This is a genomic window from Saccharothrix espanaensis DSM 44229 (genome assembly GCF_000328705.1).
Lineage (GTDB): Bacteria > Actinomycetota > Actinomycetes > Mycobacteriales > Pseudonocardiaceae > Actinosynnema > Actinosynnema espanaense.
In genome coordinates, this window is the sequence record NC_019673.1 from 3,197,630 (window position 1) to 3,312,972 (window position 115,343).

The 115,343-nt window shown below is 71.8% G+C and carries 100 protein-coding genes and 3 pseudogenes (2 of these 103 running past the window's edge); 62 read left to right on the top strand and 41 right to left on the bottom strand.

All coding sequences use genetic code 11. The features are described 5' to 3' along the window. Positions 1 to 221, top strand: partial view of a tetratricopeptide repeat protein gene (locus BN6_RS14610; protein ID WP_015100426.1) — the final stretch only. Its footprint begins 1,852 nt before the window's first position; the window shows 221 of its 2,073 coding nt (coding positions 1,853-2,073); its start codon lies off the left edge, out of view; its stop codon occupies positions 219 to 221. Here BN6_RS14610 and BN6_RS45625 read toward each other — a convergent pair. The 3 genes from BN6_RS45625 to BN6_RS14620 are packed head-to-tail and all read right to left on the bottom strand — an operon-like array spanning position 137 to position 2,849. Next, positions 137 to 376, bottom strand: a complete 240-nt coding sequence (locus tag BN6_RS45625; RefSeq protein ID WP_015100427.1) for a hypothetical protein — start codon at positions 374 to 376, stop codon at positions 137 to 139. The genes BN6_RS14610 and BN6_RS45625 overlap by 85 nt on opposite strands. After that, entirely contained in the window at positions 373 to 1,581 is a 1,209-nt protein-coding gene (locus BN6_RS14615) for a hypothetical protein (protein ID WP_015100428.1), read from the bottom strand. Before BN6_RS14615 ends, BN6_RS45625 begins: the two co-directional genes overlap by 4 nt. Continuing rightward, complete coding sequence (locus BN6_RS14620; RefSeq protein ID WP_015100429.1) at positions 1,578 to 2,849, bottom strand: nucleotide sugar dehydrogenase; 1,272 nt, start codon at positions 2,847 to 2,849, stop codon at positions 1,578 to 1,580. The genes BN6_RS14615 and BN6_RS14620 overlap by 4 nt, the downstream gene beginning before the upstream one ends. Before the next feature lie 358 nt (positions 2,850 to 3,207). On the opposite strand from BN6_RS14620, the gene BN6_RS14625 reads away from it, so the two are divergent. The 6 genes from BN6_RS14625 (at position 3,208) to BN6_RS14655 (ending at position 12,016) form a co-directional block, all read left to right on the top strand. Next, positions 3,208 to 6,183: a tetratricopeptide repeat protein gene (locus BN6_RS14625; protein WP_015100430.1), complete on the top strand. Its 2,976-nt coding sequence runs from the start codon at positions 3,208 to 3,210 to the stop codon at positions 6,181 to 6,183. A 768-nt stretch (positions 6,184 to 6,951) separates the two neighbouring features. After that, positions 6,952 to 7,869 carry an SMP-30/gluconolactonase/LRE family protein gene (locus tag BN6_RS14635; protein ID WP_015100431.1) on the top strand — a complete coding sequence of 306 codons (918 nt, stop codon included), beginning with the start codon at positions 6,952 to 6,954 and terminating at the stop codon, positions 7,867 to 7,869. A 216-nt stretch (positions 7,870 to 8,085) separates the two neighbouring features. After that, positions 8,086 to 10,590 (top strand): sensor histidine kinase, encoded by a 2,505-nt coding sequence (locus BN6_RS14640; protein ID WP_015100432.1) that lies wholly within the window; start codon positions 8,086 to 8,088, stop codon positions 10,588 to 10,590. Between the two features lie 46 nt (positions 10,591 to 10,636). Continuing rightward, positions 10,637 to 11,071 (top strand): roadblock/LC7 domain-containing protein, encoded by a 435-nt coding sequence (locus tag BN6_RS14645; RefSeq protein WP_015100433.1) that lies wholly within the window; start codon positions 10,637 to 10,639, stop codon positions 11,069 to 11,071. Next, positions 11,071 to 11,442 (top strand): DUF742 domain-containing protein, encoded by a 372-nt coding sequence (locus tag BN6_RS14650; protein WP_041312809.1) that lies wholly within the window; start codon positions 11,071 to 11,073, stop codon positions 11,440 to 11,442. The genes BN6_RS14645 and BN6_RS14650 overlap by 1 nt, the downstream gene beginning before the upstream one ends. Beyond that, entirely contained in the window at positions 11,423 to 12,016 is a 594-nt protein-coding gene (locus BN6_RS14655; RefSeq protein ID WP_015100435.1) for a GTP-binding protein, read from the top strand. The genes BN6_RS14650 and BN6_RS14655 overlap by 20 nt, the downstream gene beginning before the upstream one ends. A gap of 30 nt (positions 12,017 to 12,046) precedes the next feature. On the opposite strand, the gene BN6_RS14660 is transcribed toward BN6_RS14655, so the two are convergent. Further along, positions 12,047 to 13,420 (bottom strand): flavin-containing monooxygenase, encoded by a 1,374-nt coding sequence (locus tag BN6_RS14660; RefSeq protein ID WP_231905293.1) that lies wholly within the window; start codon positions 13,418 to 13,420, stop codon positions 12,047 to 12,049. Positions 13,421 to 13,562: 142 nt separating this feature from the next. Here BN6_RS14660 and BN6_RS14665 point away from each other — a divergent pair, with 142 nt between their 5' ends. Beyond that, positions 13,563 to 14,672, top strand: a complete 1,110-nt coding sequence (locus tag BN6_RS14665) for a tryptophan dimethylallyltransferase family protein (RefSeq protein WP_231905294.1) — start codon at positions 13,563 to 13,565, stop codon at positions 14,670 to 14,672. 55 nt (positions 14,673 to 14,727) lie between these two features. On the opposite strand, the gene BN6_RS14670 is transcribed toward BN6_RS14665, so the two are convergent. Further along, positions 14,728 to 15,591 carry a 3-hydroxybutyryl-CoA dehydrogenase gene (locus tag BN6_RS14670; RefSeq protein WP_015100438.1) on the bottom strand — a complete coding sequence of 288 codons (864 nt, stop codon included), beginning with the start codon at positions 15,589 to 15,591 and terminating at the stop codon, positions 14,728 to 14,730. 196 nt (positions 15,592 to 15,787) lie between these two features. After that, positions 15,788 to 17,203: an ethanolamine permease gene (gene eat / locus BN6_RS14675; RefSeq protein WP_015100439.1), complete on the bottom strand. Its 1,416-nt coding sequence runs from the start codon at positions 17,201 to 17,203 to the stop codon at positions 15,788 to 15,790. Between the two features lie 425 nt (positions 17,204 to 17,628). On the opposite strand from eat, the gene BN6_RS14680 reads away from it, so the two are divergent. From BN6_RS14680 to BN6_RS14700, 5 genes are read left to right on the top strand one after another with little or no spacing between them, the layout of a single operon-like run. Further along, positions 17,629 to 18,969, top strand: a complete 1,341-nt coding sequence (locus BN6_RS14680) for a glutamine synthetase family protein (RefSeq protein ID WP_015100440.1) — start codon at positions 17,629 to 17,631, stop codon at positions 18,967 to 18,969. Beyond that, complete coding sequence (locus BN6_RS14685; protein WP_015100441.1) at positions 18,950 to 19,654, top strand: gamma-glutamyl-gamma-aminobutyrate hydrolase family protein; 705 nt, start codon at positions 18,950 to 18,952, stop codon at positions 19,652 to 19,654. The genes BN6_RS14680 and BN6_RS14685 overlap by 20 nt, the downstream gene beginning before the upstream one ends. Next, positions 19,651 to 21,009, top strand: a complete 1,359-nt coding sequence (locus BN6_RS14690) for an aldehyde dehydrogenase family protein (protein ID WP_015100442.1) — start codon at positions 19,651 to 19,653, stop codon at positions 21,007 to 21,009. Before BN6_RS14685 ends, BN6_RS14690 begins: the two co-directional genes overlap by 4 nt. 30 nt (positions 21,010 to 21,039) lie before the next feature. Continuing rightward, the gene (locus BN6_RS14695) at positions 21,040 to 21,807 is read left to right on the top strand and encodes a 3-oxoacyl-ACP reductase (protein WP_015100443.1); all 768 of its coding nucleotides are present in this window, start codon (positions 21,040 to 21,042) and stop codon (positions 21,805 to 21,807) included. 4 nt (positions 21,808 to 21,811) lie between these two features. Beyond that, positions 21,812 to 22,513: a FadR/GntR family transcriptional regulator gene (locus BN6_RS14700; RefSeq protein ID WP_015100444.1), complete on the top strand. Its 702-nt coding sequence runs from the start codon at positions 21,812 to 21,814 to the stop codon at positions 22,511 to 22,513. A 68-nt stretch (positions 22,514 to 22,581) separates the two neighbouring features. Here the strand turns inward: BN6_RS14700 and BN6_RS42940 are convergent, their stop codons facing one another. Together BN6_RS42940 and BN6_RS41925 are read right to left on the bottom strand one after the other, a co-directional pair. Next, a complete protein-coding gene (locus tag BN6_RS42940) occupies positions 22,582 to 23,445 on the bottom strand; it encodes a lamin tail domain-containing protein (RefSeq protein WP_015100445.1) in 864 nt (287 codons plus the stop codon). A gap of 225 nt (positions 23,446 to 23,670) precedes the next feature. Then, the gene (locus BN6_RS41925) at positions 23,671 to 24,066 is read right to left on the bottom strand and encodes a hypothetical protein (protein WP_015100446.1); all 396 of its coding nucleotides are present in this window, start codon (positions 24,064 to 24,066) and stop codon (positions 23,671 to 23,673) included. 273 nt (positions 24,067 to 24,339) lie between these two features. On the opposite strand from BN6_RS41925, the gene thrS reads away from it, so the two are divergent. From thrS to BN6_RS41930, 8 genes are all read left to right on the top strand, one after another. Next, positions 24,340 to 26,355, top strand: a complete 2,016-nt coding sequence (gene thrS, locus BN6_RS14715) for a threonine--tRNA ligase (RefSeq protein ID WP_015100447.1) — start codon at positions 24,340 to 24,342, stop codon at positions 26,353 to 26,355. Continuing rightward, on the top strand, positions 26,352 to 26,897 hold the full coding sequence (locus BN6_RS14720) for an HIT family protein (RefSeq protein ID WP_015100448.1): 546 nt from the start codon (positions 26,352 to 26,354) through the stop codon (positions 26,895 to 26,897). The genes thrS and BN6_RS14720 overlap by 4 nt, the downstream gene beginning before the upstream one ends. A 535-nt stretch (positions 26,898 to 27,432) precedes the next feature. After that, positions 27,433 to 28,272, top strand: a complete 840-nt coding sequence (locus tag BN6_RS14725; protein WP_015100449.1) for a helix-turn-helix domain-containing protein — start codon at positions 27,433 to 27,435, stop codon at positions 28,270 to 28,272. Positions 28,273 to 28,334: 62 nt separating this feature from the next. Beyond that, positions 28,335 to 28,943, top strand: a complete 609-nt coding sequence (pgsA, locus tag BN6_RS14730; RefSeq protein WP_015100450.1) for a phosphatidylinositol phosphate synthase — start codon at positions 28,335 to 28,337, stop codon at positions 28,941 to 28,943. Next, on the top strand, positions 28,940 to 29,872 hold the full coding sequence (locus BN6_RS14735) for a phosphatidylinositol mannoside acyltransferase (RefSeq protein WP_015100451.1): 933 nt from the start codon (positions 28,940 to 28,942) through the stop codon (positions 29,870 to 29,872). The genes pgsA and BN6_RS14735 overlap by 4 nt, the downstream gene beginning before the upstream one ends. Next, complete coding sequence (locus BN6_RS14740) at positions 29,869 to 30,987, top strand: glycosyltransferase family 4 protein (protein ID WP_015100452.1); 1,119 nt, start codon at positions 29,869 to 29,871, stop codon at positions 30,985 to 30,987. Before BN6_RS14735 ends, BN6_RS14740 begins: the two co-directional genes overlap by 4 nt. Beyond that, on the top strand, positions 30,984 to 31,961 hold the full coding sequence (locus BN6_RS14745) for an NUDIX hydrolase (protein ID WP_015100453.1): 978 nt from the start codon (positions 30,984 to 30,986) through the stop codon (positions 31,959 to 31,961). Before BN6_RS14740 ends, BN6_RS14745 begins: the two co-directional genes overlap by 4 nt. 108 nt (positions 31,962 to 32,069) lie before the next feature. Continuing rightward, complete coding sequence (locus BN6_RS41930) at positions 32,070 to 33,626, top strand: vanadium-dependent haloperoxidase (protein ID WP_015100454.1); 1,557 nt, start codon at positions 32,070 to 32,072, stop codon at positions 33,624 to 33,626. Between the two features lie 439 nt (positions 33,627 to 34,065). Here the strand turns inward: BN6_RS41930 and BN6_RS48720 are convergent, their stop codons facing one another. Both BN6_RS48720 and BN6_RS14765 read right to left on the bottom strand, forming a co-directional pair. Next, entirely contained in the window at positions 34,066 to 34,203 is a 138-nt protein-coding gene (locus BN6_RS48720) for a hypothetical protein (protein WP_231905295.1), read from the bottom strand. 85 nt (positions 34,204 to 34,288) lie between these two features. Further along, positions 34,289 to 34,663, bottom strand: coding sequence for a PH domain-containing protein (locus tag BN6_RS14765; protein WP_041312814.1), 375 nt, complete (start codon positions 34,661 to 34,663; stop codon positions 34,289 to 34,291). Between the two features lie 513 nt (positions 34,664 to 35,176). Between BN6_RS14765 and BN6_RS50205 the strand changes: the two are divergent. Together BN6_RS50205 and BN6_RS49585 are read left to right on the top strand one after the other, a co-directional pair. Further along, positions 35,177 to 35,570 (top strand): annotated as a pseudogene (locus BN6_RS50205) (alpha/beta hydrolase fold domain-containing protein); the annotation flags it as partial. A gap of 15 nt (positions 35,571 to 35,585) precedes the next feature. Continuing rightward, positions 35,586 to 35,711: a hypothetical protein gene (locus tag BN6_RS49585; protein ID WP_269454373.1), complete on the top strand. Its 126-nt coding sequence runs from the start codon at positions 35,586 to 35,588 to the stop codon at positions 35,709 to 35,711. 155 nt (positions 35,712 to 35,866) lie between these two features. Here the strand turns inward: BN6_RS49585 and BN6_RS14775 are convergent, their stop codons facing one another. From BN6_RS14775 to BN6_RS14795, 5 genes and pseudogenes are all read right to left on the bottom strand, one after another. Then, entirely contained in the window at positions 35,867 to 36,376 is a 510-nt protein-coding gene (locus BN6_RS14775) for a DUF4240 domain-containing protein (protein ID WP_231905296.1), read from the bottom strand. 62 nt (positions 36,377 to 36,438) lie between these two features. Next, positions 36,439 to 37,431 (bottom strand): TIGR03842 family LLM class F420-dependent oxidoreductase, encoded by a 993-nt coding sequence (locus BN6_RS14780; protein ID WP_015100458.1) that lies wholly within the window; start codon positions 37,429 to 37,431, stop codon positions 36,439 to 36,441. 10 nt (positions 37,432 to 37,441) lie between these two features. Further along, entirely contained in the window at positions 37,442 to 38,827 is a 1,386-nt protein-coding gene (gene hydA, locus BN6_RS14785) for a dihydropyrimidinase (protein ID WP_015100459.1), read from the bottom strand. Next, positions 38,824 to 39,606, bottom strand: a complete 783-nt coding sequence (locus tag BN6_RS14790) for a nitrilase-related carbon-nitrogen hydrolase (protein WP_408005337.1) — start codon at positions 39,604 to 39,606, stop codon at positions 38,824 to 38,826. Before BN6_RS14790 ends, hydA begins: the two co-directional genes overlap by 4 nt. A 16-nt stretch (positions 39,607 to 39,622) precedes the next feature. Further along, positions 39,623 to 41,165: pseudogene (locus BN6_RS14795) on the bottom strand (NCS1 family nucleobase:cation symporter-1); the annotation flags it as partial. 243 nt (positions 41,166 to 41,408) lie between these two features. Here BN6_RS14795 and BN6_RS14800 point away from each other — a divergent pair. From BN6_RS14800 to BN6_RS14810, 3 genes are all read left to right on the top strand, one after another. Continuing rightward, positions 41,409 to 42,395, top strand: coding sequence for a LysR family transcriptional regulator (locus tag BN6_RS14800; protein WP_041316826.1), 987 nt, complete (start codon positions 41,409 to 41,411; stop codon positions 42,393 to 42,395). A 116-nt stretch (positions 42,396 to 42,511) separates the two neighbouring features. After that, the gene (locus tag BN6_RS14805; RefSeq protein WP_015100463.1) at positions 42,512 to 43,945 is read left to right on the top strand and encodes a S1 family peptidase; all 1,434 of its coding nucleotides are present in this window, start codon (positions 42,512 to 42,514) and stop codon (positions 43,943 to 43,945) included. Between the two features lie 226 nt (positions 43,946 to 44,171). Beyond that, positions 44,172 to 44,690: a hypothetical protein gene (locus BN6_RS14810; RefSeq protein ID WP_015100464.1), complete on the top strand. Its 519-nt coding sequence runs from the start codon at positions 44,172 to 44,174 to the stop codon at positions 44,688 to 44,690. A gap of 96 nt (positions 44,691 to 44,786) precedes the next feature. Here the strand turns inward: BN6_RS14810 and BN6_RS14815 are convergent, their stop codons facing one another. Then, the gene (locus BN6_RS14815) at positions 44,787 to 46,400 is read right to left on the bottom strand and encodes a PucR family transcriptional regulator (RefSeq protein ID WP_041312816.1); all 1,614 of its coding nucleotides are present in this window, start codon (positions 46,398 to 46,400) and stop codon (positions 44,787 to 44,789) included. A 108-nt stretch (positions 46,401 to 46,508) separates the two neighbouring features. Here BN6_RS14815 and BN6_RS14820 point away from each other — a divergent pair, with 108 nt between their 5' ends. From BN6_RS14820 to BN6_RS14835, 4 genes are all read left to right on the top strand, one after another. After that, positions 46,509 to 47,810 (top strand): aspartate aminotransferase family protein, encoded by a 1,302-nt coding sequence (locus tag BN6_RS14820; RefSeq protein WP_051075572.1) that lies wholly within the window; start codon positions 46,509 to 46,511, stop codon positions 47,808 to 47,810. Beyond that, on the top strand, positions 47,807 to 49,297 hold the full coding sequence (locus tag BN6_RS14825; protein WP_015100467.1) for a CoA-acylating methylmalonate-semialdehyde dehydrogenase: 1,491 nt from the start codon (positions 47,807 to 47,809) through the stop codon (positions 49,295 to 49,297). The genes BN6_RS14820 and BN6_RS14825 overlap by 4 nt, the downstream gene beginning before the upstream one ends. Before the next feature lie 263 nt (positions 49,298 to 49,560). Then, on the top strand, positions 49,561 to 49,878 hold the full coding sequence (locus BN6_RS46660) for an STAS domain-containing protein (RefSeq protein WP_015100468.1): 318 nt from the start codon (positions 49,561 to 49,563) through the stop codon (positions 49,876 to 49,878). Beyond that, positions 49,875 to 50,837 carry a sensor histidine kinase gene (locus BN6_RS14835; RefSeq protein WP_015100469.1) on the top strand — a complete coding sequence of 321 codons (963 nt, stop codon included), beginning with the start codon at positions 49,875 to 49,877 and terminating at the stop codon, positions 50,835 to 50,837. The genes BN6_RS46660 and BN6_RS14835 overlap by 4 nt, the downstream gene beginning before the upstream one ends. A 4-nt stretch (positions 50,838 to 50,841) precedes the next feature. Here the strand turns inward: BN6_RS14835 and BN6_RS14840 are convergent, their stop codons facing one another. The 3 genes from BN6_RS14840 to BN6_RS14850 form a co-directional block, all read right to left on the bottom strand. Beyond that, complete coding sequence (locus BN6_RS14840; RefSeq protein ID WP_015100470.1) at positions 50,842 to 52,899, bottom strand: elongation factor G-like protein EF-G2; 2,058 nt, start codon at positions 52,897 to 52,899, stop codon at positions 50,842 to 50,844. A 117-nt stretch (positions 52,900 to 53,016) separates the two neighbouring features. After that, positions 53,017 to 54,075 (bottom strand): saccharopine dehydrogenase NADP-binding domain-containing protein, encoded by a 1,059-nt coding sequence (locus BN6_RS14845; RefSeq protein ID WP_015100471.1) that lies wholly within the window; start codon positions 54,073 to 54,075, stop codon positions 53,017 to 53,019. Further along, entirely contained in the window at positions 54,072 to 55,049 is a 978-nt protein-coding gene (locus BN6_RS14850) for an alpha/beta hydrolase family protein (RefSeq protein WP_148302880.1), read from the bottom strand. The genes BN6_RS14845 and BN6_RS14850 overlap by 4 nt, the downstream gene beginning before the upstream one ends. Before the next feature lie 49 nt (positions 55,050 to 55,098). Between BN6_RS14850 and BN6_RS14855 the strand changes: the two genes are divergently transcribed. Together BN6_RS14855 and pdxS are read left to right on the top strand one after the other, a co-directional pair. Then, entirely contained in the window at positions 55,099 to 55,941 is an 843-nt protein-coding gene (locus BN6_RS14855; RefSeq protein WP_015100473.1) for a PaaX family transcriptional regulator C-terminal domain-containing protein, read from the top strand. Positions 55,942 to 56,176: 235 nt separating this feature from the next. Then, entirely contained in the window at positions 56,177 to 57,085 is a 909-nt protein-coding gene (gene pdxS / locus BN6_RS14860; RefSeq protein WP_408005302.1) for a pyridoxal 5'-phosphate synthase lyase subunit PdxS, read from the top strand. Between the two features lie 51 nt (positions 57,086 to 57,136). On the opposite strand, the gene BN6_RS14865 is transcribed toward pdxS, so the two are convergent. From BN6_RS14865 to BN6_RS14875, 3 genes are all read right to left on the bottom strand, one after another. Continuing rightward, the gene (locus BN6_RS14865; RefSeq protein ID WP_015100475.1) at positions 57,137 to 57,541 is read right to left on the bottom strand and encodes a type II toxin-antitoxin system VapC family toxin; all 405 of its coding nucleotides are present in this window, start codon (positions 57,539 to 57,541) and stop codon (positions 57,137 to 57,139) included. Next, on the bottom strand, positions 57,538 to 57,795 hold the full coding sequence (locus tag BN6_RS14870) for a hypothetical protein (RefSeq protein ID WP_051075573.1): 258 nt from the start codon (positions 57,793 to 57,795) through the stop codon (positions 57,538 to 57,540). Before BN6_RS14870 ends, BN6_RS14865 begins: the two co-directional genes overlap by 4 nt. Positions 57,796 to 57,884: 89 nt before the next feature. Next, entirely contained in the window at positions 57,885 to 58,442 is a 558-nt protein-coding gene (locus tag BN6_RS14875; RefSeq protein WP_015100477.1) for a helix-turn-helix domain-containing protein, read from the bottom strand. A gap of 57 nt (positions 58,443 to 58,499) precedes the next feature. Between BN6_RS14875 and BN6_RS14880 the strand changes: the two genes are divergently transcribed. The 3 genes from BN6_RS14880 to BN6_RS14890 are packed head-to-tail and all read left to right on the top strand — an operon-like array spanning position 58,500 to position 60,019. Further along, positions 58,500 to 59,183 (top strand): AzlC family ABC transporter permease, encoded by a 684-nt coding sequence (locus tag BN6_RS14880; RefSeq protein ID WP_015100478.1) that lies wholly within the window; start codon positions 58,500 to 58,502, stop codon positions 59,181 to 59,183. Then, positions 59,180 to 59,485, top strand: a complete 306-nt coding sequence (locus BN6_RS14885; protein ID WP_015100479.1) for an AzlD domain-containing protein — start codon at positions 59,180 to 59,182, stop codon at positions 59,483 to 59,485. The genes BN6_RS14880 and BN6_RS14885 overlap by 4 nt, the downstream gene beginning before the upstream one ends. A gap of 45 nt (positions 59,486 to 59,530) precedes the next feature. Next, the gene (locus tag BN6_RS14890) at positions 59,531 to 60,019 is read left to right on the top strand and encodes a SigE family RNA polymerase sigma factor (protein ID WP_051075574.1); all 489 of its coding nucleotides are present in this window, start codon (positions 59,531 to 59,533) and stop codon (positions 60,017 to 60,019) included. A gap of 158 nt (positions 60,020 to 60,177) precedes the next feature. Here BN6_RS14890 and BN6_RS14895 read toward each other — a convergent pair whose 3' ends face one another. The 3 genes from BN6_RS14895 to BN6_RS14905 form a co-directional block, all read right to left on the bottom strand. Beyond that, positions 60,178 to 60,555 (bottom strand): DUF6292 family protein, encoded by a 378-nt coding sequence (locus tag BN6_RS14895; protein ID WP_041312822.1) that lies wholly within the window; start codon positions 60,553 to 60,555, stop codon positions 60,178 to 60,180. Positions 60,556 to 60,574: 19 nt separating this feature from the next. Continuing rightward, on the bottom strand, positions 60,575 to 62,422 hold the full coding sequence (locus BN6_RS14900) for an acyl-CoA dehydrogenase family protein (RefSeq protein ID WP_015100482.1): 1,848 nt from the start codon (positions 62,420 to 62,422) through the stop codon (positions 60,575 to 60,577). 127 nt (positions 62,423 to 62,549) lie between these two features. Then, positions 62,550 to 63,029, bottom strand: coding sequence for an Lrp/AsnC family transcriptional regulator (locus BN6_RS14905; RefSeq protein WP_015100483.1), 480 nt, complete (start codon positions 63,027 to 63,029; stop codon positions 62,550 to 62,552). 60 nt (positions 63,030 to 63,089) lie between these two features. On the opposite strand from BN6_RS14905, the gene BN6_RS14910 reads away from it, so the two are divergent. The 4 genes from BN6_RS14910 (at position 63,090) to BN6_RS14925 (ending at position 67,212) form a co-directional block, all read left to right on the top strand. Then, positions 63,090 to 64,322, top strand: coding sequence for a trans-sulfuration enzyme family protein (locus BN6_RS14910; RefSeq protein ID WP_015100484.1), 1,233 nt, complete (start codon positions 63,090 to 63,092; stop codon positions 64,320 to 64,322). A 12-nt stretch (positions 64,323 to 64,334) separates the two neighbouring features. Then, positions 64,335 to 65,753, top strand: coding sequence for an amino acid permease (locus BN6_RS14915; protein ID WP_015100485.1), 1,419 nt, complete (start codon positions 64,335 to 64,337; stop codon positions 65,751 to 65,753). Positions 65,754 to 65,835: 82 nt separating this feature from the next. After that, positions 65,836 to 66,441: a pyridoxal 5'-phosphate synthase glutaminase subunit PdxT gene (gene pdxT / locus BN6_RS14920; protein ID WP_015100486.1), complete on the top strand. Its 606-nt coding sequence runs from the start codon at positions 65,836 to 65,838 to the stop codon at positions 66,439 to 66,441. A gap of 18 nt (positions 66,442 to 66,459) precedes the next feature. Next, the gene (locus tag BN6_RS14925) at positions 66,460 to 67,212 is read left to right on the top strand and encodes a YebC/PmpR family DNA-binding transcriptional regulator (RefSeq protein WP_015100487.1); all 753 of its coding nucleotides are present in this window, start codon (positions 66,460 to 66,462) and stop codon (positions 67,210 to 67,212) included. Between the two features lie 351 nt (positions 67,213 to 67,563). On the opposite strand, the gene BN6_RS14930 is transcribed toward BN6_RS14925, so the two are convergent. Continuing rightward, positions 67,564 to 68,829, bottom strand: coding sequence for an IS4 family transposase (locus BN6_RS14930; protein WP_015100488.1), 1,266 nt, complete (start codon positions 68,827 to 68,829; stop codon positions 67,564 to 67,566). A gap of 398 nt (positions 68,830 to 69,227) precedes the next feature. Next, positions 69,228 to 70,448 (bottom strand): alpha/beta hydrolase family protein, encoded by a 1,221-nt coding sequence (locus BN6_RS14935; RefSeq protein ID WP_041316835.1) that lies wholly within the window; start codon positions 70,446 to 70,448, stop codon positions 69,228 to 69,230. Positions 70,449 to 70,756: 308 nt separating this feature from the next. Here BN6_RS14935 and BN6_RS14940 point away from each other — a divergent pair, with 308 nt between their 5' ends. Next, a complete protein-coding gene (locus BN6_RS14940; protein ID WP_015100490.1) occupies positions 70,757 to 71,278 on the top strand; it encodes a DUF4262 domain-containing protein in 522 nt (173 codons plus the stop codon). Between the two features lie 743 nt (positions 71,279 to 72,021). Here BN6_RS14940 and BN6_RS14945 read toward each other — a convergent pair. After that, a complete protein-coding gene (locus tag BN6_RS14945; protein WP_173430489.1) occupies positions 72,022 to 72,555 on the bottom strand; it encodes a TIGR03086 family metal-binding protein in 534 nt (177 codons plus the stop codon). 179 nt (positions 72,556 to 72,734) lie between these two features. On the opposite strand from BN6_RS14945, the gene BN6_RS14950 reads away from it, so the two are divergent. After that, the gene (locus BN6_RS14950) at positions 72,735 to 74,210 is read left to right on the top strand and encodes a peptide MFS transporter (RefSeq protein WP_015100492.1); all 1,476 of its coding nucleotides are present in this window, start codon (positions 72,735 to 72,737) and stop codon (positions 74,208 to 74,210) included. Between the two features lie 228 nt (positions 74,211 to 74,438). Here BN6_RS14950 and BN6_RS14955 read toward each other — a convergent pair whose 3' ends face one another. Then, complete coding sequence (locus tag BN6_RS14955) at positions 74,439 to 75,734, bottom strand: cytochrome P450 (RefSeq protein ID WP_051075575.1); 1,296 nt, start codon at positions 75,732 to 75,734, stop codon at positions 74,439 to 74,441. A gap of 102 nt (positions 75,735 to 75,836) precedes the next feature. Continuing rightward, positions 75,837 to 76,991 (bottom strand): cytochrome P450 family protein, encoded by a 1,155-nt coding sequence (locus BN6_RS14960; RefSeq protein WP_015100494.1) that lies wholly within the window; start codon positions 76,989 to 76,991, stop codon positions 75,837 to 75,839. Between the two features lie 127 nt (positions 76,992 to 77,118). Here BN6_RS14960 and BN6_RS14965 point away from each other — a divergent pair, with 127 nt between their 5' ends. The 4 genes and pseudogenes from BN6_RS14965 (at position 77,119) to BN6_RS49595 (ending at position 82,884) form a co-directional block, all read left to right on the top strand. After that, a complete protein-coding gene (locus BN6_RS14965; RefSeq protein ID WP_041312827.1) occupies positions 77,119 to 78,312 on the top strand; it encodes a TetR/AcrR family transcriptional regulator in 1,194 nt (397 codons plus the stop codon). A 50-nt stretch (positions 78,313 to 78,362) separates the two neighbouring features. Beyond that, on the top strand, positions 78,363 to 81,620 hold the full coding sequence (locus BN6_RS14970; RefSeq protein ID WP_231905298.1) for a BTAD domain-containing putative transcriptional regulator: 3,258 nt from the start codon (positions 78,363 to 78,365) through the stop codon (positions 81,618 to 81,620). Positions 81,621 to 81,764: 144 nt separating this feature from the next. Next, positions 81,765 to 82,316, top strand: a pseudogene (locus tag BN6_RS50210) (serine hydrolase domain-containing protein); the annotation flags it as partial. Between the two features lie 85 nt (positions 82,317 to 82,401). Then, on the top strand, positions 82,402 to 82,884 hold the full coding sequence (locus BN6_RS49595; protein WP_051075578.1) for a serine hydrolase domain-containing protein: 483 nt from the start codon (positions 82,402 to 82,404) through the stop codon (positions 82,882 to 82,884). A gap of 244 nt (positions 82,885 to 83,128) precedes the next feature. Here BN6_RS49595 and BN6_RS14980 read toward each other — a convergent pair whose 3' ends face one another. Genes BN6_RS14980 through BN6_RS14990 form a run of 3 tightly spaced genes read right to left on the bottom strand, consistent with a single transcriptional unit; the run spans position 83,129 to position 85,408 of the window. Beyond that, positions 83,129 to 83,641, bottom strand: a complete 513-nt coding sequence (locus BN6_RS14980) for an acyl-CoA thioesterase (protein WP_015100497.1) — start codon at positions 83,639 to 83,641, stop codon at positions 83,129 to 83,131. Positions 83,642 to 83,651: 10 nt separating this feature from the next. Continuing rightward, positions 83,652 to 84,818, bottom strand: a complete 1,167-nt coding sequence (locus BN6_RS14985) for an MFS transporter (protein ID WP_015100498.1) — start codon at positions 84,816 to 84,818, stop codon at positions 83,652 to 83,654. Beyond that, positions 84,818 to 85,408: a TetR/AcrR family transcriptional regulator gene (locus BN6_RS14990; protein ID WP_015100499.1), complete on the bottom strand. Its 591-nt coding sequence runs from the start codon at positions 85,406 to 85,408 to the stop codon at positions 84,818 to 84,820. The genes BN6_RS14985 and BN6_RS14990 overlap by 1 nt, the downstream gene beginning before the upstream one ends. Before the next feature lie 127 nt (positions 85,409 to 85,535). On the opposite strand from BN6_RS14990, the gene BN6_RS14995 reads away from it, so the two are divergent. The 7 genes from BN6_RS14995 (at position 85,536) to BN6_RS15025 (ending at position 95,658) form a co-directional block, all read left to right on the top strand. Beyond that, positions 85,536 to 86,138, top strand: coding sequence for a DUF5753 domain-containing protein (locus BN6_RS14995; RefSeq protein ID WP_041312829.1), 603 nt, complete (start codon positions 85,536 to 85,538; stop codon positions 86,136 to 86,138). Positions 86,139 to 86,284: 146 nt separating this feature from the next. Beyond that, positions 86,285 to 89,299, top strand: coding sequence for a PQQ-dependent sugar dehydrogenase (locus BN6_RS15000; protein WP_015100501.1), 3,015 nt, complete (start codon positions 86,285 to 86,287; stop codon positions 89,297 to 89,299). Between the two features lie 374 nt (positions 89,300 to 89,673). Next, positions 89,674 to 90,879, top strand: a complete 1,206-nt coding sequence (locus tag BN6_RS15005; protein ID WP_231905299.1) for a glutamate-cysteine ligase family protein — start codon at positions 89,674 to 89,676, stop codon at positions 90,877 to 90,879. Then, positions 90,876 to 92,207 (top strand): ergothioneine biosynthesis protein EgtB, encoded by a 1,332-nt coding sequence (gene egtB / locus BN6_RS15010; RefSeq protein ID WP_015100503.1) that lies wholly within the window; start codon positions 90,876 to 90,878, stop codon positions 92,205 to 92,207. Before BN6_RS15005 ends, egtB begins: the two co-directional genes overlap by 4 nt. 1 nt (position 92,208) lies before the next feature. Next, positions 92,209 to 92,967, top strand: coding sequence for an ergothioneine biosynthesis protein EgtC (egtC, locus tag BN6_RS15015; RefSeq protein ID WP_015100504.1), 759 nt, complete (start codon positions 92,209 to 92,211; stop codon positions 92,965 to 92,967). Then, positions 92,968 to 93,942, top strand: a complete 975-nt coding sequence (gene egtD, locus BN6_RS15020; RefSeq protein WP_015100505.1) for an L-histidine N(alpha)-methyltransferase — start codon at positions 92,968 to 92,970, stop codon at positions 93,940 to 93,942. It begins immediately after the preceding gene. Positions 93,943 to 94,098: 156 nt separating this feature from the next. Beyond that, positions 94,099 to 95,658 (top strand): alpha/beta hydrolase, encoded by a 1,560-nt coding sequence (locus BN6_RS15025; RefSeq protein ID WP_041312832.1) that lies wholly within the window; start codon positions 94,099 to 94,101, stop codon positions 95,656 to 95,658. Here the strand turns inward: BN6_RS15025 and BN6_RS15030 are convergent. The 4 genes from BN6_RS15030 to BN6_RS15045 form a co-directional block, all read right to left on the bottom strand. Further along, a complete protein-coding gene (locus tag BN6_RS15030) occupies positions 95,655 to 96,737 on the bottom strand; it encodes a hypothetical protein (RefSeq protein WP_015100507.1) in 1,083 nt (360 codons plus the stop codon). The genes BN6_RS15025 and BN6_RS15030 overlap by 4 nt on opposite strands. 51 nt (positions 96,738 to 96,788) lie before the next feature. Continuing rightward, positions 96,789 to 97,481, bottom strand: a complete 693-nt coding sequence (locus BN6_RS15035; protein ID WP_015100508.1) for a hypothetical protein — start codon at positions 97,479 to 97,481, stop codon at positions 96,789 to 96,791. Beyond that, complete coding sequence (locus BN6_RS15040; protein ID WP_015100509.1) at positions 97,481 to 98,692, bottom strand: TIR domain-containing protein; 1,212 nt, start codon at positions 98,690 to 98,692, stop codon at positions 97,481 to 97,483. Before BN6_RS15040 ends, BN6_RS15035 begins: the two co-directional genes overlap by 1 nt. Positions 98,693 to 98,766: 74 nt before the next feature. Further along, entirely contained in the window at positions 98,767 to 101,607 is a 2,841-nt protein-coding gene (locus BN6_RS15045) for an aconitate hydratase (protein WP_015100510.1), read from the bottom strand. A 155-nt stretch (positions 101,608 to 101,762) separates the two neighbouring features. Here BN6_RS15045 and BN6_RS15050 point away from each other — a divergent pair, with 155 nt between their 5' ends. Then, positions 101,763 to 102,506: an ABC transporter ATP-binding protein gene (locus BN6_RS15050; RefSeq protein WP_041312835.1), complete on the top strand. Its 744-nt coding sequence runs from the start codon at positions 101,763 to 101,765 to the stop codon at positions 102,504 to 102,506. Then, positions 102,503 to 103,150 (top strand): hypothetical protein, encoded by a 648-nt coding sequence (locus BN6_RS46665; protein ID WP_015100512.1) that lies wholly within the window; start codon positions 102,503 to 102,505, stop codon positions 103,148 to 103,150. The genes BN6_RS15050 and BN6_RS46665 overlap by 4 nt, the downstream gene beginning before the upstream one ends. A gap of 26 nt (positions 103,151 to 103,176) precedes the next feature. Here BN6_RS46665 and BN6_RS15060 read toward each other — a convergent pair whose 3' ends face one another. From BN6_RS15060 to BN6_RS15075, 3 genes are all read right to left on the bottom strand, one after another. Further along, positions 103,177 to 104,523, bottom strand: coding sequence for an FAD-dependent monooxygenase (locus BN6_RS15060; RefSeq protein WP_041316843.1), 1,347 nt, complete (start codon positions 104,521 to 104,523; stop codon positions 103,177 to 103,179). A gap of 247 nt (positions 104,524 to 104,770) precedes the next feature. Then, positions 104,771 to 106,285, bottom strand: coding sequence for a hypothetical protein (locus BN6_RS15065; RefSeq protein WP_015100514.1), 1,515 nt, complete (start codon positions 106,283 to 106,285; stop codon positions 104,771 to 104,773). Then, entirely contained in the window at positions 106,282 to 106,620 is a 339-nt protein-coding gene (locus BN6_RS15075) for a hypothetical protein (protein WP_148302884.1), read from the bottom strand. The genes BN6_RS15065 and BN6_RS15075 overlap by 4 nt, the downstream gene beginning before the upstream one ends. A gap of 152 nt (positions 106,621 to 106,772) precedes the next feature. Between BN6_RS15075 and BN6_RS15080 the strand changes: the two genes are divergently transcribed. From BN6_RS15080 to BN6_RS15095, 4 genes are all read left to right on the top strand, one after another. After that, positions 106,773 to 107,546 (top strand): SIR2 family NAD-dependent protein deacylase, encoded by a 774-nt coding sequence (locus tag BN6_RS15080; RefSeq protein ID WP_015100516.1) that lies wholly within the window; start codon positions 106,773 to 106,775, stop codon positions 107,544 to 107,546. Between the two features lie 60 nt (positions 107,547 to 107,606). Further along, positions 107,607 to 108,275, top strand: coding sequence for a carbonic anhydrase family protein (locus BN6_RS15085; protein WP_015100517.1), 669 nt, complete (start codon positions 107,607 to 107,609; stop codon positions 108,273 to 108,275). 278 nt (positions 108,276 to 108,553) lie between these two features. Further along, positions 108,554 to 110,083, top strand: a complete 1,530-nt coding sequence (locus BN6_RS15090) for an AMP-binding protein (protein ID WP_015100518.1) — start codon at positions 108,554 to 108,556, stop codon at positions 110,081 to 110,083. 155 nt (positions 110,084 to 110,238) lie between these two features. Continuing rightward, entirely contained in the window at positions 110,239 to 111,534 is a 1,296-nt protein-coding gene (locus BN6_RS15095; RefSeq protein ID WP_015100519.1) for an NlpC/P60 family protein, read from the top strand. An 88-nt stretch (positions 111,535 to 111,622) separates the two neighbouring features. On the opposite strand, the gene BN6_RS15100 is transcribed toward BN6_RS15095, so the two are convergent. Further along, positions 111,623 to 112,180, bottom strand: a complete 558-nt coding sequence (locus BN6_RS15100) for a mycothiol transferase (RefSeq protein WP_015100520.1) — start codon at positions 112,178 to 112,180, stop codon at positions 111,623 to 111,625. Positions 112,181 to 112,600: 420 nt separating this feature from the next. Here BN6_RS15100 and BN6_RS15105 point away from each other — a divergent pair, with 420 nt between their 5' ends. The 4 genes from BN6_RS15105 to BN6_RS15120 form a co-directional block, all read left to right on the top strand. Next, positions 112,601 to 112,825: a hypothetical protein gene (locus BN6_RS15105; RefSeq protein WP_015100521.1), complete on the top strand. Its 225-nt coding sequence runs from the start codon at positions 112,601 to 112,603 to the stop codon at positions 112,823 to 112,825. Continuing rightward, complete coding sequence (gene mobA / locus BN6_RS15110; RefSeq protein WP_015100522.1) at positions 112,815 to 113,342, top strand: molybdenum cofactor guanylyltransferase; 528 nt, start codon at positions 112,815 to 112,817, stop codon at positions 113,340 to 113,342. The genes BN6_RS15105 and mobA overlap by 11 nt, the downstream gene beginning before the upstream one ends. A 78-nt stretch (positions 113,343 to 113,420) precedes the next feature. Continuing rightward, entirely contained in the window at positions 113,421 to 114,458 is a 1,038-nt protein-coding gene (locus tag BN6_RS15115; protein WP_015100523.1) for an AAA family ATPase, read from the top strand. A 68-nt stretch (positions 114,459 to 114,526) separates the two neighbouring features. Beyond that, positions 114,527 to 115,343, top strand: the 5' portion of a protein-coding gene (locus BN6_RS15120) for a DUF58 domain-containing protein (protein WP_051075981.1). 80 nt of this gene lie beyond the right edge of the window; only the first 817 of its 897 coding nucleotides appear in the window; it begins with the start codon at positions 114,527 to 114,529; its stop codon lies beyond the right edge, outside the window.

A 115,343-nucleotide genomic window follows, 5' to 3' on the forward strand; every position in this document is an offset into this window, starting at 1 on the left:
CGCGGGCCGTGAGCCACCTGGAGTCGGCGCTGGACGTGGTCCGCCGAGTGGGTTCGCCGTTCTACGAGGCCGAGATCCGGGCGTCGCTTGGGGAGGCCGCCGAAGGTGTCGGCGACCTCCCCACCGCCCGGCGGCACTACGCGCTGGCTCTCGCGCTGCTGCCGACCGGGAACCCGAAGGCCGCCACGATCAGCGCCCGGCTGGCCGCGCTGGACCGCTGACCACACTCGACCAGCACGTCGGCCAGCGCGAGCCGGGCGGGCGCGGCCCGACCCACCTCGCCGATCACGACCTGGTCGACCCGGCCGTCACCGGTGGCGACGACCAGTCGGTGCAGCCCCGCACCCAGGCCGTCCACCACCAGACACACCCTCACACCCGCTCCGGGCGCAGGGGCAGCGGCACCGGCACCGGCACCCGCTCGGTGACCGCCGGGACGTCCGGCTCCGGCAGGTCCATCAGGCGGTACATCACCGCGCGCAGGGCGGACGCCGCCTGCCCCGGCCGCGACGACACCAACCCGGCGATGGCCGCGGCGTCCCCGCGCGCGACGAGCTGCGGCGCGACCGGCCGGTCGGGGTCGAGTTCGGCGAACCGGCCGCGCACGGCGTCGGCGAGGCTGCCCCGGCGGACGTTGCCCTCCGGGAACGACGCCAAGGTGACCGGCGTGCCGACCGCCGCGGCGTACTGGGTGGTGGACCCGTGGTCGCCCAGCACGTGGTCGCTGGCCACCGCGGCCGCCCGCCACCCCTCCTCCGGCGGGATCACCAGCAGCCCGGCTTCGATGCAGTCGTGCAGCCAGGCCCGGATCTGCCAGCGCCCGTGGACGCTCCACGCGTTCGGGTGCAGCACCAGCGCGACCCGGTCGTCGGGCAGCTCGTCGAGCAGCGACCGGCACAGCGCGAACCGCCGCCCGAAGGTCGAGTCCGGCGCCCAGGTGGAGCTCACCGTGATGAGCCGCCGGCCGGCCGGCACGCCCAGCGCCGCCCGGTACCGGTCCCGGGCCGGCAGGCTCGCGACCATCCGGTCCAGGCAGAGGTCGCCCACCACTACGGCGGTGTGCGCAGCCTCGGGGCACGACGACCGCAGCCCGGCCAGCTCGTCGTCGTGGGTGAGCCCGATCGCGGCTGGCAGCACCCGCCCGCGCCGAGTCAGCGACTCGCGGCTGAGCCCGGCGTGCGGCATGCCATGCGGACCTGTGTGCCTGCTGAACTTCCGCGACGCGAGGTGCCCGGCCCCGTGCGGCAGCAGCAGCACCGGCCCGCGCGCCTGGTCGATGTCGTTGTACCCGGCTGCCAGCACCAGGTCGAACTCGTGGTTCACTGCCTGCTGCCACGGCACGACCACGGCCTCCTGCCGCCGGACGAGGTCTTGCGTGCCCTGCCACCACTGCCCGGTGTCGGTCACCGAGAACACCACCTGTATGCGGGGATCGTTGCGCAGCAGCGGAACCACGTCCGCGATCAACCGGATCCCGGCCGCCGGGTGCGGCACCATGACCAGCACGGTCCGGCGGACCGGGACGGTGACCCGCCGGTCGGCGTCCGGCCCGATCGGTCCCCGGATCCAGTGCCCGCTCACGCCGCCGCCTCGATCGCGGACCCGCTGCCCGACGGCTCGCCCGACGAGCAGTCGTACACCGGCACCCCGAGGTCCGGCAGGTCGCGGAAGACCCGGTGCGGCGTCATCAGGACCACCAGGTCGGCCTCGCGGACGTCGCGGAAGTCCCTGCCCTTCAACAAGGTCCCGTCGGACAACAGCAACTCCGGCACGTACGGGTCGTGGTACTCGACGGCTGCCTCCCGGCGCAGCTCCTCCAGCACGGCGACCGAGGCGGACTGCCGTACGTTCGGGGTGTCCGGCTTGTAGGTGACCCCGAGCACGAGGATCCGCGCCCCGCGCAACGACCTCCCGACAGTGTGCAACGCCTCGCGCAGTCGGTGCACGGTGTGCGCGGGCATCGCCTCGTTCACCGCGAGCGCCGCGTCCACCAGAGGGCTCAGCATCCCCTTCCGCCGCGCCGCCGCCGCGAAGAACCGCGCCGACACCGGCACGCAGTCCCCGCCCGCGCCCGCGCTGGGCTGGTGTCGGAGGAAGCCGAACGGCTTGGTGCCCGCCGCCCGCAACACCTCGGCCACGTCGACGCCGTAGGCCCGGCACACCGCGCCGAGTTCGTTCACCAGCGAGATGTTGACCAGCCGGAACGTGTTCTCGAAGATCTTGGTCACCTCGGCGGCGCAGGTCGTGGCCACCTCTGCGACCTCGTCGGTCATGGCGGACAGGAACCGGACCGCCCGCTGTGCGCACCGGGCGGTGTGGCCGCCGACCACCCGCGGCAACGAGGCGAACGTGTGCGAGCCGTTGCCGGGGTCGATCCGCATCGGCGCGCACGCCACGTGAAAGTCGACGCCGGCGCGCAGCCCGGCGCTGTTCTCCAGTGCCGGCACCAGCGATTGCGCCACCGTGCCCGGCGGGCAGGTGCTCTGCACCAGCACCAGGTCGCCCCGCCGCAGCACCCGCCCCACCGCCCGGCACGCGGTGGTCAGCGGGCCCAGATCGGCCCCGCCCCGCCGGCCATCCGGCGTCGGCAGGCACAGCACGTGCACCCCGGCTGCCGGTGTCCCGGCCGCCGCGTCGCGCACCACCAGCCGGCCGTCGGTGAGCACGGCCCGCAGGGCGTCCTCCGACACCGTGCCCAGACCGCACCCTCGCCGGACCGCGACGACCTCGCGGACCCGGCCTGGCGAACTGTCCACCCCCACCACCCGCAGTCCCGCACGTGCCGCGGCGACGGCGGTCGGCAGGCCGGTGAACCCGAGCCCCACCACGACCACATCGACAGCATCCATCGAACCCTCCCGTGTGCCGCCCACGCCCGAGCCCCTCCCGGCGGTGCGGCTGGTCCGAGTCTCGGGGCGGTTCCTGTCGGATCCCGGTCAGTGAGCGGCCGGCGGGCCGAACCCGGTGCTCACCGGCGGCGTGGAGATCAGGTTTTCCGGCGGTGCCCGCCGAACCCGACCGGCGGTTCGGCGAGCCGGATTTCACGCACCTTTCAGGGGCCTTTCGAGTGGTTACCGGCGCGTACTGGTCCGACCGGGCCACCGGTTGTCACAGCGAGGTCTCGGAACGTGACAAACGCGTGTAACGAACGCCGGTTCCGGGGCACACTCTGACCCGAATCATCGCGTCCGGTGAGGGGTGGCGCTGGTGAACACTTATTTCAAGATCCTCGGGCAGACCCGTGTCCTGGTGAACGGAGCTTTCACCGATGAATGGGGCACGCTGAAAGAGCGCGGCGTGTTCGCCGTGCTCTTGCTGCACATCGGCAGAGCGGTTCCGGCCCGCATTTTGGCGGAATGGGTGTGGCCGGTCGACAAGTCGCCCCAGGATATCGCGGCGACGTTGTCCACTTATTCGACCCGAATACGCAACGCCCTGAAGCGGCTCGGGCTGCCGGGGCAACTGCGCACGGAGGACGGCGGATACCGATTCGTCGCCGATCCGGAGACCGTCGACTACCACGCCTTCCAACGCGCCGTGCGCGACGCCCGCCGGCACGGCAAAGCGGGTGACCACGAGCACGCCTGCGAGATCATGGAGGCCGCGCTCGGGCTCTGGGAGGATCGGCCGCTGGCCGACCTGGACACCGACCGCGCCGACAACTGGCGGCGGGTCGCGATCCGCGACGAGTGGCTCTCCGCCACCGACGGCCTGCTCTACGGCCTGTACAAGCGGGCCGAGTTCGAGGAGATGCTGCGGGTGGCCAAGTCCGCCCAGTTCGAGCACGACGGGGACGTGCTGCTGGCCAAGCGCCGCCTGCAGGCGCTGTACTCGCTGGGCCGCGGCGAGGAGGGCGTGCAGTACTTCTTCGACTTCTACCGCCGCGCCAAGGACGAGGACCGGCCCGAGCAGGCCGACGAGCTCCGGCGCTTCCACGACCGCCTGGTCGCCGACGACGCGCGTCCGGCGGCGGGGTCGGCGGCAGCGGCGCCCGACGGCGTGCTGTCGCCCCGGCACCTGCCCTACGACGTCGACGGGTTCGCCGGGCGCCACGACCTGCTGGCCAGGATGGACGACCTGGTTCCCGCCCCACCCCGGCCCCGGCTGGTCGCGCTGGACGGCCCGCCCGGCGTGGGCAAGACCGCCCTGGCGGTGCACTGGGCGCACCGCGTGGCCGACCGGTTCCCGCACGGCGTGTGGTTCGTCAACCTCAACGGCTTCGGCGAGGGCGTGCCGGTGGCCGACGAGGAGGTGGTCACCCGCCTGCTGGAGTCGCTGAGCGTGTCGGCGGACTGCCTGCCCACGGCCGACGCGCGCCGTCGCAAGCTGGTCGACGTGCTGTCCACCCGGCGGCTGCTGGTGATCCTCGACAACGCTGTCGACGGCCGGCACGTGGGCGGACTGCTGCCGCTGTTGTCCGGCTGCGTCGTGGTGGTCACCAGCCGGGTCCGGCTCAGCGACCTGAGCCTGAGGCACGGGGCGCGCTGCTTCACCGTCACCCCGCTGGAACCGGAGCTGGCCACCGGGTGGCTGTGCGACCGGCTGGGGGCCCGCGCGGACGTCGAGCCTGGTGCCGTGGACGACCTGGCCTCGCTCGCGTGCGGTCTGCCGCTGGCGCTCGGCATCATCGGCGAGTACGTCGCGGCGCAGCCCGGCAAATCGCTCGGCGAGTTCGTGACCCGGCTGCGCGAGCGCGGTGCCGTGCTGCGGTTGGGTTCCGACAGCACCCACGCGATCCGCTCGGTCCGCGCGGCCATCGACTGCTCTTACCTGGCGCTGAGGCCGGGCGTGCGGCGCCTGTTCCGGCTGCTCGGCAGCTACCCGGGCCTGGTGATCCAGCACGGCGTCGCCGCGTCGCTGGCCGGCCTGCCCGAGTCGGAGGTGCACGACCAGCTGGAGGCCCTGGTGTGGGCCCGGCTGCTGGAGGCCCGGGAGGGGGACCGGTACGCCTTCCACGACCTGCTGCGCAACTACGCGGCCGAGCGCGTGGAGGAGGACGAGGAGTTCGAGGAGCGCGAGTGGGCGGCCCGCCGCATGATCGACTGGTTCCTGCACAGCTGCAACAACGCCGACCGGCTCATCTTCGCCTCGAAGCTCAGCGTGCCGATGTTCGAGCCGTCGGCCGGCGTGACGCCGTTGACCTTCCCGGACGCCGAGACCGCCATGGACTGGTACGCCCGCGAGCGCGGGGAACTGGTGGCCCTGGTCGACTTCGCGGTGGAGAACAGCTTCGACGAGCACCTGTGGCGGCTGATCAACTGCATCGGCGAGGTCATGATGCGGCTCGGGTTCAAGGACGAGGTCCTGCGCAGCATGGGCGTCGCCGTGCGGGCGACGCGGTCGGTCGGCGACCGGTTCGCCGAGGGGGGGTCGCTGTGCAACCTCGGGCTCGCCCACTCGCGGTTCTACGACTACGACGAGGCGGAGCGGTGCTACCGCGCGGCGCACGGGATCTTCCTGGAGATCGACCACCGGATGGGGCTTGCGACCGTCCTGCGCAACATGGGGGAGCGGCGCGGTGCCATCGGCGACACCGCCGGCGCGCTGGAGCACCTGGAGCAGGCCCTGGCCCTCGCCCGGCGCGAGGGCGACCCGCACCTGGAAGCGAGCGTGCTCCAGCGGATCGGCGAAGCTCTGCGGATCGGTGGCCGGGTGGACGAGGCGATCACGCAGTTGCGGCTGGGTTGGATGCTGTGGGAGCGCCTGGGCGACGCCGGTGACATCGGGGTCTCGTTGTCCTCGCTCGCCGCGGCCCACTACGAGCAGGGCGACCACTTCGGGGCGCTCAGCTTCGCCCACCGCGCCATCGTGATGCTGGGCCAGGCCCGGGACTTCGCCTTGGAGGGGCAGACCTGCACCACGCTCGCGACCGTCCACCGTGACCTCGGCGATCTGGAGAAGGCCGAGTTCTACGCGGCGCGGGCCGTGCTGCTGACCCGGCAGGCGCAGGACCCGAAGCGGCAGGCGGGCGCACAGGACCTGCTCGGCCAGGTGCGGTGGCGCCAGGGCCGGCACCGCGAGGCGCGGGAGTGCTGGGGCCTCGCGCTCGGCCTTTACTCCGGACTCGGTGATTCCAGAGCCGATGGAATTCGGGCGCAGTTGGCGGAATGGGCCGAGCCGGACGTACCACGCCGACGTGCCTCTGGTGAGGGGTCATCCATCTGGGGAGTTGAGAAACTCTGACCACTGCTTTTGCGCAGATCGTGGCCACCTTGCACTCAAGTGGGGAGAAAGACTACCCAAAAGTAGTCAATCTGGCTCACGTCTGGTCGAGACCCGTGTGACGGGCCGCCGACCAGGTTTGAGAGTATCCTCGCATGATCAAAGCGAAACACCTCCCCGCCGTGGTCGCCCGTGCAGCCGCAGGTACGGCCTTCATCGCGGCTTCCGTCGGAATTGCGCCGGTCGCGGTGGCCGCGCCCGCTGGGACGGCCACCGCGACCGTCGAACCGACCGCGACGACGATGACCCTCGCGGAGGGCACCGTGCGCGGCGATTCGATGTTGTGGGGAATTCCCAACCGCTGATCTTCCGGCTATCAGTCGAAAGATAAGTGATCCCTCCCCACTTCCGCACTGTGCCCGGTTCGGCGGCTACCGAGCCGGGCACATTCATGTGCGGACCAAGCATGGCGGTGCCCGCGGAGTTCCGCAGGGCGGCGCGCGAAGAGTCACTCTACCGTGTCCGACTATTCTCCGGTGGGGCCCGGGTAAATTGACGGAATAGCTGGAAATGGTCAATTACGGCCGTGTCCCGATTGGTGCGAATTCCGCGATTGTGCGGCGTCGGCGGCCCGGTCGGCGGTGGACCGGAAACGGTGGCCGGCACAGGACCAGTTCCGGCATTGGTCTCGTGCGGGCGCGATCGGCCGTCTCTGTTGGCCGCCGAGCCTTCCCGGTGGGGGTGCGGGCGCGGAAGACTCGCGGAACGGACAACCCGAAGGAGTTGGTCATGGCTCGCATGTCCGGTGTGCTGGCTGCTGTCGTGGTCGGGCTCTCGCTCGTCACCGCCGCGCCCGCCACCGCCGAGAGGGCGCACCCGTTCCCCACCGAGTTCGCGCTGCCCGACGGCTTCCGGCCCGAGGGGATCGCCATCGGCGACGCGCCCACCGCCTACCTCGGGTCCCTCGCCGACGGGGACCTGTTCCGGGTGGACCTGCGCAGCGGCAAGGGGGAGGTGTTCAGCCAGGGGCCCGGGACGCCGTCGGTCGGGTTGAAGGTCGATCGGCGGGGGCGGCTGTTCGTGGCCGGCGGCGCGGGTGGGGACGCCCGGGTCGTGGACGCCCGGAGTGGAGCGATCCTCAAGTCCTACAAATTCGCCGAGTCCGGTGCTTTCGTCAACGACGTGGTGATCACCGATGACGCCGCCTACTTCACCGACTCCAGCCGGGCGGTGCTCTACAAGATCGCCTTCGGTCGGCACGGGAAGCTGCCCGAGACGTTCACCGCGGTGCCGTTGACCGGTGATTTCGTGCTCACCCCCGGCTTCAACGGCAACGGGATCGCCGAGACGCCCGACCGGAAGGCCCTGCTCGTGGTGCAGAGCAGCACCGGCCAACTGCACCGCGTGGTCGACGGGGTCAGCAAGATCGTCGACCTCGGCGGCGAGGTGCTGACCGCCGGTGACGGGTTGCTGGTGCGCGGACGCACCTTGCACGTGGTGCAGAACCGGCTCAACACGGTCTCCGTGTTCACCCTCGACAGGGCCGGTACCAGCGGAAAGCTGGTGACCAAGATCACCGACCCGCGATTCGACGTGCCGACCACGGTCGCCGCGTTCGGCAATCGGCTGTACCTGCCCAACGCCCGGTTCACCACACCGCCGACCCCGACGACCGCTTATAACGTCATCGGCACGCCCAACAGGTGAAACGCAGGGGGCCGATGGGCGCAAAGTTCACATCAGCCCCCTGTTCGGGGCATCACTCGACTGGGTAACCTCAGCGTCGCGCCGCGCAAGTGATCGCTGTCTCTTCGTAATGATGATCTTCTAGTGTTACCGTTCCGTGGCCGATCGGGTGACGAGGAGGCAGCGCTCCTAGTGCTGCGCCGACCAGGCGACTAGTTCACGAGGCTGCGGAGCACTGTGAAGCAGAAGAACAAGGCGGAGACCAACCAGAAGACGATCCGCTCCCGGCTCACCGGCGTGGTGGTGGTGCCGAGCGTGGTTCTGCTGGTGATGTGGTTGGCGTTCTCGTCTTACACCGTGTTCGACGGCTTCTACACCCGCGCCGTTGCGGTCAGCGTCAAGGACGCCTCCATCCCGGCGGTCAACGCGTTCGTCGCCATCCAGCGGGAACGCCAGCTCGCGATGACGGCGCTGAGCCAGAAGAACCCGGACCTGGGCGCCCTGCACGAGCAGCAGCGGGTCGTGGACGACACGACCGGCACCATGAAGGCCGCGTTCGACGCCGTCTCGGGCAACGCCCCGGACGAGGTGACCGTCAAGATCACCGACCTCAACGCGCTGCTCGGCGAGCTGCCGCAGCGCCGGGCCGGCATCGAGTCCGGCAAGACCGACAAGAACTCGGTCTACAAGTACTACAACAGCGTGGTGGACGCGGGCACCGCGCTGTTCGGCACGCAGGCCCGGGTGGTCCCGGACGCGGTCGCCTCCCAGGGCGGCCTCAACGCGACCGACCTGTTCCGCGCCGCCGACTGGATGTCTCGGGCCTCCTCCATCGCCTCCGGCGCGCTCACCTCGGGCCGGCCCAGCCCCGACGACCTGCTGGAGTTCGTGCACCTGGTCGGCTCCTACCGGTCCCAGCTCGTCACCACCACGCCGTTCGCCGCCGAGCGGGTCCGCCGCGACTACCGGGCGCTGACCGAGTCCGACACCTGGCGCCGGCTCTCCACGCTGGAGAACGAGCTGATCGCCACCCCCAGCGCCACCGTCGCGCTGGAGGAGTGGCAGTCCGCCGCCGGCCCGGTCTCCGAGCGGCTCGTCGACCTCGCGACCGGCCAGGCATCCAACGCCGCCGACATCGGGCTGGAACGCGGCAACAACCGGTTCGTCACCGTGCTGATCGGCGCGCTCATCGCGCTGGTCGTGGTGCTCGGCGGCATCGTGTTCGCGGTCCGCATCTCCAACCGGCTGGTCAACCGCGCGCTGATCACCCGCCTCGCCGCGCTGAAGAAGGACTCGCTGAACCTGGCGCACGAGCGGCTGCCCGACATCGTCGACCGGCTGCGCGAGGGCAAGCACGTCGACGTCGAGGTCGAGGTGCCGCCGCTGGACTACGGCAGCGACGAGATCGGCCAGGTGGCCGACGCGTTCAACGCCGCCCAGTACACCGCCGTCGCCGCCGCGGTGAAGGAGAGCCAGGCGCGCGAGGGCGTGAACCGGGTCTTCCTCGACATCGCGCACCGCAACCAGGGCCTGGTGCACCGCCAGCTCAAGATCCTGGACAAGCTGGAGCGCGAGGAGGAGAACCCGGAGCAGCTCGACGCGCTGTTCCAGCTCGACCACCTCGCCACCCGGGCCCGGCGCAACGCGGAGAACCTGATCATCCTCGCCGGCGAGCAGCCGGGCCGGCAGTGGCGCAAGCCGGTGCGGCTGCTGGACGTGCTGCGCGCCGCCGTCGCCGAGACCGAGCAGTACGTGCGGGTCAAGGTGAACCCGGTGCCGGAGACCGCGCTGGTGGGCGCGGCCGTCGCGGACACCATCCACCTGGTGGCCGAGCTGGTGGACAACGCGACCGCGTTCTCCTCGCCGCGCTCCCAGGTCCAGGTGCACGCCAGCGAGGTGCCCCAGGGCATCGTGGTGGAGATCGAGGACCACGGCCTGGGCATCAACCCCGAGGACCGCGAGCAGCACAACGCGATGCTCGCCGATCCGCCCGAGTTCGACGCCATGCGGCTGCGCGGCGAGTCCCGGCTGGGCCTGTTCGTGGTCGCCCGGCTCGCGGCCCGCCGCGGCATCCACGTCGAGCTGCGCGACTCGCCGTACGGCGGCACGCTCGCGCTGGTGCTCATCCCGTCGGCGATCGTGGCGGGGCCCAACTCCGCCGTGGAGCCGGCCGAGACCCGCGAGCTGCCCCGCCGCACCTTCCCAGACGACCACGTGATCCCGGAGCAGGGCGACGACTCAGTGCGAGACGCCAGGTTTCCCGACACTTCCCGAGAGCTGGAAGGCTTCTGGGCACAGGCCGAGGCCGCGGCCAACCAGCATTCCCTTCCAGCGGACGACCGACTGAAGGACCGGCTGGACGACCGGCCCGCCGACCGGGTCGGCGACCGGCCCGCCGACCGGTCGGGCAACCTGCTGACCGAGCGGCCGGAGCCCAGACCGGACGACGACCACGACCTGCCCCAGCACAGCGGCGACCTCCAGCTGCCGCAGCGCAAGCGGACCACCGACTGGCCGGCCGACGAGCCGGCCGCCGGGGCCGCCGACCGGCCGGAGCTGCCCCGCCGCCGCAGGCAGCAGAACCTCGCGCCGCAGTTGGTGCGCAACGATTTCCACCCCACGCCCGAACCGCTCGCCGAGGTCGACGTCGAGCAGTCCGCCGAACGGGTCCGGGAGGGCCTGTCGGCGTTCCAGCGGGGCACGAAGGACGCCCGCCGCTCCGACGACGCCCTAGAACCCTGACCAGAGCAGCAGTGCCGGACGACTGGAAACCGGAAAGGCAACGGCGATGAACGACATGACCAGCCAGCACAACGAACTCAACTGGTTGTTGGAGGACCTGGTCGGCCGTGTGGTGGGTGCTCGGCACGCGGTGGTGCTGTCCGCGGACGGTCTGCTGCTGGGCCGCTCACCCGGACTGTCCAAGGACGACTCCGACCACCTCTCGGCCATGGCGTCGGCGTTCCAGAGCCTGGCCCGCGGCACCGGGCGGCACTTCGGCGGCGGGGCGGTGCGCCAGACCATCGTGGAGATGGAGCACGCCTACCTCTTCGTCACCGCGGCGGGGCACGGCGCGTGCCTGGCCGTCCTGGGCGAAGAGGACTCCGACATGGGGATGATCGCCTACGAGATGAACATGCTCGTCAAGCGGGTCGGCAGCTACCTGTCCTCGGCACCGCGCGGGACGTCGGCCGCCTTGCCCACGGCGCGCAGGTCGTCCTGATGAAGGGCCGCGAGGACTGGTGGTACGACGAGGCGGCGGGCCCGCTGGTCCGCCCGTACGCGATGGTGCGCGGCCGGACCCGTCCGCTGCGCCCGGAGCTGCACCTGGTGACCCAGGTGCGCGCGATGCCGTCGCCGGCCGACCCGGACGCGCTGTCGGTCGAGCACCTGGAGATCATGGAGCTGTGCCGGCGGCCGCTGTCGGTGGCGGAGGTCGCGGCGTACCTGGACGTGCCGCTCGTGGTCGTCAAGGTGCTGTTGAGCGACCTCATCCAGCGCGGTGACGTCGTGATCCGAGACCCGTCCCGGGTCCCGCAAGTGCCGGACCGGAACCTGTTGCAGGCTGTGCTGGATGGTGTCCGTGGAATCTGAGCGACCGGGTGGGGAACTGCTGGTCCCCACCCCAGTCAAGATCGTCATCGCCGGCGGCTTCGGCACCGGCAAGACGACGATGGTCAACTCGGTCAGCGAGATCCCGCCGCTGCACACCGAGGAGTTGCTGACCGAGGCGGGCGTCGGCGTGGACGACGTGCTGGGCCTGGAGCAGAAGGAGACCACCACGGTCGCCCTCGACTTCGGGCGCATCACGATCAACCCCGAGGTGGTGCTGTACCTGTTCGGCACCCCGGGGCAGAACCGCTTCTGGTTCATGTGGGACGAGCTGGCCTACGGCGCGATCGGCGCGGTGATCCTGGTCGACACCCGCCGGCTGGACTCCAGCTTCCCGTCGATCGACTTCTTCGAGCGCCGGGGCATCCCGTTCGTGATAGCGGTCAACTGCTTCGAGGGCGCGCACGCCTACGAGGTGGCCGAGGTGCGCCGCGCGCTGGACGTGGACGAGGCGATCCCGCTCGTGCTGTGCGACGCGCGGGACCGCGAGTCGTCCAAGACGGTCCTGGTGAGCCTGATCCAGCACACCATGGACCGCCTCGACGCGATGGCCTGACCACGTGCCGGGTGGTGATCGCCCGCGTGATCACCCTCGGCGGGTGGTGAGCACCGACGTGCGGCGCTGCTTGACCAGTGCCGCCAGGTAGGTGCCGAAATCCACCTGGACCGAATCCGCCGCCGACGGGCCGTAGCGCGCGTGGGCGGCTTTGAGGTGCGCGGCGACCTCGCGGCGCATCGCGGCCGGCGACGGCAGTTCCGCGACGCCCTCGACCAGGTCGGCGATCCACTCCGCCTGCTCCCGCACCAGCCGGGTGATCGCGCCGAACGGCCGGATCAGCCCGGTGAAGTAGAGGTCGGGGACGGCCAGGGACACCACCCGCTGGAAGAGTGCGATCCGCCCGCCGGGTTCGAACACCCATTCGGATGGCAGGAACGGGAATTCGATCCGATACCCGGTGCAGTACAGCAGGTCGTCCGCGTCCGTCGCCGTGCCGTCGGCAAAATGTAGGGTCGAGTTCACGATGCGCCGCACCGCGGGCTTGACAACGAGGCTGCCGTGGTTTATCCGGCTGAGCAGTTCGTCGGATATCGTGAGCGCCCCGCCGAACACCCGGTGGTCCGGTTCGGCCAACCCGTAGTCGGTCAGCCGGCCGCGCATGATCCGCAACAGCGTTTCGATCAACCGGCGCTGTTCGGGAAAGGCCAGGCGGGCCCACCAGGGTGCCGACGCGATTTCGTCGATCGGTATCCCGAGCATTGTCTTGGGCACCACGTGAACGCCCCGGCGTTGCACCACGGTGGTTTCCGCGGCCACTCGGGACAATTCCACCGAGAGATCTGCGGCGGAGTTCCCGAAACCGATGACGACCACCCGGCGGCCGGCGTGCGGGGCCGGTCCGGAGTAGTCGAACGAATGCAGCCGGCGACCGGGGAACGTCTCATCCCCCGGGATGGCGGGCAGCCGGGGGGACCAGTGGTGGCCGGTCGCGACGACTACGTGCCCGAACCTCCGTCGGCGGTGCACCCCGTTGCGGTCACGGGTGGTCACCAGCCAGGTGGAATCGGTCTCACGGACGAGTGACACGACCTCCACGCCCAGTTCGACGTGTTCGGTGACACCCTTGTGATCCGCGTAACGTTGCAGGTAGGAGGCCACCTGGTCGTGCCGCGGGTAGCGCGGGAAGTGGTCGGGCATGGGGAAGTCGGGGTAGCCGGTGATCTTCGCCGAGGTGTTCAGGTGCAGCGATGGGTAGGCCGGGCCGGGCTCGGCCGGGTCGGGGTGGCGCCACAGCCCGCCGATGCCGTTGGAACGTTCCAGGACGGTCACCGGCAAGTCCCGGGCGCGGAGCGTTCCGGCGACCGCGAGCCCGGACAGCCCCGCGCCGATCACGCACGTGTGATCATGAATGGGACGTTCGGGGTATTGACTATCCGGAAATTCACCCACAAGTGTCGCCACCCTTTCGGCGCAATTTCGTCACGCAGCGTGCCCGGTCACCGGGGAGTGTGATGTTCGCCAACCGCCCGATCCTCCATTGCGTGCGCCCTGTCCACCGGGTAAGCCTTGCGCCCGGAGGTGCCTAGTGTCCAGTTCCACCGCTGTGGCTCAGGCCTCACGACGTGAGGGCCTGTTCGACGCGACGCTGTCGACGTACCGCGATTTCGCCTGTGCCAAATGGCTCGCCATCGGCACCGCACTGGGATTCTCCGACCACCACCGGAACACCTCCGCGGCCGCCCTCGACGCCTTGTTGGGAGAATGGTCCGACCGCCCGGTCGGGGCCGCCTGCGAATACCCGTCGTTCGTTTCCCGGGACGGTTTCCCGCTGGAGTTCTCGGTGAGCTGGCGGGCCGGCGTGCCGGAGGTCCGGGTGTTGTTCGAATCGCTCGGGCCGGTTCCGTCGGCGCGCGCCGCGCAGGACGCCGGGCGGGCGCTGACCCGGTCGCTGGCCGACCGGCCGGGCGTCTCGCTGGACCGCTACCTCGCGATCGAGGACCTGTTCGTGGTGGACGACCCGCGGCCGTTCCGCCCGACCGTGTGGCACTCGCTGGCGTACCGCCCCGGCGAGCCGCCGCGCTACAAGGTCTACCTCAACCCGCAGGCGCGCGGCCGGGACGCCGTGCCCGAGGTGATGGCGGCGGCGATGGGCCGGCTCGGGCTCGCCCCGGCGTGGTCCGGCGTCGCCGCGCGGTACGCCGAACTCGCCGCCGAGGGGCACGAAGTGGAGTTCGTGGCACTGGACCTGGCCGACGCCCCGGGCGCGCGGGTGAAGGTCTACTTCCGGCACACCGGGCTGGTCGACCTGGACCGGGTGGCCGCGCTGGCCCGCACCCACGACCCGGTGCTGGCCGGACCGGCCTACCGGGACGTCTACGGCTCGCCCGCACTGCCCGACAACGAGCCCATGACGTGCCTGGCGTTCCGCGCGGGCGCGCCGGGGCCCGAGGAGGCGAACGTCTACCTGCGACTGCCCAGCGAGGTCGCGTCCGAAGCGGACGCCACCGAACGGGTCGCGTCCGTGCTGCGCCGCTTCGGCGCGGACCACCTCCGGTACCGGGCGGTGGTGGCGGCGCTCGCGCCCCGCCCGCTGGAGTCCATGGTCGGCATGCAGGAGCTGCTCAGCTTCCGCACGGCGTCCGGCCGCCCCGATCTGGGGGTGTACTTCCGGTTCGCGGTCTACGACGCCGCCGTGGACGGCGTGCACGCCTGACGGGCCCGGGTCTCCGCACGGCCGCGGAGACCCGTCAGCGGGCCGCGCAGCGGCGTCAGGCGGCGTAGTTGTGGAACCCGCGGCCGCTCTTCTTGCCCAGCAGCCCCGCGTCGACCATGCGCAGCAGCAGCGGCGGCGGCGAGTACAGCGGCTCCTTGAACTCCTCGTACATCGACTCGGCGATCGCCTTGGTGGTGTCCAGGCCGATCAGGTCGGCCAGGCGCAGCGGCCCCATCGGGTGCGCGCAGCCCAGGACCATGCCGTTGTCGATGTCCTCGGCGCTCGCGAAGCCCGACTCCAGCATCCGGATCGAGGACAGCAGGTAGGGGATGAGCAGGGCGTTGACCACGAAGCCCGCCCGGTCCTGGGACCGGATGACCTGCTTGCCCAGCGCGCCGGTGACGAACTCCTCGGCCCGGACCCGGGTCTGCTCGCCGGTCAGCAGCGAGGGCACCAGCTCCACCAGCTTGAGCACCGGCACGGGGTTGAAGAAGTGCACCCCGATCACCTGCTCCGGCCGCCCGGTCGCCATGCCCAGCTTCATGATCGGGATGGAGGACGTGTTCGAGGCGAAGATCGCCTCCGGGTCCTCCACGACCTTGTCCAGGGCGGTGAAGACGTCCGTCTTGACCTGCTCGTTCTCCGCGACCGCCTCGACGACCAGGTTCCGGTCGGCGAAGTCGGCGAGGTCGGTGGTGAACCGGATCCGCTCCAGTGCGGCGTCCCGGTCCTCGGCGCTGAGCTTGCCGCTGCGCACACCCTTGCCCAACGAGGAGGCGATCCGCCCCCGCGCGGCCTCGGCGGCGTCCGGGTCCACCTCGGCGACCAGCACGTCCAGGCCCGCTCGTGCGCAGACCTCGGCGATGCCGGAGCCCATCAGCCCGGACCCCACCACTCCAACACGTTGAATGTCACTCACGCCCCGATCCTGCCAGGGCCGCCACCCGCCGGCGCAACCTCGACCAGTGGATTCCCCGCCGGGTGCGCGCCGGGTCACACCCCGGCGGACCGTTCGCGGCCCTCCGGGCACCGGGCGGCAGGACGAACGCACCGGCCAGGACGTGACCGGGTCGTGCCGTCGCCGCAACCCGTCGAGCTGCGTGAACGCGAAGTCCTCAGTCCAGTTCGCGCTCCGCTTGGGCGATCGCGGCGAACTCCTCCTCGGGCGCGGACGCGACCAGGTGGTGCCTGCTGTAGAACCAGAAGTAGGCCAGCGCCACGACGACGATCCCGGCGGTGATCCCGGCCGCCAGCTCGTCCACGAAGAACGTCGCCACGACCGCCGCCAGCGCGAGCACCAGCGCGATGCCGGTGGTCACCGCGCCGCCGGGCGTCCGGTACGGGCGCTCCAGCTCCGGTTCGCGGATCCGCAGCACGATGTGCGACACCATCATCAGCACGTAGGACAGGGCCGCGCCGAACACCGCGATGTTGATCAGCAACGCCCCGTCGCGGGTGATCGACGCCAGCGTGAACCCGATCGCGCCCGGCACGATCAGCGCCAGGTACGGCGTCTTGCGCTTGCCGGTGCGGGACAGCCAGCGCGGCAGGTACCCCGCGCGGGACAGCGCGAACAGCTGCCGGGAGTAGGCGAAGATGATCGAGAAGAAGCTGGCCACCAGCCCGGCCAGGCCGACGTAGTTGACGATCTGCGCGAGCAGGGTGTCGCCGCCGTAGGCCGCGCGCACCGCGTCCGGCAACGGGTTGTTGGAGCCCTTGAGCACTTCGGAGCCCGCGCCGCCGGGCGCGAGCACCAGGATCGAGCCGGCGAACAGCAGCAGCGCCACCATCGCGCCGATGATCCCGCGCGGCATGTCCCGCTTCGGGTCGCGGGCCTCCTCGGCGGCCAGCGGGACGCCCTCCACCGCCAGGAAGAACCAGATCCCGTACACCAGCGCGCCCAGCGCCCCGGTGATCCCGAACGGCAGGAACCCGTCGTTCCCGGCGAGGTCGAACAGCTTGTCGGCGTCGAACTTCGGGATCATGCCGATCACGAACGCCAGCAGCGCCACCACCGCGACGCCGGTGATCACGAACATCAGCCGCAGCGCCTCGCCCACGCCGTACAGGTGCACGCCGACGAAGACCAGGAAGCACACCAGGTAGACCGGCCACGAGTTGGTGAGCCCGAACAGCCCGAGCGTCTCCACGTACCCGCCGATGAACACCGAGATGGCGGCGGGCGCGATGGCGTACTCGATGAGGATCGCGATCCCGGTGGCGAACCCGCCCAGCGGCCCGAGCGCGCGCCGCGCGAAGCCGTACCCCGCGCCCGCGACAGGCAGGGCGGCGGCCAGTTCCGCGAGGCCGAACACCATGCAGGTGTACATGGTGGCCATCAGCACGGTCGCGACCAGCAGCCCGCCCCAGCCGCCCTGGGCGATGCCGAAGTTCCACCCGGCGAAGTCGCCGGAGATCACGTAGGAGACCCCCAGCCCGGCCAGCAGCACCCAGCCCGCCGCGCCCCGTTTCAGCTGCCGGTGCTCCAGGTAGTCGTGGCCGACCTTCTCGTACTCGACGTGCTTGGCCATCCGTGGCTCCAATGGGTCAGCGACGCTCCTTTGGAAGGTGGTTGAGAGTGGCCCGCGTCACCTGATGGTGTCAACTGGGGGTGCGCAGGTCACCCCGCGCGGCGGATACCCGAGCCGGCGCAGCGCCGGGTGTGCGGCGACCGGCCCGGCCGAACAGAGGGCGCCGTCGTGGGGCGGCGGGGGCAGCGTCCCTGCGCGAAGGTGGGCCAAGTGCTCAAGGCCGAACGCGCCCAACCCGATCGCGGCCCAGCCGAGAAACCGCTGACCACGAATACGTCGCCGGCTCGGATGCCTTCTGCGCGTGACGCGTCGGATCGAAACTTCGTGCGGCGATCAAGGCGTCCGGGAGGGTGGTGCTGGTCACCTGATGGTGCCAGGATGGGGCCGTTCAATGGCTCGCTGTCATACCTTTGGAGGCACTGCGGATGCTGACCGTCGAGGAGTTGCGCGAGCTGGTGGACAGCGGCGAGATCGACACCGTGCTGATCGCGATCGTGGACATGCAAGGCCGGTTGCAGGGCAAGCGCTGCGCCGCCCGGTACTTCCTGGACGAGGTGCTGCCGCACGCCGCCGAGGGCTGCAACTACCTGCTCGCGGTCGACACCGAGATGAACCCGGTCGGCGGGTACGCCATGTCCTCGTGGGACACCGGCTACGGCGACTTCGTGATGAAGCCCGACCTGGCCACCCTGCGCCGGGTGCCGTGGCACGAGGGCACCGCGCTGGTCATGTGCGACATCGAGTGGGAGGGCGGCGAGCCGGTGCCCGCCTCGCCCCGGCAGATCCTGCGCCGCCAGCTCGACCGGCTCGCCGAGCGCGGCCTGCGCGCGTACGTCGGCACCGAGCTGGAGTTCATCGTCTTCGACAACACCTTCGAGGACGCCTGGAACCGGGGCTACCGCGACCTCACCCCCGCCAACCAGTACAACGTCGACTACTCGCTGCTGGGCACCGCCCGGATCGAGCCGCTGCTGCGCGCCATCCGCAACCACATGACCGGCGCGGGGCTGGAGGTCGAGTCGGCCAAGGGCGAGTGCAACCCCGGCCAGCACGAGATCGCGTTCCGCTTCACCGAAGCGCTGGCCACCTGCGACAACCACAGCATCTACAAGACCGGGGCCAAGGAGATTGCCGCCCAGCAGGGCCGGTCGCTGACCTTCATGGCCAAGTACAACGAGCGCGAGGGCAACTCGTGCCACATCCACCTGAGCCTGCGCTCGGCCGACGGCGAGCCGGTGTTCGCCCAGGGGCGCGGGATGTCGGCGCTGATGGAGTCCTTCCTCGCCGGCCAGCTCGTCGCGCTGCGCGAGCTCACCTACTTCCTCGCGCCGAACGTCAACTCCTACAAGCGGTTCGTCGAGGGCAGCTTCGCGCCGACCGCCGTGGCGTGGGGCCGGGACAACCGGACGTGCGCCCTGCGCGTGGTCGGGCACGGCCCGTCGCTGCGGTTCGAGAACCGGGTGCCCGGCGGCGACGTGAACCCCTACCTCGCGGTCGCCGCGCTGATCGCGGCCGGGCTGCACGGCGTGGACGACGGCCTGACCCTGGAAGAGGAGTTCGTCGGCAACGCCTACGCCTCCGGCCGCGAGACCGTGCCGACCACCCTGCGCGACGCCGCGGACCTGTTGCGGGGCAGCGTGATCGCGCGCGAGGCGTTCGGCCAGGACGTGGTGGACCACTACCTCAACGCGGCCCGGGTGGAACTGGCCGCGTACGACTCGACGGTGACCGACTGGGAGCGAATCCGTGGTTTCGAACGGCTCTAGGCCGCTGATCGGCGTCAGCACCTACCTCGAACGCGCCCGGTTCGGCGTGTGGGACGTGGAAGCGGCGGTGCTGCACCGCGACTACCTCGACTCGGTGGTGCGCGCCGGCGGCAACCCGGTGCTGCTGCCGCCGGTCGGGGCGTGGGACACGGACTCGATCGGCTTCCTGGACGGGCTGGTGCTCTCCGGCGGTGCGGACGTCGACCCCGCGCGCTACGGCCGTGCGCGCGACCCCCGCACCGGCCCGCCCCGCACCGACCGCGACACCGCCGAGCTGACGCTGGTCCGCGCCGCGCTCGAACTGGACCTGCCGCTGCTCGGCGTGTGCCGGGGGATGCAGGTGCTCAACGTCGCCCTGGGCGGCACGCTGCACCAGCACGTCGAGGGCCACAACCCCGCGCCGGCGGTGTTCGAGCACACCGGCATCGCGGTCGCGCCCGGCACCCGGCTGGCCCGGATCGTCGGCCCGGCCACCACCGTGCACTGCCACCACCACCAGTCCCTGGACGTGGTCGGCGACGGCCTCGCGGTCGTCGCGAGCGCGCCGGACGGCACCGTGGAGGCCGTGGAACTACCGGGCGCGCGGTTCGTGCTCGGCGTGCAGTCACACCCGGAAGCCGACAGCGAGGACGACCGCCTGTTCGCCGCGCTGGTCGACGCCACGAGGAAGGGGTACGCGCGGTGACCACGTTCGACGTCATCGACCCGGCCACCGAGGAGCTGATCCGCCCGGTCACCCTCGCATCGGTAGAGGAGACCGACGCCGCGATCGCCCGCGCCCACGCGGCGTTCCCGGCGTGGCGGGCCGTCGCGCCCGCCGACCGGGCCCGGCTGCTGCGCCGGTTCGCCGACGCGGTGGACGGCGCACGCGAGGAGCTGGCCCTGCTGGAGGTGCGCAACGCCGGGCACACCATCGGCAACGCGCGGTGGGAGGCGGGCAACGTCCGCGACGTCCTGCACTACTACTCGGCCGCGCCGGAACGCCTGTTCGGCCGGCAGCTCCCGGTGGCCGGCGGGCTGGACGTGACGTTCCAGGAGCCGCTGGGCGTGGTGGGCGTGATCGTGCCGTGGAACTTCCCGATGCCGATCGCGGCCTGGGGCTTCGCGCCCGCGCTGGCCGCCGGCAACGCCGTGGTGCTCAAGCCCGCCGAGCTGACCCCGCTGACCGCGCTGCGGTTGGCGGAACTGGCCCGCGAGGCGGGCATCCCGCCGGCGGTCTTCCAGGTGCTGCCCGGCGCGGGACCCGTCGTGGGGCAGCGCTTCGTGACGCACCCGGCGGTGCGCAAGGTGGTCTTCACCGGGTCGTCGAAGGTCGGCAAGCAGGTCATGGCGGGCTGCGCGGACCAGGTCAAGCGGGTGACGCTGGAGCTGGGCGGCAAGTCGGCCAACATCGTGTTCGCCGACGCCGACCTCGACCAGGCCGCGGCCACCGCGCCGTACGGGGTGTTCGACAACGCCGGCCAGGACTGCTGCGCGCGGTCCCGGATCCTGGTCCAGGCCTCGGTCTACGACCGGTTCATGGAACTGCTGGAACCGGCGGTGCGGGGCGTCGTGGTCGGCGCGCCGGGCGACGAGGCCACCGAGATGGGGCCGCTGATCTCCGCCGCGCACCGGGCCAAGGTCGCCTCCTACGTGCCCGACGGCGCGCCCGTCGCGTTCCGGGGCTCCGCGCCGTCCGGGCCCGGGTTCTGGTTCCCGCCGACGGTTCTCGCGCCGGTGTCGCCCGGCGACCCGGCGGCCGTGGACGAGATCTTCGGTCCCGTCGTGGCGGTCCTGCCCTTCGCCGACGAGGACGAGGCGGTGCGGCTGGCCAACGACAGCGACTACGGGCTGTCCGGCTCGATCTGGACCCGGGACGTGGGCCGGGCGCTGCGCGTCTCGCGGGCCGTCGACGCCGGGAACCTGTCGGTCAACTCGCACTCGTCGGTGCGGTACTCGACGCCGTTCGGCGGGTTCAAGCAGTCCGGGCTGGGGCGCGAGCTCGGCCCGGACGCGCTCGCCTCGTTCACCGAGACCAAGAACGTCTTCATCGCCCACTGATCCGCACGCGATCCATCGATTGGGAGAGACATGGCACAGCGACTGGAAGGCCGGGTGGCCGTCGTGACCGGCGGCGGCAGCGGCATCGGCCTGGCCTCGGTGCGCCGGCTGGCGAGCGAGGGCGCGCGGGTCGTCGTCGCGGACGTCGACGCCGGCGCGGGCAAGGCCGCCGCCGACGAGGTGGACGGCCTGTTCGTGCAGGTGGACGTGACAGATGAGGAGCAGGTCTCGGCGCTCTACCGGACCACGGCGGACACCTTCGGCTCGGTGGACATCGCGTTCAACAACGCGGGCATCTCGCCGCCCGAGGACGACTCGATCCTGACCACCGGCATCGAGGCGTGGGACCGGGTGCAGAAGGTCAACCTGACCTCGGTGTACCTGTGCTGCAAGTACTCCATCCCGCACATGCTGGAGCAGGGCCGGGGATCGGTCATCAACACGGCGTCGTTCGTGGCCACCATGGGCGCGGCCACCTCGCAGATCTCCTACACCGCGTCGAAGGGCGGCGTGCTCGCCATGAGCCGGGAGCTGGGCGTGCAGTTCGCCCGACAGGGCGTGCGGGTCAACGCCCTCTCGCCCGGACCGGTCAACACGCCGCTGCTGCGCGAGCTGTTCGCCAAGGACCCGGAGCGCGCCGCGCGGCGGCTGGTGCACGTGCCGCTCGGGCGGTTCGCCGAGCCGTCCGAGATCGCCGCCGCCGTGGCGTTCCTGGCCAGCGACGACTCCTCGTTCATCACCGCGTCGAACTTCCTGGTCGACGGCGGGATCGCGGGCGCCTACGTGACACCGCTCTAGGCCGATGATGCCCTTGCAGGACGCGTTGTTCCGCCCCGTGCGGGCGGGCAACGCGTTCGAGGAGACCGTGGAACGGCTCATGCAGGCCATCCGGCTCGGCGTCGTGCCGCCGGGGGAGCGGCTGCCCGCCGAGCGGGAGCTGGCGACCCGGCTCGGGGTGAGCCGGGTGACGCTGCGCGAGGCGATCCGGTCGTTGCAGGACGCCGGGTACGTCGAGTCGCGGCGCGGTCGCTACGGCGGCACGTTCGTCAACGACCCGCTGCCCGCCACCCGGCCGGGACGGCTCGTGGAGGCCCCCGAGCTGCTCGACGCGCTGACGTTGCGCGCGGTGCTGGAGGCCGGTGCCGCGGAGTCTGCGGCCGGGCGCGCGCTGGGCCCCGCCGAGCGGCGCGACCTGCGGGCGCGGCTGGCCGAGTGCTCCGGCGCGTCGCTGGACGAGTACCGGCGCAAGGACTCCCGGCTGCACCTGGCGATCGCCGAGGCGACCGGCTCGGCGTCGCTCACCGCGGCCCTCGCCGACGTCCGGATGCGGGTCAACGAGCTGCTGGACCGGATCCCGCTGCTGCCGCCGAACCTGGCGCACTCCAACGACCAGCACGACCTGGTCGTGGACCGGATCCTGGGCGGCGACCCGGACGGGGCCCGGCGGGCGATGGCCGAGCACCTGGCCGGCACCGCGTCCCTGCTGCGCGGATTCCTGTCCTGACCCGGGCCGGCCGCCCGAAAAGCGGTGCCGCACTCGGCGACACCGCTCTTCGAATCACTTCGGACGGCTCACGGAGTGGGCTGCGCGGCCTTTCCGTAGCCGAACTGCGAAATCAGGTTGCCGTTCGTGTCCCGCAATTTCGCGGTGTCGCCCTGGTCGTTCCAGATCGGCCGGCCGCTGCCGTAGGAGAACCCGCCCGACTCCGGGTGGACCTCGTTCGTGTAGATCCGGATCCGCTGTCCCGGCTGGAGCACGGTGCCGGCCGGGAACCGGAAGTCCTGGCCCGCGTCGTCCGCGCCGAGAACCCAGTCGGAAATGTCGGCCGGGGCCGTGCCGCGATTGATGACCTCGACGTACTCGTCGGCCTGGGTGCGCTTCACCTGGCCCTTGTTGAGGACCGTCGTGATGACCACGTCCGGGCGGCCGACGCGGTTGAACAGGGCGACCACGTCGGCGCTGTTCGCGCTGTTCTCGGCGCTGATGAACTTGCGGACGATCTGGCCGTTCTGCTTGAAACCGCTGATCACGACGGCGTACTGCTCGCCGTTGACGGTCACCGACTCCGGCGAGACGAAGGTGGGCAGGTCGACCTCGTCCTCCGGGTTCGGACCCACGTTCGGGGTCTCGTTGTGCCGGAACTTGAAGCTGAAGTCGCTCTCCGTACCGTCCTCGAACGCGACCTTCACGGTCAGGTCGACCTCGAACTGCGGCACCGGCATGGCCTGGATCGGGAAGTTCTCGTGGGTGAACGTGCCGAGGGTGAACTCGGTGCCGTCCAACTTCACGTCCACGGTGCCGCCGCTGAAGACGTACCCGCTCTTCCCCGAACCGGCCGGAACACCCCACTTGACGTGGGGCGTGCCCAGACCTTCCAGGTCGGGCGGGTTGGTGCTGATCGTGGGCCAGTTGCCGGAGGTAGTCGCAGTGCTCATGCGTTGATCATGCTCCCCGCGGCCGGGCGGCGTTAAGCCGCTGTGCGGGGGAAGCGCGAATCGGCCGGTATTTGCTTGAGTGGACTTTCGTTCACACTTGTCGGGTCCGTTCGAGTGCGCCGAATTCTCGAACAGGCTATTCCCCGCCGAAGTGCGCCCTCGCCGGCGTCCGTTGGCGCACGCCCGTTGGGCCGAGTGGATCACCGCGGCCCACGGGCGTCCGGGTCACCGCGGGAAGTCGCGGAACTCCCGCCCGCCGGGGTGCCGGTCGTCCATCCGCGACAACCCCGGCCGGTCGCCCGGCCGGTGCCCGTCGCGGTCGGACAACGCGACCAGCCCACCGCCGAGCACCAGGCCGATCACCCCGACGGCGACGAGCTGGGTCGCCTTGTTCCGGGCGAACCGCCCGAACCCCCCACCGGGCGCGGAGCTCGCGGCCCCGGCGGGCGGCGGCACGTACGGCGGTCCGGCGGGCTGCTCGGCGGCGGGCTCCTCGGCCGCAGGTGGTGGGGTGGCCGGTGGGGTGTCGGGTGTGGGCGGTGTCGGGCCGGCCGGGGGTTCGGGGGTCGCGCCGGTGGGCAGTGGGCGATTGGGCTGGTTGCCTTCGGGCTGGTCGGCCATGGCGGGCTCCGGTCGTCAAGGGTCTGCGTCCTCAGGGTGCGCCGCGGACCTGAGCCCACGCTGATGGTGAGCTGTGAATGAGCTGTTCGCGCCCCATGTCCGGTGCCGGCCGCTGTCTCGGCCGGGCCCGGTGTGGTCGGGCCCGGCGTGGTCGGCGGCGAAGGGGCCGGGTCGAGGGCGGCGTTGGCGGGGTGTCGGACGTGTCGGGGGATATCGGTTCGGTGAGCACCGATAACATCTCCACCGAAGGTCCGTCCAACCGGAGGAGTCATCGTGTCCCAGCCACGTCCCGCAGCCGCTCTTGCCCCACCGCGCGTGGTGGTGCCGGCGGGGACTACCGCGGGCACGGCGGTCCGGGAGGCCGGGCTGCCCGGCAAGGGACCGGACGCCGTCGTGGTCGTGCGCGACGCCGAGGGCCACCTGCGCGACCTGTCGTGGGTGCCGCGGGTCGAGGTCGAGGTGGAGGCCGTCGCCGCCGACACCCCCGAGGGCCGCAGCGTCATCCGGCACTCCGCCGCCCACGTGCTCGCGCAGGCCGTGCAGCAGCAGTTCCCGGACGCCAAGCTGGGCATCGGCCCGCCGGTCGAGGACGGGTTCTACTACGACTTCCAGGTCGACAAGCCGTTCACGCCCGAGGACCTCCAGGCGCTGGAGAAGCGCATGAAGCAGATCATCAAGGGCGCGCAGCGGTTCGACCGGCGCGTGGTCGAGTCGGTCGAGGCCGCCAAGGACGAGCTGGCCGCCGAGCCGTTCAAGCTCGAACTGGTCGACCTCAAGTCCGACGTCGACACCGCCGAGGTGATGGAGGTCGGCGGCGGCGAGCTGACGATCTACGACAACCTCGACCCGCGCACCGGCGACCGCGTCTGGGGCGACCTGTGCCGCGGCCCGCACGTGCCGACGACCAAGCACATCCCGGCGTTCAAGCTGACCAGGGTGGCCGCCGCCTACTGGCGCGGCAACGAGAACAACCCGCAGCTCCAGCGGATCTACGGCACGGCGTGGGAGTCCCCGGAGGCGCTCGACGCCCACCTGGAGCTGCTCGCCGAGGCCGAGCGCCGCGACCACCGCAAGCTCGGCGTCGAGCTGGACCTGTTCAGCTTCCCGGACGAGCTGGGCTCGGGCCTGGCGGTGTTCCACCCCAAGGGCGGCATCGTCCGGCGCGAGCTGGAGAACTACTCGCGCCGCCGGCACGAGGAGTCGGACTACGAGTTCGTCTACACGCCGCACATCAGCAAGGCCGGCCTGTTCCACACCTCGGGCCACCTGCCGCACTACGCCGACACCATGTTCCCGCCCATCCAGTTCGAGGGCGAGGACTACTACCTCAAGGCCATGAACTGCCCGATGCACAACCTGGTCTTCAGGTCGCGCGGGCGGTCCTACCGCGAGCTGCCGCTGCGGCTGTTCGAGTTCGGCACGGTCTACCGGTACGAGAAGTCCGGCGTGGTGCACGGCCTGACCCGGGTGCGCGGCCTGACGATGGACGACTCGCACATCTACTGCACCAAGGAGCAGATGCCCGGCGAGCTCCGGTCGCTGCTCAAGTTCGTGCTGGACCTGCTCGCCGACTACGGCCTGAGCGACTTCTACCTGGAGCTGTCCACCAGGGACGACTCGCCCAAGTTCATCGGCGAGCCGGCGGAGTGGGAAGAGGCCACCGAGACGCTGCGGCAGGCCGCGATCGACTCCGGGCTCGAACTGGTGCCCGACCCGGGCGGCGCGGCCTACTACGGGCCGAAGATCTCGGTGCAGGCCAAGGACGCGATCGGCCGGTCCTGGCAGATGTCGACCATCCAGCTCGACTTCAACATGCCCAAGCGGTTCCAGCTGGAGTACACCGCGCCCGACGGGTCGCGGCAGCAGCCGATCATGATCCACCGGGCGCTGTTCGGCTCGATCGAGCGGTTCTTCGGCGTGCTGACCGAGCACTACGCGGGCGCGTTCCCGGCGTGGCTGGCCCCGGTGCAGGTGGTCGGCATCCCGATCGCCGACGAGCACGTCGAGCACCTGGAGCAGGTCGCGGCGGCGCTGCGCGAGCACAAGGTCCGGGTGGACGTGGACGCCTCCGACGACCGGATGCAGAAGAAGATCCGCAACCACACCACGCAGAAGGTGCCGTTCATGCTGCTCGCGGGCGGCAACGACGTGGAGTCCGGCGCGGTGTCGTTCCGGTTCCGCGACGGCACCCAGGTCAACGGCGTGCCGGTGGCCAAGGCGGTCGAGACGATCGTCGGCTGGGTCGCCCGCCGCGAGAACGCCTCGCCCACGGCGGAACTCGTCCAGTGACGACCGAGTACGAGGAGCAGGACGGGGTCGGGGTCCACGACGCGTTGCAGCGGCTGTGGACCCCGCACCGCCTCTCGTACGTGCGCGGCGAGGGCAAGGCCGACGGCGACGAGCCCGCGGGCTGCCCGTTCTGCCGGGTGATCGGCCTCGACGACCCGGACGGCCTGCTGCTGGCCCGCGGCGAGCGGGTGTTCGCCGTGCTCAACCTGTACCCGTACAACCCGGGCCACCTGATGGTGCTGCCCTACCGGCACGTCCCGGACTACACCGACCTCGACCCGGCCGAGGTGGCGGAGTTCGCCGAGTTCACCCAGCGGGCGATGCGGGTGATCCGGGCGGTCGCCCAGCCGCACGGCTTCAACATCGGGATGAACCAGGGCGTCGTCGCCGGTGCCGGCATCGCCGCCCACCTGCACCAGCACGTGGTGCCGCGGTGGGGCGGCGACGCCAACTTCATGCCGGTCGTCGGCCACACGAAGGTCATCCCCCAATTGCTGCGCGAGACCCGGCAGCTGCTGTCCGAAGCCTGGCCCGCGCACTAGGCGCCCGCCCGCGCGCCCTCGTCCGACCGACTACCGCGCGCCGGTCGGACGGCTCTCGCACCGAGCCGCCGGGTCGCTGCCCGCGTCGAATGGTTGCGTCGCCGCACGCGCCGGGTCGCTGCTCGCGTCGAGCCGCCGGGTCGCCGTGCGCGTAGAGCGGCCGGGGCCGCCCGCTTGCGTGACCCTGCCGCGCCCGCCAGACCGGGCGGGTGCGCGTCTCAGCCGGCGCGTCGCCGGTGATCCACCCGGGTGGTCGCGCTCCGTCGCCGAAGTCACGGCCCGACGGTCGGGTCCGGTCGGCCTTACCCTCGGTTCGGGGGTGGCGCGGTGGCCGGGAACGATCGGGAGACGGGGGCCGAGCGGCCGCAATCGGTCGAAAAGCGGTTTCGCAAGAGCGACTGCACGCGCAAATGCACGTGCAACCCGAATACACACTGTGAGCGTGCGCTAGATCACCATGGAGTGATGGGTCAACGCCCGGTATTCCCTGTGTGGCCGATCGTCACGGGCACCGGTCATCGATAACGTGCGTTTCATGACCGCACCTGAGCGTTCGCGGCTGGCCCGAGAACGGCTCTCGCGCGAGTTACGCAGGCTGCGCACGGAAGCCAAGATGACCGGCACGGCCACCGCGCGGGCTACCGGGATGAGCCAGTCGAAGCTGTCGAAGATCGAGAACGGCATGCTCCTCCCGTCCGTGACCGACGTGGAGCGCCTGGTGGCCGAGCTGTCGGCGACCAGGGAGACCAGGGTCGAGCTGGTGGAGTTGGCGCGCCAGCTGCACGCCGAGGCGGAGACCCGCCGGGTGGTGCTGCACCGGGGTGCCCACCGGCACCAGCAGACCGTGGCCCGAATAGAGGCCAGGGCGACCACGAGTCGCTTTTTCCAGAACGCCGGGGTTCCGGCGTTGTTGCAGAGCGAGAACTACCTGCGGGTCGTGCTGAATGCGACTCCTGCTCATGAACAGGACACGGCTATCGCGACCTTGCGGAGTCGTCGGGCGCGGATGGACGATCTCGGCAAGAGGTTCGTTTTCCTGCTCGCCGAGGGTGCTTTGCGGTGGCGGTTGGGGTCGGCGGACCTGATGTGCGAGCAGATCGACCACCTGGTGCAGACGATGCGCCGGCCGAACGTCCAGCTGGGTGTCGTGCCGTGGACGGCGGACGCGAACCTGGTGGCGTTGCACGGGTTCCAGGTCTACGACGAGCGGGTGGTGACGTTGAGCGTGCTGACCGGCAACGCGACCATCACCGACCCGCACGACGTGCGCGAGTACCTGACCCTGTTCGGCCGGCTGGAGCGGCTGGCGATGCGCGGCGAACAGCTGGAGGACCTGCTGGAGGGGATCTCCAGGGACCACCGCAAGCTCGGCTGAACTGGGCCGTTAGGCTGCTCTGGACCAGTCGTCCTCCCGCCGGTAGGTGCAGTCGCCGCCCCATGCTGAACATCTTCGCCCGCGCGTCGGTCTCGCGCGTCACCGATCCGATCGGGGCGTGGCTGCTGCGACGCGGCCTCACCCCGAACACCGTCACGGTGCTCGGCACCGTCTGCTCCGTCGCGGCGTCGCTCTGGTTCATCCCGCGCGGGCAGCTGTTCACCGGGGCCGCCGTGGTCACCGCGTTCCTGCTGTTCGACCTGATCGACGGCGCGATGGCCCGCGCGCAGGGTGGCGGCACCGCGTACGGCGCGGTGCTCGACGCCAGTTGTGACCGGATCGCCGACGGCGCGCTGTTCGCGGCGATCGCCTGGTGGTGCTTCGGCGCGGACGAGCACGGGCTGGCCGCGGCCACCCTGGTGTCACTGGTCGGCGCGCTGGTCACCTCGTACGTGAAGGCGCGGGCGGAGGCGTCCGGGCTGTCCGCCGACGGGGGCGTGGCCGAACGGGCGGACCGCTTCGTCGTCGCGCTGATCGGCGTCGGGCTGCACGGCCTCGGCGTGCCCTACGTCCTGCCCGTCGCGCTGTACCTGCTCGCCGCACTGGTCGTGATCACCGTGGCCCAGCGCCTGCTGGCCGTGCGGCGGTCCGCTAAGGAGTTGGCCACATGAAAGAGCGCCTGGCCGACCTCGGCTTCGCCGCGGGTTGGCGGCTGGTGCGCCTGCTGCCCGAGAAGTGGGCCGTCGCCCTGTTCGACCTGGCCGCCGACCGGGCTTCGCGCCGGGCGGGCGAGGGCGTCGCGCAGTTGCGGGCCAACCTGCGCCGGGTCGTGCCGCGCGCCGGCGAGGCCGAGCTGGACGAGCTGGTGCGGCTGTCGGTCCGCTCTTACGCGCGCTACTGGCGCGAGGCGTTCCGGCTGCCGTCGACGGACCTCGACGCCGCCTACGCCGAGACCGACCGCACGATGACCGGCGTGGAGAACCTCGACGCGGCGCTCGCGGCCGGCAACGGCGCGATCCTGGCCCTGCCGCACTGCGGCAACTGGGACATGGCGGGCGTGTGGCTGGTCGGGCACTCCGGCCGGTTCACCACGGTCGCCGAACGGCTCAAACCCGAATCGCTGTACCGCCGGTTCATCGAGTTCCGGGAGAGCCTGGGCTTCGAGGTGGTGCCGCTGACCGGCGGCGACCGCAACCCGGCGGTCGTGCTGGCCGAGCGGCTGCGCGCCAACGGGGTGGTCTGCCTGCTCGCCGACCGCGACCTGACCGCCGGCGGCGTGCCGGTCACCTTCTTCGGCGAGCAGACGATGATGCCCGCCGGGCCCGCGCACCTGGCCGCCACGACCGGCGCGGCGCTGCTGCCGGCCGGCCTCTGGTTCACCGAGGACGGCTGCACCATCCGCATCCACCCGCCGATCCGGGTCGCCGGGCTGACCGGCGTGGCACCGGCCACCCAGCAGCTGGCCGACGTGTTCGCCGCCGACATCGCCGCGCACCCGGCCGACTGGCACATGCTGCAGAAGCTGTGGCTCGCGGACCTGCCGGAGAGCAGGCAGCGGGCGCTGCGCCGGGTGCTGGCCCGCAGGGAGGGCACCGGGTGAAGGTCGGCATCGTCTGCCCGTACTCCTTCGAGGTGCCCGGAGGCGTGCAGGCGCACGTGGTCGACCTGGCGCGCGCGCTGCGCTCGCTCGGGCACGAGGTGGAGGTGCTCGGCCCGGCCGACGACGACACGCCCGTGCCGGAGTTCGTCACGCCCGCCGGGCGCGCGGTGAGCATCCCGTACAACGGCTCGGTGGCGCGGTTGTCGTTCGGGCCGGTGTCGTTCACCCGGGTCCGGCGGTGGATCGCCGAGCACGACTTCGACGTGCTGCACCTGCACGAGCCGACCGCCCCGTCGCTGTCGATGCTGGCGCTGATGGTGGCCGACGGGCCGATCGTGGCGACCTTCCACACCTCGACCCCGCGCTCCAAGATGCTCTCCGCGTTCCAGGTGGTTCTCCAGCCGTTCCTGGAGAAGATCACCGCCCGGATCGCGGTGTCCGCGCTGGCCCGGCGGGTGCAGGTGGAGCACCTGGGCGGGGACGCGGTGGAGATCCCCAACGGGGTGGACGTCGGGTTCTTCGCCGACGCCGACCCGCTGGAGGGCTACCCGCGCCCCGGCGGCACGATCGGGTTCGTCGGCCGGTTCACCGAGCCGCGCAAGGGGATGCCGGTGCTGCTGGAGGCGTTCCGGGAGCTGCCCGGCGACGTCCGGCTGCTGATCGTCGGCCGGGGTGACGAGGACGAGCTGCGCAAGGCCGCCGGGCCCGGGTTGGCGTCCCGGATGGACTTCCTGGGCATGGTGGACGACGAGACCAAGGCCCGCGCGCTGCGCAGCGCCGACGTGTACTGCGCGCCCAACGCCGGCGGCGAGAGCTTCGGCATCATCCTCACCGAGGCGATGTCGGCCGGCACCGCCGTGGTGGCCAGCGACCTCGACGCGTTCCGGCGGGTGCTCGACGACGGCAAGGCCGGCGTGCTGACGCCGGTCGGCGACTCGGCGGCGCTGGCCCGCGCGCTGCTGGACCTGCTGGGTGACGCCGGCCGGCGCGCGGACTACGTGGACGCGGCCCGCCGGCGGGTGATGACCTACGACTGGTCCGTGGTGGCCGGGCAGGTGTTGCGGGTCTACGAGAGCGCGATGGCGGCCAACCCGCGGCAGGTGGGGGAGGCGTGACCAGCTCCGGCATGGCGTTGGCGTTCCTGGTGCTGCTCGGCCTGGTCGTCCTGGTGGGCCCGGGGATCCTGGCCACCGCGAACCGGCTGGACCGGCTGCACGTGCGCACCGACGCCGCGTGGGCCGCGCTGGACGCCGCCCTCGCCCGCCGGGCCGTGGTGACCCGCGCGGTCGCGGTGCTGGGCGACGTGCCCGGTCTGCGCGACGCGGCCGACCGGGCCGAGCAGGCGTCGCGGGCCGACCGCGAGGCGGCCGAGAACGAGCTCAGCGGCGTGCTGGAGGACCTGGACCGCACGGCGCTGGCCCCGCCGCTCGCGGCCGAGCTCTCCGATGCCGAACAGCGGGTGGTGCTGGCCCGGCGGGTGCACAACGACGCGGTGCGCGACACGCTGGCGCTGCGGCGGTGGCGGCTGGTGCGCTGGCTGCGCCTGGCGGGCACCGCGCCCACGCCGACCTACTTCGAGATCGCCGAGCCGCTGGAGGACGTGCCGACCCGGCGGGTGTCCGCGCGGGTGGTGCTGGCCGACGCGGACGGGCGGGTGCTGCTGTTCGAGGGGTTCGACCCGGCGCGGCCCGATGAGCTGTTCTGGTTCACCGTGGGCGGCGGTGTGGAGCACGCGGAGGACCTGCGGACGGCGGCGGTGCGCGAGGCGTTCGAGGAGACCGGGCTGGAACTCGCACCCGAGGACCTCGTCGGCCCGGTGTGGAAGCGGCGGGCGGTGTTCAGCTTCGACGGCCTGAGCTACGCGGCCGAGGAGTGGTTCTTCGTGTGCCGCCGGGACTGCGCCGACGTCGACACCGTCATCGACACGTCCCGGTTCAACGAGGTCGAGCGGCAGACCATCCGGCGGCACCGGTGGTGGTCGGCGGAGGAGCTGCGCGCCACCGACGACACCGTGTACCCGGTGCAGCTGGCGGAGGTCCTGCCCGCCGCGCTGGCCGGCTGGGACGGCACCACGCGGTCGGTGCGCTGACCGCGTCGGTGTGAACGCCCCCGCGCGAGCGGGTCCGGCACGGATGGGTGTCCGGGTGCGTCCGGCCGGGGGCCGGCGGTCGGGCCGCGAAACCGCTGCGATGTGCTTATGGGCAAAGGGGTTTCGCTCGTCCTCGCCGGTGTGCTGGCGGCCGGTGCGCTGGTCTCGCCGGACGCCGCGCGCGGGAGCGCCGCGGTGGGGGATCACGTCCTGTTCTGGGGTGACGTGCTCAAGGACGCCTACCGGGTGTCGGGGGGCGCACCGGGCCCGCTGGCCAGGGCCGGGGCGATGATGCACCTGGCCGTCTACCAGGCCAGTGCGGGTGTACCGGGCAGGCTGGGGCCGATCAACCGGAACGTCGCCATCGACGAGGCGGCCCACGGCGTGCTCACGGCGGTGTTCAACCGGACCGACTACCCGACGTTCTCCCTGGACCTGAGGGCGAGGTACGACGTGGCGCGGGCCGAGGCCGGTGCCGACCCGGACGGCTGGGCGGCGGCGTACGGCCGGTTGCAGGCCGACACCGTCGTGCGCGCCCGCGCCGACGACGGCTGGAACGACACGACGCCGTACACGCCCGGCACCGAGCCGGGGGCGTGGCGGGAGACCAACGACGCGCTGTGCGTCCCGGGCAAGGCCGTCACGCCGAACTGGGGCCGGGTCCGCCCGTTCGAGCTGACCGACGTCGCCTCGGTCGTGCCCGCCTTCCCGGACGGCGTGCGCACCTACTCGCAGCTGCTGGGCAACGAGCGCTACCAGGCGCGGGTCACCGAGGTCTACCAGTACGGCGGGGCCGCGCCGACCGGGCCCGCCGACCCGCCCACCCTGCGCGCCGAGGACCAGACCCGGATCGCCTGGTTCTGGGCCAACGACGTGAACGGCACCTACAAGCCGCCGGGGCACATGCTGGAGCTGACCGAGGCCGTCTCGCGCGTGCGGGGGCTCGGCCAGGCGGCCAACGCCCTGCTGTTCGCCGAGGTCGCGGTGGCCCTCGCGGACGCGTCCATCGCCTCCTGGCACGCCAAGTACCTGACCCCGATCGACCTGTGGCGGCCGGTCGACGCGGTGGCCGTGGCCTACCCCGGTGCGAACTGGCGGCCGTTGTCGGCGACCTCGGACAACCGGACCTTCAGCCCGTGCTTCCCCGCCTGGGTGTCCGGCCACGCCTCGTTCGCCGGGGCCTGGGAGGGCATCATGACCAAGTGGTTCGGCGAGAACGTCGACTTCACCGCGACCACCGACGACCCGCACGCCAAGGACCAGGAGCGGGTGTTCCACAACTTCCGGGACGCGGCTCTGGAGAACGCGCTCAGCCGCCTGTACCTGGGCGTGCACTACCGCTTCGACGCCGGCGACGGCCTCGACCTCGGCCGGGCGGTGGCCGACCGGGTGCACGGCGCGGTGACCGCCCTGCCGGCCCCGGTGGAGCACCGGGTCGCGCCGGGCACCGCCGTCCGGACGTGCCCGGGTGCCACTTGCGCCGCGGTGGTGACCGTCGACCAGCTGGGCGCGGCGGGCTGGTCGTTCTGCAAGAAGTGGGGCCGGGAGGCCGACGGCTGGTGGTACGACGTCGACGTCTACTGGCGGGGCGGCAAGTTCGTCGGCTGGGTGCCCGACGACCGCACCAACCTCCGGCACTCGTACCTGGGCAAGTGCGTCTACTAGCTGTTGCGGGTCAGGACGTCGGTGACGGCTGGTCGGAGCCGGGACGAGGGGACGCCCCGCTGTCCGTCGAAGGCCGCCACCGCCTGGTCCGGGGTTGCCGCACCCGTGGCGATCGCTTCGGCGAGGCCGGTCTGGCCGACCGCCCCAGCGCTTCGCGTCGGCAGCCCACCGCCACCCCGGCCGAGTTGGCGGTCCGGATCGAGCGGCTGCGGACCGGGCTGCCGCGGTCGCCGCATCACCCGGCGAACCTCCTCGCCAGGTCGCGGAGCCGTCGCACCGCTTCGGTCACCTGGTCGCCGGTCCTGTCCACGGCGGCCACCGCCCCCCCGGGCCCAGGCGCTCGACCTGGTCGGCGAAGCGCAGGTACTCCCGGTGCGCGTGCTCCCGGCAGCCGAGGCGTGACGCTCTCCGGGCGGTGCGAGGTCATCGCGCAGGGCACCTAGCGGCCGCAGCCGGTGGTCACGACGCTCGGCGCGTCGGTCGCGCGGCCCAGCGTCGACGCGATCAGGTTGCGGACCTCGGGCCCGGCCTCCAGCACCTTCCGCTCGACGTGGACGTGCGGATCGGTTTCGCTCATCCGGCTCCGCGCCCCCGGTCGGCGAATCTCACCGGCACCGGCGCGGACCACGAGCGGCCTGACCGGACCAGCCTGGCGGGTGGTGTCAGAGGATGAAGGTCGCGATCATCTGGCCGAGCAGGCGGACGTCGGCGTGGCCGCGGAACTCCAGCCGGACCTGGCCCAGGCCGGAGAACCAGAGGTCCAGCTCGGCGTCCATGTCGAAGGTGCCCGCGGTCTCGATGGAGAACGCCTGCACCCGGCTGTAGGGCAGCGACGTGAAGTCCTTCTTGCGGCCCGTCATGCCCTGGACGTTGACCGCGATCACCCGCTTGTTGGTGAACACCACGAAGTCGCGCACGGTCTTGAAGCACGACACGATCTGCTCGCCCTGGATCATGATCGGCGACACCTGCGGCGCGATGTCCTCCGGCCGGCACGGCGCGAGCTTGAACACGGACGCTTTCTCGAAGTCGATCACCCTGTCGACGGTAGCACCGGATCGGGGGCCGGCAGGAGGGCCGACCGAACCCGCCGGACCCACCCGGCGGCGTGGTGCGGGTCGGCCCGCGGGTGCGGGGCTCAGTCGTCCGGCAGCCACCACGCGGTGAGCGCCAGCCGGCCCGAACCAGGCCGGCGAGGTCGACGGCCAGCGCCTTGCCCATCTGGTCGAGCCGCCGGGCCACGCTGCTGTGGTGCAGGTGCGGCAGGTCGGCGGCACGGCGCTGGGAGCCGGTGGCGCAGCAGGCGTCCAGCGTCGCCAAGTCGTCCGGGTCGCCGACCGGCCGGGCGATCGCGGCCACGTCCCAGGACACGTCCGGCCGGTGCCGTGCAGGCCCAGCCCGGCCGATCACCACGCGCAGCGCGCCCGGACAGCGCGGACCTCGCGGTCGAGGACCGCCTGGTGCCCGGCACGCCGGACGTGTCGGTGCGGATCTACCGCCCGCGCGACGCACAGGACGCGCTGGTCTGGCTGCACGGCGGCGGGTTCGTCATGGGCGACCTGGACACCGAACACCCGTGGGCGTCCCGGCTCGCGCTCGGCTCGTCGGCCGCGGTGATCTCGGTGGGCTGCCGGCTCGCCCCCGAGAACCGGTTGCCCGCCGCGTTCGACGACGCCGGCGCGGTGCTGACCTGGGTCGCCGAGCACGCCGCCGAACTCGGCGTCGACCCGAACCGGATCGCGGTCGGCGCGGCACTTCACCGACACCCCGTCATTCGACCGGGCCAAGGGCGGTGCGGCGTGGCGGCACTACCTGGGCTCGACGCCCGCCACGCCCTACGCCGCCCCGGCACGGGCCGCGGACCTGTCCGGTCTGCCGCCGGCCTACATCGCCACGGCGGAGTTCTGCCCGAACCGCGACGAGGACCTGGCCTACGCGCTACGGCTGCTGGAGGCGGGTGTGTCCGTCGAGCTGCACCAGTGGCCCGGCACCATCCACGGGTCGCAGGCCATCTTGTCCGATGACGTGTCGCAGCGGCAGAGCGCCGAGTTCGCCGCGGCGCTGCTGCGCGCCTTGGCCGCGTGAGCGGTCGACGCGGGGGAGCCGAGACGCTCTCACCCGGCCGCGACAACGGCGGACTTCAGCCGGACAGGCGCTGTGCGCCTCCACCCGGGGATGAACCGGGAACTCCGGTCGCGCCCGGCCGGGTCCGTCCCGGCCGAGTGCGCCCCCTGTCGTCGTTACGCCCAGCCCGTCGCGTTCGTCGCGGTCTCCCGGGAGATGCCCGAGCCGGTGCCCGGGAACCCGCCGTACAGGTCCGCGTGGAGGTGCGCGAAGAAGTAGCACAGCGCCTCGCACTCGGCGTCCGGCACGGCGGTCCGGGGATCGCCGGCCACGGCCTCGTAGAACTCCCGCCCCAGCGCCACGATGAAGCCCCGCGCGTAGAGGAACCCGTCGTCCGAGCCGCCGGTCACCTCGTGCACGGCACGCCGGTCGATGTCGTGCAGCTTGCGCTCCACCACCCGGTCCAGCGCGGTCAGCTCCGCCGAGGACAGGCCCTCGGTGGCCCGGCGCAGTGCGGCGAGCACCGTGTCCAGGTGCTCCTCCAGCTCGGCCGCCGCGTCGAACGCGTCCTCCTCGGGGTCGCGCTTGGCCAGCGCCGCGCGCGCCCCGTTCGCCTCGGGGCCCACGCCGGCCCAGGCGTCTTCCAGCAGTGCCCAGAACCGGGCTTCGTCGGTCTCGAATGTCACGGGCCGCAGCGTAGCGGGGAGGTCCGACAATCCACCCCGGCCACGCCCGCGACCTGCGGTGATCACACCCGGGGCAGCACCTCGTTCCCGTACGCGGCAAGGGTTTTGTCCTTGTCGTCGTGCATCAGGTAGAGGGCGAAGTTGGACACCCCCAGCTCGCGCAGCTCGTGCAGCCGCTCGACGTGCGCGGCCGCCGGGCCCAGCAGGCAGAACCGGTCCACGATCGGGTCCGGCACGAAGTCGGTCGAGCGGTTGCCCGCCCGGCCGTGGTGGGCGTAGTCGTAGCCCTCCCGGTCCTTGATGTAGTCGGTCAGCGCCGCGGGCACCGCGCCCGAGTCGCCGTACCGGGCCACCAGGTCCGCGACGTGGTTGCCGACCATCCCGCCGAACCACCGCAACTGGTCGCGCTGGTGCGCCAGGTCCTCGCCGACGTACGCGGGCGCGGCCACGCACATCGTGATCGCCGCCGGGTCGCGCCCGGCCGCGACGGCCGCCTCCCGGACCGTCCCGATGGTCCAGCGCGCGATGTCCGGGTCGGCGGTCTGCAGGATGAAGCCGTCCGCCTGCTCGCCGACCAGCTTCAGCGCCTTCGGCCCGTAGGCGGCCATCCACATCTCCAGCTTGCCGTCGCGCACCCACGGGATGCGCACCGGCGTGCCGTGGTGGACCACCTCGCGGCCCTCGGCCAGTCCTTTCACCACGGTCATCGCCGCGCCGAGCGTGGCCAGCGACGCGGGTGGCCGCCCGATCACCCGCCGCGCCGAGTCGCCGCGGCCGATGCCGCACACCGTGCGGTTGCCGAACATGTCGTTCAGCGTGGCGAACAGCGACGCGAGCACCGACCAGTCGCGGGTGCTCGGGTTGGTCACCATCGGGCCCACGACCAGCTCCGCGGTGGCGGCCAGCACCTGCGAGTAGATGACGAACGGCTCCTGCCACAGCACCGTGGAGTCGAACGTCCAGCCGTAGCGGAAGCCGTTGTCCTCCGCGGCCTTCATCCCCGCCACGACGTCCCGCGCGGGCGGGTCGGTCTGCAACACCACACCGAAGTCCACAGCGGGCCTCCTAGACCAGGTACTGGTTGAGCTCTCGGGTCAGGAAGCGGCCGTGCCCGACCGCGCCGCGGAACCCGGACCCGTCCACCACGACCCGGCCGCGGGAGAGCACGGTGTCCACCTTGCCGGTGATCTCCATGCCCTCGTACGCCGAGTAGTCCACGTTCATGTGGTGCGTGGCGGCCGAGATCGTCTGCTTCGCGGTCGGGTCGTACACCACGATGTCGGCGTCCGCGCCCGGCGCGAGGACGCCCTTGCGCGGGTGCAGGCCGAACATCCGCGCGGGCGTGGTGGAGCTGATCTCCACCCACCGCTCCAGGCTGATCTCGCCCTTCACCACGCCCTGGTGCAGCAGGTCCATCCGGTGCTCGACGCCCGGGATCCCGTTGGGGATCTTGGAGAAGTCGCCCCGGCCGAGCTCCTTCTGGTCCTTGAAGCAGAACGGGCAGTGGTCGGTCGAGACCACCGACAGGTCGTTGGTGCGCAGCCCGCGCCACAGCTCGGACTGGTGCTCGCGCGGCCGCAGCGGGGGAGAGGCCACGTACTTCGACCCCTCGAAGTCCGGTTTGGCCAGGTCCTCCAGCGAGAGGTAGAGGTACTGCGGGCACGTCTCGGCGAACACGTTCTGACCGGTGTCGCGCGCCCTGGTCACCGCGTCCAGCGCCTGCGCGGCGGACAGGTGCACGATGTAGAGCGGCGAACCGGTCACCTTCGCCAGGGTGATCGCCCGGGACGTGGCCTCGCCCTCCAGCTCCGCCGGCCGGGTCAGGCCGTGCTCGACGGGGTCGGTGCGGCCCTGCGCGAGGGCCTGGGCGACGAGCTGGTCGATCGCGATGCCGTTCTCCGCGTGCATCATGACCGTGCCGCCGATCTCCCGCGCCTTCTGCATCGCGCGCAGGATCTCGCCGTCGGTGGCGTAGAAGACGCCGGGGTAGGCCATGAACATCTTGAACGTGTTCACGCCCGCCGAGACGCACGACTCCATCTCCTTGAGCGAGGTGTCGTCCACGTCGGAGACGATCATGTGGAACCCGTAGTCGACCGCGCAGTTGCCGTCCGCCTTGGCGTGCCACTTGTCCAGTGTCGCCAGCAGCGAGGTGCCCTTGGCCTGCACCGCGAAGTCGACGATCGTCGTGGTGCCGCCCCACGCCGCCGCCGTGGTGCCGGTGGCGAAGGTGTCGGCGGAGAACGTGCCGCCGAACGGCATCTCCATGTGGGTGTGCCCGTCGATGCCGCCGGGGATCACGTACTTGCCGCCGGCGTCGATCGTCTCGTCGGCCTGGACCGGGAAGCCGGGCGCGAGCAGCGCGGCGATCTGCTCGCCGGCCACCAGCACGTCGGCCGGGAACGCCCCGGTCGCGTTGACCACCAGCCCGCCCTTGATCAGGGTGCTCATGGCGTCACCAGCGAGTCGTAGGTGTCGGGGCGGCGGTCGCGGTAGAACGCCCACAGGTCGCGCACCTCGGCCAACCGGTCCATGTCCAGGTCGCGGACGACGATCTCCTCCTCGGTGTCCGACGCGGCCTCGCCGACCAGCTGCCCGCGCGGGTCCACGAAGTACGACTGGCCGTAGAAGTCGTTGTCGCCCAACGGCTCCACCCCGACCCGGTTGATCGTGCCGACGTAGTACTCGTTGGCCACGGCCGCGGCGGGCTGCTCCAGCCGCCACAGGTACTCCGACAGGCCGCGCGAGGTGGCCGACGGGTTGAACACGATCCGCGCGCCGCCCAGGCCCAGCGCCCGCCAGCCCTCCGGGAAGTGCCGCTCGTAGCAGATGTAGACGCCGACCTTGCCGACCGCGGTGTCGAACACCGGGTAGCCGAGGTTGCCGGGCCGGAAGTAGAACTTCTCCCAGAAGCCCTTCACCTGCGGGATGTGGTTCTTGCGGTGCTTGCCGAGGTAGGTGCCGTCGGCGTCGATCACCGCGGCGGTGTTGAAGTAGACGCCGGGCTGCTCCTGCTCGTACATCGGCACGACCAGCACCACCCCGTGCCGCTCGGCCACCTGGCACATCAGCTCGGTGGTCGGGCCGTCCGGGACGCCCTCGGTGTAGGAGTAGTAGTCGGCGTCCTGCACCTGGCAGAAGTACGGTCCGTAGAACAGCTCCTGCAGGCACACGACCTGCGCGCCCTGCGACGCGGCGGTGCGGACCGCCTGCACCGCGTTCGCGATCATCGAGTCCTTGTCGCCGGTCCACCTCTGCTGGACCAGCCCCGCTCGGACGATGTTGCTCACGCGTTCTCCCTCCTTGGCGCCAGGGCCAGGTAGACGAGCAGGCCGACGACCAGGCCGACGACCCAGTTGTAGTCGTAGAGCGGTGCGAGCACCGGGATCAGGCCGGCCGCGGGGAACGGCCCGCCGTACGCGCCGCCCACCGCGAGCAGGGAGCCGGCGACGGTCGCGACGACCGCCCGCCAGTTCCAGCCCGCGCGGAACCAGTAGGCGCCGCGGCCGGCCAGGTAGAGGTCGGGCAGGTCGAGCCGGGTCCGGCCGAGCAGCCAGTAGCCGGCCACGAACACGCCCGCCACCGACGCCAGCAGCCCGCCGTAGAAGCCCAGCCAGGCGAAGACGTAGATCGACGGGTCCGCGATCAGCCGCCACGGCTGGATCACGATCCCGATCACGCCGGTGATCAGGCCGCCCACCGCGAACGTGATCTTCTTCGGGAAGGCGTTGGAGAAGTCGTAGGACGGGCTGACGACGTTTGCCGCCAGGTTCGCCGAGATCGTCGCCAGCACCAGCGCCACCAGCGCGACCAGCACCACGGCCGTGTTGTCGAACCGGCTCGCCAGCTCCGCCGGGTCCCAGATCGCCTCGCCGTAGAGCGCGGTCGCGCCGGAGGTGGTCAGGATGGCCACGATCGCGATGAACGACATGGTGGTGGGCAGGCCGAGCAGCTGGCCGAGCACCTGCTTGCGCTGGCTGCCGCCGAACCGGGTGAAGTCCGGCATGTTCAGCGACAGCGTCGACCAGAACGCGATCATGCCCATCAGCGCCGGGAAGAACACCTTCCAGAAGTCCGCGCCCCAGCCCAGCCGCGACGGCTCGGACAGGATCGGGCCGAACCCGCCCGCCTTGACCGCCACGTAGGCCAGCAGCACCAGGAAGCCCACCGAGACCAGCGGAGCGGTCCAGTTCTCGAACCGCCGGATGGCCTCCATGCCGCGCCAGATCACCAGCATCTGCACCACCCAGAACGCCAGGAAGCACAGCCACAGCGTCCACACCTGGCCCAGCACGACCGGCGCGCCCGACCAGCCCTCGCCCGCCAACCGGCCGACGATCACGTGCAGCGCCTTGCCGCCCACCCAGGTCTGGATGCCGAACCACGCGCACGCGATGAACGCCCGCAGCAACGCCACCAGGTTCGCCCCGCGCACCCCGTAGAACGCGCGGGCGAAGACCGGGAACGGGATGCCGTACTTGGTGCCCGCGTGGCTGTTGAGCAGCATCGGCACCAGCACGACCAGGTTGCCGAGGGTGATGGTCAGCAACGCCTGCACCCAGTCCATGCCCAGCGCGACCAGCGACGCGGCCAGCGTGTAGCTGGGGATGTTGTGCGCCATGCCCATCCACAGCGCGAAGAAGTTGTAGGTCGTCCACGTGCGCCGCTCCAGCGGGACCGGCGCCAGTTCGCGGTTGTAGTACGGGCTGCCCGTGATCGCGGAATGATCACGCAGCTCCACGCGGCCGTCGGGACCCGATGTGACCTGCGTTGCGGAGTCGAGGGCCATCGGTCACTCCCCTGTTACGCTCGTGAAACACCCACCGGTTGGGGCGAATCGGCGCGATTTCCATCCCGGCATCCTCGGGGCGTCCGGCGTGCGCTGGGCAGTGTCACAGTGTCCACGCTTGCCATGATCAGGGCACAGACTGTCCATTGCCACTCCGCGATCGGCGCCGACCGGGCCGGAATGCGGCCACTCCGGGTCCCCAGCCCCTCGACTGGGTGTTAACAGTGACCTACCGTCGTGTGGATGAAGCTCGAACTGAGACACCTGCGGGTCGTGTGCGCGATCGCCGACGCGGGCAGCCTCTCGAAGGCGTCTTCCTTGCTGGGCTTAGCGCAGCCCGCGCTCACCGCGCAACTGCACCGGATCGAGAGCCTGCTCGGCGGCAAGCTGTTCGAGCGCGATCACAAGGGGGCGCGCGCCACCCCGCTGGGCGAGCTGGTGCTGGAGCGCGCCCGCGTGCTGCTCCCGGCCTTCTCCCGGCTCCAGGAGGACGCGCTGCGGCTGGTGGACGACAACATGCCCAGCGAGCGCTACCGGGTCGGCGCGGTGAACGGGCCGATGCTCGGCGGCGTCGTGCACCGGATCACCGAGTCGCACCCCGGGGCGCACGTCAGCACCCAGGTGTCGTGGTCCAACGAGGAGCTGGCCGCCGCGGTCGCCCAGGGCCGGCTGGACTACGTGCTGGCCGCGGTCTGCGGTGACGCGCCGCCGCCCTCGGAGTACGGGCTCACCTGGAACGTGATCGCGGTCGACCCGATCTTCGTGCTGATCCCCGACGACCACCCGTTCACCCTGCTCGACGAGGTGGAGCTGGGGCAGCTCAAGGACATGCAGTGGGCCGTGGTGCCCGGCGACGGCTGCTTCGGCGAGTGCTTCGTCGCCGCGTGCAGCCGCGCCGGCTTCACCCCCCGGACCATGTACGAGGTCGACATCAACAGCTGCATCGACCTCGCCGCCTCCGGTGACGCGGTCGCGCTGTGCCAGCCCACCTTCCGCCGCGCGCCGGGCGTCGTCGCGATTCCGCTCGCCGGCGCGCCGCTGCGGTGGCGGCACCTGATCGGCTGGGACCCGGAAAGCCCCGCGGCCGAGTTCGCGCCGCACGTCCTGCGGTACGCGGGAGAGGCTTATCGGGACACCGCGGAACGCAATCCCCGTTACGCGGCGTGGTTGCGGACGCATCGCGACTTCGGTGTCGTGCGATACCACTCGCGGGAGACGGTGAGCCCCTGATCACCCGAATGCCCCACCATCACGCGGTCGTATGACCCAGCCGGTATTACCGCGATCGGACGGCACGGAATTACTTTCCACGGGGAATCCCTGCACTCCTTCGAGGAGAAATTCCCATGTCAACACTGTTGAGACCACTCGCGCTGGCCGCAGCGCTGGTGGCCGCCGGAGCCCTGGCCCCCACCGCGCAAGCGGCACCGGCGGACCAGAGCACCGAGATCCTCGCCGCCATCCAACGCGACCTGGGCCTGAACGCGGCCCAGGCCGAGGACCGGCTGTCGGCCGACCGGACGTCCAGCGACACGGCCCGCGACCTGCGCAAGCGGCTGGACGACCGGTTCGGCGGCGCGTGGATCGACGCGTCGGGCACCCTGACCGTCGGAGTCACCACGCAGGCCGACCTGGCCCAGGTCGGTCGCGGCCGCGGCCGGCTCGTGCAGCGCAGCGAGCACGACCTGGACGCGGTCAAGTCCACTTTGGACCGCAACGTCGCCAAGGCGCCCAAGTCCGTCCCCGGCTGGTACGTCGACCTGCCCACGAACACGGTCGTGGTCAAGTCGCAGCCGGAGAAGCTGTCCGCTGCCCGCGCGTTCGTCGCGGCCAGCGGCGTCGACGCGGCCGCGGTGCGGTACGTGGCCACGACCGAAGCCCCGCGCCCGCTGATCGACGTCGTCGGCGGCAACGCGTACAACATCGGCAGCGGCACCCGCTGCTCCGTCGGCTTCTCGGTCAACGGCGGCTTCATCACCGCCGGGCACTGCGGCACCACGGGCGCGTCGACGTCCAACCCGAGCGGGTCGTTCCGGGGCTCTTCCTTCCCCGGCAACGACTACGCGTGGGTGCAGGTCGCGGCGGGCAACACCCCGCGCGGCCTGGTGAACAACTACTCCGGTGGCACGGTGTCGGTCGCGGGGTCGCAGGACGCGGCGGTCGGCGCGACGGTGTGCCGGTCGGGCTCCACGACCGGCTGGCACTGCGGCACGATCCAGGCCCGCAACTCCTCGGTGTCCTACCCGCAGGGCACGGTGACCGGCCTCATCCAGACCACGGTCTGCGCCGAGCCCGGTGACTCGGGCGGCTCGCTGCTCGCGGGCACCCAGGCGCAGGGCGTCACCTCCGGCGGGTCGGGCAACTGCTCGTCCGGCGGCACGACGTACTTCCAGCCGGTCAACGAGATCCTCCAGACCTACGGCCTGACCCTGGTGACCGGCGGTGGCGGCACCCCGAACCCGCCCACCGGCTGCGCCACGGCGGAGGCCCGCTACACCGGGTCGCTCGCCGCGGGCGGTCAGGTCTACCAGCCCAACAACAGCTACTACCAGTCCACGGTGTCCGGCGCGCACGTCGGCTGCCTGGTGGGTCCGACAGGTGCGGACTTCGACCTGTACCTCCAGAAGTGGAACGGCAGTTCGTGGGCCGTCGTGGCCAAGGGCGACAGCCCGGGTGCCAACGAGACCGTGACGTACAACGGCACCGCCGGCTACTACCGGTTCCAGGTGCACGCATACAGCGGCTCCGGCAGCTACACGCTGGGGGTCACCAACCCCTGATTCACCGGGGGAGCAACACCCGTCGCGGGCCCGTGCCGAGTCTCCCCGGCGCGGGCCCGCGCGGCCTCGCAGCGAGCGTCCACTGTCGACAGTGCGACGGTGCTTCACGATCGGGTGAGGAAGCGACACGCAGCGTCAGTCACCCGATCGAGAGGTGCGGAATGCGTTTCAGGGTGCCGATAGAGGGTTGGTCAACCGTTCGGTCCCCAATCAGGATGGGAACATCGTGTCTGCACACCGCACCCGCGGACTTCTGCGCGCCGCTGCCCTGCTCGCCGCCGGCGCGGCCCCGCTGATGGCCGGCACCGCCTCGGCCGCCGAGGCTCCGCTGGACGTCGTGGAGGGCAAGGTCGGCGAGGCTGCTCACCGCCTCGACGTCGGCTTGGCCAAGCCCGCCACGAACCTGGTCGCCGGTCAGGCGCTCAAGCTCCCCACGCCGGCGCAGTCGCCGGTGGCGTCCGCCCCGCAGCTCCCGTCGGCCGACCTGCCGACCGGCGCGCTGCCCCCGGTGGCCCAGCTACCGATCGGTCAGCTCCCGATCGGTCAGCTCCCCATCGGCTCGCTGCCGATCGGCTCCCAGCTCCCGCTGGGGTCGCCGGAGGCGCAGGCCCGCGAGGTCACCGCACCCGCCGTGGCGAAGCTGCCCGGCGCGCCCGCGGTCCCGGCGCCGACCGTGAACAAGCCCGCCGTGCCCGGCCTGCCGGGCGGTGCCGGGCCGGTCACCCTGCCGGTCCTGGGCGGCTGAGCACCCGCCGAGCACCCGCCGGCACCGCCCCGGTCCCCCCGGGGCGGTGCCGGCGGTTCGGCCCCGGTGATCGGATTCGGTGATCGGTTTCGGTGATCAGGGCTCGCCCATTTCCTGCACCAACAGCGCCACGTAGAGCGACAGGACCGATTCGGGGTCTTCCAGCGACACCCCGAGGACCTGTTCGATCCGGGAGAGCTGTTGGTAGTACGCCGTCCTGGACAAGTGCGCAGCCGCCGCCGCCGCTGATTTGTTGCCGCCGTTCTCGCAATAGCAGCGCAGCAGTTCCACCAACCGGCTGCCCTGATTCACGTCGCGGTTGATCAACGCCCCGAGTTCGCGGTCCGCGAAAGCGCGCACGCGTTCGTCCTCGCGCAACAGGTGCAGCAGCCCGCGCAACCGGACGTCGTCCAGCCGGTGGTAGAGCCGGTTGCCCGGCGACCGCAGCGCCGCGCCCGCGATGTGGGCGGCCTCGCCCAGGCTGCGCCGCACGTCGGCCGTTGACGAGACGGTGGTGCCGACCGCGATCACCACCGGCAGCGCGTGCTGGGTCGCGGCGGCGGTCCGGTGCACCTCGCGGGCCAGCCGGCGCAGCACGCCGTCCATCCCGGCGGCGGGCGGCAGCGACAGCAGGGCCCGCACGCTGGTGTCGTCCACGACCCCGACCAGCGCGGGCACCGTCACCCGGCGGGTGGCCAGCGCGGTCGCCTCGGCCAGGTCCCGCAGCACCTCCTGGGTGGCCAGGGCCTGCGCGGGCGCGCTCGCCGTGCCCGGCCGGATCGCCACGCCGACCAGTTGCCTGCGGTCCAGCGGCACGCCGAGCGCCGCCGCGCGGGCGGGCAGGTCCTGCGGCGGCCGGCCGAGGAGCTGGGTGAGCAGCGTGCGGTGGGTCTGCCGCTCCAGCGACTCGCGGTCGCGCGCCACCAGCCGGTGCACGGCCAGCGCGGAGGCCGCGCGCTCGGCGACCACGACGTGCCGGTGCGGCGGCGGGTCCGGCGAGACGATCACCAGCCGGCCCCAGTCGGCCCCGCGCGCGCCGACCACGGTGACCAGCCAGCCCGATCCCTCGTGGTAGGCCGTGCGCTCGGGCAGCGACACCGCCTGCGACCGCGCGCCCCACTCGGTGAGCAGCGCCGTGGGGTCCTGACCGGCGGCGTCGTAGGCCAGCACCTCGTGCCCGAGGGTCTCCAGCACGACCGGCAGGCCGGAGGTCCGGGCCACCTCGCGCAGCACCTCGGCCGGTTCCGCCCCGGCCACGGTCAGCGCGGTGAACGTCTCGTGCACCTGCTCGGCGGCCCGGAGCTCGGCGAGCTGGGCGTCCACGATCAGCGCCACGACCGCCTCGGTGACCGACACGAACCGGGTCTCGCGGGCGAGGGTGACCAGCGGCAGCCCGTGCTTCTCGGCGGTGGCCACGAGCGCGCCCGGCACCTCGTCGGCCCACCGCCGCACCAGCTCCACGACCAGGCCGGACGCGCCCACGGCGGCCAGGTCGTCGACGTACCGGGTCAGCCCCGCCGGGTCCTCGGGCAGCGCGATCCCGGTGGTCAGCACCAGCTCGCCGCCGCGCAGCAGGTGCGCGATGTCGGCGACCTCCGCGGCGTGCACCCAGCGCACCCGGCGCTGCATCCCGGCCGCGCCCGCGATGACCCTGGGCCGGCCCCGGCGGATGACCGGCAGGGCGAGCGCTTCGGCAACCGTGGGGTACATGGACACAACGTAATGCGAACTCCCGAAAAGCGGTACACGTTGTGCATGGCGGCGTCGCGGTGTCCCCACCAGACTTCACAGAGCACCGACGCCCCCCGAGGAGGACCGATGGCACCCGAAGACGGCGTGCACCGCGGCGGCCACGCCGAACTGCTGGCCCGGCACCGCGCGGTGATGCCCGACTGGCTGGCCCTCTACTACGACCAGCCCATCGAGTTGGCCTGCGCGCAGGGCCGCCGGGTGACCGACCGCGAGGGCAACACCTACCTCGACTTCTTCGCCGGGATCCTGACCAACGCCATCGGCTACGACGTCGCCGAGATCAGCGACGCGGTCCGCGCGCAGCTCGACACCGGCGTGCTGCACAGCTCCACGCTCTACCTGATCCGCGCCCAGGTCGAGCTCGCCGAGAAGATCGCCACGCTCTCCGGCATCCCGGACGCCAAGGTGTTCTTCACCAACTCCGGCACCGAGGCCAACGAGACCGCGCTCATGCTGGCCACCGGGTACCGCCGCAGCGACCAGGTGCTGGCGCTGCGCAACTCCTACCACGGCCGGTCGTTCGCGAGCATGGCCGTCACCGGCAACCGGGGCTGGTCGGCGTCCTCGCTCAGCCCGCTCAAGGTGAGCTGGGTGCACGGGGGCTACCGCTACCGCAGCCCGTTCAAGGACTTCTCCGACGCCGACTACATCAAGGCGTGCGTCGCCGACCTGCGCGAGGTCATCGAGACGACCACCGCCGGCGACGTGGCCTGCCTGCTGGCCGAGCCGATCCAGGGCGTCGGCGGGTTCGCCACCCCGCCGGACGGGCTGTTCGCCGCCTTCAAGGAGGTCCTCGACGAGTACGGGATCCTGCTGATCTCCGACGAGGTGCAGACCGGCTGGGGGCGCACCGGCGAGCACTTCTGGGGCATCCAGGCGCACGGTGTCACGCCGGACGCGATGACCTTCGCCAAGGGCCTGGGCAACGGCCTGGCGATCGGCGGCGTGGTGGCCCGCGGCGACCTGATGGACAGCATCAGCGCCAACTCCATCTCCACCTTCGGTGGCAACCCGGTGTCCACCGCCGGCGCGCTGGCGACGCTGGACTACCTGCTGGACCACGATTTGCAGGCCAACGCGGCGAAGATGGGCGACCTGCTGGGCCACGGCCTGCGCACCATCGCCGAGGACCGGCCGGCCGTCGGCGACGTGCGCGGCAAGGGGCTCATGGTCGGCATCGAGCTGGTCGGCCCGGCCGGCGAACCCGACCCGAAGGCCGCCGCGGCCGTGCTCGAAGGCAGCCGGGAACGCGGCCTGCTGGTCGGCAAGGGCGGCCTGTACGGCAACGTCATCCGGCTCGCGCCGCCGATGACGGTGACCGAGGACGAGGTCGTGGAAGCACTCGGGATCCTGGGGGACGTGCTGTGAGGATCACCCACCGGATCGGCGGAAAGCCCTGGGACGGCGAGGCGTCCCGCAGCGGCGAGGTGTACGACCCGGCCACCGGGAAGGTCGCCGCGCACGTCGACTTCGCGTCGGCGGCCACCGTGGACGAGGCGGTCGCGTCGGCCAGGTCCGCGTTCGCCGACTGGCGCAACGCGTCGCTGACCCGGCGCGCCACCGTGATGTTCGCGTTCCGGGAGCTGTTGAACGCGCGCAAGTCCGAGCTGACCGGGATCGTCACCGCCGAGCACGGCAAGGTGCTGTCCGACGCGGCCGGCGAGGTCCAGCGCGCGTTGGAGGCCGTGGAGTTCGCCTGCGGCATCCCGCACCTGCTCAAGGGCGGGTTCAGCGAGAACGCGTCCACCCGGGTCGACGTCTACTCGATCCAGCAGCCGCTGGGCGTGGTCGGCGTGATCTCGCCGTTCAACTTCCCGGCGATGGTGCCGTTGTGGTTCGTGCCCAACGCGATCGCGTGCGGCAACACCGTCGTGCTCAAACCGTCCGAGAAGGACCCGTCGGCGTCGGTGTTCATCGCGGAGCTGTTCGCCGAGGCGGGCCTGCCCGACGGCGTGCTCAACGTGGTGCACGGCGACAAGGAGGCCGTCGACCGGATCCTGGAGCACCCGGACGTCAAAGCCGTGTCGTTCGTGGGGTCGACGCCGATCGCCAAGTACGTCTACGAGACCGGGACCCGGCACGGCAAGCGGGTGCAGGCGTTGGGCGGGGCCAAGAACCACATGGTCGTGCTGCCGGACGCGGACCTCGACCTGGCCGCCGACGCGGCCGTCTCGGCGGGCTTCGGCTCGGCGGGGGAGCGGTGCATGGCCATCTCGGTCGTGGTCGCGGTCGACCCGGTCGGCGACGAGCTGGTGGCCAAGATCGCCGACCGGATCGCCGGGCTGCACGTCGGCGACGGGCGTCGGCCGGGCTGCGAGATGGGCCCGCTGGTGACCGGGGCGCACCGGGACAAGGTGGCGTCCTACGTGGACGCCGGCGTGGCGGAGGGCGCGTCGCTGGTCGTGGACGGGCGCGGGCACCCGGTCGACGGCGACGCGTCCGGGTTCTGGCTCGGGCCCACGCTGTTCGACCACGTCGGCGCGGACATGTCGGTGTACCGGGACGAGATCTTCGGGCCGGTGCTGTCGGTGCTGCGGGCGGCGTCCTACGACGACGCGGTCGAGGTCGTCAACGCCAACCCGTACGGCAACGGCACCGCGATCTTCACCAACGACGGCGGCGCGGCGCGGCGGTACCAGAACGAGGTCGAGGTCGGCATGGTCGGCGTGAACGTGCCGATCCCGGTGCCGGTGGCCTACTACTCGTTCGGCGGGTGGAAGGACTCGCTGTTCGGCGACTCGCACGCCTATGGGCCGGAGGGCGTCCACTTCTACACCCGGACCAAGGTCGTCACCGGCCGCTGGCTGGACCCGTCGCACGGCGGCGTGAACCTGGGCTTCCCGCAGAACACCTGATCCACGTCCCTCGGGCCCCTCCCCCTGACCCGGGGGAGGGGCCCCGCGCGTCGGGCGGTGCCCCCTCGTGCCGCCCGGAACGCGCAGGTGGTCCGGGCTGCGCGAAGCAATAGGCGAACAATTCTCCACTATTGTCGACGCACCGTCGAACAAGTCGGGTTTGAGTGCGCCGGGGAATGGGCGTAGGGTCGACGTCCGTCGTGCGAACTCGGCTCGGGGTCGTCGGTTCGACTCATCGCGAAATCCTGCCAGGAGTTTCTCAGGTGGTCCTCACCCGACAAGGCGACCCACCCGGTCTCGTGCTGACCGGTGTCCTCGAGGCGGTCGCGCCGGAGGTGCTGCGCGCCGCCGTGCTCGCACCCGGCCGCCCGGCGCACCCGGACGTCCGGCTCGACCTGCGAGCCGTGCCGTTCCTCCGGACGGCGGAACTGCGCGTGCTCTGCGCCATGGCCGCTGAGCTGGCACAAGCCGGCCGCAGCCTGGTGCTGGAGCTGGCCGAACACCACGAATGGGCGATCAGAGCCATCGGCTGGGCCGGTGCTCCCGGCCTGGTCCTGGCGAACGGAGACATGCCGCGATGAGCAACGAGCACTTCCGGCACGACGCCGCCGTGTACGCGGACGACGACGAATTCCTGACGATGTCGGTGCCGTTCGTCGAAGACGGCCTGGCGCTCGGTGAACCGGTGCTGGTCACCACCACCCCGGCGAACCTGGAATTGCTCCGCTCGGCGCTCGGTGAACGGGCCCACCGGTTCGATTTCGCGGAAACCGCCTATTTCGGCCGACGCCCGCCGGCCCGCGCCACCGAGTTCATCCGGTATTGGCAGCGGAAAGCGGGTCCGGTCGGCCGCAACGTGCGGGTGCTGGCCGAACCGCTGTGGGCCGGCCGCACGCGGGCCGACGTGCGCGCCTGGCGGCGGATGGAGGCCGGCCTCAACGTCGTGCTGGCCGACACCAACGTGTGGATGATCTGCCCCTACGACGCCCGCGTGGTCGGTGAGGAGGGCCTGGCGCACGCGCTGCGCACGCACCCCACCCACGTGCGCGGCACCGACGTGCTGGAATCGCCGGACTACGTCGAACCGGGCGAGTACGCGCGGGCGTGCGACGCGGTGCCGATGCCGCCGCGCCCCGATGACGTCGAGACCCTGCCGCTGGGCGGCGACCCGAACGCGTTGCGCCGGTTCGTGTTCGAGCACGCGGCCCGGCTCGGCCTGACCGAGCAGCACGCGGCGCTGCTGACCGTCGCGGTCGGCGAGGCGCTGCGGTTCGTCGGCGACGACGGGCACCTGGCGCTGTGGCCGGCCGGCGGGTCGGTGGTGTGCGAGCTGTCCGGGGCGAGCGCGGTCGACGTCGCGCCGTTCGCCGGGTTCCGGCCGCCGGAGCTGACCGCGGCCGCCGAGCCGGGGGAGGGGCTCTGGGTGACCCGGCAGATCTGCGAGTCGGTGGAGGTCCGCACCGAGGGCGGCGTCACGGTGCTCAGGCTCCAGCTGCCGGGTCCGCGCTCGGCGGAGCTCGCGGGCCCGGCTCACCGGTGACCGGTCAGGACGAGCGCGCGGCCAACGCCTGGGGCAGCGGGTCGTAGCGGCTGAAGCGGCGGGTGTAGGCGCCGGTGCCGGAGGTCAGCGAGCGCAGCTCGACGGCGTACCTGAGCAGTTCCGTCGCGGGCACCTCGGCGCGGATCACCGTGTAGCCCGCGGTGTCGGCCTCGGTGCCCAGCACCCGGCCGCGCCGGCCGGACAGGTCGCCCAGGACGGTGCCCAGGTGCTCGTCGGGCAGCCGGACGACGACCTCGTCCACCGGTTCCAGCAGCGCGGTCTTGCCGTTGGCGGCGGCGTCCTTGAGCGCCAGCGACCCGGCGGTCTGGAACGCCGCGTCCGACGAGTCCACCGAGTGCGCCTTGCCGTCCACCAGGGTCACCCGCACGTCGACCACCGGGTGGCCGCCGAGCAGGCCGCGCTCCAGCTGCGCCCGCACGCCCTTCTCGACGCTGGGGATGAACTGGTTGGGCACCGCGCCGCCGACGATCTTGTCCACGAACTCGAACCCGGACCCGCGCGGCAGCGGCTCCACGACCACGTCGCACACCGCGTACTGGCCGTGCCCGCCGGACTGCTTCACGTGCCGGCCGCGGCCCGGGGACCGCGCGGCGAACGTCTCGCGCAGGGCCACCCGGACCGGCTCGGTGTCGACCTCCGCGCCGCCGGCGCGCAGCCGGGCCAGCACGACGTCGGCGTGCGCCTCGCCCATGCACCACAGCACGAGCTGGTGGGTCTCGGCGTTGCGCTCCAGCCGCAGCGTCGGGTCGCCGGCGACCAGCTTGCCCAGGTTGCGGGCCAGGTTGTCCTCGTCGCTGCGGCTGCGCGGCACGACCGCGACCGGCAGCAGCGGTTCCGGCATCTCCCACGGGGCGACCAGCAGCGGGCGCTCCGGCGCGGACACCGTGTCGCCGGTCTCGGCGGAGCCGAGCTTGGTCAGCGCGCACAGGTCGCCGGCCACGCAGTAGGGCACCTCGCGCAGGGTCGCGCCCAGCGGCGAGTAGACGTGCGCGACCCGTTCGTCGGTGTCGTGGTCCTCGTGGCCCCGGTCGGCCATGCCGTGGCCGGAGACGTGCACCGGGCGTTCCGGGCGCAGCGTCCCGGAGAACACCCGCACCAGCGACACCCGGCCGACGTAGGAGTCGACGGCGGTGCGCACGACCTCGGCGACCAGCGGGCCGTCCGGGTCGGCGGCGAGCCGGGGGTGCGGGATCCCGTCCACGCCGGTCACCTCCGGCAGCGGGTGCTCCAGCGGCGAGGGGAACGCGCGGGTGATCCCGTCGAGCAGTTCCGGCAGGCCGAGCCCGGTCGCCGAGCAGACCGCCAGGACCGGGTGGAACGAGCCGCGCGCGACCGCGGTCTCCAGGTCCGCGATCAGCGTGGCCTGGTCGACGTGCTCGCCGGCCAGGTAGCGGTCCATCAGGGTCTCGTCCTCGCTCTCCGCGATGACGCCCTCGATCAGCGCGTTGCGCTGCTCCTCGTACCGGGGGTCCTCGGTGGTCAGCAGGTTGACCAGGCCGTCGTCGGCGGGCAGGTAGAGCGGCACCACGCCCGCGCCGAACGCCTCCTGGCACGCGGCGATCTCGCCGGCGACGTCGGCCCGGTGGTGGTCGGTGCGGGCGATCACCACGGCCCGCGGCATGCCGACCGCCGCGCACTCCTCCCACAGCGCGATGGTGGTGGCGTCCACCCCTTCGGCGGCGCTGACCACGAACAGCGCGGCGTCGGCGGCGCGCAGGCCCGCGCGCAGCTCGCCGACGAAGTCCGCGTAGCCGGGGGTGTCGATGAAGTTGATCTTGACGTCGCCGTGCCGGACCGGCGCGACGGCCAGTCCCACCGACCGCTGCTGGCGCACGGCGGCCGGGTCGTGATCACAGACGGTGTTTCCCTCGGTGACCGATCCCGCTCGGGTCAGCACGCCGGTCGTGGCGAGCAGGGCCTCGGTGAGCGTCGTCTTGCCGGAGCCGGACGGGCCGACCAGCACGACGTTGCGGACCTTGGCCGGGTTGTCCACAGCGACCGCGCCTGCCGAGTGGCCGTTGTCGGAGCTCTTGGTTCCCATGAGGACCACCCTCCACAAGTGTTTAGTGTTCGATCTCACACCTACGGCGGCGATGGGACAAGCCCAAGCGGGCACCTCCAACCCGGCAGGAGGAACCCGGACGTGATGCACGCAGCGTCACGACACCCGGACGTCCACCGCCACGTCGGGGTGGTGCCGGGCGAGGTCGGCGAAGAACCGCTCCGGGTCGATCGCCGCCTCCGGCGGGTGCACGCCCGGTGCGACGCCGGACAGCTGGGCCAGCCCGAGCGCCAGCGGCAGGCCGGTCGCCTCGGCCATGTCGGCCGTCAGCGGCGCGTGGTCCAGCCGGGCCACCGCCGTCCGCCCGCCGCCGGTGGCCACCGCGAAGAACGGCGGCAGCGTGCCGGGCCCCGCGAACCGCCGGGCCAACGACCGCAGCACCCGCCGCGCGCCGGGGCGGACCAGCGCGGCGGCGGCGGTGTCCGGGGTGAGCCGGCCCGCGTCGAGGTCCCGGCGCAGCACGTCGAGGTAGGCGATCGTGCTTGGCGGGGCGACCATCAGCGTGGTCGAGGTGACCGGCCGGAACGTGCGGTGGAACATCACCGGCTCCGGGTGGCCGACGGTGTGCGCGGTGCCGGCGAGCCCGCCGGGCAGGTCGAGCCGGACCGGCCGCAACGGCGGGCGGTCGACCACCTCGCCACCCTCCACCACCGCGATCCGGCCGCTGACCTGCTTCACCCAGTGCACGACCGCCGCGCTCACCCGCCCGTCCAGCGTCCCGTCGGCCGGCCACGCGGTGTGCACCTCGTCCACGGCGGCCAGTTCGCGCACGGCCAGCGCCGCCAGCAGGTTGCTCGCGCCGGGGCTCGCGCCCATCCCGACCACCGCCCGCACGCCGGCCGCCCGCGCCGCCGCGTCCAGCGCGAACAGCCCGTCGACCGGCTCCCAGTCGTCGCAGACGTCCAGGTAGTCGGTGCCGGTGTCGATCGCGGCGCGCAGCACCGCCGGCCCGAACCGGTAGAACGGCCCGACCGCGTTCAGCACGACGTCGGCCGGGGCGAGCAGGTCGCGCAGCGCGGCCCCGTCGGCGATGTCGACCCGGACCCCGCCGGCGAGGTCGGCCACCACCACCTCGCGCACGCCGGGCAGCGCCGCCGCCACCCGCGCGGCCACCGCGCCGACCGCGCCCGCGCCGCCCAGCGCCACGACCTTCACCGCAAGCCCTCCAGGAAGCGCCGCATGTCGTCGAGGTAGCCCTCCGCGAACACCGAGCGCGGCGCGGCGATCGCCACCGCCGTGGTCGCGAGCTCGCCGCGGTCGGCGGGGGTGATGGCGTGCGTGGCGTCCGGGTAGGACCGCACCTCCAGGCGTCGGACCAGCCGCCGGTAGCCGGCCTCGGTGTCGGCGACGTCCACGTGCACGTCCCGTCCGCCGAGCACCAGCAGGGTCGGCACCTCTACCCGGGCGAGGTCCGCCGCCGCGTCGGACTCGTGGTTGGCCAGGATGAACCGCCACCGGTCGGCGGTCAGGTCGGACTCGCCCACCGCCGCCCGGTACTCCTCGAAGCTCGACCCGCGCCGCAAGTGGTCGAGCGTCGCCTCGCGCCGGGCCAGCGCGGCGGCCACCTCCTCGGCGGGCGCACCCCGCTCGCGCAGCTCGGCGAGCAGGTTGAACCGGCCCTGCTCGTGCCAGTTCACCGCGGTGCCGACCGCGATCATGAACTTCACGTCCGGGTGCCGGCTCGCCGCCGGCAGCACCCACCCGGCCTGGCTCGCACCCCACAGGCCGATCCGGTCCGGGTCGATCTCCGGCCGACCCTTCGCCCACGCGACCGCGTCGAGCGTCTCCCGGACCCGGTCGGCCATGCTCTGGTGCAGCCAGTTGCCGGGCGCGCCGTTCACACCGGGCTTGTCCCAGGACAGCGAGGCGTACCCGGCGCGGGCGAACGCCTCCCAGATCGGCCGGTAGAACGTCTCGTGGGTCGCGTCCACCGGCCCGTCGCCGTGCACGAACACCACCAGCCCGTGCCGTCCGCCGGTCTCCGGCAGGGCCAGCACCCCCCGCAGGTCGCCGATCTCCACGCGCTCTTCGCGCAGGTCGTAGGAGTGCTGGTAAGCCACCCAACCCCCGGTCGCCACCCCCAGCACCAGCACGCCCGCGAGCACCGCGAGCAACCACCGCTTCATCATCTGCCTCCAAAACTATCGTTCTCCCTACGAACGTACTAGAGTTGAACACATGGACGTCGAGGTGCCCACCCGGACCGTGGTCGAAGCCCTCGTGGGCGTGGACGGCACGGTCGACGCGGCCGAGCTGTACGAGGTCGCGGGCGAGCTGGGGATGAGCGACCAGCAGGTGCGGCTGTGCGTGAAGCGGCTGGTCGCCGAGCAGAAGTTCACCGTCGAGGGGCGCGGGCGGCAGGCCGTGCTCCGGATGACCCCGCACGCCCGGCGCGCCGCCGAACCGGACGTCGAGTTCGTCCGGTTCATGTACCGGCAGGACGCGGGAGAGGTGTCGTGGGACGGCGTGTGGCACCTGGTCGCGTTCGCCGTGCCGGAGTCGCAGCGGCCCGCGCGCGACGCGCTGCGCGACGCGATCGTGCGGTTGGGCGGCGCGGCGTTGCACAGCGGCCTCTACGTGTCGCCGCACGAGTGGGAAGAGCTGGTCGAAGGCGAGGCCGCGCAACTCGGCGTGCTGTCCACCGTCACGTTCCTGAGCAGCGCGGACCTGCGCGTCGGCCGCGAGTCCTCGCCGGTCGACCTGGCCGCCCGGCTGTGGCCGCTGGACGAGATCGCCGCCCGCCACGAGCGGCTCGCCGAGGTGGCCCGGGTCCGGCTGCGCCGGCTCCAGGAGGGGGTGGCCCGGGTCGACCTGCTGCGCATCGCGGTGGAGCTGGCCGCCGAGTTCACCCGCGCCGTCGAACCCGACCCGCTGCTGCCGCCGGTGCTGCTGCCCGCACCGTGGGTCGGCGCGCAGGCCCGTGCGCTGGTGGCGCGCTGCTGGGCGGAGGTGGCCGCGTCCGCCGACCGGCTGCCCGCGCTGTTCCGGATGTACGACGACGCTCTGGATGACCTTCGATGACGATCCGGCGGCCCGCCCGCACAGGCCGTCGTCAGAAGCGGCCATGACGCCGTGGCAAGCCGCCGAACGGGGGCTCGCGGTGTTCCGTCGCTGTCCGAGGTACCGAAGGTGGCGTAGGCCACTACCAGCGGTTGTGTTCCGAGTGGCCTGCCGAGAACGTGCCGGATTGGCCTGCGCGACCGGTCCACGTGCGACGTACCATGGAGGTGTTGTTCACTCTCTGGAAAGGTTGGCCGTGACCACTTCATCCGACTCCGGTACCCACGTCACCGGCACCGCCCGCGTCAAGCGCGGCATGGCGGAGATGCTCAAGGGCGGCGTGATCATGGACGTGGTCAACGCCGAGCAGGCCAAGATCGCCGAGGACGCCGGCGCGGTGGCCGTCATGGCGCTCGAGCGCGTGCCCGCCGACATCCGCGCGCAGGGCGGCGTGTCCCGGATGAGCGACCCGGACATGATCGACAGCATCATCTCGGCGGTGTCGATCCCGGTGATGGCCAAGGCCCGGATCGGCCACTTCGTGGAGGCCCAGGTCCTCCAGTCGCTCGGCGTGGACTACGTCGACGAGTCCGAGGTGCTGACCCCGGCGGACTACGCCAACCACATCGACAAGTGGCAGTTCACCGTGCCGTTCGTGTGCGGCGCGACGAACCTGGGCGAGGCCCTGCGCCGGATCACCGAGGGCGCGGCGATGATCCGCTCCAAGGGCGAGGCGGGCACCGGCGACGTGTCCAACGCGACCACCCACATGCGCAAGATCCGCGCGGAGCTGCGGCGCCTCCAGAACCTCCCGGCCGACGAGCTGTTCGTCGCGGCCAAGGAGCTCCAGGCCCCGTACGAGCTGGTCCGCGAGGTGGCGGAGGCCGGCAAGCTGCCGGTCGTGCTGTTCACCGCCGGCGGCATCGCGACCCCGGCCGACGCGGCGATGATGATGCAGCTCGGCGCCGAGGGCGTCTTCGTCGGCTCGGGCATCTTCAAGTCCGGCAACCCGGCCCAGCGCGCCGAGGCGATCGTGAAGGCGACGACGTTCCACGACGACCCGGACGTGCTGGCCAAGGTCTCCCGCGGCCTGGGCGAGGCGATGGTCGGCATCAACGTCGACGAGATCCCCCAGCCCCACCGACTGGCCGAGCGCGGCTGGTAACCCATTCACACGACGGCCCGCAGGACACGCTCCTGCGGGCCGTCGCGCGTCTCAGGACACCGGGAAGACCTCGATGTCCACCTGATGCCCGTTCGACCCGGCCAGCTTCGCGTCACACGTGATCAGCGGGACGTTGAGGTGCTCGGCGAGCGCGAGGTAGAACGCGTCGGCCGAGTGCACCGACGAGCGGAACTGCCAGGCCCGTTCCATCAGCGGTTGCAGCGGCACCCGGTCGACGGGCGCGGCGTGGACCATGGCGATGGCTGAGGTGGCTTCCTCGGTGGTCAGCTCCTCGATCCGCTCCAATCGGCGCAGCACGCCCAGCGCCTCGGCGTCGATGAGCGCGGGAGCGGCTACGGTCGAGGTGGACAGCCGGCGCAGCAGCCCCAGGTCGGGGGTCCTGGCCGCGACGACCTCGATCAGTGCCGAGCAGTCGACCACGACGGTGGGGTTCACTTCTCGTCCACCCCTGCCCGGATCTCGCGCACCGCGTCGAGGATCGCCTCGCGCCGGACGCCCCACGAGCGGTCGGTGGCCCGTTCGACCCACTCCTCCATGGTCGGGCGCGCCGCCATCTCGGCGAAGGTGTGGCGCAGGTAGGAGGTGAGCGACATGCCCGCCCGGCCCGCCCTGCGCTGGAGGACCTCGATCACGTCGACCGGTACGTCGCGGATGTGGACGGGCTTGGTCTCGCGCTCCTCATCGGTCATGTCTTCGAGCCTAGGTGGTGCGGTAGCAGTGTGCATGCACCAGTCTTCGGTCGATTCCCGTATTGAACGCAGTCGCTCGAACGGGTGTTCTACACGTGCTCCATCACCATCACCACCGCCGTGCCCGGTTCCAGCGCCGCGCACGTGTGCGGCAGGTCGCCCGGGTACGACATGTAGTCGCCGACGCCCAGTTCCACCGGAGCGCTCTGCGGCCCAGCCAGCACCCGTCCCCGGCTCACGATGATGTGCTCCACCGTTCCCGGCATGTGCGGCTCCGACTCGCGGGGTGCACCGGGTTCGACGGTGAGCTGGTAGATGTCCCGCCGCGCCCCCGGCGGGCATGACGCGAGCAGCGTGGCCGTGTAGTGCGACCGCTCCGAGTAGATCGCCGGCCCCTCGCCGGCCCGGATCACCTGCACCCGCGCCACGGGCGGGTCGACCAGCCTGCTGAACGGGACACCGAGCGCCACCCCCAGCGCCCACAGCGTCTCCACGCTGGGGTTGCCGCTGCCGCCCTCCAGTTGCGACAGCGTCGACTTCGCGACCCCGGCCCGCTTCGCCAACTCGCTCAGCGACAGTCCCACGCGCTCCCGCTCCCGCCGCAGCGACGCGGCGATGACCTCCAGCGGAGCCCCTGTGTTCGGCATGACAGTCCAATCGTTCGTCTTGACGAACAGTCCCTCGACTGTTCATCGTAGAAGACGATGCGTTCGACATGGCGAACCCTGGACAACGGCCTGCTGCGTGACGTCGCCGCGGTGGCGGCCGGCGCTGCGGTCAACGGCGCCTCCTTCGGCGCGATCGCGGTCGCCGCCGGCCTGCCGTGGTGGCTGCCGGTGGTCATGTCGCTGCTGGTCTTCGCGGGCGGCTCGCAGTTCATGGCGGTCGGCATCGTCGCCGCCGGCGGCAGCCCGGCCGCCGCCGTGCTCGCCGGCCTGGTGCTCAACGCCCGGCACCTGCCCTTCGGCCTGGCCGTCGGCGACGTGCTCGGCCGGGGCCTGGTCGCCCGGATCGTCGGCAGCCACCTGCTGATCGACGAGACCGTCGCGTTCGCGCTGGCCCAGCGCGACCCGGCCCGCGCCCGCGCCGCCTACTGGTCGTGCGGCATCGCGCTGTTCGGCGCGTGGAACGTCGCCGTCGTCGCCGGCGCGCTGGTCGGCCAGGCGATCGGCGACCCCGGCGCGTTCGGGCTGGACGCGGCGTTCCCGGCGGCCCTGCTCGCGCTGACCCTGCCCGCCCTCAAGGACCGGCGCACCCGGCACGCCGCCCTGCTCGGTTCGGCGATCGCCCTGGCGACCACCCCGTTCCTGCCCGCCGGCGTGCCCGTGCTGCTCGCGCTCGGCGGCCTGGCCGTCGCGCTCCAGGGCCGCGAGGAGGTCCCGGCATGACCCTGGCCGCCGTCCTGGTGCTCGCCGCGGGCACCTTCGCGTTCCGCCTGGCCGGCCCGCTGCTGCGGGACCGGATCACGATCCCGGAGAAGGCGCGCGAACTGCTGTCCCTGTCGGCCACCGTGCTGCTCGTCGCGCTGGTGGCATCATCCGCGCTGACCAAGGGCCAGGGGTTCGCGGGCTGGGCGCTGCCGGCCGGCGTGCTGGTCGGCGGCCTGGCCGCGTGGCGCAAAGCGCCGTTCGTGGTCGTCGTCATCCTCGCCGCCGCCACGACGGCGGGCCTGCGGTTCGTCGGCGTGTGACGGAGTGCACGGGGACGCGCGACACCGTTGCGGCCAACAGCCAGTGTGACCGACGACGAATTCCTGCGGTACGCAACTGAGAGCACCGCGACGATCCGCCGCACCGCGTACCGGCTCTGCCGTGACGAGCACACCGCGGACGACCTGACGCAGACGACGCTGGCCAAGCTGTTCACGGCCTGGCCCCGCCTGGGCCAGGACGTGAACCTCGACGCCTACGCCCGGAAGGTGTTGGTGCGCACGGCGATCGACGAGCACCGCCGACGGCTCCGCCGCCACGAGACCACGGTGGGAGAGCTGCCGCCGGTCCCCGTGCCCCCGGCCGCCGTGGAGAACGTGCTCGACGTCCGAGCCGCCCTCGTCCGGCTGCCGCCCGGCCAACGTGCCGCGGTCGTGCTGCGCTACTGCGCCGACCTGACCCTCGCCGAAACCGCCCGACACCTGAACTGCGCCGAAGGCACGGTGAAGAGCCAGGCAGCCAAAGGACTGGCCGCCCTGCGCGAATTCCTCTCCCCCCACCACTCCACCGCCTGACCCCCGCCACTCACTCCACTCGACGGCACCCCCGCCATTCCCACCCGACCGCGCCCACCCGCGCCCCCGCTCCAGCCCCCTCCACCACCAGCGACCTCACGCCCCTCGGCCCATTCACCCCTCGGCCCATTCGCCCATTCACCTCTTCGCCCATTCGCCTAATCGCGGTCTCGCACGTAGGGGCGCAGGCGGGCGGTCAGGGCGTCCCGGCCGTCGTCCACCGCCGGGCGGTCGCTGCCGCGCCGGCCCGCCAGCACGTCCTCCACGAACCGGGCCACCGCGCGCGGCGGCGGGACCAGCGAGACGCCGAGCTGGGCCAGCACCACCGGCGGTTCGGTCGGGTCGGTCTCCACGGCTATCGACCAGCCGTGCACCTCGTTCCACAACAGCATCAGGTCACGGCCCGCACCCTCGGCCAGCCCGAGGTACGCGGTCGCCGTGTCGCTCACCTCGAACTCGGTGCCTTCGGGCGGCACGCCGACCTGTTCTGCGACGGCCTGCACATATCCGGCCAGTCCTACGGTCAGCTCGTCCATACGGACCATTCTGTCCCGATCAGCCGATGATCGGTGCCGCCAGCCAGCCCTCGGGCACCCCGAACACGTCCACCAGACGCCGCGCGTGCGGGCGCAAACCGGCGCACAGCTGGTTCACGGCCTGCGTCAAGGACTTGGAACGCGCCGCCGTCAACCGACCGTGTTCGAGGAACCACGCGCGGTCAGCCTCGATCGTGCTCAGCGCGTACAGGTCGCACACGGTGTCCAACAACGCCGAGACCTCGGGGTCCGGACACCGGTCGACGGCCGCCACGAACGCCTCCAGCACGACCCGGTCGACGTGCGCCCGCGCGGCGTGCAGCACGTGGTCCTGCGCCGTGTTGAACACGTCGAACGCGTTCTCGGGGGTGGCCCGGCGCAACCGGCGCGCCAACCCCTCCAGCACGTGCCGCTCGCGGTCCTCGAACTGCCGCACCTGCCAACCCCGGTCCAGCAACGCGTCGGAGCTGCCGCTGACCAGCCGGTCGATGATCGCGCGCGCCGCTGTGCGCTCGATCACCACGTCCACGACCTGGTCGGCCACGAACCGCGCCATCCCCCACGGGTCCAGGTCGCCGACGTGGTCGCGGTAGCTGGTCAGCAGTCCCTTCGCGACCAGTTGCAGCAACACGGTGTTGTCGCCCTCGAACGTGGTGAACACGTCGGTGTCGGCCTTCAGCCCGGCCACCAGGTTCTCGCCCAGGTACCCGGCCCCGCCGCACGCCTCCCGGCACGCCTGGATGGTCGCCGTGGCGTGCCAGGTCGAGACCGCCTTCACCCCCGCCGCCCGCGACTCCAGCTCCCGCTGCGCCCGGTCGTCGGCCACGTCGTGCAGCGCCGAGACCAGTTCCTCCTGCGCGAAGTGCAGCGCGTAGGACGTGGCCAGCGCGGGCAGCAGCCGCCGCTGGTGGGCCAGGTAGTCCAGCACCACGACCTCGTCGCCGGAGTCCGGCCGGGTGAACTGCCGCCGGGTCGACCCGTACCGGATCGCGATGGTCAGCGCCTTCTTGGTCGCGCTGCCCGCACCACCCGCCACGCTGATCCGCCCGCGCACCAACGTGCCGAGCATGGTGAAGAACCGCCGCCCGGCCCCCTCGATCGGGCTGGAGTACTCGCCGTCGGCCGACACCGACCCGTACCGGTCCAGCAGCGCCGACCGAGGCACCCGCACCCCGTCGAACCACAGGCGTCCGTTGTCCACGCCGTTCAGCCCGGCCTTCGGCCCGCAGTCCTCGATCCGCACGCCCGGCATCGGCGCGCCCGACGAGTCCCGGATCGGCACCAGCACCGCGTGCACGCCGTGCGACGTACCGCCCGTCACCAGTTGCGCGAACACGACCGCCATCCGCCCGTCACGCGCGGCGCTGCCGATGTAGTCCTTGCGCGCCGACGCGTCGGGCGTGTGCACGACGAACTCCTGCGCCTCAACGTCATACGTCGCCGTAGTACGGAGGTTCTGCACATCCGACCCGTGCCCCGACTCGGTCATCGCGAAGCACCCGGGCAGATCCATGCTCATGATCGCGGGCAGCAACTCGTGATGCTCCCGCGTCCCCAACGCCTGCACGGCCCCGCCGAACAGCCCCCACTGCACGCCGGCCTTCACCATCAGCGACAGGTCGCCGAACCCCAGCACCTCGAACGCCACCACCGACCCGCCGACGTCGTCACGCCCGCCGTGCTCCGCCGGAAACCCGATCAACGGGTGCCCACCCGCCGCCAAGGCCCGCATCTGCTCCAACACCCAGGCCCGGTACTCCTCGCGCCCCAGTTCGCCCGCCGGCTCCAGCTTCCCCAGCAGCTCCAGAGACCCACGGCGAACTTCCGCCCAGCGCCCGTCCAACAGATCACGGAGTACGTCAGCCATGCTGAATTGCTAACACACCCCCCACCTCACCGCCGCTCACCACCGCCCCCACCACCCACTCCACCCCGCCCGCTCCCGTACGGTCGAAGCGGGCGTCACTCCACCTCCACTGTGGCCGGCGGAGGCGCTAGTCCTCTGTGGTCGGCGGGACGTTGTGCTTGCGAACGTGCTGGAACAACAGGTTCGTATGCAACTCACTCACTTCCCTCCTCGTCGTGAACCGATCGAGCACCAGCCGTTGCAGGTGGGCCGCGTCGGCGACCGCGACGTGCACCAGGAAGTCCTCCGGCCCCGCCACGTGCGACACCGCCAACACCTCCGGCAGTGACAGCACGTACTCCATGAACGGCTCCACGACCACCCGCGTGTGCGGCCGTACCCGGACCGCGATCACCGCCTGCACCGGCCGGCCGACGGCGGCCAGGTCGACCTCCGCGTGGTACCCCGTGATCACCCCGCGCTCCCGCAGCGCCCGGTGCCGGACCACGCACGTCGACGCGGCGACGTTCACCCGCTCGGCCAAGTCCTTGTTGGCCACCCGCGCGTCCTTCTGCAACTCCCGCACGATCGCGGCGTCGATCGAATCCACTGCGGCCCACCTCCCCATCCCTCCGAAGTCCCTGCGGAATCTTCGCCATCGGACCGACGAAAAGTCCACGATCGCGCCATGACACGCTTGCGGACGACGGCAGTGCACGGTGGACGCGACGACCTCGCGGAACTGGGCGTGCACGCGCCCCCGATCGACCTCTCCACCACCTACCCCGTGCCCGATCAGGCCGAAGGTGGCGACGCCCTGCAAGCCCTGGCCGAGGGCGCCGCCCACGCCACGTCCCCGGTCTACTCCCGCCTGCACAACCCCACCGTCGCGCGGTTCGAGAACGCACTGGCCGCCCTCGAACTCACCGAGGCCGCAGTGGCGTTCGGCAGCGGAATGGCCGCGGTGACCGCCGTGGTCCAGGCCGCCTGCGTCCTCACCACCAAGCCGCACGTGGTAGCCGTAAGGCCCCTTTACGGCGGGACGGACCACCTCCTCTCCTCCGGCCTGCTGGGGGTTCGAACCACCTACACCACCGCCGACGACGTGGCCGCCGCAATCACGCCCGACACCGGTCTGATCGTTCTCGAAACCCCCGCGAACCCCAATCTCGACCTGATCGACATTGCGCACGTCGTCGCGCAAGCCGGCCACGTTCCGGTCATGGTCGACAACACCTTCGCAACACCGATTCTGCAAAACCCGGCACCCCTGGGCGCGACTTACGTCCTCCACTCCGGAACCAAGTACCTGGGAGGTCACGGAGACGTTCTCGGTGGCGTGGTCGCCTGCGCGGAATCCGAAGCCAAGGCCCTGCGCCAGGTCCGGATCATCACCGGCGCGGTGCTCCACCCGTTGGGCGGCTACCTCCTGCACCGGGGTCTCGCGACCCTCCCGCTGCGCGTCGAAGCCGCCCAACGAACCGCCACGGAACTGGCCCACCGCCTGTCCGAACACCCTGCCGTCACGACCGTCCGCCACCCCAGCCTCACCGCGAACCCGCTCCTCGGAACCCAGCTGCGGGGCCCAGGCGCAATGCTCGCCTTCACTCCCACCGAAAACCCGAACGCCATCGTCCGCCGACTGCGCCTGATCACTCCCGCCGTCAGCCTCGGCTCGGTCGACACCCTCGTCGAACACCCCGCCGCGCTGACCCACCGCCTGGTTCCCGCGGCCGACCGCCACGCCTCCGGAGTGCCCGACAACCTCCTGCGCCTGAGCGCCGGCCTGGAGGACGTGGAAGACCTCTGGGACGACCTCGACCAGGCTCTCTCGGGCAATTCGAAACCCGCCTCGACCTGTGACACTGATTACATCAAATCTTCCTCAAGTCAATTCCGTGCGCTCTCCCGGAGCAACTAGCGTTCGGCCACCATGAATGAGCAGAGGGCAATGGAGCCGGACGCCGACGGCTACACCAAAGCGCTGTCCAAGCGTCAAGTGCAGATGATCGCCATCGGTGGCGCCATCGGCGTCGGACTGTTCCTCGGGGCCGGCGGGAGACTCGCCGAAGCCGGTCCCGCCCTCATTTTCGCCTACGCCGCGTGCGGTATCGCGGCGTTCTTCGTGATGCGCGCGCTGGGCGAGTTGATCCTGCACCGGCCCACCGCCGGCAGTTTCGTGGAATACGCCCGCGAGTTCATCGGCCCGTGGGCCGGATTCACCTCCGGCTGGATGTACTGGGTGAACTGGGCGATGACCGGAATCGCCGAGATCACCGCCGTCGCCATCTACGTGCACCGCTGGCTGCCCGACCTCCCGCAGTGGGTGACCGCGCTGATCGCGCTCGGCGTGCTGGTCGGGATCAACCTGGTGTCGGTCAAGCTGTTCGGCGAGCTGGAGTTCTGGTTCAGCGTCATCAAGGTCACCGCGCTGGTCGTCTTCCTGTTCACCGGCGCGGCCCTGGTGATCGGCAGCGCCGACATCGCCGGCCACGAGGCGGGCGTGCACAACCTGTTCGACAACGGCGGCATGTTCCCGGCCGGTGTCGGCATCGCCCTGATGACCCTGCAGGCCGTGATCTTCGCCTACTCCGCGGTCGAGCTGGTCGGCATCGCGGCGGGGGAGACCGCCAACCCGCGCGAGATCATGCCCAAGGCCATCAACGGCGTCGTCTACCGCATCGGCATCTTCTACGTCGGCTCCGTGCTCCTGCTCGCGATGCTCCTGCCGTGGAACGTCTACAGCGGCGCGGAAAGCCCGTTCGTCACCGTGTTCTCCGCCCTCGGGATCCCGGCGGTCGGCGACATCATGAACGCCGTGGTGCTCACCGCCGCGCTCTCGTCGTGCAACTCGGGCCTGTACTCCACCGGCCGCATCCTGCGGTCGCTGGCGCAGAAGGGCGAGGCCCCCGCGTTCACCGGGCGGATGAACTCCCGGCACGTGCCCTACGGCGGCATCCTGTTCACGTCCGTCGCCTACCTGGCCGGCGTGGTGCTGAACTACGTCGTGCCCAAGGAGGCGTTCGACATCGCCATCGCGGTCGCGTCGCTCGGCGTCGTCGCGACCTGGGCCACGATCATCGTCAGCCAGCTCAAGCTGCGCCAGGCCGCCCTGCGCGGCGAGCTCGAACGCCCGACCTACCGGATGCCCGGCGCTCCTTACACCAACTACGGCACGCTCGCGTTCCTCGCGCTGCTCGTCGTGCTGATGGCGTTCGCCGGCACCCCCGAGCGGATCGCGTTCTGGTCCATCCCCGTGCTCGCCGCGGTGCTGTTCGTCGGCTGGCGCGCCATCCAGTCCCGCCGCCCGGCGGCCCACCAGCCGCCGGAGCGGGTCGCCGCCCGCGACTAGCGCCGCCACGTCCGGCCCGGACAGCACCCCGTCCGGGCCGGTCACCTAGGCTGGGGGCAGTTCAACGAGGAGGAAACCAGCCGTGTCCGTCGTCGGTGTCCTCGCCCTGCAGGGCGACGTCCATGAACATCTGGTCGCCCTCGCCGAGGCCGACGTGCTGGCCCGCCCGATCCGCCGCCCGGAGGAGTTGGCCGAGGTCGACGGCGTCGTGCTGCCCGGTGGCGAGTCGACCGCGATCAGCCGCCTGCTGGCGACGTTCGACCTGCTGGAGCCGCTGCGCGCCCGGATCAAGGAGGGAATGCCGACCTACGGTTCGTGTGCCGGCATGATCCTGCTCGCCGACCGGGTCCTCGACGGCCGGGCCGACCAGCACCAGCTGGGCGGGCTGGACATCGTCGTGCGGCGCAACGCGTTCGGCCGGCAGGTGGACTCCTTCGAGGCGGACCTCGACTTCACCGACGTGGGCGAGGTGCACGCGGTCTTCATCCGCGCCCCGTGGGTGGAAAACGTGGGAGAAGGTGTAGAAGTACTCGCCCGGGTTCCCGAATCCGCCGAGGCGGGAGCCGCCGCCGGTAGGATCGTCGCGGTTCGGCAGGGGCACGTGCTCGCCACCTCGTTCCACCCGGAACTGACCGGCGACGGGCGCGTGCACCGCCATTTCGTGGACATGGTCCGTGCCGCGGGCTGAGTATCAGACGGAGGAGAAATGAGCGGCCACTCAAAGTGGGCGACCACCAAGCACAAGAAGGCCGCAATCGACGCCAAACGCGGCAAGCTGTTCGCGCGGCTCATCAAGAACATCGAGGTAGCCGCCCGCACCGGCGGTAGCGACCCGGACGGCAACCCGACGCTGTACGACGCCATCCAGAAGGCCCGCAAGAACTCGGTGCCGCTGGACAACATCGAACGCGCCCGCAAGCGCGGCGGCGGCGAAGAGGCCGGCGGGGCCGACTGGCAGACCATCATGTACGAGGGCTACGGCCCGAACGGCGTAGCGGTCCTGGTGGAATGCCTCACCGACAACCGCAACCGCGCGGCCTCCGAGGTCCGCACCGCGATGACCCGCAACGGCGGCAGCATGGCGGACCCGGGCTCGGTCTCGTACATGTTCACCCGCAAGGGCGTCGTGATCGTCCCGAAGGGCGACCTGGCCGAGGACGACGTCCTGATGGCCGTCCTGGACGCGGGCGCCGAAGAGGTCAACGACCTGGGCGAGAGCTACGAGGTCGTCAGCGAGGCGGGCGACATGGTGGCGGTCCGCACGGCGTTGCAAGACGCGGGCTACGACTACGAGAGCGCGGAAGCCAACTTCCTCCCCTCCGTCACGGTGCAACTGGAAGCCGAGGGCGCCCGGAAGATCTTCAAGCTCATCGACGCCCTGGAAGACTGCGACGACGTGCAGAACGTCTTCGCGAACTTCGACGTCTCGGACGACGTAATGGCCGAGGTAGACGCCTAACGCGCGCCAGCGCACAATCCACCTGCCGCGTCGTGTCATCCCCGTATGGCCCGCGCGCCAGCGAACCGCGCTTGGCCAGGGGCTGCAAGCACGTTTTTCGCTTGCAGCCCCTGGCCAAGGGTGGTTGTCTCCGACCGGGCCATACGGCAATGCCGTTAAGTTAGTGCGGGTGAGCGGAGCTTGATGGTCGGTGTTCCGTCGTGCCTGATGCTGCGGTGTTCAGGTCGCTTGACGCGGTAGGAGTTGTGGCGTCCGCGTTTGACAACGCGAGCGCAGGTGCGGTTGCGACGTCTTCGTGTGCGTTTCCCAAGGATTTCCTCGAAGGTGTCGACAAGTGCTCGCCGGCGGTGGTCAGGGGGAAAAATCCGCCTGAGCGGTGACCTGGCGGCGGACGACGCGAAGAGCGCGGATGAAGGACAGTTCGTCGGGGTCGACATCGGCCTCATCGGCAGCCCGGCTCATCAGACTGCGGATGGCGTAATGAGTGAGCAGGAAAGCCCAGATCTCCTGACGGACCATGTCCGGCGATTTCGACCGCAGTATCCGGGCGCCACCGCGTTGATGCGTCTTGATCTCGTCGAAAACGGACTCGATCTCCCACCGCTGGTGATAGCACCAGGCCAGTTCGGCGGCAGTGGCCTCCGATGGTTCCGGAATAGTGGTGGCCAAGCAGACCACTTCGCCGGTACCGTTGCCCTCCCGGTCGGGTACTTCGTATTCCACAACCCGGACCCGGAATCCCTGCTCGGGGCCGACGGTCTTCCCTGCAGCGGCGTCGGCGATCACCTGCCGGCGTCGTCCGGCGCGGACCTGAGGGTTCAGCAGGATCGAGTCGTAGGAGCCGTCGGAAAGCCATTTCAACACGGGCAGCTCCACCCCGGAGCCGATCCTCCAGAGCAGGTCGACGCCAGTGTCGAGGAAATCCTCCCAGAGCGAGTAGCTGTAGAAGTTCCGATCGGCGGTGACCAGCATCCCGGCCCCGACCGAGCCGAGCAACGTCCGGGACAAGGCTTTCTCGTCACCGCGATAACCACTGATCACGGCATCGACGATCGCATGCGACCCGCATTCCGCCAACGCCACCACCAACGCCTGCGGGAACCCGCTCGCCTTGTGGCCGTTCCCGCTCTTGCCGAACTCCGCGACATTCTCCGGCGTGTCCTGGAGATCGAGCATGACACCGTCCACGGCCATGACCCGCCGCGACCTCAGCCACGCCCCACGGGCACCCGGCCCGGCGACCGGCACCGCTACCCGCTCGAACAACACGCGCAACGGCTCGGACCCGAGACGCTGCCGCGCCTGCGCCACCGCCGAGGTCGACGGAACATGCCATTCACCGCGCCACGACCCCATCGACTTCAACGAGCCGACGAGTTTCCGCATGACCTCTTCATAGTCGTCGTCGAAGAACAGGCACATCGCTTGACAGAACCGCACCATCACATGCGCTGGAAGCAGACGCGTCCGCTGCTCGCGTTTCCCGGTCTCGTCCAGGACCTCCTCGATCAAGTCCCGCGAAACCACCTCGGCCAGAACACCGAGCGAAACCCGGTCGACAAGCCGGACATCCTCGCCGACCGCAACCGACGCTTTCTTCTGCCCAGCACACGCCATACCGAATTCTACCGTAAGGACGCTAACTTAGCGGCATTGGGCCATACGGGGATGACACGACGCCCACCGCACTAGTCATCCTTGGTGGCTCGCCCGTCCGGCGAGGACTCTTTTAGCTTGTTTCCGCAGGCCAACCCACCCGCAAAGCCACCCAGGCGCGGCCACCGGCGGCGCGGCTGCCGGCTGCCGGCCGCCGGCCGCCGGCCGCCGGCCCCCGATCACCATTATCCCACGCACCACCGACAATTCAGCCGCTCACTCCCCGCCCACCACCTGGCTAACGGGCTGGAGCGCATCGAACCCTCACGCGGTCAACCGACTGCCGACCGCGCCCTCCGCGCATCGAGTTCGCCCGGTCAACCCACCGGCTGACCCGCGCCCTCCACCACACCGAGTCCTCACACGATGAACCGCGTATCCGGGTGGCACGGCGAGTTCCCGCCGAACAGTCGCCGATCCCGCCCCTTCAGGTGCAGGTCGAAGAACGCCGAGAAGTAGTCGTGCTGAGCGCGCAACGATCGTTCCGCGTCGATCGTCCCCACTGCTGCCGCCCGCTTCTCCGGCGAGTACCACCGGCTCAACTGCGGCACCACGGCCTGGAAATCGGTGAAGCTGCTGTGCGCCGAGCCGGTGAAGTGCAGGTCCCGCTTCCAGCCCCGCTGGTTGGACCAGAACTGGTTCCACGTCGGGTCGAACGACGTCTCCGTGTGGCTGTGCTCGACCTCGCGCCCCGTGGACGGGTCTACGAGATCCGCTCCCACCAGCATGAACGGGCGGTCCAGCCCGTGCTTCGTGACCTCGCCGGGCGTTCCGGTCCCGCCCACGCCCATCCCGCCGTCGAGGTTGAGCCCCGCGTCGATCCGGCGGTCGTGGTACATCGTCTCGCCCGACGCGAAGCCTCCGTACGAGTGCCCGTACATCCCGACCTTCGACAGGTCGAGGGCCCCCGCCAAGCCACGCGGCAACGGGTCACGTTCGGCGTCCGGGTTCCCACCCCGGTCCACCCGCTCCAACTCGTCCAGCACGAACCGCGCGTCCGAAACCCGCACGTCCAGCGCGGTCTTGAACGACGCCGGATCCGTCCCCACGCTCCCCGTGACGAACCGTCCGGCGGGGAACTCGACCATCGACGCCTCGTGCGTGTGGGCGATCGACACGACGACGTAGCCGTGGCTGGCCAGGTCGTCGGTCAGCGTCGCCGTCAGTTCCTTCGCACTGCCGAAACCGTGCGAGAACAGCACGACCGGCCACCCGCCCCGCGTCCGGTCCACCGCCGGCGAAACGCGCGCGTGACGTCGCGTCGCCGCCCAGTCGACCGCGCCCGCCGGCAGGTCGGGGATCGCACTCCCGAACCGCTGCGCGTACGCCGGTGACATCCACGCGGCACGCTCCCCGCCGCGCTGAGCCGGGTAGGTCACGCTGACCATCAACTCACGCTTGTCCTCCGGCCGCCACGGATCCTGCTGGGAGCCCACGAGGTGCAGGTCGGTCGTTCCGACTTGATATCTGCCGCTCAACGACGGCAGCCTGATCTTCGCTCCGGCGGCTTGGGCCGGGGCGGCCACCAGCGTCGTGGCCACGGCGAGCCCTACGGCCAGCACCAGTGTGCGCTTGCGCATGTGCAGTCCCTTCTTGTCCGACCACGCCATGCTGACAAAAACTTTCCGACACGTGCGTCAACCTGTCGGCTGAGCCGCACCACCTCCGAACGACAAGAAACCCCACGACCAAAGGGACTAGCGCCCCTCCCGCTTCTCTTCCCCTTCCCCACCCCTGCCTCACCCACTCCCGACCCCACCCCACCCCCCACTCCCACCTCGCGAAGCCTGACGACTGCACGCCAACATCACCCTGACCAGCCCAGGAGCAGCCCTCGACCGCGCACGGCCCCCCAGCCGCCGTCGACGCACGCCTCGCCACGTGCACAATGGCGGACGTGTCGAGTCCCGCGTTGAACCCACAGGAAGCGAACCTCCGAGACTGGCTGTTCGACCAAGCCGAACGCCACGGCCACGCCGTGGTGACCGTCCCGGCGGACGCCGAAGGCGCGCAGTACGCGTTCTCCGTGGGGGCCTGGCGCAGGTTCGGCGTGGCCGAAGCGGTGGTGATCGGCCTGCCGCCGGAGATGGCCGAGGTGCTGATCCGGATGTACGTCACCCGCGCCAGCCAGGGGGAGCGCTTCGTCCCCGGGAAGCTCTACCACGACTTCTTCGAGGGCGTCCCGATCACGTTCGAACGCGTCTTCAAGGGCTTCTACCCGGAGTTCTTCGGCAGCGCCTTCCTGCTCTACGGCAAGGGCGACTTCGCCGCCGTCCAGCTGATCATCCCGACCACCGACGGCCACTGGCCGTGGAACCCGAACGCCCCCGAGGGCTTCGCCGACTGGCAGCTGGTGCTCACCGAGAGCGGCCACCCCGAGAGCTGGACGCCGGGCCACAACGGCCCCTGACCTCCCCGTCGGCCGTCCCCGACCGCCACCACCACCTCGACCGGACGTGGCTCGCCCGTTCCCACGAGTTCAACCACGCGTGCCAGGCTGACCCCCGCGCCCAGCTGCCCAGCCCTGCCGGGCACCGTCCAGCACTGCCCAGCACCTGACCACCTCACGGTGCCGACGTCGATCTCCAGGTCCGTCCGGCACCCGTCGGGCCCCGCCGCACGCCTGCGGTCGGGGCCCGACGTCGTTGTCCGGCATGCGTTGTCAGCCGGCGGCCTCACGACACCGGACAACAACCAGGCGATATCACAGTCGGTGTGCGGCACGACCGGGGGAGATTACTCCGCACATCAGTAGGGGGCACGTCCCGCTCCGCGCAGTACGGGGAGCTCCGCGGAGCGGGACGCGCACTACCTCCACCCGACCCCGCCTACAGCACCGACAGCACCGACCGCACGGACAGCACCGACAGTCGAATCTGTATGAGCCGTCACGTTTACCCCAGCCCCCACGGGCGCACCAATAGCGTTATGCGCACTACCCGCACCGGAGAGCACCGCGCTCACCTGCACCGCGACGGCGAGAAGGTTCCGCCCAGACGCCTCACCACGTCAGGCACCCGCCCCGCCGAGACCGCCGCAGCGCCGTCTCCAGTGCCGCCCACTGCGCCTATCCAGACGCTTACCAACTCGCTTACCTGCGCGCCGCTCTCGGCACCGCCCCCAGCGCCGACGCCAGAGCCGACCAACGCGGCGTCACGGCGTCCGACCCAGCAGCGCGACCAGTCGATCCTGGTCCGACGCGTCGTCCGGCACCGGTACCGAGGGTCCGAAGATCCCGCTGCCCGCGAACTCCGCCAGGTGTTCCCGCGCGTACTCCAGCAACGTCCTCGCCAGGTCCGGATCGAGCCGTTCGTCGGCCCCGATCGCCCGTGCGAGGTCCCACGCGTGCACGCCCAGGTCCAGGGTCATCTGCCAGCCGTACTCGACCGACGTCGACCGGCCGCCGCTCAGGTGCACCGGCCGGATCAGGGCCTTGGGCGAGATCCACGCTTCCCGCGCCGCCGCCGCGGCCAGCACCCACGAGCGGACCGGGTCGTCGCCCAGTTGGTCTCCGTCGAACCGGTCGCCCACCTGTTCGACCGTGCAGCCGGCGAGCAGCTCGGGGGCCCACAGCTGTTCGTAGACCAGGTGGTTGACCAGGTCGTGGACCGACCACTCCTTGCAGGGTGTGCTCGATCCCCACTGGTCAGGGCGCACTTGGCGCACCCGGGAGTCGAACTCCGTCATCGCCTGTCCGTGTGCCTCGATCAGATCCACCACACGAGTGCACCAAAGGTTGACCCGGACCGCACCCCGAACGTGTGCTCCTGCCCACGGCTCCGCCCGTCGATTTCTTCCAGTACGGCCGTACGGCGTAACGTGATCCGGCACGCCGTGGGTGACATCGTTGACACCAGGAGGAACCTTTGAGCGCCACGAGCGCGGTTTCCGCTCCCCAGAAGGGCTTCTTCGGACATCCCCGAGGGCTGTCCACGCTCTTCTTCGCCGAACTGTGGGAGCGCTTCTCCTACTACGGCATGAAGGCGATCCTCGCCTACTACCTGTACCGCTCCACGGCGGAAGGCGCTCTGGGCCTGGACAAGAGCTTCGCGCTCTCCCTGGTCGCCATCTACGGCTCGGCGGTCTACATGTCCGGTGTCGCCGGCGGCTGGCTGGCCGACCGGGTCTTCGGCGGGCAGCGGTCGGTCTTCTACGGCGGCGTGCTGATCATGCTCGGCCACATCGCGCTCGCGCTGCCGATCGGCGTGACCGGCGTCTACCTGGGCCTGATCCTGATCGTGCTGGGCACCGGCCTGCTCAAGCCGAACATCTCCACGGTCGTCGGCGGCCTGTACGCGGCGGACGACCCGCGCCGCGACGCCGGCTTCACGATCTTCTACATGGGCATCAACCTCGGTGGCTTCATCGCGCCGCTGGTGTGCGGCACGCTCGGTGAGAAGGTGGACTGGCACCTGGGGTTCGGCGCGGCGGCCGTCGGCATGGCGCTCGGCCTGGTCGCCTACCGGTTCGGCCGGCGCAACCTGGGCGACTCGGCGGCGGTGCCGCCCAACCCGCTGCCGGTCGAGGACCGCGCCCGCGTGCTGACCCGCATCGCCGCGATCTCGCTCGGCCTGGTCGCCGTCGTCGTCGTGCTCGTGCTGACCGGCGTGCTCTCCGGCCAGGGCGTGATCTACCTGATCAGCGCGGTGTCCGTGGTGCTGCCCATCGGCTACTTCGTGGTGATGATGCGCAGCCCGAAGACCACCCCGGTGGAGCGCTCGCGGCTGACCGCCTACATCCCGCTGTTCATCGCGGCGGCCATGTTCTGGCTGCTGTTCGAGCAGAGCGCGACGGTGATCGCGGCGTTCGCGGACACCCGGCTGGACCGCACGTTCCTCGGCCTGGAGTTCCCGCCGTCGTTCATCCAGTCCATCAACCCGGTGATGATCATCCTGTTCGCGCCGCTGTTCGCGCTGCTCTGGGTGAAGCTGGGCAACCGCCAGCCGTCGACGCCGCGCAAGTTCGCGGTCTCGCTGGGGCTGGTCGGCGTGTCCTACGTGCTGATGATGATCGCCAGCTCGGGTGACCCGGCGGTGCGCGCGAACTTCCTCTGGATCATCGTCATGTACGCGGTGATGACCTGCGGCGAACTGCTGCTCTCCCCGGTGGGCCTGTCGGCGACCACGAAGCTCGCGCCGCGCGCGTTCGCCTCGCAGACCATGGGCCTGTGGTTCCTGGCGTCCGCCGCCGGCCAGGGTGTCGGCGCGATCGTCGTCCAGTTCTACAGCGACGAGAACGCCCAGGCGTACTTCGGTGTGCTCGGCGGCGTGGCCATCGCGCTCGGCGTGCTGCTCGCGTTGGGCACCAACAGCATCCGGAAGCTGATGCACGGGGTGAACTGAGCCCGATCAACCGGACTGGACCATCCAAGCCGACGCAAGCGCCAACCGACCACTGATCTGCGTTGTGCCCGATGGTCCCGCATTGTGCGGAGAAGCTGGTTCGGTTTCCCCCGGAAACCGAACACGATCCGCACTGGTGCGGATAACAGAAGCGCGGGCGACCCGCCGCGGCGGCGGTGCGGCGGGTCGGACCCGCGCGGTTTCCAGGATGCACCACATTCCTGTGGTTCAGCTGATGATTTCCACCATCGGGCGGTTTTCCGCCGCCCCGGTGCTGACCGGGAACCGCTCCGGACCCCGGATCACCCGCGACGGGCGACGCCGGACCCGGCCTGCCGCGCGCAGGTCCGGGAACCGGCGGAACAACCCGCGCAGTGCCGCCGCCCCTTCCATCCGGGCCAGGTTCGCGCCCAGGCAGTAGTGGATGCCCGCCGAGAACGCGAGGTGCTCGCGCCCGTCCGGCCGTCCGGGCCGGAACCGGTGCGGGTCGGCGAACACCGCCGGGTCGCGGTTCGCCCCGGCCAGCAGCAGCATGATCGGCGTGCCCCGGGGCACCGACGTGCCCGCCACCTCCGTCGTCTCGAACGGCGTGCGGACCGTGTACTGCACGGGCGGGTCCAGCCGCAGCGTCTCCTCCACGACGGCCTCCGCGCAGCCGGGGTCGTCCAGCAGGCGTTCCCGCACCTCGGGGTGGGCGAGCACGGCCAGCACGGCGTTGCCGATCAGGTTCACCGTCGTCTCGAACCCCGCCACCAGCAACAGCTCCGTGGTCGCGATCAGGTCTTCGCGGCGCAGGTCCTCGTTCGCGACCAGCCGGCTCACCACGTCGTCGCCGGGGTGCCGTCGGCGGTGGTCGATCAGGCCGTCCAGGAACTCCTCGAACTCGCGCAGGCCGTTGTGCAGCGCCCGCAGCTCCTTGAGGTCCCGCACCCCGTCGAGCGCGTTGACCAGCGCGCTGCCCCAGCGGGCGAACGCCGCGTGGTCCGCGTCCGGCACGCCGAGCAGGTCCGCGATCACCTGGATCGGGACCCGCGCGGCGAAGTCGCCGACCAGGTCGAACGTCGGCCGCCCGGCCACCTCGTCCAAGTACTCCTCGACCACCCGCTCCACGGTCGCCACCTGGTCGCGCAACCCGCGCGGCGTGAACCACGGCGACACCAGCCGCCGCAACCGGGTGTGGTCCGGCGGGTTGAGCATCAGGAACGAGTCCTCGACCGGGTTCACCAGCCGGCGCGGCCCGATGTGGGCGACGGAGTCGATCGGCGACAACTCGCCCGCAGCGAGCTGACCGAAGCCGGGGTCGCGCAACAGCGAGTCGCACAGCTCGTGCGACGCGGTGAGGTAGAGCCCCATTTTGCTCTTCACCACCGGGCCGCGTTCCCGGACGGATTCGTAGTCGGGGTAGGGATCCCGGGTGGGGCTCATCCCGAGCAACCGCGCCGCCGGGTCGCCGAGCAGGGCGTGCCCGCGGACGATGGTGCGACTCAGCAACAGCAGCGTTGCGTTCTTCAACACGGACGGCATGCCCCCACCGTGCCGCCGGCGGACGAAAGTCTCAAGGACAGAACTCCCTCCCACCCCCGCAACCTCCCACCCCCCGAATCGCACGCCGACGCAGACCCGGACTCAGAGCCGAACCGGCAGCGACGCCAACCGCCACGTCCCGGGATCGGGCGACCGCTCCAGCGGTCCCGCGAGCGCCAGCTCCGGGAACCGGCTGAGCAACGCCGACAGCGCCTCTTCGGTCTGCGCCCGCGCGAACGCCGCACCCAGGCAGAAGTGCGGCCCGAACGAGTAGCTCAAGTGGCCGCCCTCGGTCCGTGCGAGGTCCAGTCGTTCCGGGTCGGTGAACGCGCGGGGGTCGCGGTTGGCCGACACCAGCGCCGTGATCACCGGTTCGCCTTCTCGGATCACGACGTCACCGAACGCCACGTCCTGCTTCGCGTACCGCGGCGTGGCGAGCAGTTGCGGGCCGGTCAACCGGGTCAGCTCCTCCACCGCGCGGGACATGAGCGACGGGTCGGCGCGCAGTGCGGCCAGTTGCGCGGGGTGGGCGAGCAGGACCTCCACGGCGTTCGCGATCAGGTTCGTGGGTGTCTGGCCGGCCAGGACCAGGTGCCACACCAGCGTCACCAGTTCGGTCTCGGTCAGCCGCTCGGGCGTGCGCAGCAAGGTGGAGATCAGGTCGTCGCCGGGTTCGGCGGTGCAGCGCGCCACGGCGGCCCGTGCGCCCGCGACGACCTTCGGGATTACCTCGATGAACGCCGGCCCGAACCCGCCCGCCACGGCCGCGCCCCACTCCCTCCACTGTGGACGGTCGACCTCCGGGATGCCGACCAGTTCGCAGATCACCTCCATCGGCAGCGGCCGGGCGAACTCGGCCAGCAGGTCGACCTCGCCGGCCGGCAGCGCGTCGAGCAGGGCGTCCACGATTCGCCGCACCCGCGGCCGGAACTCCTCGGCGCGCCGGGCGGTGAACGCGGGCGCGGCGAGGCGGCGCAGCCGGGTGTGCTCCGGGCCGTCGAACTCGGACATGGTGCGCAGGTAGCGCAGGCAGTGCTCGGGGATCCCGGGCGGGCGCAGGAACGACTGCGAGTTGAGCTCGAACCGCGGGTCGTTCAGCACCGCCTTCGCGTCCTCGTGGCGGGTGACGACCCAGGGCGTGCCCAGGCCGGGGATGGTCATCCGGGCGAGCGGACCCGCCTCGCGGGCTTCGCCGTAGGCCGTGAACGGGTCGAACAGGACGGCGGGATCGGTGAGGTCGATCTCGGGAACAGTCATCGGAGACTCCAGATGTTCAGATCAGATGTTCTCATCATCTGAATGCGGACGTTATCGTGGATCACGGCGACGCGGCAAGGCACGTCCACTCGTCGGCACTCGGCAACAGCGGCGGGGAGGTCCACCGATGGCCCGCGTGAGCAGGGCGGAGACCCAGGAGCGCAACCGGGCGAAAGTGCTCGCGGCGGCTCGTGAGGAGTTCGCCGAGCGCGGGTTCCGGGACGCGAAGGTCGACGCGATCGCCGAACGGGTCGGCCTGACCAGGGGAGCGGTCTACTCGAACTTCCCGGGCAAGCGCGCGCTCTACTTCGCCGTGCTGGCCGACGCCGCCGAGCACGCCTTCCCACCCGGCGCCGTCCCCTACGCCGACCCCGGCCCCGACGGCGGCGCGTTCGCCCACCGCACTTCCCCCTCTTCCCACCTCCCGCACAACCCACCCGCACCCGGACTGCCCGCACCCGGACTACCCGCGATGGGACGGTCTTCGGTCGGGTTGGCGGCAGGCGGACCGAGGGCGGGGGTCGGGCTCCAAGCCGCGCTCGGCGCGTTCGCACTGGCCTGGGTGCGCCCCCTCGCCGACGACCGACTGGGCCGCGACCTCACGCCGGAACTGCTCGCCGAGGACGTCCGCCGCCCCTACGCGCAGCTGCTCAAGCTCGACGCGCTGTTGCTCAGCCTGGCCCTGGAACGCCTGCGTCCGACCGCACCCGGGCCGGGGGGCGCGCCCGCGCGCCGGGTCCGCCAAGCCGGGATCGTGCTCGGCGCGTTGCACGGTGCGAACCAGGTGGCCGCCACCGCGCCGGGCTTCCTCCAGCCCTATGACGTGGTCGTCGCGTGCGAACGCCTGGCCGGCCTCGACCTGGAGGACTGGTGGTCGACGCCGCCGTCCGGCCCGCCGATCCGCCCCGTCGAGGAGCCGTGGAACCCGCCGCCGGCCATCGACCTGGTGCGCGGCGAGCCGCTCGCGCACCGGGACGGCGTGGTCGCCGTGCTCGGGCTGAACCGGCTGGCGGCCGTCGAGGAGGCGGTGCGCCGCGGCGAGCCGACCACGGTCGTGCTGGCGACCAGCACCCCGCACGAACTCGGGCCGTTGGCCCGCCTGGTCGTGGCCCAGGTCTGCGGACCGCTCCGGCAGGCGTTCCCGGTCGGGACGTGGCCGGACCTGCGGGTGGTGTGCGACGAGTCGGGGGAGTTCGCGAAGTCCCTCGGCGTCCCGGCGGTCAGCGACGAGACCGAAACAGCGCTGCGCGTGCGCAACGGCCGACTCCTGCTGCGCGCCGACGGCTTCGCCGCCTGCCACGCCATCGCCGCCTCCGCGTAACGTCTCGCCTCCGCGTAACGTCTCGGCTGTGCGGTGGGGGACAACGGGCGGTGCGTGACGTTCCGATGGGCATCCGGGTGGAAGTGCTGGGGCCGGTGCGGGTCTTCGGTGACGACGGGACGCGCGTCGAAGTCACGGGTAGCAGGCTGCGCATGTTGCTGGGCCGTCTCGCTCTGTCCGCCGGCAGACCGGTTTCTCCGGTCGTCCTCATCGACGACATCTGGGGCACCGAGTCGCCCACCGGCACCACGAACACATTGCACGCCTTGGTCCATCGTCTCCGGCGGGCGCTGCCGGACGCCAGGTTGGTGGAGTCGTCCGACGCCGGCTACCGGCTCGCCGTGCCCGCCGATCGCGTCGACGCGCACCGGTTCGAGGTGCTGGCCGCGCGCGGCAGGCGCGAACTGACCGAGGATCGGCCCGATCGCGCGACCGCGACTCTCGCGGACGCCTTGGACTTGTGGCACGGACCCGCGTTCGCGGACGTGCTGGCCGCGCCTTACACCGCAGCGGCCGGCGTGAGGCTGGGCAGACTGCGGGCGGCCGCTCGGGAAGACCGGTTCGACGCGGAACTGCGCCTCGGTCGGCACGTCGAGGTCCTGCCCGACCTCGAAGCGGTGTGCACGGACAACCCCTTGAGGGAACGCCTGGTCGCATTGCGGATGCACGCCCTCGCCGCCGCCGGCCGCCAGCCCGACGCGCTCGCCGCGTACGAGGACATCCGGGGCCGGCTCGCCGATGAACTGGGCGTCGATCCGTCCTCCGACCTGCGTCGGGTCCACTTGGAAGTCTTGCGCGGCGAACCCGTCGACCTCGTTGACCCCGCCCGCCCGACCGGCCTCGGGTCCGCGGCTCCCGCCGCCGTTGCCGCGCCTGCCCGTTCGACTGAGGACACCGGGCCCGGCCGGCTGCCGGCGCGGCTGACGTCGTTCGTCGGGAGGACCGCCGAGTCCGCGTTGCTCACCGGCCTGCTGGAAACCTCCCGACTGGTCACCGCCGTCGGACCGGGCGGGGTGGGGAAGACCCGGCTGGCCGTGGAGGTGGCGGCCCGGCACCGGGCGCACCGCGGCGGGCGGTTGTGGCTCGTCCCGCTGGCCGGGGTCGAGAGCCCGGCCGGGGTGGCGGGCGCGATCCTCGGCACGCTCGGCACGGCCGCCGGCCGGCCCGCCGGCGACGGTGCCGCCGACCCGCTGGACCGCGTGGCCGACCTGCTCGGCGGCGAGGAAGCGGTGCTCGTGCTGGACAACTGCGAGCACGTCGCCGACGAGGTGGCGCGGGTCGCCGGCCGGCTGTTGGAGGCACGGCCGCGGCTGACCGTGCTGGCCACCAGCCGGGAGCCCCTGGAGGTGGTGGGCGAAGCGCTGTGCCGGATCGGCCCGCTCGCCGTGCCCGCGGCCGGCGCGGACGCCGGCGAGCCCGACGCCGCCGAGTCCGACGCGGTCCGGCTGTTCCTCGACCGCGCGACCGCCGTCCGACCGGGGTTCGCGCTCGACCAGTCCACAGCCGACGCCGTGGTGGACGTGGTCCGCCGCCTGGACGGGCTGCCGCTGGCCCTGGAACTGGCCGCGGCACGGCTGCGCTCCATGGACATCGGCCAGGTCGCCCGCCGTCTGGACGACCGGTTCCGACTGCTGTCCACGGGCAACCGCGCCGCACAGCCCCGCCGGCAGACCCTGCGCGCGGTGGTCGAGTGGAGCTGGGACCTGCTGACCGAGCCGGAACGGGTGCTCGCGCGGCGGCTGGCGATCTTCCCCGGTACCGCCTCCGCCGACGCGGTCGAGGCGCTCTGCGCGGACCGGCAGCTGCCCGCCGGCGAGATCGTCTACGTGCTCGGCTCCCTGGTCGACAAGTCGTTCGTGGAACACGACGGCAAGGGCTACCGGATGCTGGAGAGCATCCGCGCCTTCGCGGCCGGGGAACTGGCGCGGGCGGGCGAGCGGGAGACCTCCCGCGCCAGGTTCACCTGCCACTTCGCCGCGCTCGCCGCCGAACACGAGCCGCTGGTGCGCTCACCCGACCAACCCACGTCCCTCCCGGTGCTCGCCGCCGAGTACGACAACCTGGTGTTCGCGCTCCGCCTCGCCCTCGACGACCGCGACCCGGACGCGGTGGTGCGGCTGCTCGGCCTGCTGCACTGGTACTGGTACGCCGTGCGCTACGACGCCCGCACTGAGTCGTTCATCGCCGAAGCGCTCAGGCTCGGCGAGGCGCTGCCCGCCGATGCCCGCAGCGCGTTCGCCGCGATCGACGCCCTGATCGGCGAAAGCGCCCCGGCCACCGACGCCGAACGGGTGCGCGCGTTGATCGCCGACTGCGCGGCCACCGGTGCCCTGGAACGGTTTCCGATGGTGCTGATGGTGGTGCTGCCCGCCGCGCACCACCTGGGCCTGGACGACCTGGTCGACGCCGAGGTGACCCGGGTCCGCAGCCGCCCGGACGCCTGGCCGCGGGCGTGCATGTCGCTGCTGGAGGCCGGCGTCGCGGGAGATCGTGGCGACTGGGAAAGCCTGGCCGCCGCCCGTGCGCGAGCGGTCCGGGAGTTCGGCGGCACCGGCGACCGGCTCTGGACGGCCGTGGCGCTGGCCGTCCACGCCGAGGTCCACTCCGTCCGCGGCGACCACGACGCGGCGATCGCCGACCTGGAGCGCGCCCTCGCCCTGGCCGCCGGGACCGGGTCGCAGGACGAGGTCCCGTTCCTGGTGGGGCTGGCCACCGTGCGGATGCGCGCCGGTGACCTGGACGGGGCCGGCCGCGATCTGGACGCGGCGGACGACCTGGTGCGGACGCGCGGCCTGCGCTACATGGAGGTCGAGGTGCTGGGCGGACGTGCCGAACTCCACCGCCGCGCCGGCGCGCCGGAGAACGCGGAGCGCGCGCTGGACCGGCTGGCCGACCTGTCCCGCCGGCTGCGGCTGCCCGACCCGGACCGCCGCACCGCGCCGGCCCTCATGGCGCTCCGCCTGACCACCACCGACACCGCCCGTGCCCGCGAACTGCTGCCCGCCGTGATCACGTCGAGCCAGGCCGACGGCGACCCCGCCCCGGCCGCACAACTCCTGGCCCGGCTGCTGTTCCTCGAAGCCGACCTCGCCGCAGCGGCCACGGCGCTCGGCCTGAGCCAGGCCATCCGCGGCACCTTCGACCACGGCAACCCGGAACTGCGCGACCTGGCAACCGAACTCGCCCAGCGGCTCGGCCCGTGCGACTACGACCGGGCATACCGGGCGGGGGCTCGACTGTCCCGGCCGGAAGCACTCGTCCACCTGACACGCCTTACCCGACCGGCACCGACACAGCGGTCCGTGTAAGCGCCTTACAAGCCGGTTGTCATCGCCACCGCGCACCGTTGGGACGAGACAACGGGGAGCCATCCGGGTCGGGTGGTTCCGAGGCGGGGAGAGATCGACGTGGCAGACAACGAGAGCGCGGGCCGGCAGAACGTGCGAGAGGCGATGGAGCGGGCGGTCGGCGAGTGGGGCGTGCCCAGCGTCGTCGTCCAGGTCCGGGACGAGCACGGAACCTGGTTCGGCTCGGCGGGCGTGGCCGACACCACGACGGGGGCGAAGCGGGTCGCGGGCGAGTCGCTGCACAGCGGGAGCATCTCGAAGGCGTTCACCGCCGCGACGGTGCTGGCGCTGGAGGCCGAAGGTCGGTTGGGCATCGATGACACCGTGGACAGGTGGCTGCCGGGCGTGATGACCGGCAACGGCTACGACGGCCGCGAGGTCACCATCCGGCACCTGCTGTCCAACACCAGCGGGTTGTTCGCCACCGGCATGGCGGTGGAGTGGCAGCGCCGGTACTCGATCCGCTCGGCGTTCGCCGAGCACCGGTTCGACGTGTGGCGTCCCGAGGACGTGCTGGCGGTCACCTTGTCGGAGCCCCCGGTCGGCGCGCCGGGTGAGCGGTTCTGGTACTCCAACGGCGGGTTCGCCTTCGCGGCGGCGATCGTGGAGAAGGCCACCGGCGCCTCCTTCGAGGCCGAGGTCGAGCGGACCGTCGTGCGACCGTTGGGCCTGGCGGGCACCTTCGCGCGCCACCGCGAGGACACCGGGTACCGGGGCCGGCACCCGAGGGCCCTACTCCAAGGTGTTCCTCAAGGAAGGCGTGCGGCCCGAGGACGTCACCCCGGCCAACTGGCCGTCGATGATGGAGGACCCGGGCCTCGCGCCGCTGGACACCACCGACGTGAACACCTCGGGCGGGTGGGGAGCGGCCAACGTCGTGTCGACGCTGGACGACCTGCTGACGTTCTTCACCGCGATGAACGCCGGCCGGCTGCTGCCGCCCGACCAGCACCGGCGGATGTGGACCACGGTCTCCACCGAGGGCGGGCACTGGCTGGCCAACTCCCGCTACGGCTTGGGCCTGTACGAGCTGACCCTGGCCAACGGGCTGACGCTGCGCGGCGGGACCGGCCAGAGCTTCGGCACGGCGACCTTCGTCATGGGCACGGCGGACGGCACGCGCACACTCGCCATCCACACCAACAACGACTGGGCGACGTTCCCGGCCTTCGACAGCATCATCGAGGCCGAGTTCGGCGCTAAGGGCCTCGAACTGAAGATCTGACGAGCGCACCTGCCCGGCTCGCTCGGCCACGCCTGCGTAACGCAACACAAGTTGCAGCGAGGCCACGCAAACGCAACACGTGTTGCGTCGGAAGGCAGCTAACGCAACACGTGTTGCGGCAACGGGGCACCTAACGCGACTCGTGTTGCGACGAAGGGACCCTTAACGCGACTCGTGTTGCGGTAGGGCGAGCTAACGCGACTCGTGTTGCGGCACAGGTGACGCTAGCGCGACACGTGTTGCGTTAGCGGGCGGCGCGGGTGGGTGAGGAGGTGCCGGTGGGTGAGGAGGTGCGGGAGGTGGTTCGGGCTGCGGGGACCGTGCGGGGTGAGGGCTCGGTCGGGCGGCGGCGGGGTTCGAACAGGCGGCGGAAGTCGTCGGGGATCGGGGTGCTGCGCAGCTCCGGCGTCCCGAACGACACGTACCGGTTCCAGCCCGTCGCCACCGCCGTGCCGTCGACGTCCGCGTCGAACCCCATCGTCAACGTCGTGGTGCCGAGCGTGCGCACCCGGACGTTGATCCGGATCAGGTCGTCGAACCGGGCCGGGCTCAGGTACCTGATCGACGTCTCGGCCATCACGAAGTCGACGCCGTGCTTCTCCAGCTCCTTGTACGAGCCGAGCAGGGAGCGCAGCGTCTCCACCATCGCGGCTTCGAAGAACACCGGGTACCGGGACGCGTGCACGATCCCCTGGCGGTCGCAGTCGACCGGGCGCACCCGCACCCGGTGCACATGGGCAGGACGCGGGTCAGCCATGTCGGTGATCCTATGGGGTCACCCGATCGGGATTCGACTGCCTCGCCGTGATCGACCCGAGTGCCGCAGCGGCCAGTTGCACCGCCGCCACCAGCAAGATCACCGACGCCGTCGGGATCCGATCCACCAGCGCGCCGCCCAGCGCGGCACCCCCAGCGAACGCGCCGAGCTTCAGGCTCGCGCCGGTGGTCGACACCTGGCCCAACAGCCCGGCGGGCGTGTACCGCTGCCGCGCCAGGATGGTCGACGTCAACGTCGGTCCCTGCGCGACCCCGCTCACCAGCGCCAGTCCGAGCAGCACCGGGAAGGTGCCGGCCAACGGCCAGACCGCCAGGGTCACCCCGTAGAGCGCGACGGCCGTGAACACCACTCGTTCGGGGCGCCACCGGTCGAGGTGTCGCCGCAACGCCAGCAGTCCCGCGACGCAGCCGATCTCGAACACGGCCCACACCAGCCCGGCGTACCCCTCGTCGACGCCTAACGACGCCACGTGCACCGGTAGCGCAGGGGCGAACATCCCCACCGCGCCGAGCGACAACACCGATGCCACGGTCGTCCCGCGCAACGGGGGAGTGGTCGCCATGTGCCGCAACCCGCGCCGCATCGCCGCCACCAACGACGACGACGACGTGTCCGCCGCAGCGCGCTCCGGCACCCGCAACCCGCACGTCGACACCGCGCCCACGAACGCCATCGCGCCCAACACGATCATGGCCACGACCGGCGACCACACGGCCGACACGACACCGGCCAACGCGGGTCCGCCGATCGCCGCCACGTTGAACAGCAACGCGTCGTACGAGGTCGCGCGCGGCACGTCGACCGCCAGCCGGGGCACCAGGCTGGTGAACCCGCCGCTGGTCATCGGCAGCGTGATGCCCGCGAGCAACGCCGACCCGAGCAGTGCCGGGGCGTTCCCGCCCGCCGCCACCAGTCCGCCCGCCGCGATCGCGAGCACGAACTGGTTGCCCGCCAACGCGACCACCGGCCGGCGTGCCCGGTCCAGCCACGCGCCGAGCAGCGGTCCGGACAGGATCGACGGCACCGTGTAGCAGGCGACCACCGCGCCGGACAGCGCCACCGACCCGGTGCGCGAGAGCACGAGCAGCACCACGGCCACGCCGACCATCTCGTCCGCGAGCCGGGCGAGGCCGGCCGCGACGAGGTAGCGGCGCATCAGCCGGTGCGGCGGTGCCGGCGGACCGACTCCTCGACCAGGTCGAGCACGGGTTCCAGGTCGTCGGCGGGCAGGCCCATCGCCAGGTGCGACACGAGCCCCTCCAGCACCAGTTCCAGGAACGAGGTGAGCACGTCCACGTCGACGTCGTCGCGCAGGTTCCCGGCGTCGCGCTGGCGCAGCAGCCGCTGCCGGGTGGCGTCGGTCAGCTGCCGCGACCGCTCGGCCCACCGGCTGCGGAACTCGGGGTCGGTGCGCAGCCGCCGGGACACCTCCAGCCGGGTGCCCAGCCAGTCGGCGGGGTGCTCGGCGTCCGGCTCGGGCGCGGCCAGCAGGTCGCGCATCACCTGCACCAGGCCCTGCCGGGCGACGACGTCGGCCATCCGGAGCGCGTCGTCCTCGGCGAGCGCGAGGAACAGCGACTCCTTGTCGCGGAAGTGGTGGAAGATCGCTCCCCGGGACAGCCCGGTGGCTTCTTCCAAACGGCGTACGGTGGCACCCTCGTAGCCGTAGCGTGCGAAACACGCGCGGGCGCCGTCCAGGATCTGGCGGCGGCGGGCATCGAGGTGGTCCTGACTGACCCTGGGCACCTGTCGATGTTGCCAGTCGGCGCCCCGGAAATCCAATCAGTACGTACGGATTGATGGATTCCACTTTGGAGTGATCTTGGGCCCGCCGGCTCGAACCGAGCGGTCCTCCCAACTACGGTGGCGCACCGTGAAGGACATCCGGCTGGGGCTGCTCCCGCAGGTGGGCGACGTGCGGCGGGGCATCGACCTGATCGACCTGGTCCGGCTCGCGCACTACGACCACGTCGACCCGGACGGCCCGGAGGGGTTGCGCGCCGCCGAGCGCCGGGCGACCGCGATCGTGGCGTTCGACACGTTGGCGGTGCCGGCGTTGCTCCAGACACCGGCGTACGCGCTGGTCCAGGGCACGGACCCGGAGCGGCGCGAGGTGCTGTGCCGGCACCTGCCGCCGGCGTGCGAGTTCTTCGTGCACGAGACCGCGCTGCACGCGTGGTCGGGCGACCCGGCGGTGCTGGCCGGGCAGCTGCGCGCGCTCGCGTCCTCGAACGCCCGCCTGGTGCCGTTCGCGGCGGGCGGGCGCCCGGAGTTCCGGCACTCGTTCACCCTGCTGGAGTTCGCGGTGGGCGGGCCCGCCGTGCACGTGGAGTCGCTGTCCGAGCGGCACGACGTGGTGGCGCGCTACCAGGCGGCGGCGGGCGTCCTGCGGGAGTGCGCCCTCGACCAGGAGGAGTCGCGGCGGTCGTTCGCGTGCGCCGCGGACGTCATGGCCCGCGAGGCGGCCGAGGGGTGAGCGCCGACCGGTGCGAGCGGTAGCGCCGTCCTTGACAGTCGTCGGGGGCGGTGGTGTGATCCAGCGGACAGTTAGGAAAGTTTCCTTTCCAATACTGCCTCCGCCGCCGCCCGTGTGAACGCCCCTGACGACGTGGGAGGCATCCCGTGGCACCCAGACCGCTGTCCGCCGCACTCGCGGCCGCGACCGTGTTCGCCCTGCTCTCCGCACCCGGCACGGCCCTCGCCGCGCCCCCACAGCCCGCCGCCGACCATCCCTCCGCCGACCACCCCGCCGGCAGCCCGAGCACCCCGGGGAGCGCGTCGGAGGCCGTTCGCGTGGACCGGGGTGCGGGCATCACGGCCGTCCGGTACGAAGCCGAGTCCGCTGCGCTGGACCACGCCGCGGTCGAGTCCAACCACATCGGGTTCTCCGGCCCCGGTTTCGTCAACTTCGACAACGTCGCCGGCAGCCACGCCGAGTTCACCGTCACCGCCGACCGCGCCGGCCCCGCGACCCTGACCCTGCGCTACGCCAACGGCTCCGCCGCCGACCGCCCGATGGGCCTCGCGGTCAACGGCACGGCCGCCGGCGACCGCCCGTTCGCCGCGACCGGCGGGTGGACCACCTGGCAGTCGGTCACCGCCCCGGTCACGCTCGTCGCGGGCGCGAACCGCGTCCGGCTCACCTCGGCGACCGGGACCGGCGGCCCCAACCTCGACCACCTCGAACTGGAGCAGGCCGCCACCGACTACCAGGCCGAGTCGGCCGCGCTGGACCGGGCCGCAGTCGAGTCCGACCACGCCGGCTTCACCGGCACCGGGTTCGTCGACTACGACAACGTCGCCGGCAGCCGCGTCGACTACACCGTGACCGCCGACCGGGCCGGTCCGCACGCGCTGACCTTCCGCTACGCCAACGGAACCGACGTCGACCGGCCGCTGTCGGTCACCGTCGACGGCGGACAGGCGACCCCGGCCGCGTTCCCCGGCACGGGCGCGTGGACGACGTGGCGCGAGGTGACCGTCACCGCCACCCTCAAGGCGGGCCGGAACAGGATCCGGGCCGCCGCGACGACCGCGAACGGCGGCCCGAACGCCGACCGGCTGACCGTCGCGCCCACCGGCCCGGCCGACACCGAGGCCCCCGCGCCGCCGCCGAACCTGCGTGCCACCGGCAAGACCGCCACCACCACGTCGCTCGCCTGGGACGCCGCGACCGACAACGTCGGCGTGGTCGGCTACGACGTCTACCAGCACGGTCAGCTCATGAAGAGCGTGGACGGCGCGACCCTGGCCACCACGGTCGGCGGACTCGCCCCGGACACCGAGTACGACTGGACGGTGTTCGCCCGCGACGCCGCGCCGAACGTCTCCCCGGCGAGCAACAACGTCCTGGTCCGCACCGACCAGGCCCCGCCGGACGGCGAGGCGCCCAGCACCCCGGCGGACCTGCGCGCCACCGGCCGCACCGCGACCTCCGTCGACCTGGCGTGGACGGCCTCGACCGACAACGTCGGCGTCACCGGCTACCAGGTGTTCCGCGACGGCGCGCAGGCCGGCACCTCGGACGGCCCGGCCACCACGGTCGGCGGCCTCACCTCGGGCACCGCCTACCGGTTCACCGTCCGGGCCCGCGACGCGGCGGGCAACCTGTCCCCGTTCGGCAACGAGGTCACCGCGACGCCCGGCGGTTCGGGTCCGGCCGGCGTGCCGAACCCGGGCGCGGTCACCACGATCCTCAGCGGCACCGACGTGCCGTGGGGCCTGGCGTTCCTGCCGGACGGCTCGGCGCTGCTCACCGAACGCGAGACCTTCACCGTCTACAAGCTCTCCGAAACGGGCACGCGCACCAACCTGGGCAAGGTGCCCGGCGCGCAGAACACCAACGGTGAGGGCGGTGTGCTCGGCATCGAGGTCTCGCCGACGTTCGCCTCGGACGGGTACGTGTTCATCTACCACACGGCCGCTGCGGGCAACCAGCTCGTGCGCGCCAAGCTGACCGGCACCACCCTCGGCGGCTGGACGACGTTGCTGTCCGGTGTGCCCAAGTCCCGCTACCACAACGGCGGGCGGCTGCGGTTCAGCCCGGACGGCAAGCACCTGTTCGTCTCCACGGGCGACGCGCAGAACAAGGCCAACGCGCAGAACCTGAACACCAACGCGGGCAAGATCCTCCGGCTCGACCCCGACGGGTCGATCCCGGCCGACAACCCCTACCCCGGCAAGGCGGTGTGGAGCTTCGGCCACCGCAACGTGCAGGGTTTGGACTTCGACTCGCAGGGCCGGCTCTGGGCCTCGGAGTTCGGCGACTCCACGACCGACGAGGTGAACCTCATCCAGAAGGCGGGCAACTTCGGCTGGCCGGACTGCGAGGGCACCTCGGGCGGCGGGTGCGCCGGGACGATCGCGCCGAAGAAGAGCTGGTCCACGTCGGTCGCCTCGCCCAGCGGCCTGACCATCGTCAACGACCACGTCTTCGTCGCCACGACGGTGGGTCAGCGGATCTACCGGATGCGCATCGACCCGTCGGCGAACCTGGTGGACCAGCAGGTGTACTTCCAAGGCACCTACAACCGGTTGCGCACGGTCGAGGTGGACCGCGACGGCGACCTCTGGCTGACCACGTCGACCGACAAGGACGGCACCGCGAACAACGACCGCGTGCTGCACATCGACGTGGTCTACGCGGGCGGGTTCTCGTTGACCAGCTCCGCGTTCGCCGACAACGCGATGATCCCGGCCAAGCACACGTGCGCCGGTGACGGCACCGCGGGCCAGGACCCGTCGCCGCCGCTGGCGTGGACCGGGGCGAGCGGCGCCAAGGGGTACGCGGTGGTGTTCGCGGACCGGGCGGACAACGGCACCAAGCTGCACTGGGCGATCTGGGACATCCCTGCGTCGGCCAGGTCGTTGCCGGAGAACCTGGGCGCGGGCTTCGCGGTGCCGGGGCAGGGCGGCGCGAAGCAGAAGGCCATGGGCAGCGGCGCGAACGCGCAGAAGTACTTCGGGCCGTGTCCGGGCGGGTCGACCAACCCGTACACGTTCACGTTGTACGCCTTGAACACCGCGACCGTGCCGGGGTTGTCGTCGTCCTCGACGATGGCTCAGGTGGAGACCGCGATCAAGAACGCGAGCACCGCGAACACCGTGCTGCGCGGTCGTTCCAACGCCTCGACGTGACCGACGGGCGTGCGGCGGTGCTCTCGGGTCCCGCCGCACGTCCGGTCCGGACAACTTGGTGGGCCGCGCCCGGTCCGGTGATCGCGCGTCGTGCGGGGCCGGCGCGCGGCCGTCCGTCCGCACCGCCGTTGCTCTACTTGCAGTAAGTTACCGGTCGGTCAACTCGTGGTCGGGGTCGTCCCGGGTCGTCCGGTGTGTCCGGAACGGACCCGCCGACCTGCGGTGACGACAACTTGTCGTTGATCCGTAAGGGTTTTGTAGGCGTGCGACTGTCGGTCCCCCCGTGTAGCGTCGAATCGACCCAAGGATGATCACGGGGAGTGTGCAAATTGACTGCATTACGTAACGCTCCGGCACAGGGGCCGACCCCGGCGGTGTTCCGAGACCGTGCCGAAGCCGAGGCGTACGTCGCCTCGGTGTGCTTCAAGCACGGGCCCCCGAGACTGCTCGGCGTCGAACTGGAATGGACCGTCCACCACCGGGACGACCCGGCGAAACCGCTCGACGCAAGCGTGCTCGCCGCGGCCCTGGGCAAGCACGCACCACCGACCCTCGTCCCGGACAGCCCGCAGCACCCGCTGCCCGGCGGCACGCCGCTCACCGTCGAGCCGGGCGGCCAGGTCGAGATCTCCACCCCGCCGAGCGGCTCGCTCACCGAGCTGCTCAAGACCGTCAGCGCGGACATCGACCACCTCACCGGCCTGCTGGAACCCGCGGGCCTGGTCCTCGGTCAGCGCGGTGCCGACCCGCACCGCCCCCCACGTCGAATGCTCCAGGTGCCCCGCTACGCCGCCATGGAGCACGCCTTCGCCCCGGTCGGGCCCGAGGGCATCACGATGATGTGCAGCACCGCCGGGCTCCAGGTGTGCCTGGACTTCGGCCACGAGACCGACCTCGCCACCCGCTGGGCCGCCGTGCACGCGCTGGGACCCGTGCTCAACGCGCTGTTCGCGAACTCGCCCGGCGTCGGCGGCCGGCGCACCGACTGGGCCAGCGCCCGGATGCGCTCCCTCTACGCCACCGACCCCGTGCGCACGCGGCCCGCCGCCGTGTGCGCGGACCCGGCGTCGGCGTGGGCGCGGCGGGTGGTGGACGCCCCGGTGATCGTGGTCCGAAGACCGGGCAACAGCTGGCTGCCACCGCGCCGCCTGACCTTCGCCGAGTGGATCGACGGGGCGCTGGAGACGCGGCCCACGGCCGATGACCTCGACTACCACATGTCGCTGCAGTTCCCACCGGTGCGCCCGCGCGGGTACGTGGAGGTCCGGTACCTCGACACCCCGCCGGACGGGGCCTGGCTGCCGCCCGTCGTGCTGATGGCCGCCCTGTTCAGCGACCGGTCCGTGGTGGACGCGGCGCTGGCGGCCACCGCGACCGCGACCGGCCGCTGGCTGGCCGCCGCGCGCTACGGCCTGGCCGACCCGGTGCTCGCCCGCGCGGCGCGCGACGTGGTCGCCCTGGGCTGCACGGCGCTGCGCAACACCGACCTGTCCGTCGGGCAGACCGACGCCATCGTCGAGGACCTGCACCGCACGCTCGCCGAGAAGACCGCTGAGAATGCCGGAGGGGGCCGTTCATGACCAGCATCGACAACAACACCGGTGTCGAACGCATCCGGGACCACGTCGCCGCGCAGCTCACCAGGGCGCGGCGGCGCAGCCAGTCGCTCACCGACGCCGTGGACGAGCACGACCTGGTGCGCCAGCACTCCAAGCTGATGTCCCCGCTGGTGTGGGACTACGCCCACATCGGCAACCAGGAGGAGCTCTGGCTGGTCCGCGACGTCGGCGGGCGCGAGCCGGTGCGCCAGGACATCGACGAGCTCTACGACGCGTTCAAGCACGCCCGGTCCACCCGCCCGGAGCTGCCGCTGCTCGGTCCCGCCGAAGCCCGCCGGTACGTGGGCGAGGTGCGGGACAAGGTGTTCGACGTGCTGGAGACCAGTCCGCTGGAGGGCCGCAGGCTGCTCGCCGGCGGGTTCGCGTTCGGCATGATCGTGCAGCACGAGCAGCAGCACGACGAGACCATGCTGGCCACCCACCAGCTCCGCGCCGGCCCGCCCGTGCTCGACGCCCCCGCGCCGCCGCGCGGCGGACCGGTCGGCCCGGCCGAGGTGCTGGTGCCGGGCGGCCCGTTCACCATGGGCACGTCGACCGAGGCGTGGGCGCTGGACAACGAGCGCCCAGCGCACCAGGCGCACACCGCGCCGTTCTTCATCGACACCGCGCCGGTCACCAACGGCGCGTACGTCGCGTTCGTGGAGGACGGTGGCTACGCGGACCGTCGTTGGTGGTCCGAGGCGGGCTGGGCGCACGTCCGCAAGGCACCCCTGGTCGCTCCCCGGTTCTGGGAGAAGCAGGGGGATCAGTGGTACCGGACGGCGTTCGGCGTGACCGCTCCGCTCGACCCGGACCAGCCCGTCGTGCACGTCTGCTTCCACGAGGCGGAGGCGTACGCGAAGTGGGCCGGCCGCCGGCTGCCGACCGAGGTGGAGTGGGAGAAGGCGGCCCGCCACGACCCGGCGAGCGGCCGGTCCCGGCGCTACCCGTGGGGCGACGACGAGCCGACCGAGGCGCACGCCAACCTGGGCCAGCGGCACCTGTCGCCGGCACCGGTCGGCGCGTACCCGGCGGGCGCGTCGCCGCTGGGCGTGCACCAGCTCATCGGTGACGTGTGGGAGTGGACCAGCTCGGACTTCCGCGGTTACGGCGGGTTCGAGGTGTTCCCGTACGCCGAGTACTCGCAGGTGTTCTTCGGACCCGACTACAAGGTGCTGCGCGGCGGCTCGTTCGGCACCGACGAGTCCGCGGTGCGCTCGACGTTCCGCAACTGGGACTACCCGATCAGGCGGCAGATCTTCGCCGGGTTCCGCTGCGCGCGGGACGCGGCACCGGGCGAACTGGGCTGACGTGTGCCGCCACCTGGGTTACCTCGGCCCCGCCGTGCCCATCGCGGCCCTGGTGCACGACCCGCCGCACTCGTTGCTGCGCCAGTCGTACGCACCGCGGGACATGCGCGGCGGCGGCACGGTGAACGTGGACGGCTACGGCGTGGGCTGGTACCCCGCGCCGGGCGGCCCCGCGCTGCGCTACCGGCGCACCGGGACGCTCTGGTCGGACGAGAACCTGGCGGCGCTGAGCCGGGTCGTCGTCTCCGGCGCGGTGCTCGCGGCGGTCCGGTCGGCCACCACCGGGATGCCGGTGGTGGAGACCGCGTGCGCCCCGTTCACCGACGGCACGTGGCTGTTCAGCCACAACGGCCGGGTCACCGGCTGGCCCGGCTCGGTCGCCGACCTGGCCAAGTCGCTGCCGGTCACCGACCTGCTCACGTTGGACGCGCCCACCGACTCCGCCCTGCTGTGGGCGCTGCTCCGGGCGCGCCTGGTCACCGCACCGCCGGCCGCCGCGCTGGCGTCCGTGGTGTCCGAAGTGGCCGCCGCGGCCCCCGGCTCGCGGCTGAACCTGTTGCTCACCAACGGATCCGTGCTCGTCGGCACGACCTGGACGCACGCCCTGTGGGTGCGTTCCGGTGACGGCGCGGTGACCGTTTCCTCCGAGCCGCTGGACGACGACCCGCGCTGGCGGGAAGTGCCCGACCGGCACGTCGTCACCGCCGCCCTCTCCCCAGACAACGCGATCACCGTGGACGTTCAACCGATAGGACGATAGATGACCGAGCCAGTGCTGGACGTGCACCTGACTCCGGAGGACGCGGTGGTCGCGCTCCGGGCCGAGGCGAAAGCGGGCCTCACGGCGCGGCCGAAGTGGGTCTCGCCGAAGTGGTTCTACGACGCCGTGGGCAGCGACCTGTTCGAGGAGATCACCAAGCTGCCCGAGTACTACCCGACCCGCGCCGAGCGGGAGATCCTGCTCGCCCGCGCCGGCGAGATCGCCGCGACCACCGGGGCGCACGCCCTGGTGGAGCTGGGCTCCGGCTCGTCGGAGAAGACCAGGCTGCTGCTCGACGCGCTGCGCGAGCACGGGACGCTGCGCGAGTTCGTGCCGCTGGACGTGTCGGCGAGCGCGCTCACCGAGGCGGCCCGGCAGATCCTGGCCGACTACCCCGGGCTGGCGGTGCACGGTGTCGTCGGCGACTTCACCGAGCACCTGGGCCTGCTGCCGGGCTCGTCGCCGCGGCTGGTGGCGTTCCTCGGCGGGACCATCGGCAACCTGATCCCCGAGGAGCGCGACAAGTTCCTCGCCTCCGTGCGGGACGTGCTGGAGCCGGGGGAGTGGCTGCTGCTGGGCACCGACCTGGTCAAGGACCCCGAGGTGCTGGTGCGCGCCTACGACGACGCGCGCGGGGTCACCGCGGAGTTCAACCGGAACGTGCTGCGGGTGCTCAACCGCGAGTTGGGCGCGGACCTCGACCCGCTGGCGTTCCGGCACGTGGCGCTGTGGAACGCCGACCAGGAGTGGATCGAGATGCGGCTGCGGGCGGTGCGCGCGGTGCGGGCGCACGTGGCCGCGCTGGAGCTCGACGTCGAGTTCGCCGAGGGCGAGGAGCTGCGGACCGAAGTGTCGGCGAAGTTCCGGCGGGAGGGCGTGGAGCGGGAGCTGACCGCCGCCGGCTTCGAGCTGCACCGCTGGTGGACCGACTCGGAAGGGAGGTTCGCCCTGTCACTCGCCCGGGTCGTGGGCTGACCCAGCGTGAAGAAATCATCCGTTCTGCGGGTGTTTTACGACCTGTGCGGGTGAGAGCCTCGCGCGACGACGCCGTGGCAGTGCGAACGAGGGGCGGCGTCGCAGACGTGAGGAGCGCTACCCGTGAAGCTTGGAAGCAGAGCGCTGGTCGTCGCGATGGTCCTGGGCACCGCCGTGTCCGGCCTCGTGGCGACCGGCGCGGCCGTCGCCGAACAGGGCCAGGGCGCGTCGCCGGTGCAGTGGAGCAAGTGCGCCGACGACGTGCTGGCCGAGATCCCCGCCGCGCAGCGGGAACGCGTGACCTGCGCGAACCACCCCGTGCCGCTGGACCACCGCAAGCCGCGCGGTGAGAAGATCACCATCGCCCTGATGAAGGCGCCCGCGACCGACCAGGCCACCAAGGTCGGCTCGCTGTTCATCAACCCCGGCGGCCCCGGCGGGGCCGGCCTGATCTACTCCGCGTACGGCACGTCGTTCTTCCAGCCGGAGGTCATGAAGCGGTTCGACCTGATCGGGTTCGACCCGCGCGGCGTGGGCCGCAGCGCGCCGCTGCGCTGCTTCAAGACCCAGGAGGAGGCCGACGACGTCTTCGGCCGCATCTCCTCGGCACCGGTCACCCGCACCGAGATCCGCGACACCACGAAGGCCACCGAGGAGTACACGGCCGCGTGCAAGCGCACCGCCGGCCCGCTGCTCCAGCACATGTCCACCGAGGACGTGGCGCGTGACCTGGACCTGCTGCGGCAGGGCGTGGGCGACAAGGCGCTGACCTTCGTCGGCTTCTCCTACGGCACGCTGCTCGGCGCGACCTACGCCAACGTGTTCCCGCAGAAGTCCCGCGCCCTGGTGCTGGACGGCAACGTGGACCCGGCGCTGCGCACGTCCAACGGCGCCGAGTACGACCGGCAGCGCGCGCAGGGCTTCGAACTCGCGCTCGACGCGTTCCTCAAGCGCTGCGTCGCCGAAGGCGCGAAGTGCGCCTACAGCGACGGTGACCCGCGCGCCAAGTTCGACCAGGTGCGCGACTCGCTGCGCGAGAAGCCGGTCACCCTGGCCTCCGGCGAGGTGGTCACCTACCAGAGCTACGTCGGCCGGGTGAGCGGCGACCTGTACAGCATCCCCCGCCTGAAGCCGCTGGCCGCCTGGTTGCAGGCCGTCTACGGCGCGGTGAACCCGTCCGCCGCGCTCGCCGTGCAGGACACCCCCGTGCTGGAGGCCCCGCTGGCCAACAAGAACGGCATGGCGGACGTCAACGCGGGGGTCGTGGGCGACGCCGAGTACCTGTCCGACGACTCGTACTACGGCGTGAACTGCACCGACAAGCCGTTCCTCCGGATCCCGGGGCTGTTCCCGGTGGTCGCGGCGAAGTGGGAGCGCGAGTCGCCCACGTTCGGTCGCCAGCAGGCCGCGTCCGACCTGCTGACCTGCCCGACGTGGCCGGTCCGCCACCCCGACCGCTGGGCGGGCCCGTGGAACAAGCGGACGCCGAACCCGGTCGTCGTGGTGGGCAACTACTACGACCCGGCGACGCAGTACAAGTTCTCGCAGCGGATGGCGCGTCAGCTCGGCAACGCGCGGCTGATCACCGTCGACGCGTTCGGGCACTGCATCCTCGGCAAGAGCACGGGTGCCGACACCCTGGTGACCGACTACCTGGTGAACCTGAAGGCCCCGGCCGACGGGCAGGTCTTCCAGTCCAACACCCAGCCGTTCTAGCCCGTCCGGGTGCGGCTGTCCCGGGCGACCGCGACAGCCGCACCCACCAGGACCACCAGTTCCGGACGTCCCGGCACGTACCAGGCCGCGACCAGGTAGCCGACCGCCGTGGCGGCGACCAGCAGGTCCCGCGTCCGCCACGCCCACAACACCAGCCCGACCACGACGACGGTCGCGAGGGCGCGGGCCTCGTGCACCCCCGGGTCGGGGCCGATGCCCACCACGGCCACGGCGCTCAGCTCGTGGCTTGACAACTCCATGACGCTGCGCCGGTGGACTTCCAGGGCCGCGCTGCCGAACCGGTAGACCTCCAGCGTCGCCGTGGCCAGGCCCAATCCCAAGGCCAGCAACGGGAACCAGGCCCCGGGCCGCCGCGCGTGCAGGTCGTGCGCCGCGATCACGAGCGCCGCCGCGACCGCGACGATCGCGGCGTACGGCGGCGGTTCGAACAAGGCCGCCACCGCGTACACCGCCGTCGCCGCGATCAGCCGGGGACCGCGCCGCCAACCGGCGATGACCGTCAGGACCGCGATCCCGACCAGTGACCCGTACTCCCAGACCGCGCCGAGCAGCCCCACCACGACCAGCGGCACCCACTCGCGGTCTCGGGCGAACGCGACAGCCGCGCCGGCGCACAGCACCGCGACGACCGCGAATGGCACCCAGGTCATGGGCGGCGGTGGTTCGTACCAGTCCAGTGCCGTCAACCCCGTCTCGAACGCCATGCTCACCGACTCCGTCATCGGTGCCCACGCCCGCCACGGCTCGTCGGTGAGCCACAGCGAACCCTGCCAGCCGACGAAAACCGCCAGACCCGTTGCCAGCAAGGGAAACCAGAGCCCTGGTCGGCGTGCGTGCAAGTCGTGCGCGGCCAACAACAACGCCCCCGCGAACGCCACGACCGCCGGCAACGGCGTCCACCCGAACACCGCCGCGACCGCGAACACGACATCGGCCGCCACGAGTCGCCAATCGCCTGCCCGCCACGCCGCGGCGAGCAACAGCGGCACACCCGCGAGCGGCCCGTACTCCCAGATCTCGGCCAGCAACCCCACCAGAACCAATGGCAGCCACGCCATCGCGCCTCACCCCCTGAGGCGACACACCCTAGCGACGGGCGTCCGGCCGGCTCAGCGCACCTTGCGGCGCAGGGGAACCTCGGGAAACGCGTCTCGGCCGGAGCGGGTGTTGCGCCAGTCCCACCACTCGCGCGCGCCGCACACCTGGTACATCACCTCGCGCGCCTCGTCGTGGGTGAGCACGCCGTCCCGCTCCGCGCTCTCGATGCCCGTGCACTCGTGGGTGAACTCGCGGTACGCGTCGACGACGTCCACGGTGGGCTGCGAGGACACGTACGCCATCGGCACGATCGCCCGCAACCACTCGTAGGCGCCGGCCAGCAACGTCGTCGGCTCGTCGTCGTAGACCTTCGGGTCGAGCCCGGCGAGATCGGACGCGAACCGCCGGAAATCGTGCCGCGCGGGGACGAAGAACGCACACCGCCGGTCGACGCGCTGCCGGTCCAGCGCGTGGTAGAGCGCCATCCCCATCTCCAGCGGCATGTTCATCCGCGCGAGGTTGTCCGGCCCCTCGCCGTGCGCGCGGGAGAGGTCGTGCAGCGAGTAGTGGCAGTTCCGGATCGCCTCGAAGATCATTTCCAGCCGTAGTTGGTCCGGCGAGGAGAGGTCCCGCGCACTCACCGGCACCAGCCCGGCGGCGACCACCGCGAAGCCCAGTGCGTCGGCGTGCCGGCGGAAGTCCTTGTCGTACGGGTGGTTCAGGAACACCTGGTACGGCGCGTACGCGGCGATGTCCCGGCGCATCACCGGTCCACCCCGGAGCGGATGGCGAGCCCGCGCACCAACCGCCGCAACGCGCGCCGGTACCGGGTCTCGTCGGACCACCCGGTGAAGTCCACGGCCGTCCGGGCGCGCAGCAGCGGGTGCACCACGCCGGGGTCCGGGTCTACCAGCACCGGAACCACTCGGCGTTCCGCACGGGGCGTCAAGGCTTGGCGGATCTCGTACTCGATCCACTGGCTGTCCGCGGAATGCCTGCTCTGCACCACCACGAAGGAATCGGCGCGGTCGAGCGCGGCGTTGATCGATTCCGGGAACCACTCGCCGGCCCGGATGTTCGCCGACTCGGTCCACGTCGAGAACCCCGCGTCCGCCAGGTCGTCCCGGAGCCGACGGACGAACGGCGCGTCCTCCCGCGCGTAGCTGATGTAGCAGTTCGGCAGGCGCTCGTCGCCCTGGCCCAGCGCGGACCGCGCCAGGTCGGCGGCTTCCCCGGCCTCGCCGGACCACGGCTGGACCGGGACGCCGAGGCCCGCCAACATCCCCACCGGCCCGGTGGTCAGGACCAGCGCCCGCCGCCCCAGGTGCCCGAGGGCGTAGCCGACGCCGAACGACTCGGGCGGGGTGAGCGGACCGCCGTGGTGCAGGATCAGCGCCGACTCGGTGCCGTCGACGAAGGACCGCACGTCCGGGTCCGCCACCGGGCGGGCCGGCACCCCCAGCGCGGCGGCCACCGCCTCGGCCAGCCCCACCGCGCCCCCGCAGTGCAGCACCAGCAGCGGACGCCGGGCCCGGCGTCCGCTCCGGTCCGCGACGCCGTCGAGCGCCGGGGTGAGGGCGTCGGCCAGTTCACGCGCCGAGGCGACCTCGGTGGTGGGCGCGGTCGCCACCACGAACTCGCGGAACTCCCGCTGCCGGCGATCGGATGAGCGGTCGTCGGCGAGCAGGAACACCACCCGGGGCACGCCGATCTCGACCGCCGTGCGGTACTCGAACTCCGCGTAGGAAACCGGTTCGTCGGGGAGTTCCGGTCCGTAGGCGGATCCGAGCACGCCCACGTACAGGTCACTCTCGCGGATCATCCGCCGGCACTGCTCGGTGAGCGGCAGGTCCGGCGATGCCCCGGGTTCCAGCGCCACACCACCGAAGTCCGCGACGACCGTCCGAGCGGCCTCCACCAGGGCGGAGGTCCCCAGCCCCGAGGAGTAGCCGAGGAACACGCCTAACGGTGCCATCGCGCCATGCTAGTTGGCCCGACACGCAAAAGGGCCGCCCACCGGGGTGGACGGCCCTTGAGCTTGGGGTGTGACTAGCTGCGGACCATCTTGCGCAGGACGTACTGCATGATGCCGCCGTTGCGGTAGTAGTCGGCCTCACCGGGGGTGTCGATGCGGACGACCGCGTCGAACTCCACCTTCGAGCCGTCCGTCTTCGTGGCGGTCACGTGCACCGTGCGCGGCGTGTCGCCGTCGTTCAGCGCGGTGATGCCGGTGAAGTCGAACGTCTCCGTGCCGTCCAGACCGAGGTCCGCGGCCGTGTTGCCGGCCGGGAACTGGAGAGGCAGGACGCCCATGCCGATCAGGTTGGAGCGGTGGATCCGCTCGAACGACTCGGCGATCACCGCGCGCACGCCGAGCAGCGAGGTGCCCTTGGCCGCCCAGTCGCGCGACGAGCCCGAGCCGTACTCCTTGCCCGCCAGCACGACCAGCGGCACGCCCGCCTCGGCGTAGGACACCGACGCGTCGTAGATGGTGGTCTGCGGCGCGCCCTCGGCCAGGAAGTCGCGGGTGAAGCCGCCCTGGACGTCGTCGAGCAGGAGGTTGCGCAGGCGGATGTTCGCGAACGTGCCGCGGATCATCACCTCGTGGTTGCCGCGGCGCGAGCCGTAGGAGTTGAAGTCCTTGCGCTCCACGCCGTGCTCGGTGAGGTACTTGCCCGCCGGCGAGTCGGCCTTGATCGCGCCGGCCGGGGAGATGTGGTCGGTGGTGACCGAGTCGCCCAGCAGGGCCAGCACCCGCGCGCCGCCGATCTCGGTGACCGGCTTGGGCTCCATCTCCATGCCCTCGAAGTACGGGGGCTTGCGCACGTAGGTGGACTGCGCGTCCCACTCGAAGGTCTTGCCGGTCGGCGTGGGCAGCGACTGCCACCGCTCGTCGCCCGCGAACACGTTCTCGTAGCCCTTGGTGAAGCCCTCCGGGCTGATCGACGACGCGACGACCTCGGAGATCTCCTGCGGCGACGGCCAGATGTCGGCCAGGTAGACCGGCTCGCCGTTCTGGTCGGTGCCCAGCGGCTCGGTGGTGATGTCCTTGTCCATCGACCCGGCCAGCGCGTACGCCACCACGAGCGGCGGGGACGCCAGGTAGTTCATCTTGATGTCCGGGTTGATCCGGCCCTCGAAGTTCCGGTTGCCCGACAGCACCGACACCGCGGCGAGGTCGCCCTCGCCGATGCCCGCCGAGATCTCGTCCTGCAACGGGCCGGAGTTGCCGATGCACGTGGTGCAGCCGTAGCCGACCAGGTGGAAGCCGAGCTTCTCCAGGTACGGCAGCAGGCCCGCGCGCTCGTAGTAGTCCATGACGACCTTGGAGCCCGGCGCGAGGGTGGTCTTCACCCACGGCTTGCGCTCCAGGCCCTTCTCCACGGCCTTCTTCGCCAGCAGCGCCGCGCCGATCATCACCGACGGGTTGGACGTGTTGGTGCACGAGGTGATCGCGGCGATCGCGACCGCGCCGTGGTCCAGCTCGAACTCCGCGCCGTCGAGGCTGACCTTCACCGGGTTGGACGGGCGGCCGTCGGCGCCCTGGGCGGCGGAGTGGAACACGTGCGGCGCGCCGCCCGCGTCACCGTTGGACACCGCGGTCGGGTCGCTGGCCGGGAACGTCTCGTCCACGGCCTCGTCCACGTTGGACTTGGGCTCGGCCTCGGTCTTGGACACGTACGCGCCCAGCGCCTGCCGGAAGGCGGGCTTGGCGTTGGTCAGCTCGATGCGGTCCTGCGGGCGCTTGGGGCCGGCGATCGACGGGACGACCGTCGACAGGTCCAGCTCCAGCGTCTCGGAGTAGACCGGCTCGTGGTCGGCGTCGTGCCAGAGGCCCTGCTCCTTGGCGTAGGCCTCGACCAGCGCGAGCTGGTCGGCGGTGCGGCCGGTGAGCTTGAGGTAGTCGATCGTCTCGCCGTCGATCGGGAAGATCGCGCAGGTCGAGCCGAACTCCGGGCTCATGTTGCCGATGGTGGCGCGGTTGGCCAGCGGTACCGCGCCGACGCCCGAGCCGTAGAACTCGACGAACTTGCCGACCACGCCGTGCTTGCGGAGCATCTCGGTGATGGTCAGCACCAGGTCGGTGGCGGTCGCGCCGGCGGGCAGCTCGCCGTGCAGCTTGAAGCCGACGACGCGCGGGATCAGCATCGACACCGGCTGGCCGAGCATCGCGGCCTCGGCCTCGATGCCGCCGACGCCCCAGCCGAGCACGCCGATGCCGTTGACCATGGTGGTGTGCGAGTCGGTGCCGACCAGCGTGTCCGGGTAGGCCTGCGGGAGCGTGCCTTCACCGCCGGCAGGCAGGCGACGGACCATCACCACGCGCGCCAAGTGCTCGATGTTGACCTGGTGGACGATGCCGGTGCCGGGCGGGACGACCTTGAACTCGTCGAACGCGGTCTGGCCCCAGCGCAGGAACTGGTAGCGCTCCTTGTTGCGCTGGTACTCCAGGTCGACGTTGAGCTCGAAGGCGTCCGGGCGGCCGAAGATGTCGGCGATCACCGAGTGGTCGATGACCAGTTCGGCCGGCGCGAGCGGGTTGACCTTCGTCGGGTCGCCGCCCAAGTGGGTGACGGCCTCGCGCATGGTGGCGAGGTCGACCACGCAGGGCACGCCGGTGAAGTCCTGCATCACCACGCGGGCCGGGGTGAATTGGATCTCCGTGTCGGGCTCGGAACTCGGGTCCCAACTGCCCAACGCGCGGACGTGGTCGGCGGTGATGTTCGCGCCGTCCTCGGTGCGCAGGAGGTTCTCCAGCAGGATCTTCAAGCTGTACGGCAGACGCTCGGCGCCCTCGACCGCGCTCAGCCGGAACACCTCGTACGAGGAGTCCCCCACGGTGAGCGTGCCGCGGGCGCCGAAGCTGTCCTTGCTAGCTGGTGCAGTCACGTGAAACTCCATCTGGTGACGCGCAAAGTCGGTTGGGGAACTGCTTGGTGAGTCTTCCGCACCCGCCGGCGCGGCGCTCCTTCGCCTTAAACAGTACGCGTGTCCTGTATTCGGCTTCAACCCGGTCCTACCTAGATCGGGGCATCATCACACCCGTGGTCCGTCTTGATCGAGTCGGTAAGCGGTACGGGCGCGGCCCGTGGGTGCTCCGCGACGTGACGCTGGCGGTCGAACCGGGCGAAACGGTCGTGGTGACCGGCGGCAACGGCTCCGGCAAGTCCACCCTGCTGCGGATCGCCGCCGGGCTGAGCCGCCCGACGTCCGGCCGGGTGGCGCGCCCCGCCTCGGTCGGGTACCTGCCCGAGCGGTTCCCGCCCGGCGTGAAGCTCTCCGCGCGGGACTACCTGCGGCACCTGGCCGCCGTGCGCGGCGTCCCGGCGCGGTGGGACCTGGTCGAGGCGCTCGGCTTCGTCGGCGACCCGGACGCGCCGATGGCGACCCTGTCCAAGGGCAACACCCAGAAGGTCGCCCTCGCCCAGGCGCTCGCCGCGACCGGCCTGCTGGTGCTCGACGAGCCGTGGTCGGGCCTCGACGCCGCCGCCGGCGCGGTGCTCGCCGAGTTCGTCACCGGCGGCGCGGCCGCCCGGCTGATCACCGACCACCACGGCCACGACCTGCCCGGCGCGCGGGAGTTCGCGCTCGGCGCGCGCCGGACCGGTGTCGTCGTCGAACTGGACCGGGTGGGGGAGTCGTTCGAGAAGATCAGCGTGTTGGCGGGCGTGCGGGAGGCGCGGGTGGTCGGCCGCGGCGCGCGGGTCGAGGTCGAGCCCGGGTTCAGCGACCAGGTGCTGGTCGAGGCGTTGCGGCTGGGCTGCTCGGTGCGGAGCGTGCGGTCGTGACGGCGCTGGTGCGGTACCTGCTCGCGGACGTCCTGCGCACCCAGCGCTACCTGCCGCCGCTGCTGGTGTTCGCCGCCGTGCTGGCCATGTTCAACGCCGGCGACGCCGGGCCGCCGCCGTCCGCGTACGCCGGGTCGACCGCGTTCCTGTACCCGGTCGCGGTGTGGCTGACCATCGTCGTGGCCACCGCCGAGGACCCGGTGCGGCGCGCGGTGACCGTCGTGACGGCCGGCGGGTGGGGACGTTCGCAGGCGGCGGTGGCCATCTTGTCGTGCCTGCTGGTGACGGTGGTGGCGGCGTTCGCCGCGCTGCTGCCGGTGCTCACCCAGAGCCGTCCCTACCCGCCCGGCACCGTGGCGCTCGGGTTCGCCGCGCTGCTGGTCGCCGGGGTCGTCGGGGTCGGCGTGGGCGTGCTGTGCGCACGACCGGTGATCACCCAGCACGGCTGGTCCGTGCTCGCCGCAGCCGCGCTCGTCGTGCTCGCGTACCTGTTCGGCCAGACCCCGCCGATCGGGAACGTCCTGGGCGCGCTCGGCCACGAGTACGACCTGGTCCCGCACCTCGCGGTGTCCGGCGCGTGCGCGGTCGTGCTGGTGGTGGGAGCGACCTGGCTGTCCCGAACGCTAGGCCCACGCCGGAACTAGCGCGGCTGTCGGACCCCGGAGTCGGGTCAGCCGAGCACCTGGTCGAGATAGGCGACGGCTTCGGCCGGGTCGGTGGTCACCGCGGCGAGGTAGCCGTCCGGGCGGATCAGCAGCAAGGTGCCCTCGGTCGCGCCGTACGCCGCCTCGACGTGACCGTCCACGTCGACCACGGAGTGCGTGCGGACGTAGGGGTGCGCGTCCCGCACGTACGCCACTGCGTCCTGCGCGCCGATCCCCACCAGCGCGAACTCCGGCCCTTGGAACAGGTCGAACATCCGGGCCGGCGTTCCGTCCACGAGCGCGCACGGCGCGTCCGGCGCGCGGTCGCCCGCTCGTTCGCCGACCCCCGCCAGCGGTCCGCCGCGGTAGGTCAGGGCCAGTTGCAGCGTCTCGTCGTCGCGCTTGCCGGGCCACTGCGTCGCGTCCGCCTCGTGGTGCAGCCGGCTGGTGACGCCCAGCAGCCACGCGGCCACCGGCAGGCGTTCGGCCTCGTAGGTGTCGAGCAGTTCCCCGCCCGCGCCGGTCAGCACGGCGGCCAGCTTCCAGCCCAGGTTGTAGGCGTCCTGGATACCGGTGTCCATGTCCTGGCCGCCGGCCGGCGGGTGCACGTGCGCCGCGTCGCCCGCCAGGAACACCCGGCCCACCCGGTACCGGTCCACCATCCGCACGTTCGCCCGGTACGGCGACATCCACGTCGCCTCCCGCACGACGACGTCGTCCCGGCCGGTGCGCGCCCGGACCAGCGTGCGCAGCACCTCCAGCGACGGCTCGGCGTCCGCCGGGGCCCGCAACCGGTAGAGGTCCGTGCCCGGCAGCGGGCACAGCGCGAGAAGCCCGGCGGGCGACTTCGGCCACGCGTGCCAGTGCTCGCGGTCCAGGCCGTCCAGCCGCACGTCCCCGATCACCAGCCGCTGGTCGTCCCACGTCTCGCCCTCGAAGCCCACGCCGAGCCGCTTGCGCACCGGGCTGCGCCCGCCGTCGCAGCCCACCAGGTACGCCGCCCGCACCAGCTCGCCGCCGACCACGGCGGTGACCCCGTCGCCGTCCTGCTCGAACGAGGTGACCTCCGTGCCGTACTCGACCGCGCCGCCCAGCTCCGCCAGCCGGTCCCGCAGGATCCGCTCCACCCGGAACTGGGGGATGATCACGGTGCTCGGGTACGGCGCGTCCGGCGTCGGCCGCTTCCCCTCGTCCACCACGCCCAGGTCGTGCAGCACCTCGATCGACCGCGGCTGCAACGCCTTGCCCGGCGACCCGGTGAACGGCCCGCCGGCGCGGTCCACCAGCCGGAACCCCACCCCGCGCCGCGCCAGGTCGACGGCGAGGGTGAGGCCGGTCGGTCCGGCCCCGACGATCAGTACCTGCGTGTCCATGGCGGCCACTGTGCCCACCGGTGCTGCCAAACCGCTGTCATCGCGGTGTCAGCCCCCATGTCAGCCCCCCGCGTCAGCCCCCCGAGTCAGCACCGGTGTCACGCGGTCCGGCCGCCCGGACGTCGGCCGGGTGGGCGGACCGGACGTCGGATGGGGTGGCGGGGGACCGGCGCGGCCGCCGGACGTGGAGAAGCCCCGCCGGCGGTACCGGCGGGGCTCCTCGCAGGGGTCTCTACCTGCGGTGACCCTACTTGCCGAGCTTGAGCAGCTCGTCGATGTCCTTCGGGTCCAGACCGCGCATCAGGGTCAGGAAGATCTCGCTGTAGGAGCGGATCGGGCTGACGTACCACTGGCCGTTGACCTCGGTCGCGACCACGCCGACACCGTCCTTGAGCACCTGCGCGCCGATCCGCGAGATCACGTCCACCACGGCCTGCGGCATCTTGCGGCCACCCTGCTGCTTGGCCAGGTCCGCGATCTCGTCCGCGCACAGCCGCTGGGTCTGGCCGTCGGCCTTGGCGGTGTAGCAGTCGCCGTCGCGGCTGACCTCGCCCTTCTGGCCCTTGACCTCCAGCACCAGCTTGCGGATCGTGAGCTGCTTGCCGCCGGTGACGTCCTTCGAGTCGGTCTCCAGCTCGATCAGCTTCGCGCCGGTGGCGGGCACCCGGCCGATCTGGTCGAGGATCACCGGGCCGACGTCCTGGAGCACGCCCATCTCGTCCGGCGGCAGCAGGGCGATGACGCCCTTGATGTCACCGGCCAGCGCCTTCTCCACGATGCCCTTGGCGGCGGCCTCGGCCGAGTCCGCACCCTCGGGCGTGATGCCCTGGGACGGCCACTTGAGGTTCTCCTCCTCCAGCGCCGCGTTGGCGATCGTGTAGAACAGCGACGGGTACCACTCGTCGCCGACCTTGACCGTGGCGATGCCGATCGGCTTGCCCTTGCGGTCGGCCTTCTCCTTGGCGAAGTCCAGCGTCTCGGTCTCCGGGGCCTGGTCGACCTTCGCGCCCAGGGCCTTGACCAGCTTGTCGGTCAGCGGGATCTGCTTGACGTCCGAGGTGAAGGTGATCTTGCCCTCGACGACCTTGTTGATCGTGACCCGGTCGTTGACCTTCTCCGCGGCGGCCTCGTCGAACTTGATGCCCTCGCTCTTGATCGTGACGCCGCTGATCTTCTGCGGGTCCGCCTCGGGCTTGAGGATCTCCAGCCGCTTGGCCTCGCTGACCGTGGCCTCGGTGTAGTCCTTGCTGAGCTTGGCCTCGGCCGGGGCCAGGCCGTTCATGATGCCCAGGACGTCACCGCTGCCCAGCGCGCTGAGCAGGTTGTTCGCCGCGGTCTGCGGCGTGTCGGAGCCGGCGGCGACGGAGTCGGAGCTGCGCAGCGCGCGCACCGTGAAGAACGTGCCCGCGGCCAGCACGAGGACGGCGACGACGGCCGTGACGACCAGGCCGGTCCGCTTCTTCTTCGGCGGCTGGCCGCCCGCGTACCCGAACGGCTGCTGCGGGCCGCCGAACTGCTGGCCGTAGCCCTGCTGGGGGAAGCCCTGCGGGCCGGTCTGCGGAAAGCCCTGCTGCTGCGGCTGCGGGCCGGTCTGGGGGTAACCCTGCTGGTAGCCGCCCTGCTGCTGGCCGCCGTAAGGCTGCTGGCCGGGCTGCTGCTGCGGTTGACCCTGCGGCTGCTGCTGCCACCCGCCCTGCTGCGGCTGACCGTACGGGTTGTTCTGCGGTGGCCATTCGCCTCCGCCGCCACTCGGGTAGCTCACGGTGCTCCTCCTGGACTGATCGCTGTGCGGGTGTTCGCGGTGAGCACGGTGATCGCACCCGCGATCCCCAGCACGGCACCACCGAGGGTGACGACCGGTCCGGTCAGGCTGATCCCGACCAGCGCTCCCTCGTTGCCCCCTTGGACGGCGGCAAGTGCCGCCACCGTTCCCGCAATCGTGCCAAAGACCAGGGCGGTACAGGCGGCAATCCGGTGAAGTCGTAGCAACCAGAGCACGAAACAGCCCACCGCCAACGGGGTGACACCCACCCAGACGGCCCGCACCACGTCCCCTGACGTGCTGTCCAACCCGGCGAAACCACGCAGCGCGAGCACCTCGTAACTGTCCCTCGTGACCGATCCGGAACGCAGCCACGGCAGGAACGTCCCAGCCACGCCTGTGATCAAGCCGACAACCCCGACTACCGCACCCCAAGTCCTGCGCACGTGGCCATGCTCGCAAATCTCCGGCGTGGAATGGTGGGGGAATGGACGCACGGGACGCGATGGCGGCCGCGCGGCGGATCACCGCGCTGACCGGTGCCGGGGTCTCGACCGACTCGGGCATCCCTGACTTCCGCGGCCCGCGCGGCGTGTGGACGGCGCTCGGGCGTGAGTTCACCATGGACGGCTACCTGACCGACCCGGCCGTGCGGCGGGCGGCGTGGCAGGCGCGGGCGACGCATCCGATGTGGACGGCCGAGCCGAACGCGGCGCACCGGGCGCTGGCGGAGCTGGAGCGCGCCGGCCGGGTGCGGGCGCTGCTGACCCAGAACGTCGACCGGCTGCACCAGCGGGCGGGGTCGGTGGCGGTGGTGGAGCTGCACGGGTCGTTGACGGGGACGGTGTGCGTCGACTGCGGGGCGACCGGGGCGATGAGCGCGGCGCTGGACCGGGTGCGGGCGGGGGAGGACGACCCGGACTGCGGCGCGTGCGGCGGGATCCTGCGGTCCACGACCGTCGCTTTCGGACAGCCGTTGGACGCCGACGTGCTGCGCGCGGCGCGGACCGCGGCGTTGGACTGCGACCTGATGCTGGTGGCGGGGACGTCGCTGTTGGTGGAGCCCGCGGCGAGCCTGGTCGGGTTGGCGGCGCAGGCGGGCGCGGCGGTGGTCATCTGCAACAAGGAGCCGACGCCTTACGACGGCGTTGCGACTGCCGTGGTGCGCGGGCCGGTGGGAGTGTCGTTGCCGGCGCTGGTGGCGGTCCCGGTGGTCGGGTCGGGCCCGGTCCGGACGTGGGGCGATCCGAGCACTTGGTGATCACCCGGCCGTGGCCTTCCTTCACCCTCCCGGGGTGGGGGATGGTGGGAAGATGATCACATGGGGGAGCAGCAGTCGCCGATCAACATCGTCCACCGGCTGACCGTGCCGACCGGCGACATCGGGCTGGACGTGCGCTGGCTGCCGGGGGTGCGTGGGTTCGAGGTGCGGCCGGAGGCGGACGGCGTGCGCTTCCACCCGCACGACCAGCACGTGGTGCGGCTGGGCGAGGCCGTGTTCCGGCTGGAGAACGTGCACTTCCATCGGCCGAGCGAGCACTGGGTGGAGGGAGTGCGGCAGACGGCGGAGATGCACGCGGTGCACATCCGTGCGGACGAGAGCTTGCGCGTGTGCGTGGTCGCGGTGTTCCTGGAACTGGCGTACGCAGACTCGGCCCCGACGGCGTCCGTGCCCGGCCCTTCCGTCCCTGGCGCGGGGTCGGTCGGGACGGTGCCCGGTTCGGTGCTTCCCGGTTCGGTGCTGCCCGGTTCGGTGGTGCGGGGCCCGGAGGAGTTCGCACTGCGCGACCTGCTCCCGGCCGAGTCCCGGTGCTACCGGTACGAGGGGTCGCTGACGACACCGGAGTTCGACGAGACGGTGAGCTGGGTGGTGCTGCGCGAACCCGTGAAGGTGACGGACCCGAACCTCGCCGCCTTCATCCGCTCCCACGCGGACAAGGCCCGAGCACCCCAACGCCTGAACCGGAGGTTCGTACTCTCCTCCACCTGACACCCCGCCCGCCGCCCCGCCCGTCCCGCGACGCCGCGTTGACCGCACTGCACCGTCGGGCGAGGTCGCCGCGCCATGCGGGCCGCGCCGCTGGACGGCGCCGCCCCGCGCCCTGGTCGCCGCGCCGCCCCACTCCGCGTCCTTGCGCCCGCGCACCGACTCGTCTCGCGGCAGCGGCCCGGCTCGGCTCGGCTCGGCTCGGCTCGGAAAATCGTCGTTCCGAGCGGGGGTGACTGGTCGGTAGCCGAGTTCGTCGCTGGTCAATAGTGTGACGGGGCATGCGCGTACCCCTGACTGTCGCCGATTTCCTCGACCGTGCCGCGCAGGTCTTCGCGGACACCACCGCCACCGTGGACGAGCCGGACCAGCCCGGCGCTCCCGTCCCCACCACCACTTACGGCGACCTCGCCACCAGGGTCCGGGCCTGGCAGGCCGGGTTCGACGCGCTGGGGGTCGGCGAGGGGGAGCGGGTGGCTGTGGTCAGTCACAACTCCGCCCGGCTGCTCGAACTGCTGCACGCCGTGCCCGCGAGTGGTCGGGTGTGCGTGCCGGTGAACTTCCGGCTTCGGCCGGATGAGGTGTCCTACGTCGTGGAGCACAGCGGGGCGTCCGTGCTGCTGGTCGATCCCGAGCTGGAGCTCGACGGGGTCACCGCGCGGCACCGGTTCACGCTCGGTGTCGAGAGCGAGCAGCTCCTGCGCTTCGACGTCGAGCCCCGCCCGTGGTCCGACCCCGACGAGGACGCCACGGCCACCGTCAACTACACCTCCGGCACGACCGCCCGGCCCAAGGGCGTGCGGATGACCCACCGCAACATCTGGCTCAACGCGGTCACCTTCGCCATGCACACCCGCGCCTGGGAGCGGGACGTCTACCTGCACGTCCTCCCGATGTTCCACTGCAACGGCTGGGGCATGCCGTTCGGGCTGGCCGGGCTGGGCGTGCCGCAGGTGGTCCTGCGCAAGGTCGACGGCACCGAGATCCTGCGCCGGGTCGACCACCACGGCGTCACGCTGATGTGCGGCGCGCCCGCCGTCTGGAACGCCGTCCTGGACGCCGCCCGGACGTGGGACGGCGAGATCCCCGGCCGCGACCGGGTCCGGATCGTGTGCGCCGGCGCGCCCCCGCCCAGCCGGACGATCGCCCGGGTCGGCGAGGAGCTGGGCTGGGAGTTCCTCCAGCTCTACGGCCTGACCGAGACCTCGCCGCTGCTCACGTTCAACCGCACCCGCCCCGGTGACGACGCGCTGCCCGCCGAGGAGCGGGCCCGCAAGCTGTCCCGGGCCGGTGCGCCGGGGCTGGGCGTGCGGTTGCGGATCGCCGAGAGCGGCGAGGTGCTGGCGCGGACCAACCACGTGATGGCTGGCTACTGGGACAACCCGGACGCCACCGCCGAGGCGGTCGAGGACGGCTGGTTCCACACCGGGGACGGCGGGTCGCTCGACGGTGAGGGTCAGCTCACGATCTCCGACCGCAAGAAGGACGTGATCATCACCGGCGGTGAGAACGTCTCCTCGATCGAGGTGGAGGACGTCCTGTTCAGTCACCCGTCCGTGGCTGAAGCCGCCGTGATCGGAGTACCGCACGAGAAGTGGGGCGAGACGATCAAAGCGCTGATCGTGCTGGTGGAGGGCGCGCGGGCGACCGAGGCGGAGCTGATCTCGCACTGCAGGGCGCGACTCGCCGGGTTCAAGTCACCCACCTCCGTGGAGTTCCGCGACGCCATCCCGCGCACCGCCACGGGCAAGGTGCAGAAGTTCAAGCTGCGCGAACCGTACTGGTCGGGGCTGGATCGCAAGGTCAACTGACAGTGGACCCGGCGTCACCCGTGTGACCCATGTGGCTGAAGTTCTTGCCGGGTCAATTGGAAACCTTGGTGTCGAAGTGGCACAGTTCCGAACGCGTCCGGTAACGCCATTCGGTGCAACCCGGATCGGCCGAGCGGGATGGGGAGGCGGGTGTCGTGGCTCGATGGGTGATCTTGGTGGTCACGGCGTTGGTCCTGTTCCCCGGCGTGGCGACGGCCGTCCCACCGCCCCCGCCCAACCCGAGCGACGACGAGATCAGCGTCGGCCGCCAGGAGGCGGACGCGAAGGCCGCCCGGGTCGGTGAGCTGACCAGCCAGTTGACCGCCGCCGAGGCCGAGCTCCAGCGCCTCACCGACGACGTCGCGTTCAAGATGGAGCTGGCCAACAAGGCCCGCGTCGACCTGGAGACCGCCCAGGACGAGGCCGAGAAGGCCAGGCAGGACGCCGACGCCGCGCGCACCGAGGCCGACGCCGCAGGCCGGGCCGTCGAGGACTCCCGCGAGGAGTTGGACGAGTTCGCCGCCGCCAGCTTCCAGCAGGGCAGCACGATCGGGTCGCTGTCCGCCTACTTCGGCTCCACCAGCCCGGAGAACCTGCTGGCCCGCTCGCAGCTCCTCGCGGCGGTCGGCGACTCCGGTCTCAACGCCCTGGACGACGTGGAGCAGGCCCGCTCGGAGAAGGCCAACAAGGACTCGTCGGCGCGCGCCGCGCTGGACCTGGCGAACCAGAAGCAGTCCGCCGCCGACCAGGCCAAGAAGGACGCCGACGCGGCCCAGCAGTCCGCCGTGCAGGCCCAGCAGGGCCAGGCCGGCCAGGCCGCCGCGATCGAGGGCGACAAGTCCCGGGTCGAGGGCGAGCTGACCCAGGCGCTCGGTGCCGTTCAGGGCCTGGAGGGTCAGCGCGCCCAGTACAACCAGTGGCTCGACGACAAGCGCCGCGAGGAGGAGGAAGCCGCACGTCAGGCGGCCCTCAACGCGGCGAAGCCGACCGCGCCCGCGCACCACCGCCCGGCGGTGGCGGCCGCGTCGAGCGGCGGCGGCGTGGAGACGGTCGTGGCCCGCGCGATGGAGCACCTCGGCGTCCGCTACTCGTGGGGCGGCGGCAACTACAACGGCCCGACGATCGGCATCCGCGACGGAGGCGTGGCCGACTCGTACGGCGACTACTACAGCGTCGGGTTCGACTGCTCCGGGCTGATGATGTACGCGTTCGCGGGTGCCGGCGTCTTCCTGCCGCACTACAGCGGCTACCAGTACAACGCCGGCGTCAAGGTGCCGCTGTCCCAGGCCGAACGCGGCGACATGCTGTTCTGGGGACCCGGCGGCGGCACGCACGTGGCGCTCTACCTCGGCGGCGGGATGATGATCGAAGCCCCGTACTCGGGCTCGTCGGTCCGCATCTCGCCGGTCCGCTACGGCGGCATCATGCCGTACGCGACCCGCCTGCTCTGACACCGCCGGCGCTGCGACCTGGCGACCGGCACCCGTCCACTGGCCCCCGTGCTCTGATACCCGGCCGGGGTTCGGAGCAGGGGTTCGGTCAGGACACCGGTCGCCAGCCCGGGGGCGGGTCCTCGCCGACGCGCCCGTCCACGGCTTCGCGCAGCAGGTCGGCGTGACCGGTGTGCCGGCCGTACTCCTCGATCAGGTCGCACACCAGGCGGCGCAGGCTGAGGTGCCGGCCGTCCGGCCACGCCAGGTGCACGGGCCGGTCCAGCCCGCCGTCGGCCAGGGCCGCCGCCAACCGGGTCCGGGAGCGCTCGACGGCACCGTCCCACAGCCCGTAGAGCTGCGCCGGGGTGTGGCCGTCGGTGGCGAAGGTGAAGGCCCAGTCCCGGCCGTCCCAGCCCAGGGCGTCCCACGGCGCGCCGAGCGGGCCACCACCGAGCCGCACGGTGGACAGGTGGTCCTCGCAGGCGGCCAGGTGCTTGAGCAGGCCACCCAGGGTCAGCGAGGACGCGCCGACCCGGGTCGTCAGCCCGGCCGCGTCGAGGTCGTCGGCCTTCCAGCGGAACGTCGCGCGCAGCCGGTCGAGCGCGCCGGTCAGGTGCTCGACCTCGGTGCCGGCCGGTGGCGGCTCCCACGGGGTGTCGGTCATGGCCGTCACGGTAGTCCGCCGAACGCCGTCCCGGCCGACCCCTCCACAAGCCTCTGACCAGCGGATTCAAGAATCGTTCAGGAAACGTTCCGACGGCGTGGAGCATCCTCGTGGATGCCGGTCGCACCACGCAGGGGAAGGACGGTGCGGCAGGCGAATCGGGTGGCATCCGTGGGGGGTTCGGATGCCACACGAGCGGATCACCTGGGGGCTACGGGTGTCGTCGGGGCAGGTGCACCGACCTGACGACACCCGTAGATCCGTGCAGTCCGCGTCACGAGGGCCGCGCTACGAGGGCCGGGTGGGGGCCGGGGCCGAACGGGTGGTGTGGCGGTGCGGGGGGATGATCGTCCGGCGGATCCGGGGCGCGGACCAGAGAATGCGGGCTGACCGCAGTCCTGAGCCCGGAAGGACGTGACCATGCCGGTATCCGCTGACCTGGACAAGATCCTCGACAAGGCCCTGGAGAACAAGACGCTCAAGGACGTGCTGGACGCTCCCGTGGCGGGGCTCGCCGGTGTCAGCGAGTCCGACGCGCGGAAGCTCCAGGAGGCGTTCGGCATCAAGACCGTGCGGGACCTCGGCACGAACAAGTACTTCCGCGCCGCCTCGGCGCTGGCGCACCTGGAGAGCAGTGCCGGTTGAGTGGGACGCGGTGATCCTCGCCGGGGGTCGCGGCAGCAGGCTGGGCGGCGTCGACAAGGCCACGGTGCGGGTCGGCGACCGGACGCTCCTGGAGCACGCGCTCGACGCCGTCCGCGGTGCCGGGCGCGTGGTCGTCGTGGGGCCGGAGAAGGACGTGCCGGGCGTGCTGTGGACCCGGGAGGACCCGCCCGGCGGGGGACCGGCGGCCGGTGTCGCGGCGGGGCTGCGGCACGTGCGCGCCGACGTGGTCGTGGTGCTCGCCGTCGACCAGCCCGGTGTGACGTCGTCCACTGTGGAGCGGCTGCTCGCCGCCGGGGCGCCGGCGGTGCTGGTGGACGAGGGCGGCCGGTCGCAGTGGTTGGCCGGGGTGTGGTCGACCGGTGTGCTGCGGGCCGCGCTGCCCGACGACCCGCGTGGCGCGTCGATGCGCTCGGTGCTGGCACCGCTGGCTCCCGCGCTGGTCGCGGCGCTGCCCGGCGAGGCGCGGGACGTGGACACGCCGGCCGATCTTGGGTGATGGGCCCCTTCACAAGAGCCATACCGGCGACAGGGAAGACTTGGGCACCGTCGTACATCCCTGTCGTAGGAGGACCTGTTGTCCGAGCCCGCCGCCGAGGCGCCCAACACGCCGGCTCGTGACGCCCAGTTGCTCGAACGCACCGTGTTCGAGGTCAAGCGGGTGATCGTCGGTCAGGACCGGCTCGTCGAGCGGATGCTCGTCGGCCTGCTGGCCAAGGGCCACCTGTTGCTGGAGGGCGTGCCCGGCGTGGCCAAGACGCTCGCCGTGGAGACGTTCGCGACCGTCGTCGGCGGATCGTTCTCCCGCGTGCAGTTCACCCCCGACCTGGTGCCCGCGGACATCCTCGGCACCCGGATCTACCGGCAGGCCAGCGAGAGCTTCGACGTGGAACTCGGCCCCGTCGTGGCCAACTTCGTGCTCGCCGACGAGATCAACCGCGCGCCCGCCAAGGTGCAGAGCGCGATGCTGGAGGTCATGGCCGAGCGGCACGTGTCGATCGGCGGCAAGACCTTCCCGATGCCCAACCCGTTCCTGGTGCTGGCCACCCAGAACCCGATCGAGAACGAGGGCGTCTACCCGCTGCCCGAGGCGCAGCGCGACCGCTTCCTGTTCAAGATCCAGGTCGAGTACCCGACGGCCGAGGAAGAGCGCGAGATCGTCTACCGGATGGGTGTCGAGGCCCCCGTCCCGTCGCAGGTGCTCAGCCCGGAGGAACTGGTCCGGCTGCAGGGCGTGGCGTCGCGGGTGTTCGTGCACCACGCGCTGGTGGACTACGTGGTGCGCCTGGTGATCGCGACCCGCGCGCCCAAGGAGCACCAGCTCACCGACGTGGCCGGCTGGGTCGCTTACGGCGCGTCGCCGCGCGCCAGCCTGGGCATCATCGCCGCCGCGCGCGCCCTCGCGCTGGTCCGGGGCCGTGACTACGTGCTGCCCCAGGACGTCGTGGACGTCGTGCCGGACGTGCTGCGGCACCGGCTGGTGCTCTCCTACGACGCGCTGGCCGACGGCGTGCCGCTGGACCACATCATCACCCGCGTGCTGCAGACCGTGCCGCTGCCGCAGGTCTCCGCCCGGCCCGCGCAGGCGACGCCGCAGCCCGCGGGCAGGCCGTGACCTCCGAGCGGACCCCTGAGCAGGCTTCCGGCGACGGCACCGAGCGGCCGGGCTGGGCACCGCCGGTGATGCACGGCGGCCGGATGGAAGCCGCGCTGCGCACGCTGGAGCTGGAGGTCCGCCGCCGGCTCGACGGCCTGCTCCAGGGCAACCACCTGGGCCTGGTGCCCGGTCCGGGCTCCGAGCCGGGCGAGGCGCGGCCCTACCAGCCGGGCGACGACGTGCGCCGGATGGACTGGGCGGTCACCGCCCGCACCACCGTGCCGCACATCCGGGAGACGGTCGCCGACCGCGAGCTGGAGACGTGGCTGGCGATCGACCTGTCGCCGTCGCTGGACTTCGGCACGGCGGTGTGCGAGAAGCGTGACCTGGTGGTGGCCGCGACCGCCGCGACCGCCCACCTGACCCGCGGTGGCGGCAACCGGGTCGGCGCGCTGGTGTCGACCGGCCAGGACCTGGTCCGGGTGCCCGCGCGAGGCGGTCTGGCGCACTCCCGGGGCCTGATCCGCAAGGTGGCCGAGACACCGCGCGCGCCCGAGGGCACCCGGGGTTCGCTGGCCGACCTGGTGGAGCAGCTGCGCCGGCCGCCGCGCCGGCGCGGCCTGGTCGTGGTGATCTCGGACTTCCTCGGCGAGACCGACTGGCAGCGCCCGCTGCGCGCGCTGTCGGCCCGGCACGACCTGGTGGCCATCGAGGTGGTCGACCCGCGTGACATCGACCTGCCGGAGGTCGGCACGGTCGTGCTGGCCGACCCGGAGACCGGCAAGCAGCGCGAGGTGACCGCGTCGCCGCTGCTGCGCCGCGAGTTCGCCGCCGCGGCGGCCGAGCACCGGGCGGCGGTGGCGGCCGGGCTGCGCCGGGCCAACGCCGGGCACCTGGTGCTGC

Coding starts and splice junctions, on each gene's coding strand:
- BN6_RS14620 (WP_015100429.1), bottom strand. CDS start 2,849: ATGGATGCTGTCGATGTGGTCGTGGTGGGGCTCGGGTTCACCGGCCTG.
- BN6_RS14635 (WP_015100431.1), top strand. CDS start 6,952: ATGGCTCGCATGTCCGGTGTGCTGGCTGCTGTCGTGGTCGGGCTCTCG.
- BN6_RS14645 (WP_015100433.1), top strand. CDS start 10,637: ATGAACGACATGACCAGCCAGCACAACGAACTCAACTGGTTGTTGGAG.
- BN6_RS14650 (WP_041312809.1), top strand. CDS start 11,071: ATGAAGGGCCGCGAGGACTGGTGGTACGACGAGGCGGCGGGCCCGCTG.
- BN6_RS14655 (WP_015100435.1), top strand. CDS start 11,423: ATGGTGTCCGTGGAATCTGAGCGACCGGGTGGGGAACTGCTGGTCCCC.
- eat (WP_015100439.1), bottom strand. CDS start 17,203: ATGGCCAAGCACGTCGAGTACGAGAAGGTCGGCCACGACTACCTGGAG.
- BN6_RS14680 (WP_015100440.1), top strand. CDS start 17,629: ATGCTGACCGTCGAGGAGTTGCGCGAGCTGGTGGACAGCGGCGAGATC.
- BN6_RS14695 (WP_015100443.1), top strand. CDS start 21,040: ATGGCACAGCGACTGGAAGGCCGGGTGGCCGTCGTGACCGGCGGCGGC.
- BN6_RS14700 (WP_015100444.1), top strand. CDS start 21,812: ATGATGCCCTTGCAGGACGCGTTGTTCCGCCCCGTGCGGGCGGGCAAC.
- BN6_RS42940 (WP_015100445.1), bottom strand. CDS start 23,445: ATGAGCACTGCGACTACCTCCGGCAACTGGCCCACGATCAGCACCAAC.
- BN6_RS41925 (WP_015100446.1), bottom strand. CDS start 24,066: ATGGCCGACCAGCCCGAAGGCAACCAGCCCAATCGCCCACTGCCCACC.
- BN6_RS14725 (WP_015100449.1), top strand. CDS start 27,433: ATGACCGCACCTGAGCGTTCGCGGCTGGCCCGAGAACGGCTCTCGCGC.
- pgsA (WP_015100450.1), top strand. CDS start 28,335: ATGCTGAACATCTTCGCCCGCGCGTCGGTCTCGCGCGTCACCGATCCG.
- BN6_RS14735 (WP_015100451.1), top strand. CDS start 28,940: ATGAAAGAGCGCCTGGCCGACCTCGGCTTCGCCGCGGGTTGGCGGCTG.
- BN6_RS41930 (WP_015100454.1), top strand. CDS start 32,070: ATGGGCAAAGGGGTTTCGCTCGTCCTCGCCGGTGTGCTGGCGGCCGGT.
- BN6_RS48720 (WP_231905295.1), bottom strand. CDS start 34,203: ATGAGCGAAACCGATCCGCACGTCCACGTCGAGCGGAAGGTGCTGGAG.
- hydA (WP_015100459.1), bottom strand. CDS start 38,827: ATGAGCACCCTGATCAAGGGCGGGCTGGTGGTCAACGCGACCGGGGCG.
- BN6_RS14790 (WP_408005337.1), bottom strand. CDS start 39,606: ATGATCGCGAACGCGGTGCAGGCGGTCCGCACCGCCGCGTCGCAGGGC.
- BN6_RS14800 (WP_041316826.1), top strand. CDS start 41,409: ATGAAGCTCGAACTGAGACACCTGCGGGTCGTGTGCGCGATCGCCGAC.
- BN6_RS14805 (WP_015100463.1), top strand. CDS start 42,512: ATGTCAACACTGTTGAGACCACTCGCGCTGGCCGCAGCGCTGGTGGCC.
- BN6_RS14815 (WP_041312816.1), bottom strand. CDS start 46,400: ATGTACCCCACGGTTGCCGAAGCGCTCGCCCTGCCGGTCATCCGCCGG.
- BN6_RS14820 (WP_051075572.1), top strand. CDS start 46,509: ATGGCACCCGAAGACGGCGTGCACCGCGGCGGCCACGCCGAACTGCTG.
- BN6_RS14835 (WP_015100469.1), top strand. CDS start 49,875: ATGAGCAACGAGCACTTCCGGCACGACGCCGCCGTGTACGCGGACGAC.
- BN6_RS14840 (WP_015100470.1), bottom strand. CDS start 52,899: ATGGGAACCAAGAGCTCCGACAACGGCCACTCGGCAGGCGCGGTCGCT.
- BN6_RS14850 (WP_148302880.1), bottom strand. CDS start 55,049: ATGATGAAGCGGTGGTTGCTCGCGGTGCTCGCGGGCGTGCTGGTGCTG.
- BN6_RS14855 (WP_015100473.1), top strand. CDS start 55,099: ATGGACGTCGAGGTGCCCACCCGGACCGTGGTCGAAGCCCTCGTGGGC.
- BN6_RS14870 (WP_051075573.1), bottom strand. CDS start 57,795: ATGACCGATGAGGAGCGCGAGACCAAGCCCGTCCACATCCGCGACGTA.
- BN6_RS14875 (WP_015100477.1), bottom strand. CDS start 58,442: ATGCCGAACACAGGGGCTCCGCTGGAGGTCATCGCCGCGTCGCTGCGG.
- BN6_RS14880 (WP_015100478.1), top strand. CDS start 58,500: ATGCGTTCGACATGGCGAACCCTGGACAACGGCCTGCTGCGTGACGTC.
- BN6_RS14885 (WP_015100479.1), top strand. CDS start 59,180: ATGACCCTGGCCGCCGTCCTGGTGCTCGCCGCGGGCACCTTCGCGTTC.
- BN6_RS14895 (WP_041312822.1), bottom strand. CDS start 60,555: ATGGACGAGCTGACCGTAGGACTGGCCGGATATGTGCAGGCCGTCGCA.
- BN6_RS14900 (WP_015100482.1), bottom strand. CDS start 62,422: ATGGCTGACGTACTCCGTGATCTGTTGGACGGGCGCTGGGCGGAAGTT.
- BN6_RS14905 (WP_015100483.1), bottom strand. CDS start 63,029: ATGGGGAGGTGGGCCGCAGTGGATTCGATCGACGCCGCGATCGTGCGG.
- BN6_RS14910 (WP_015100484.1), top strand. CDS start 63,090: ATGACACGCTTGCGGACGACGGCAGTGCACGGTGGACGCGACGACCTC.
- BN6_RS14915 (WP_015100485.1), top strand. CDS start 64,335: ATGAATGAGCAGAGGGCAATGGAGCCGGACGCCGACGGCTACACCAAA.
- BN6_RS14925 (WP_015100487.1), top strand. CDS start 66,460: ATGAGCGGCCACTCAAAGTGGGCGACCACCAAGCACAAGAAGGCCGCA.
- BN6_RS14930 (WP_015100488.1), bottom strand. CDS start 68,829: ATGGCGTGTGCTGGGCAGAAGAAAGCGTCGGTTGCGGTCGGCGAGGAT.
- BN6_RS14935 (WP_041316835.1), bottom strand. CDS start 70,448: ATGCGCAAGCGCACACTGGTGCTGGCCGTAGGGCTCGCCGTGGCCACG.
- BN6_RS14940 (WP_015100490.1), top strand. CDS start 70,757: ATGGCGGACGTGTCGAGTCCCGCGTTGAACCCACAGGAAGCGAACCTC.
- BN6_RS14945 (WP_173430489.1), bottom strand. CDS start 72,555: ATGACGGAGTTCGACTCCCGGGTGCGCCAAGTGCGCCCTGACCAGTGG.
- BN6_RS14955 (WP_051075575.1), bottom strand. CDS start 75,734: ATGCCGTCCGTGTTGAAGAACGCAACGCTGCTGTTGCTGAGTCGCACC.
- BN6_RS14960 (WP_015100494.1), bottom strand. CDS start 76,991: ATGACTGTTCCCGAGATCGACCTCACCGATCCCGCCGTCCTGTTCGAC.
- BN6_RS14965 (WP_041312827.1), top strand. CDS start 77,119: ATGGCCCGCGTGAGCAGGGCGGAGACCCAGGAGCGCAACCGGGCGAAA.
- BN6_RS14980 (WP_015100497.1), bottom strand. CDS start 83,641: ATGGCTGACCCGCGTCCTGCCCATGTGCACCGGGTGCGGGTGCGCCCG.
- BN6_RS14985 (WP_015100498.1), bottom strand. CDS start 84,818: ATGCGCCGCTACCTCGTCGCGGCCGGCCTCGCCCGGCTCGCGGACGAG.
- egtB (WP_015100503.1), top strand. CDS start 90,876: ATGACCAGCATCGACAACAACACCGGTGTCGAACGCATCCGGGACCAC.
- egtD (WP_015100505.1), top strand. CDS start 92,968: ATGACCGAGCCAGTGCTGGACGTGCACCTGACTCCGGAGGACGCGGTG.
- BN6_RS15025 (WP_041312832.1), top strand. CDS start 94,099: ATGGTCCTGGGCACCGCCGTGTCCGGCCTCGTGGCGACCGGCGCGGCC.
- BN6_RS15030 (WP_015100507.1), bottom strand. CDS start 96,737: ATGGCGTGGCTGCCATTGGTTCTGGTGGGGTTGCTGGCCGAGATCTGG.
- BN6_RS15035 (WP_015100508.1), bottom strand. CDS start 97,481: ATGCGCCGGGACATCGCCGCGTACGCGCCGTACCAGGTGTTCCTGAAC.
- BN6_RS15040 (WP_015100509.1), bottom strand. CDS start 98,692: ATGGCACCGTTAGGCGTGTTCCTCGGCTACTCCTCGGGGCTGGGGACC.
- BN6_RS15060 (WP_041316843.1), bottom strand. CDS start 104,523: ATGGACACGCAGGTACTGATCGTCGGGGCCGGACCGACCGGCCTCACC.
- BN6_RS15080 (WP_015100516.1), top strand. CDS start 106,773: ATGGACGCACGGGACGCGATGGCGGCCGCGCGGCGGATCACCGCGCTG.
- BN6_RS15085 (WP_015100517.1), top strand. CDS start 107,607: ATGGGGGAGCAGCAGTCGCCGATCAACATCGTCCACCGGCTGACCGTG.
- BN6_RS15090 (WP_015100518.1), top strand. CDS start 108,554: ATGCGCGTACCCCTGACTGTCGCCGATTTCCTCGACCGTGCCGCGCAG.
- BN6_RS15100 (WP_015100520.1), bottom strand. CDS start 112,180: ATGACCGACACCCCGTGGGAGCCGCCACCGGCCGGCACCGAGGTCGAG.
- BN6_RS15105 (WP_015100521.1), top strand. CDS start 112,601: ATGCCGGTATCCGCTGACCTGGACAAGATCCTCGACAAGGCCCTGGAG.